This is a genomic window from Variovorax sp. Varisp53 (assembly GCF_059491555.1).
This window is the reverse complement of sequence record NZ_CP168512.1, coordinates 5001094-5116436: the sequence shown is the minus strand read 5'-3', so window position 1 is coordinate 5116436 and position 115343 is coordinate 5001094. Positions and strand designations below refer to the sequence as shown.

Here is a 115343-nt window from a genome sequence, read left to right as displayed (position 1 = left end):
GACTCAACCGACTCAACCGACTCAACCGACTCAACCGACTCAACACCGCCGCGATGACTATCCGCGAAACGCGAGGGAAATTGCGCAATCGTGTTCTGTCCCGAAGGGCGCGTGAAACTCGCTCGACGCGACTCAAAGCTGGAAGCAGGAAATCCTGCTCCGGGCGCGTGCGTCGAACCGAACTGCGGCGCGGGAACCGAATTCAGCGTCCAGAAATGAGGGCTAGCCTTGCCAGCATCTCGTTGTTTTTCAGAACGAATCCCCATTGTTGCCTTGGCTCTCTTGAGTGTCGCTGCGGAGATGCCGGCTGCGAGTGCCTGATCGTGAACGAGGGACGCTGGCTGCGGTCCACCAGCCAGCATGTGGCTGAGGAAGTCCTCCGCCAATTCCAGGGCACTCATAGCTTCGGGTTGGTCACCGCTTTCCGCTCGCTTCAGAATGTCTCTGGGAGATCCGTGGAGCGGGGTGCTGTTCCAGTGGATTCGTGATGAACTGATTTTTCCCGAACTGACTTGTAAATCAAAGGGTTGAATTTCGTATTCAAACCCACCATCGTCTCGGCCAATGTTGGATTTGGCTCTGACAAGAACGCAGCGACTAGGGGCCTCGTCTGCCGATTCAGTATTTACCTTAGAGGTCACCATGACCACGCGTGCCACGGCGCCGTAGGCGAGGCTACCGTTGATTCGTTCGAGCGGCTCCTTTCCTTTCGAGCTCTTATTCACATGGGTGATCCCCAGGATCGCACAGCGATGCTTTTCTGCCAAGTCATTCAATGGTTCGAGTGCACGTCGCACATCGGCATTTTTATTCGAATCACCGGGGACTGCTTGAACAATGGAGTCGATGATGATCAATGCCACGCTGCCAATTTGGGAAATCTCCATGCTCAGACGTGGAATGTCACTGGAGAAACTAAATGGGCGGGGCCGGCCGTTTTCAATGGTGCCGTTGACGATATGCACGTTGTCCATGTTGGCCCCTGCAGCAATCAACCGAGGAACGAGCGTGTCCGACATGTCATCCTCGCATGACCAGATGATGACGTTGCCCTTTTCGGCGTGAGAATTGTCTGGCCAACGCTGTCCTGTGATGCCTCCATTCGAGATAGTCGCGGCCAGGCGCATGGCAATAGTGGTCTTTCCTGTGCCTGGAGGGCCTGCGAGGAGATGAATTTTCCCCTTGGCTATCCATCCGTGCCAGATCCATTCCACTGCTCTCGGCATGACAGATGACGCGCGTCGCAAGTCGACGCTGTTCAGCCGTTGATGCATGCCATTGTTTGCTGATACCTGCCAGATCATTTTTGAGCCCCAGAGGTTAGTTGCTCAATGGCATCTACAGGCCAGCGGAGCCGGCCGTTGGGAAGCTTTTCTGGGCACAAGCCGAAGTACGAGCCAGTCTGCGAGTAGCGCTTTCGGATGGACTGCGCTTCCATCGACAGCTCGATGGCGAGTTCCTCCGTCGTGAGGCGAGGCGGGCGATGGCTTTGCATCGTTCCAAGGAGATTGTTCTTCATAGGTTCCCAAGGTGATTACGAAACGTGGTTTCGCGCTGCGGAGGACCGATGCCAGAGCTTTGCCAATCGGCTTCGCTCGTCGTGGCTCAACGCAGATCGCTTGGATGAAGTATCAAAAAAAGACCACTACGCCGTCACTAGCGCGGGTGCGGATGGGCGCAAATAGGCGCGAATAGGCGCGAATAGGATTAAGAAAAAGTACGCCCCCTTCAAGAGGCCTGTTTGGCGGAGGTCGATGGATTTTTGGAGCGGCGAAGTTTGCTTCGTTCGTTGCTGAATTGCTTGCCGAGCAACTTCTTGGTGAAGTAACGGGTGAAGCCTTGAGCATCCGAATATTTGATCCCCTTTCCCTCCACGAAGGCTCCCATCCCCTGCGGGCGAGGTCCTTTTATTTCGTCCGCCATCTCCTTCAATTTGTCCCAAACATCACCCACATTGTCTCGATTGTCAGCCTCGGCTCTGGCTTGATCAATGCATTTGCGAAGTTTGTGATCTCCTGGATTTGGAGTTCGATGAATTGTGGAGGTAGGTTGAGCCAGTAGTACCGATTTTTCAGATGAATCTCTTTTTGAGGGCGTCACTCTTTCTTTTGAATCGATTTCCCCTGCAATGAGAGATGTGGCTAAAGAGGCCTCAATGGCTGATGCCTGTGCAGAGGACGATTTCGCACTGATGGAGTGCGGGATTCCGATTTCATCGAGAAATCCAACAAGCTCGTTACGGTCAAAAACAATTTGTTTAATTCGATCGCTATCTTCTAGGTTTTTAAACATTCCTTCGTAGAGTGGGATGCCGTGGCGCGGATATTTATCGTATCGGCCAGCCCGAAATTTTTCTAGGCACCGCGCAAAGTATTCGCTCATATAGACAAGTATGCGAAGTCCCTCGTGTCGGGCTGAGTCGCTGATTTTGGGACGCCCCGTTTCTCTCCAGTCAAACCATTTTGGCCCGTGAGGCGCGGCATTATGAAGATACTGATCAAGCACCGGCGCGGCTTCAGAGTGTTGATAGGCGGATTGAAATAGATCATTGATCGCGCTTAGCTTGAGTTTATGTAAGGCCGCCTGAAAATCCTCGGTCTGATTTTTGTATCGCCCGCCTTCTTGGAGAAATGGAATTCGGGAGAGGGGGAGGATTTTTTCCCAATCTTCGGGAATTGGAACTTGTTTGGAGACAGAGTCCAAAACTTCCCGCAACGAAACATATTCCACCGAATCCTCCTGAGTGTGGTGAACAACTAGCAGCGTTGTTATCAATCTGCGATCACAGTCTTGCCTTGCGATTTTGCTGGCTTCGCCTCAAATGCAATGCCTGTCTGCTCAGGCATCCAAGCCTCGATCTTGTCATGCCACATGCACAGCAGATTGATCACACGCCCTAAGTAGCTCACGCGGCTCGCGTGGTCATCAGTGCGATGTGTCGGCAGCCTTCTCCGACTGTTCGTCGAATTTGAACTCGATGCCGGCCTGTTCCAGCACCCATGCCTCGATGCGCTCATGGTGGATGCGCAGCAGGTCTAGGGGGCGCACGGTGTAGTGTTTCTCGGCGGTGGCGCTCGGCTTGTGGCCCATGATCTGCGCCACCACGCCGGCCGGAATCTCAAGCCATTCGGTCAGCGACTTGAATGAGCGACGCAGGCCGTGCGGTGTTAGGCCCTCGATTTTTGCCACAGCGCACGCTGCCTGCATGCCCGCGCGGGGATCGGAGATTCGGCCGTCCTTTGCTGTCGCGCTGGCAAACACATAGGGGTTCTCGCTTAAGCGGGGCAGGGAGGCGATCAACTCGGCAACGTGGGGTGTGAGCGGAATCTTGCGTTCGCCTTCGACCTTGTCGCGGATTGTGAGTGACTTCCAGCGGGTATCAACATCCTTCCACGTCAGATCAAGCACCTCGGTGCGGCGTGCGCCGGTCAGAAGCAGCATCTGCAGGTAGGCGGACATGACCGGGTTTGAGAGAGAGCGCACGGCATCGAACCAAGCCGCCAACTGCTCCTTGAGCAGCACATCGCTCTTCGCGGATGCCTTGCCCAAAGCCTCGCGCGTGCGGCGCGTCTTGGCCGGGTTCACCGGCTGCACTTGCCCCTTGTAGTCGTCTTGCTCCGCGCACCAGTTCAGGAACGCCTTGAAGCAGCGCAGTGCAAGCCGCGCCGATGACGGCCGGGTCTTGGCCTCTTTGGCAGCCCAGGCCTCGACGACAGACGCAGTGACATCTGTGAGGCGCAGACTCATCAGGGAATGCAGAGGGCCGGGGATCGTGACGCCTCGGCCGCGAGTGCCGCGCGTGGCTTTTTCACCTCCGCCTTTGGCGAGTCGCAGGTGGTCGTCGTGGTGGCGCACGCCCCATAACGGCCGGCGATCTTCGAGATAGAGTTTCCAAACCTCCCCAACCGTCAATTCGGCCGCCTTGGCTGCTGCCCGTGTAGCCGTGTCCTCGGCTTGGCGTTCTGCCTTCACGAGTCGCGGATCACGGCCTTGATCGATGTCGCGCTGCATCTCTCGGGCGCGCTCCCGGGCGTGCGAGATCGACCAATCAGCCACCGCCCCAATGGTGATTCGGGGAGACTTTCCTTGGAACTCCCGCTGGAAAATGTAGCTGGGTGCGCCCCGTGGCGTGGCGCGGACGCCAAGGCCGGTGACACCGGCATCCCAGATGAAGGCCTGTGCCTTGTCGGCAGGGCAGGCGAATGCTGCAAGCCGGCCAGTCGTAAAGTTGATTCTCGCCATCGTGCCCCCGCTTCTTACATCCATCGTGGATGTACTGGCGGATGTAAGGAAAAAATAGAAATGTCGATCGATTCTAATCAACACCGCGTGCGAGACGGGCACGGATTTCAGAGAGGAAATGCGTTGACTTCTACTGGGGAGAGCAACTTAGATCAACATCGATCAACCTAAAAATCTTCCGACTCATAATCCGTTGGTCGATGGTTCAAGCCCATCACGGCCTACCACCCAATGCGCCGCAGCGGGGTCATTTCCCGCCGGCAAGGTACTCGCCACCGCCTCGGCAAGTTGCCCACCCCCTCGACGGCCCTGCGCAGCAAGTCTTGCCAGCAAGGCCGAGCGATCAGCAGGGGTCTCGCGCGACCCTTCAGAGGTCCAGCTTCAGGCTGGCCACGACGCTGCGTTTCGCGCCTGGAATCACATACAGATTGCCCCAGGAGGCGGTATAGAAATTCCTGTTGAAGAGGTTGTGCACGTCGATCGAGACGCGGGCGGTCTTGTTGATCTGCCAGAAGCTCACCAGCTTGACGGTGGTGTAGGCCGGCAAGGCATAGGTGTCGGCGCTGTTGCCTGAACGATTGCCCACGTAGTTGATGCCGGCACCGACCCCATAGCGGCTGCCGTCGGCCAGTGCATCTTCACGGATGGCGAACAGGCCGGCGCTCGTCTTGGGGATGTTCGTGATGCGGGTGCCGACCGCAAGCGTGGCGTCCTTCGAGACCCGGGCATCGACGTAGGCGAAATTTCCGCTCATTCTCCAGTTCTTGTCGATCTGCCCGTAGACGTCCGCCTCGAAGCCGCTGCTCTTGACTTCGCCGGCCGCGACGGAGAAGCCGGGCGTGTCGCTTGCTGTCAGTACGTTCGTCTTCTTGATGTCAAACACCGCCAGGTTGGCACCCAGGCGCTGGTCGCGCGTCTGCAACTTCAAGCCGGCCTCAAGCGCGGTGGAATATTGCGGATCGAACGCCCGGCCGTTCTTGTCGGTACCGCTGTTGCCGCGAAACGACTTGCCGGCAGAGACGTACCACGAGCTCCAGTCGTTCGGCAGATAGGTCAGGCCGGCGCGCGGCGAAACGGCATCGTGCTGCTGAGCGCTGTTGCGGTTTGCGACGCGGTCCTCGATGCGCTGCCTGTACTGGTCGTAGCGGGCACCCACCAGCAGCTTCCATTGCGGCGAAAGGCTGATCTGGTCTTGCAGGAAAACCGCATTCGCGCGCTGATGCTCGTCCGAGCTGGAGGTCGGCGACGTGATCGGCGGCTGGGGCCTGCCATAGACAGGTTGGTAGATGTCGATCGGATAATTTCCCGAGCGAAGGATTTCGGTGTTCATCCAGAGCCCGGACGCTTCCATTCCGATCAGCAGCGTGTGGGCCAGAGGGCCGGTCGTGAACTTTCCTTCCAGTTCCGCCTGAAAAGAGGCATCACGCGACGGCAACTGGCGCCAGGTCGCGCGGCGGTTGAGGGTCCGGTTGTCGCCGGCCAGGGAAGTCGCTTCGGTGTAGTTGCCGGAGAAAGTACTTTCCTTGTAGCTGGCGCCTATGCGGGCACGCCAGTTTTGCGACAGTTCGCGTTCAAGCGTGAGTTGATGCGTATTGCTGGTGAGCGTCATGTTGCCGTCGCCGGGTTCATTGAGCACCCGATCGCGCGGCAGGGTCCCGAGCACGCCGCGAACGTTGATCAGCCCGCGGTCCAGCGGCGTTTTCGAACGCAGGAATTCGGACTCGTAGTTGAGGAGCGTCTTGTCGTCGATCACCCAGGTCAGTGCCGGCGCCACCAGGGTGCGCCTGTTGCTCAACAGGTCGCTGCGGCTGTCGCCTTCTTCCACCGCCAGATTCAGCCGATAGGCCACGTTCCGGCTCAGCGCGCCGGTGCTGTCCAGCGTGCTGCGGCGCAGGCCTTGGGTGCCGATACTGAAGTCGGCCGTGTTGCGACGCGTGAACTCCGGCTTTTTCGTGACGATGTTGATGGTGCCACCCGGCTCGCTGCTGCCATAGACGGCCGAAGCCGGGCCTTTCAGGAATTCGAAGCGCTCGACGGTGGCAGTGTCACGCGGCGGGTTGTAGCCGCGCGATCCGGGAAAACCGTTGACCAGAAACCCCATCTCGGTACTGCTGAACCCGCGAATGCCGAAGTTGTCCCAGGTTCCGCCGAAATCATTGAGGCGCGTGATCCCGCTGACAAAACCTACGGTGTCGGCCAGGCGCGTCGCACCCATGTCTTCCATCAACTGGCTCGAGACGATGCGTACCGATTGCGGCACCTCGCGCAGCGGCGTGCTGGTGCGCGTGGCGCCGCTGCTGCTCGTGGGGTTGTAGCCGCCGGATTCCGGGTCCGCAACAACGTGCACTTCGGGCAGCGAGTTGCTCGCGGGGGCGACTGGTATGTTGCTGACGTCTTGTGCCGCTGCGAGCGAGGCGATGGAGGCGAGGGGGAGCAAGGCGAAGGCGATACGTGACATTCAGGACTTTGTGGCGCGATAGAGATGTTGAGAATAAATCTCATTCTCTATTCTAAAAGGTGCGCATTGGACGATTTCGACTGCGCAGCTCGCACGCTGCGCATCGCCCACCTCAAGTCACGCCGCCAGCCGGCCGCCACGTCGAGCATGGCGGCGGCGTGGGTCATCGCGGCTCAGATGTATGTCGATGCCAGACCGCCGTCGACCGGGATGTTGGCGCCGCTGATCCAGCGCGCCTGGTCGCTGCACAGCCACGCGATCACCGGCGCGATCTCGTCGGCGAAGCCGGGGCGCAGCATGCGGTGCGCATCGGCCTGCACCCGCTCCTGGCCGAGCATGCTCACGAAGTCGCCCAGGATCGGCGTGAACACCGGGCCCGGCGCGACGCAGTTCATGCGCACGCCGTGCTCGAGAAGCCATTTTTGCGACTGCGTGGCGCTCCAGACGATCAGTGCTTCCTTGAAGTACTGGTAGCAGGTCTCCTGCGGCACGGGGTGGTCGCGCAGCCAATGGGCGCCGGCCTCGAAGCCCTGCGCGGCGGCCAGGGCCTTGTGTGGCGCCAGGCGCTGCGGCCATTCGGCGCCGAGGATGGAGGCCACGTTGACGATGGAACCGCCACGCGGGATGCGCGGCAGCGCCTGCTCGGTCAGATGGCGCAGGCCCAGGTAGTTGACGTCGGCGACCAGCTTCACGGGCGCCGTGCCGGGCACGCCGGCGATGTTGCACAGCGCGTCGAAGCGCTCGGGCAATTGCGCCACGGCTGCATCGATGGCGGCGACGGAACTCAGGTCGGCCTTGACGAAGCCGTCGAGCGTGAGGCTGGGGTCGTTGCGGTCCATGCCGATGACGCGAGCGCCGGCAAAGCGCGCGATGCGCACCACCTCGGCACCGATGCCCGACGACACGCCGGTGACGACGATGGTTTTTCCTTCAAGCTGCATGAAATGTCTCCTTTGTGGGTTCGGTCGCTGGCACTCAGAACGGATAGGCGTGCGCCGCCTGCTTGATGGTCAGCCACTGCCACTGGGTGTATTCCTCCCAGTCGGCCGGACCACCCACGCTGCTGCCGTTGCCGGCGATGCCGGGGCCGCCGAAGGGGTTGACGCACTCGTCGTTGACGGTTTGGTCGTTGATGTGGACCATGCCGGAGTTCAACTGCGCGGCCATCGCCATGGCACGTCCGATCGAGGGCGAGATCACCGCCGAGGCCAGGCTGCCCTGGTGGTTGTTGGCCAGGGCCACGGCCTCGTCGTCGGTCTTGAAGGTGATGATGTTGGCGACGGGGCCGAACACTTCCTCGTCGTACACGCGCATGCCGGCCTTCACGCCCGCCAGCACCGTGGGTTTGTAGAACAGGCCGTCGCTGCTGCCGCCGGCCAGCAACTGCGCGCCGGCCGCGATGCTGTCCTGCACGATGGCGTGCACGCGGTCGCGCTGCTTGGCGTCGATCAGCGGCCCCAGGGCCACCTGGCCGCTGGCGCCGTCGCCCACCGGGAGGTGCTGGGCTTTCGCGACCAGCCGCTCTGTCAAGGCGGCGGCGATGCTCTCGTGCACGATGATGCGATTGGTCGCCATGCAGATCTGCCCCTGGTGCAGGTACGCGCCCCAGGCGGCGTTGCTGGCCGCGATGTCGAGATCGGCGTCTGCCAGCACGATCAGCGAGTTGGCGCCGCCCAGCTCCAGCGTCACCTTCTTCAGGTGGCGCCCCGCCAGCTCGCCGATGCGCCGGCCCACCGCGGGCGAGCCGGTGAAGGCGATCATCGGCACGCGCGCGTCGGTCACCAGCGCTTCACCGGCGGCGGCGTCGCCGGGCAGCACCTGCAGCAGGCCGGGGGGCAGGCCCGCCTCTTCGAACACGCGGGCGATCATGAAGCCGCCGCTCACCGGTGTGCGCGAGTCGGGCTTGATCACCACGCCGTTGCCCGCCGCAAGAGCCGGCGCCACGGTTCGAAGGGTGAGGATGAGCGGAAAGTTGAAGGGCGAGATCACGCCCACCACACCCCGCGGCACGCGCCGCGCCAGGCTGGTGATGCCGCTCGCACTCGGCAGGATCTGGCCCTGCGCCTGCAGCGGCATGGCCGCCGCCAGGTGGCACAGGGTGATGGCCTCGCGCACCTCGTGCTGTCCCTTGGGCAGGATGGCGCCGGTCTCCCGGGCGACGTAAAGCGCCATCTCGTCGAAGTGCTGCTGGAACAGGGCCGCGGCCCGCTGGAACACCGCGGCCTTCTCGCGCGGCGCAACCTGCGCCCAGCTTTTCTGCGCTTGCGCCGCGGCGGCCGTGGCCAGCCCCATGTCCTGCGCATCGGCGATGCTGACGGTCGCCATCACCTGGCCCGTGGCCGGTTCGACGACGTCGCGCACACCGCCTGCGGACGCGACCCATGCGCCGTTGAACATCTTGCCGGCCCAGGCTGCCGGGTCCAGGAACGCCGGCTTTTGCGAAACATCCATGACTCACCCCTTGCGAAAAAGTTGATCGGGTGGCCGCGGGCGGAAATGCCCGCAGCAACCGCCTTCTTTTCGCAACGGGCGTACCAGCGGCGCCGCGGCGGGGCGGCCCGCCCCCGCCGAGCGACGGTGTTTTCATTGGAGGACTAGGGGAATTCCCGAGGCTGCACTGGTTATTTGGAATAACTGGTTTACCCTGATCTGCCGTTTCATCAAATGATCAAAAATCGGCCGCTCGTTTCACCAAACGATGAGCTGAAAATTGACCAAAACCGCCAACTCGCCGTTCCCGGAGCGGATCTCACTGGCCGACGTGGCACGCGCCACCGGCGCCGCGCTGGGCCGTTTCGACGGCGCCGAAGCGACGCGTGCAATGAGCCGCTTCGAGGCCTCGCACGTGGGCAGCGAAGAGCATCCGACGATTGCCGACATCAGCGAATGCCTGTTCTTTTCGCCCGGTGACGGCCGCATCTGGCTGCAGGATCAGCGCATGGTGCTTCTGCACACCGAGGCACTGGGGTCTCTGCGGCGCGAGCTCATCGACAGCCTGGGCCAGGAGAGCGCCCGCGGCCTCTTCACGCGCGCGGGTTACGTCAGCGGCGCGCGCGATGCGCAGCTGGTGCGCAAGCATTGGCCCGACGCCGAGCCAGCTGCGGCCGCCATGGCCGGCACCCGCCTGCATGCCCTGGAAGGCTTGGTGAAAGTCGAGCTGGTGCACGTGCGCTATGACCCCGAGACCTCGGACTACGAGGGTGAATTCATCTGGCACCACTCGATCGAAGACGACGAGCACATCGCGGCCTACGGCATCGGCGGCTCGCCGGCCTGCTGGATGCAGGTGGGCTATGCCACCGGCTACGTCAGCACGCTGTTCGGGCGGCTGGTGGTGTTCCGCGAAGTCGCCTGCCGCTCGATGGGCGAGAGCCAATGCCGCGTGATCGGCAAATCGGCCGAGCGCTGGGACGATGTGGAAGAAGACATGCGCTACCTGCGCGCGCGCGACTTCGTCGGCGCATCCCAGTACGGCGGCGTGGGCGGCATGGGCGGCGCGGAGCCGCGGGCCGCCGCGCTGCCCACGCCGCCGCGCAAGAATGACGCGATGGTGGGCGCATCGTCGGCTTTCAACGCGGCCTGCCACCTGCTGCATCGCGTCGCGCCAACCACGGCCACCGTGCTTTTCACCGGCGAGTCCGGCGTCGGCAAGGAAAAGTTCGCCAGCATGCTGCACAGCATCGGTCCGCGGCGCGACAAGCCCTTCGTCGCGGTGAACTGCGCGGCCATTCCAGAGACGCTGATCGAGTCCGAGCTGTTCGGCGTGGAGCGCGGCGCCTACACCGGTGCCGGTGCGGCGCGGCCGGGACGCTTCGAGCGCGCCCACGGCGGCACGCTGTTCCTGGACGAGATCGGCACGCTGAGCTACGCGGCCCAGGGCAAGCTGCTGCGCACGCTGCAGGAAGGCGAAGTCGAGCGCGTGGGTGGTACGCGCAGCATCCAGGTCGACACGCGCGTCGTCGCGGCCACCAACGTCGATCTGCGCCAGGCTGTGCGCGAGGGCAAGTTTCGCGACGACCTGTTCTTCCGGCTCAACGTCTTTCCCATTCACCTGCCGCCGCTGCGCGAGCGGCGCGACGACGTGCCGCTCCTGATGAGCCATTTCCTTCAGCACTACGGCCGCAAGCACGGCCGCAAGGTCACCGGCTTCACGCAAGCTGCCGTCAAGGCGCTTCTGAACTACGACTACCCCGGGAACATCCGCGAACTGCAGAACCTGATCGAGCGCGCCGTGATCGTCGCTCCCGAGGGCGCCCTGCTCGAAGTTCACCACCTTTTCACGAGCGGCGAGACGCTGGACAAGAGCGTGCTGTCGGTACGGCCGGATGGGCACCTGGCGGGCGCAGCCGGCGTCCTGTTGCCGCAGTCCGAGCCCACAGGCCAAGCCGTGGCGGATCGCATCGGCTCCAGCTCATTGGGACAAGTGGAGGAGACGCTGATACGCCGTGCGCTGGAACAATGCGGAGGAAACCTCTCTGCGGCGGCGCGCGTGCTGGGTGTCACGCGTCCCCAACTGGCCTACCGTGCGCGCAAACATGGATGCCGATGATTGCTCATGCAGAGCCCTATCAGCCCGATGGACGCGCGCGTGTTTTCACGTATGCCCTCGCGACAACCTCAACTATCGGAGACAAGCTTGAAACTCTCCATCTGCACCCTCGCGGCAGCCCTGTCGCTTTCTTTCACCGCACTGCAAGTTCATGCTCAGGCCAAGCCAGCGCGTGACGAGTTTTTCTGGCTCGGGGAGATCAACAAAGCCACCGCGGTCATCAACATCGACGAAGGTTTGCTGGATCGGTCCATGGGGCCGCTGGTCTACTCCGGCATCACCAAGGTGTTGGTCGATGGGGGCAAGCCGGGGGGCAAGCGCCCAACGAACGTCATTACTTTCGAGCCATTGCTGATTGACGCCGCAGGCCCTCAGATCACTCTGCTGCACGCCGGCCGCTCGAGCCAGGACATGCTGGCGACGTTGCGCTCGGCCATCTTGCGAGACGACATGCTGGCGTTGGCCGAGCAGCTGAACAAGACGATCGGCACCCTGGTGAAGTTGGCGGACAAACACAAGGACACCATCGTTCCCAACTACACCAACGGCGTGGCCGCCCAGCCCAATAGTTATGGCCACTATCTATTGGGAATTGCGGCGGGCCTGGACCGCGACGCACAACGGATCCGCGAGGCCTATGTTCGGATCGACCGCTCGTCCATGGGTACCACGGTGCTCAACGGCACCAGTTGGCCGCTGAACCGCAAACGCATGGCGGATTACCTGGGCTTTGCAGCCACGGTAGACAACGCCTATGACGCATCTCAGGTCTCATCCGTAGACGAGCCCGTCGAAGCAGGTGCCATCGTCAGCGCCATCGCCCTGCATGCCGGCATGTTCGTTGAAGACGTCATGGCGCAATACTCCCAGGCTCGTCCTTGGATCTTGCTGCGCGAGGGAGGCGAGAACACCTATGTGTCCAGCGCCATGCCACAAAAGCGCAATCCGGGCCTGCTCAACAGCACTCGCCGCGATGCATCGACTACTTTGACGCTTGGCATCGGGGCAGCGCTTCTGGCACACAATATTCCGACAGGCATGAGCGATGCGAAGGACTCCAGGCCTACCAGCGCGATGATTCGCAGCGCTATCGGCGTGCTTGGCAACTGGGACAAGATCCTTGGTGCGCTGGTTGTCGATCCGGAGCGGGCACTGGAAGAGCTCAACAGCGATTGGACCGCCTCCCAGGAACTCGCCGACGTTCTGATGCGCAGGTACAAACTGCCTTTCCGTGTCGGGCACCACTTCGCTTCAGAAGTGGTGGAGTACGCCAAAGCCAAGAACATCAAGCCACTCGACTTCCCCTATGTGGAAGCACAACGCATCTATGCCGAAACGGTGAAAGGCGAGTTTGCAACTGCGCTGCCGATGCCAGAGGCGGAGTTTCGCTCGTCGCTCGACCCCGCCGCTATCGTCAAGAACCGCCAGACGGCTGGTGGTCCGCAGCTGAAGGAGATGGACCGGATGTTGAGGGAATCGACGAAGCGCGTTGCCGAGCAGGAGGCTTGGATCAACGCGCGCAGGGCGGATGTCTCGGTCGCATTGGGACGGCTCGATTCGGCATTTGAAAAGCTGGGGGTAGGCCGCTAATTCCGCTCACGCGCATGAACACGGACTGGCTGGGATGCCTTCGGTCGGCCGAACGACAGCGCCCCCAGCACGAGCGGACCTCGGTCATGCGTCGAAACGAACGACGAGCTGCGTACCCGTGTAGGTCGGCGTGACCTTGAAGCCCGGCGCGGTGATGGCCGAGAACCGGCCGGTCAGGGCACTGCTGCTGATGATCGTGAGCGTGTCGCCTGCACTGGGTACAAAACCGGCCTTGAAGCTCAGGTTCAGCGTCCCGTCCAGGGCGGCCACGCCGGCCACGCTCAGGCGGCCGGCACCATTGCCGCCGAGATTCAGCTGAAGCGTCGAGCCGGCCAGTTGCGTGTAGGCGCCCGCCATGGTGACCGTCGAAGGCGCATTGCAGACCAGCGTGCCGCCGCCGACGTAGACATTGCCCTGGCCGAAGGCCGCGGCGGCGTCCGCCTGCAGCGTGCCCTGCACCAGTTGCGTGCCGCCTGCATAGCTGTTGCTGCCGCCGAGCGCGAGCGTGCCGCTGCCCTTCTTGGTGAGCTTGCCGGCGCCGGAGATGTTGTTGCGCCAGCTGTCCAGCGCATTGAAGCCGCCGAGGCTGGCGTCCATGGTCACGACCACGTCGCCGTTGAAGACGCCGTAGCCGTCGGCCGCATCGAACAGGTTCAGCCGGCCCCAGCCTTCGGGGTCGTCCATCACCGGGTAGCCCGAGGGCACGGCCGTGGTCTTGAGCACCACGCGGCGCTGTGTGGCGTCGAGGTACGGCAGGCGCGTTTCGAGCAGCACCTCGGCGCCCTTGGGCACCACGGCCGGCCTGGTGGTGTCGGCCACCTGCTTGAAGCCGAAGGTCAGGCGGCGCAGGTAGTCGGCCTTGCTCGCGGCATGGTCGGCGAAGCGGTCGGTCGCGGTGCCCTGCGAATGGGCGAAGGCATTGAAGGCAGCGGCATCGCTCGCACCTACCGCGGCCGTCAGCACAGTTTGCGCCTGCGCATAGGCGGCGCTCTTGCGAGCGGCATTGGCGCCGGTGGCCAGGCTCGCGGCCGCCACGGCCTGGCCCTGCACGCGCCCGCCGATCACGTCCAGCGGCGAATGCATGCCCGCCAGGATCCGGTTCTCGCCGAGCTCGAGGCCGCGCGCCACCATCTCCTGGAAGCGCTGCGGCACTACGTACGCGAACGCGATGGCCTTGCGCACGGCCTCGGCCGAGTGGCCGCTCACGAAGCCGCCATCGGTGGCGGGCGTGGGGCTCTTGGCGGGCTCCAGCGCAGGCACCACCTTCACGCTGCTGCTCCAGCGCCATGGGCGCGCGTATTTGTAGAAGCGCTTGGCGGGTTCGGTGGAGCCGTTCTCTCCGATGTTGTTGAGCAGGTCCACCACCGTGCCGAAGCCGGGGTTGGCGGCACCGCCCACGCCGACGTCGTTGCCGCCGTCGTTGTAGAGCACGGTGGTCGCGTCGGCGGCGATGCCGGTGATGGTGGTGGTCTGCTGGGCGGCGGCGCGCCAGGCGCTGGTGAGCGGGCCCATGCCGTCGCCGATGCTGTAGCCCTTGCCGCGGCGGTCGTCGAGGTAGGCGGCCAGCTCCTGCGCGCCGGTGCGCGCGTTGGTGGCGTCGACGACGTACTGGACGTTGCTGTTCAACACGCTCGTGTTGAGGGCCTTGCCATCGGTGGCATCGCCCGGAATGCCGCTCCACGTGGAAGCGACGACGGCCGGAAAGCTGCCCTGCGCCGCGGCCGTGACACCCGCGTCGACCAGCAGCGTGCTGGGCTGCCAGAAGTCGAGGAAGCCGGCCACCACGCGCACGCCGGCATTGGTTTCCTTGGTGGCATAGCGCGCGTCGCCGCGCTGGTTGGTCGCGACGTTGTCGACGAAGGGCGGCATCGCGACCGTATCGGGCACGGGCGCCGTGTCGGTAAAGCCCAGGTCCTTCGGCGGACCGGCCACGGCCACGGCGACGGCAGGCGGGTTCGCGGTGGCCGGCGGCGTGGCAGCGATGGGGAACGAGACACCGCCGTCACTGCCGCCACCGCATGCCGAAAGGCAGAGTGCTGCGACGAGGGTGATGGCGAAGGGGCGGCTGAAAGACGAAAAGGACGGCATGGCGAAGGGATGGGAGGAAATGAAAGGCGCAGGGCAGGTCGGGCCGGCCGATGTGGCCCGCGCAATCTATAGATGCAAGAAGTCGTTTCAATGACTTGCCTGCCCGCCTCGTGCGGCATTCATCTGCGTCCTGAGCGGGCCCCGGTCGTCTCCGCCTCGCGATGGGTCAAGCAGTCGCTGCCGCCCCGCGCGCCCTGCGCCGCCTACTGCCCAGCAGGCTTCAAATAGATCTCGACACGGCGATTCTGCGTGCGGCCTTCTTCCGAGGCATTGCTTGCCACCGGCTGTGTCTGGCCTCGTCCTTCGGCGGTCAGGCGGGCCTTTGCCACGCCTCGGTCGGCCAGGTAGGCTTCCACGCTTTGCGCGCGTCGCTGCGACAGGGCCATGTTGTGGTCCGGATTGCCGGTGCTGTCGGTATGGCCGACCACGCGCGCGTTGATCCTGGGCTCCTGCGAGATGGTCTGGGCTACGCCGTCGAGCACGCTTCGGAACGAAGGCTTGATGGTCGCGCTGTCGGTGTCGAACGTGACATTGCTGGGAATGTTGACCATCAGCGAGCCGTCCGGCTGATCGGTGATCTGCGTGCCGGTGCCGGCCGTCTGGCCACTGAGCTTGTTGCGGATGTTGGTCCAGTTGTAGCCCACGCCGGCACCGACCGCCGCGCCAACCGCCGCACCGATCGCCGTGCTTTTCTTGTCATGCCCGATGAGATTGCCGACACCAGCGCCGACGACGGCACCTGTACCGGTGCCAACGGCCGTGTGAGTCCCTTGTTCGGTTGCACAGCCTGCGGCGAGTGCAGCTGCGAGTGCGAGTGAGATCAGCCCGAGTTTCATGATGGTCCCTTTCAGTTGTTTCATTGGATCGACGGCCTTGGTTGATGCTTTGCCAAGCGCGATCTGGAGAAGACAACTCGCGAACTGAGACAAAGGCCGACAGGCACAACCGCTTCCATGACTGTTGGCCCGGATCAGGTTTAACAATCGTGAAATAGGTCGCGCCAGGAACGGCTCGTTACAGGTTCGGGGTGCCGCGGGAGCAGGCGGCCACAGCTCTCACGTGATGCTCATCTCCAGGGGCGTCGTCTGGAAGGCCAGCTGTCGCCACTTGCCTTCTTCGAACGTCCAGACCTGCATCACGCGCGAGTCGATGCGCACCGTTCCGCTGCCGTCCTTGCGAACGGCCACGAGCAGCTGGCGCCCGGTCATCAGTGCCGAGGTGCCAAGCACACGGACTTTCAGGTCGGAACGATCGATCTGCCGGTAGTCCACGTGCGTGCCGCCCGAGCGGAAGTAGCTGTCGTAGTCGTCGAGCTGGCCCTTGGCGTGCACGTGTGTCAGGCCGGGGTGCAGGATCTCGCGCAGCCGCACGAAATCGGCGCGCTTCATCGCGTCGCAGCGCTGCGCCTCCAGGGCGAGCAGCTGCGCCTCGGCGTCGGAAGGAGGGGGCGTGGGGGTCATGCAGGGGCCTCGGAAGGCAAGAGTGAGGAATCAATCGAACGCCACACCCAGTCGGGCGCAGGCACGCTGCAGCAAGGCCTGGACATCGGCGGCGTCCGCCGCCACGCCGTAGACGACGTGGTCGGGCCGCACCAGCGCAGCGCGGCACCCGTGCTGTTCGAACCAGCGCGCGAGCAGGCCGTCCGCTTCCGAGAGCGCGAGCACGTCGGGCGGGATGGCACCGCCACCCGTCTCATTGCCGATGCAGATCACCTGGGCGCGCAGCGCCGCCAGCATGCCGGACCATGGCTGCAGGTGGGCGGCGGCGGGTGCGTCGCGCAGCACCAGCAGGAAGCCGGGGCGTGCGACGTCATCCATCATCTGCGCGTCTGCGGCGTTGGCGCCAAGGAGGCGCACGATGGGCTGGGGGAACGGCATGCCCTCTGGCGTTTCACCGGTGTCGAGCAGGCCGCGGGTGATTCGCGGCAGCAGGCTTTGGCGCAGCTGCACCTTCACCTGGTGGCCCTGCTGCGCGCGCAGCTCGTGATCGCGCTGCGCGGCGCGCACGGGATCTCGCTCGCAGATGATCTTTCCCAGGCGCTTGACGGTGGCGGTGACCTCCTCGACCTGCGGGCCGCGTTCGATGCCGTAGCTGTCCAGCAGGCTGTCCGGCATGCGGCCCTCCAGCACCTCGTCGAGCTTCCAGGCGAGGTTGACCGCATCGCGCAGCCCCTGGCACATGCCCTGCGCCAGGAAGGGCGGCATCTGGTGCGCGCTGTCTCCGGCGAGCAGGACCGGGCCCTTGCGCCATTGCTCCAGCACCACGGCGTGGAACCGATAGGCGGCGGCGCGCCAGATGCGCGCCTCGTCCGGCGCAAGCCACGGTGCCAGCAACTTCCATATCGCGTCGTGCGGCATCTCGCGCTGCTCGGCTTCGTCGGGCATCAGCAGGAACTCCCAGCGCCGGTGCGTGCCGGGGCCGACCACGTACGTGCAAGGCCGCGACGGATCGCAGTACTGGATGTTGGTGGCAGGCAGCTGCGCCAGCTTGGACTCCTTCACGTGCATGTCCACGACGATCCACGGCTCGTCGAAGTCGAGGCTCTTCAGGGGCAGGCCCAGCCGCTTGCGCGTGGGACTGGCTCCGCCGTCGCATGCCACGACATGGCGCGCGTGCACCTGCGTGACTTCGCCCTGCGGCGCGCGCACGGCAAGCACGGCGCAGCTGCGGTCATCTTCCTGCACGTCCGTCACCTCATGGCCCAGGTGCACCTGCACGCTGGGCAGCGCCGCGACGGCCTGGCGCAGGGCGGCTTCGAGCGCCGGCTGGTTGAAGGTGTAGGAGGGCGCCCAGCCGAGCGGATAGGGCGAGGGGCCCATGTCGAAATGCTGGATCGGCTCGCCGTCGCACCCCTGGTAGAGCGTGGGCCGGTACGGCGTCATGTGCGCGGCCAGCGCGCCCGCAATGCCGATCTGCTGGAAAGTGCGCATCGCCTCGTGGTCGAGCGCGAACGCGCGGGGCAGCGGATAGACCTGGTCGGACTTGTCGAAGACGGCCACGCGCCGTCCCCTTTGCCCAAGCAAGGCAGCGAGCGAGGCGCCCACGGGGCCGAAGCCGACGATGGCGACGTCAAGGATGTCGTTGGTGAATGAGGACATGGCTATTATTTTGCAGAATATATAAATTGTGCATAAAACATGAAGGTATGCATTCAGGGTTCATCCCGATGCGATCTGATCTGTTCGGAAGAAAATGCACAAAATTGAACTTGTGCATTTTTAAAAGGAGACAAGATGTCGATGATGAAAGCCGCGCGCCTGCACCATGTGGGCGCCCCGATGGAAATCGAACAGTTGCCCATTCCGCAGCCGGCGGCCAACGACGTGCAGGTGCGGGTCAGGGCCTGCGGCATCGTGCCCAACCTGGGCAACATCCTGGCCAACTGGACCACCTGGTTCCCCGAGCTACCGCTGCCGCCGCTGCCGGCCGTCTTCGGGCTCGATCCGGCGGGCGAGGTGACGGCGGTGGGCTCGCACGTGCATGCGTGGAAGCCGGGCGACCGCGTATACGTCAACCCCAGCCTCTACTGCGGCGGCTGCCGGGCCTGCCGCAACGGCGACCTGATCAACTGCACGCACTATGCCTTCAGCGGCTACTTCGGCTTCTCCGAGAATTCGCTCAAGCTCTACAAGAACTATCCCAACGGCGGCCTGGCCGAATACATGATCGCGCCGCAGTACGCGCTGGTGAAGCTGCCGGACAACGTCAGCTTCAACCAGGCCGCGCGCTTCGGCTACCTGGGCACCATGTACTCGGCCATGCGCAAGGCCGGCATCGGCCCGGGCAAGAGCATGCTGGTCAACGGCATCAGCGGCACGCTGGGCATCGGCGGCGCGTTGTTCGGGCTGGCCATGGGCGCCACGCGCATCCTGGGCACGGGCCGCAATGCCGAATTGCTCGCGCGCGTGAAGGCGTTGGCGCCCGATCGCATCGAGGTCTTTTCCAACGCCCAGGGCGAGCCCGTCGATCGCTGGGTCAAATCGCGCACCGAGGGGCTCGGCGTGGATGCCTTCTTCGACGCACTCGGCCCGGGCGCGTCCCACGAGACGCTGCAGCAAGGCGTGCGTGCGCTCAAGCGGGGCGGACGTGCCTACAACATCGGGGCCATCGCCGGCATGGTCGGCATGGACCTGCACACGATGATGGACGAGCAGCAGAGCATCGAGGGCTCCGCGTGGTTCACCGCCGGCGAGGGGCAGGATATCGCCGACATGGCCGAGGCGGGCACGCTCGATCTTTCCATCTTCGAACACGTCTGCCACCCATTGGACCGCGTGAACGAAGCCATCTCGGGCATCGCAAGTCGCAACGGCGGCTTCAGCAACTTCGTCATCAACCCCTGAGAGGGACGCCCATGAAAGTCAGACGCGTGGTGGCAGGGGTTGCGGCCGATGGCCGCTCCCGGGTGTTCGAGGACGCGCTCGCGCCGCGGGCCGTCGAGTTCGAGAGCGCGCCGGGTTTTGCGGCGACCCTGCTGTGGGCCTCCGGTGCCGCGGAGCTGGTGGCCCGGGGCGCGCCGCACGACCGCACCGGCTCGGCCACGTTCGTGCCGGGGCAGGGAGAGACGCTGCTCATGTTCGTCACCTTCCCGCCAGACAGCGTGATGATGCGGGCGGACTTCGACGGCGCGGCATTCGGCGCGGAGTTCGCGCAGAAGGTGCCGGGGCTGGCCGAGACCTTCGAGGCCGACCATCCCGGCATGCACACCACCGACAGCATCGACTACGACGTGGTGCTCGACGGAGAGATCACGCTGGAGCTGGACGACGGCGCGCAGGTCGCGCTGCGCCGGCACGACGTCGCCGTGCAGCACGGCAACCGCCATGCGTGGCGCAACCTGGGCGACAAGCCCGCCACCATGCTGTTCGTCCTCATCGGGACGAGGCGCGCGGGCTGAGCTGCGCAGCGGCCAGCAGTGCAATCTCGTCCAGCAGTTCGCCGAGCGCGACACCGATGAAGTCGAGCGTTGTCGCGTCGACGAGTCGGCCGTCCTGGATGCGCGAGGCCACGTTCGCGATGGCTACGTGCTGGAGCACCAGCGGGCGCGCGAGCGTGGCGGCCAGCGCGTCGCGGATCTGCGCCTGCGCGCGCACGCCGCCCGCGGTGCCGGGCGATGCCGTCATGATGAGCGCCGGCTTGCCCCTGAGCGGTGAGGCGAAGCCCGGCCTCGACGCCCAGTCGATGGCGTTCTTCAGCACGCCCGGCATGCCGTAGTTGTATTCGGGGGAACACAGCACGAGGCCGTCGGCACCGGCGATGGCGCTCTTGAGCCGCGCCACTGCCTCGGGAGGCGCGTCGCCGTCGAGGTCCGCGTTGTAGGGAGGAATGTCGTCCAGCGGGACGATCTGCAGCGCCACGTCGGGCGGCAGCAGGGGCTGCAGGCTGCGGAGCACGGCGGTGCAATTCGATGCGCGGCGGATGCTGCCTGAGATGGCGACAAGTTGCGTGGTGGGGTGTTGATCGGCTTTCAATGCTTTCGACTCCTGTTTTTTGCGAGGCGAGTTTATGCATAAAATCCAAAACATGTACAAAAATGAATCGACCGCCGAGCGGGCGCTTCCGCTCGTCGACCAGGCCTTCATCCGGCTGCGCCGGGATGTGCTCTCGGGCAACTACGGTGCAGGCGCGAAGCTCAAGCTCGACGAGCTTCAGACGGCCTACGGTTTTTCCAGCAGTCCGTTGAGGGAGGCGCTCAGCCGGCTGGCGCAGGAGGGGCTGATTCGCGCCGACGAGCGCCGTGGCTTCCGGGTGGCGGACATCTCGCCGGAGGATCTCGCGGACATCACCCGCATGCGCGTCATGCTCGATGTCCCGGCGCTTCGCGAGTCCATTGCGAACGGCGACGATGCATGGGAGGCGCTGGTGGTCGGAGCCTTCCATCGCCTCGAGAAGATCGAGAGCCGCCTCGGTGACGGTCCCGTCGTGCTCGACGACGACTGGACGCAGCTCCACTCGGCGTTCCACGCGTCGCTGCTGGCGGCCTGCCCGTCGGAGCGCATGCGCACCTGGAGTGCGAGCCTCTTCGACCAGGCGGAGCGCTACCGCCGCTATTCCGCGCGCTTTCGCAAGACGGCGCGGCGCAAGTCGAACGAGCACCGCAAGATCATGGATGCCACCTTGCGCCGCGATGCCAAGACGGCCTGCGCGCTGCTGGAAGACCACATCCTCAGCACCGAACGCAACGTCATGGCGGTGCTTGGCGCGGCCACCGAGCGCGTCGGCAGAAGCTGATCCCCGGCTGAGCTGAAGCCATCGCGTGCAGCCGCCTGCACGCGCAAGAAGATGCGCACGCTCGCTCGCGGCGTTCGCTGGCCGGCGCTGCGCGCCGGGCCTCCTCCATGCATGTTCGCCTTGCCCCCTGCGGCTGCCCCGCAGGGGCGTTCGCCGTGCGCATCTGCCTCGCACTCGGTAAAAACCACTATGCACTAAACATGTTTTATGCACAAAAATATCTTCGTGCATTAATCTGAGCATAGAGCCGGGTCGAAGCCGACCCCCGTGTGCAACGTCATCCCATCCGAAAGAGCAACGCATGAAATTGATGTCCTACTCACTCGCCGGCCGCGAAACCTGGGGCGCCGTCGTCGACGGCGGCGTGGTCGACCTTGCGGCACGAACCGGTCATGCCACGCTGGCCGACTTCATCGCCAGCGCGGACTTCGCGCGCCGCGACGCACTGGTTGCGGGGCTCGCCGCCGATGCGCAGCTCTCCGACGTGCGCTATCTGCCCGTGATTCCGAAGTCCGAGAAGATCGTCTGCGCCGTGCGCAACTACATGGACCACCACCAGGAGGTGCTGGCCGCCGGCATGCAGCGCGAGCTCTCCGAGCAGCCGCCGATCTTCCTTCGCGTGTGGCGCTCGCAAACGCCGCACGAGGGCCCGATCGTCCGCCCCCGCGTGTCCGAGTCGCTCGACTGGGAGGGCGAACTCGCCGTGATCATCGGCGAGGGCGGCCGCGACATCCAGGAGGCCGACGCCTGGAAACACGTGGCCGGCTACAGCTGCTACAACGACGGCAGCGTGCGCGAGTGGCAGTTCCATGCCAAGCAGATCGCGTCGGGCAAGAACTTCGAATCGACCGGCGGCTTCGGCCCGTGGATGGTCACGGCCGACGAGATTGCACCAGGGCGCGAACTCAAGCTGGAGACGCGCCTCAACGGCGAGGTGGTGCAGTCGAGCCACACCGGCCACATGATCTTTTCGATCCCGCGGCTGATCGCGTATTCGTCCACCATCTTCACGCTGGTGCCCGGCGACGTGATCATCACCGGCACTCCGGCCGGCGTGGGCTGGAGCAAGAAGCCGCCGCGCTTCATGAAGCCGGGCGACGTCGTCGAAGTCGAGATCGAAGCCGTGGGCCTGCTGCGCAACCACGTGGTGGCCCAGGACTGAGAACTGCTCCACCGCCCAGCATCGTGCGAGACGTCCGCAAAGGGCGCCGCTCCAGGAGACAAAATTGAAACGAAGAACCCTTCTCGCCGCCTGTGCGGCGACGGCTGCCGCTTGGCCTGCCTCTCGGGCTTTCGCCCAGGGCTACCCGGAGCGCGCGGTGAAGCTCTATCAAGGCTTTGCGCCGGGCGGCAATGCCGATGCCATCGCCAGGGCGATCGGTGTCGAGATGGGCAAGGCCATGGGCCAGCCGGTCGTGGTGGAGGCACAGGCGGGCGCGGGAGGCACCATTGCGGCGGCCAACGTGGCGCGCGCCAGGCCCGACGGCTACACGCTGCTGCTCGCCACCGGCGGCCACGCCGTGGCGGGGGCTCTGTACAACACGCTTCCGTACAAGACCGTGGCCGATTTCGAGGGGGTTTCCACCGTCACGTACTTTCCCTTCCTGATCGTCGTCAACGCCAGCTCGAAGGTGCAGGGGCTGGCCGAGATCATCGCGTCGGCCAAGGCGGCGCCGGGCACGGTGGCGTACGGCACCGCGGGCATCGGCTCGACGCATCATCTCGCGGGCGAACTGCTCACCAAGATGGCCGGCGTGTCGATGATGCACGTGCCGTACAGGGGCGACGCAGCATCCGTCACCGCGCTTCTTGGCGGCGAAGTGCCCTTCATCATCGCGCCGCCGACGGCGGTGCTGTCGAACATCCAGGCCGGCAAGTTGCGGGCGGTGGCAACGACGGGGCTGCAGCGCTGGCCGGGGCTGCCCAAGGTCCCGACGGTGGCGGAGCAGGGCGTGGCAGGCTACGACGTGCGCTCGTGGGCGGGCGTCCTGGCGCCGGCAGGCACGCCGCGCCCCGTCGTCGAGCGGCTCAACACCGAGATACTGCGGGCGTTGCAGGCGCCGGCGGTGCGCCAGCGGCTCGAGGACATGGGCGGCGAGGCGCGCGGGAGTACGCCCGAAGAAATGAAGGCACTGGTCGCACGGGAGCTCGAGAAGTGGACCCAGGTGGTCGCCGATGCAAAGATCCCCAGGCAATGAAGAACGAATGAACGAAGGAACCATGCCATGTCACTGATCGCGCTGCGCAAGCGAAGCCTGACCATCGAGACCGTCTTCCACGAAGGCGGCCCCCCACCCGACAAACCGCTGCGCATAGCCGCCGCCTGCGCGGTGATCCGCAATCCCTACGCCGGGCGCTACGAGCCCGACCTGATGCCTTTCATGGCGGAGTTGCGAAGCCTCGGGACTTCGCTGGCCGAAGAGCTCGTGGCCACGCTCGGAAAGGACAACGTCGAGGCCTACAGCAAGGCTGCCATCGTCGGCGTCAACGGTGAACTCGAACACGGGGCGGTCTGGCACGAGGCGGGCGGCTGGGCCATGCGGCAGGTGCTGGGTGAGCCCAAGGCCATCGTGCCCGCGGCGAAGGCGGTTGCCGCGACGGGCTACCGACTGATGGTGCCGCTGCACTACATCCACGCTGCCTATGTGCGCAGCCATTTCAACACCGTCGAGGTGGGCATCCAGGATGCGCCGCGGCCCGACGAGATCCTGTTCGCGCTGGTGATGGCCGATGGCGGGCGCATTCACTCGCGCCTCGGCGGCCTGACCAAAGAGTGGGTCTCGGTGAACGACGGGCAGCGCTGAACATGGTGATGAACTCCATGCGCGCCGTGCAGCTTTCCGAAACGGGCGGCCCCGAAGTCCTTCGCCTGGTCGACCTGCCATTGCCCGAGCCGGGCCCGGGCCAGGTTCGCGTCAGGGCCGCGGCGATCGGCGCCGGAGGACCCGACGTGCTGATCCGCAACGGCACCTACAAGTGGATGCCACCGCTGCCGGCCATTCCCGGCAACGAGATGGCAGGGACGGTCGATGCGGTCGGAGCCGGCGTTACGCGGCTGTCGGTGGGCGAGCGCGTGCTCGTGAGCGCACGGGAGCTGTCGCAGCGCGGCGGCTGCTATGCCGAATGCATCTGCGTGAGCGAATCGGCGCCCTTCGTGCTGCCTGCGTCGCTGGGCTTCGAGGATGCGGTGAGCCTGGGCAATTTCCAGCTGGCCATTGCACTGCTTGCGAGCAACGGGAATCTGCCGGCACGAAGCATTCTCGTGCCGGGCGCCGCGGGTGGCGTTGCCACTGCCCTGGCGCAGGTTGCGCGCGCTCGGGGCCTGCGCGTGATCGGCACGGCCTCGTCCACGAAAAAACGCGCCTTCGCGCTGGAGAACGGCGTGAGCGAGGTCATCGACGGCGACCCCGCGACGCTTCCCGAACGCGTGAGGGCGCTGACCGACGGACGCGGCGTGGACCTGGCGTTCGATCACGTCGGCGGCGCGCTCTTCATTGCCTGCCTGCGATCGCTCGCGCCTTTCGGCATGGCGGTTTCCTACAACATCCTCGCGGGTCCGCCGGAGGGCGATGTCTTCGATGAACTGCGCAAGCTGCTGGGCAGGAGCCTGGCGGTCCGCACCTTCTCCATCCACACCGTCGACAGCGACATAGCGCAGCGCCGCGGCCTGATGGAAGAGGCCATCGCCCTGATGGCCGAGGGAAAGGTGCGCGCCCCGCGCGCCACCCGCATGCCGCTGGCCGAGGCGCGGCGCGCGCACGAACTGCTCGACCATGGCGGCTCGCTCGGCAAGCTCGTCCTGATTCCCTGACACCTGAACCCGGCAGAGGCCATCTTGAACGCTCCCTACATTCCCAACCTGTCGCACTGCGGCATCTTCTGCCGCGACCTGGCGGTGATGAAGCGCTTCTACACCGGCGTTTTCGACATGCAGGAAACCGATCGCGGCGTGGGCGGCACGTTCCGGTACGAGCTCGTGTTCCTGAGCGGGCGCGATGACCAGCACCACCAGCTCGTGCTGGCCGGTGGCCGCGCAGCGGACGCGCCCAGCACCGTGATGCAGCTCTCGTTCAAGGTCAAGGCCATCGACCATCTGCGCGAGGCGCGCCGGCGCGCGCTGTCGCTCGGCGCGACAAAGATGCGGGGCCTGAACCACGGCAATGCGCTGTCCATCTACTGCATGGACCCCGAAGACAACACGGTCGAGGTCTATCTCGATACGCCGTGGTATGTGAGCCAGCCTCATGGAGACCCGCTGGATCTCGAGGACAGCGACGAGGCGATCTGGTCGCAGACCGAACGCGCGGTCCGAGCCGATCCGAGCTTCATGCCGGCGGAAGAATGGGCTGCCCGTTTCGCACAGCGCAGCAAGGCGCTGAGGGCCGCGGTTGGGTGAATTCGGGAGTCGGCCTGCGGATCTCGGTATTTTTCAAGGACGGCGGCAGGAACACGCTATAATGGAAGGCTTAGCGGCTGTAGCTCAGTTGGATAGAGTACTTGGCTACGAACCAAGGGGTCGTGGGTTCAATTCCTGCCAGCCGCACCATCACTGAAAATGCCCGGAAGATTCTTCTTCCGGGCATTTTTCTTTTGTGCCTTCGCGATGGATCGACCCGTGAAGCCCGAAAGGTCGATAAAAGCGGGCTATAATTGCAAGCTGTGCGGCTGTAGCTCAGTTGGATAGAGTACTTGGCTACGAACCAAGGGGTCGTGGGTTCAATTCCTGCCAGCCGCACCACTACAAGGAAAGCCCGCAACGAAAGTTGCGGGCTTTTTTCATTTGGAGGATTTTGCGATGAGCAAGGCATTCACCAAGGAAACCGACTCCGACGCAGACGACGACGGCGCCGATGGCGCATCACCTCCGCTGCCTGCAGGCAGCAAGAACTACATCACGCCCGAAGGCTATGCGCGCCTGCGCGACGAACTGCTGCAGTTGATGGACGAGGAGCGGCCCAAGATCGTCGAAACCGTGCATTGGGCGGCCAAGAACGGTGATCGCTCCGAGAATGGCGACTACCTCTATGGCAAGAAGCGCCTGCGCGAAATCGACCGCCGCATCCGCTTTCTCACCAAGCGCCTCGAAATCGCGGAGATCACCGATCCGTCGGTGCACCACGGCCGCGACCAGGTTTTCTTCGGCGCGACCGTTCGCTATGTCGACGAGACGGGTGACGAGCGCAGCGTCACCATCCTCGGCATCGACGAAGCGGAAAGCGCGAAGTCGCAGGTCAGCTGGATCTCGCCGATTGCGCGGGCACTGCTCAAGTCGCGCGAGGGCGACGTGGTGAAGCTTGTGACGCCCGGCGGAGCGCACGAAGTCGAGATTCTGTCCGTGAGCTATCCGGCGCCGCGCCCAGCGGCGGCGTAGCAGTCCTCAGGGGGCTGGAACCGTCCTGGAGGCGGTCAGCACCGACGCGGTACGCCGGGCCGCGCGCAGCACAGCATCCAGGTGCGTGCGGTCGCGCACGGCGATCACGAAGCGCAGGTCGGTCGAGTCCTGCGGGGTTTCGTCGGCCATTTCCACGTGCGTGATGTCGGCTTCCGCGTCGGCCAGCGTAGCGGCGACGCGCGCCAGCACGCCCTTGTCGTTGCGCACGGTGATGACCACCCCGGTCTCGAAGGCGCGCGTGGGTTCGTCCGCCCACTCGACCGCGAAGAAGCGTTCGCTGTCCTTGTGGCGCAGCCGCTGGCCGACGCCGCAGTCTTCCGTGTGCACCACCAGCCCTTCGCCATGGCCGAGGTACCCGACGATCTGGTCGCCGGGAATCGGCCGGCAGCACAGCGCAAACCGCACCGAAGAGTTCTCGCTGCCATCCAGCGTGACCGCGCCCTGCGACACGGTTTCGTGCGAGATGAAGCGCTCGCGGCTCAACAGCAGTGCATCGGGCCGTTCGCCCAGTTCGGAAAGCATCGCCACCAGCCGCTTCGCGACGATGCTGGCGATGCGCTTGCCCAGGCCGATGTCGGTCAGCAGCTCGGAGCGGGTGCGGTTGCCGGTGAAGCGCAGCAGCTTTTCCCACAGCGCCTGATGCTCTTCGTCTTCCTCGGGCAGCTTGCTCAGGCCTTCTGCGCGCAGTGCCTGCGCGAGCAGCTTTTCGCCCAGGCCTTCGGACTCGGCGTGCGCCAGCGTCTTCAGGTAGTGGCGGATCTTGGAGCGTGCCCGGCCGGTTCGCACGAACCCGAGCCAGGCCGGATTGGGCGTCGACACCGGCGCGGTGATCACCTCGACCACGTCGCCGTTCTTGAGCTCGGTGCGCAGCGGCACCTGGTCGCCGTTGATGCGCGCGGCCGAGGTGTGATCGCCGATGTTGCTGTGGATGGCATAGGCAAAGTCGACCACCGTGGCGCCGCGGGGCAGCGCCATGATCTGGCTCTTCGGCGTGAACACGTACACCGCGTCGGGGAACAGGTCGACCTTGACGTGGTCCCAGAACTCGGCCGCATCGCGCGTCTCGTCCTGGATATCGAGCAGCGACTGCAGCCACTTGGTGCCCAGCCGGTCATTGCTGGCCGCGTTCGGCTCGGCGGCCTTGTACAGCCAGTGCGCGGCCACGCCCGATTCGGCCACCACGTGCATCGCCTCGGTGCGCAGCTGGAATTCCACGCTCACGCCGGCCGGGCCGACCAGCGTGGTGTGCAGCGACTGGTAGCCGTTGAGCTTGGCGATCGCGATGTGATCCTTGAACTTGCCCGGCAGCGGCTTGTACATCTGGTGCAGGATGCCCAGGCCGGTGTAGCAGGCGATCACGTTCGGCACGATCAGGCGGAAGCCGTAGATGTCGGTCACCTGGGCGAAGCTCAGGTGTTTTTCTTCCATCTTGCGGTAGATCGAATAGAGCGTTTTCTCCCGGCCTGCGATCCGCAGTGTCATGCCGGCGGCCGAGAACGCGGTCTCGACCTCTTTTTGCACCTTCTGGATCAGGTCGCGCCGACGGCCGCGCGCCTTGGCGACGGCCTTCGACAGCGTGGCGTAACGCCACGGTTTCAAATGCCGGAACGACAGCTCCTGCAGCTCGCGGTAGGTCTGGTTCAGCCCGAGCCGGTGCGCGATGGGGGCGTAGATCTCGAGCGTTTCGCGTGAGATGCGGCCCCATTTTTCACGCGGCGCATCGGCCAGCGTGCGCATGTTGTGCGTGCGGTCCGCCAGCTTGACCAGGATGACGCGCACGTCGCGCGCCATCGCCAGCAGCATCTTGCGGAACGACTCGGCCTGGTTTTCCTCGCGGGTGTTGAACTGCAGCTTGTCGAGCTTGGTCAGTCCGTCGACCAGTTCGGCGACCGGGGCGCCGAAGCGCTCGATGAGTTCGGGCTTGGTGACGCCGCAGTCTTCGATGGCGTCGTGGAGCAGGGCGGCCATCAGCGCCTGCGCATCGAGCTTCCATTCGGCGCATTGCGCCGCCACGGCGATCGGGTGCGTGATGTAGGGCTCGCCGCTGTTGCGCAGCTGGCCCAGGTGGGCCTCGTCGGCGAAGCGGTAGGCGCGCCGGACCAGTTCGGTGTCTTCGGGGCTCAGGTAGTCGAGGCGCGCGGTCAATGCCGCGAAGCTCGCGGCGGCCGCGTTCAGCGCCGCCGGGCTCGGCTTCGGCGTGCCCTTGGGGGCATGGGACTGATGTTTGGCTACCGCGCTCATGGCTACCACTTTAGCGTGACCGCTCTGTGGACGCGTCCGGACATAAAAAAAGCACCGCTTCGCGGTGCCTTTTCGTTGCAGGGCTGCGTCAGATCAGCCCGGCACCTTCTTGAGCATTTCGAGGCCGATCTTGCCTTCGGCGATTTCGCGCAGGGCGGTCACGGCGGGCTTGTTCTTGCTCTCGATCTTGGGGGCATGGCCCTGGCTCAGCATGCGCGCACGGTAGGTGGCGGCCAGGACGAGCTGGAAACGGTTCGGAATATTGACGAGGCAATCTTCGACGGTGATGCGGGCCATGATGAGAATCTTTCGGTCTGGGAGCGGTGAACTCGGATATCAGGGGATGTTCAGTGCGGCGAATGTGTCGGCACGGGCACGGCGCTGTGCGGAATACCGGAGCCGCTGAGCGTGGACGATCGCCTTGAGATCGAAAAGTGCGCGCTCAAATAACTCGTTGATTATAACGAAGTCGAATTCCCCCGCCCGGGCCATCTCTTCGGCGGCGTTTTTAAGCCGCAATTCGATGACCGAGGCGCTGTCTTCGCCGCGCCGTTCGAGCCGGGAGCGCAGTTCTTCCCAGCTGGGGGGCAGGATGAAGATCATCACCGCGTTGGCAAAGGTCTTGCGGATCTGCAGGGCGCCCTGGAAGTCGATTTCGAGGATGACGTCCGCGCCCTGGGCGATCCGTTCCTCGATGGCCTTCTTGGAGGTGCCGTAGCGGTGGCCGTGCACGTGGGCCCATTCCACGAAGCCGTCGGCCGCAATCATTGCGTCGAACTCCGTCGGAGACGCAAAAAAGTACTCGCGGCCATGCTTTTCCTGCCCGCGCGGCGACCGGGTCGTGTGCGACACCGAAGGCTGCACGGCCGAGTCGAGTTCCATGAGCGCCTTGACCAGGCTCGATTTGCCGGCGCCGCTGGGCGCCGCCACCACGAAGATGTTGCCGGGGTAGTCCATTCTGTCGCTCGTCGTCATTCGATGTTCTGTACCTGCTCGCGCATCTGCTCGATCAGGACCTTCATGTCCACGCCGATGCGCGTGAGCTCCAGCGCCGCCGACTTCGAGCCCAGGGTGTTGGCCTCGCGGTGCAGCTCCTGGATCAGGAAGTCGAGGCGCTTGCCGATCTCGCCGCCCTTCTTGAGCAGCCGCTCGATCTCGTCGAGGTGCGAATTCAGCCGCGTGAGCTCCTCGGCCACGTCGATGCGGATCGCAAAGGCGGTGGCCTCGGTCAGCGCGCGGTCCTGGGCGGCCTCGGGCAGCGTGCCGCCCGTGCCGGCGGTCAGGCCCATGGCCTCCTGCCAGCGTTCCAGGAAGCGGGTGCGCTGCTGTTCGACCAGCTGCGGCACCAGCGGGCCGGCCTGCTGTACCAGGGTGCGCAGCTGGCCCAGGTGGGCTTCGAGCATCTTGGCCAGCCGGGCGCCTTCGCGCTGGCGGGCCGACATCAGGCCTTCGAGCGCCTTGCCTGTGACATCGATCAGGTCGGGCCCCCAGTCGCCGCGGGCGGCGCTGTCGCCGCCGGCCAGGCGCAGCACGTCGGCCACGCTCAGGTCGCGCGCGGCGGGCAGCCAGGCCTTGATGCTGTCCTGCACCCCGTTGAGCCGTTGGAGCAGCTTGACGGAGGGCTCGACCACGCCGGCCTGGGCCGTGTTCTCGATGGCGGCGCGCACCTCGACCTTGCCGCGCTTGAGCTTGCCCGTGAGCAGCTCGCGCAGCGCGGTCTCATGCTGGCGCAGCTCCTCGGGCAACTTGAAGGTGAGATCGAGGAAGCGGCTGTTGACCGAGCGGATTTCGACCCCGAGCCGGCCCCCGGCGGAAGGCCGTGCATCGGCTTCGGAGTGGCTGCCTGCGGACCCGTTCTGGCCGCTGGCGTAGCCGGTCATGCTGTAAACTGGCATTGCGCCTCACTGTGGTTTTGCTTGCATGCACCGAGGCGTCGGCACGGCGTTCGCTTGCCGCACCATCGCCTTCGGGCGAAACTCCCGGATTATGTCAAAGGTCAAGCCTACGCCCCTGTTGCCCGATACGGTCATTGGTGGTTACCGCGTTGTACGCCGGCTTTCCGCAGGTGGTTTCGGTGTCGTCTATCTCGCCATCGACCCCAGCGGACAGCAGGTGGCCATCAAGGAATACCTGCCGTCGTCGCTCGCCACCCGAGGTCCCGGCGAGCTCGCGCCGCAAGTGCCGCCCGAGAAATTGTCGCTCTACCGGCTGGGGCTCAAGAGCTTCTTCGAGGAGGGCCGCTCGCTCGCGCAGATCTCGCACGCCTCGGTGGTCAGTGTGCTCAACTTCTTCCGCGAGAACGAGACCGTCTACATGGTCATGAACTACCTGGAGGGCGCGACCCTGCAGGATTTCGTGGTCACCGCGCGAGACCTGAAAAAGCAGAAGGTGTTCCGCGAGTCGACCATCCGCTCGCTGTTTGACGAAATTCTGCGCGGCTTGCGCATCGTCCACCAGTACAAGATGCTGCATCTGGACATCAAGCCGGCCAACATCTTCGTCACCGACGACGACCGCGCCGTGCTGATCGACTTCGGCGCCGCGCGCGAAGTGCTCAGCAAGGAAGGCATCTTCATCCGCCCCATGTACACCCCCGGCTTCGCGGCTCCCGAGATGTACCGGCGCGACTCGTCGATGGGCCCCTGGACCGACATCTACGCCATCGGCGCCTGCATCTACGCCTGTATGCAGGGCTACCCGCCCAACGACGCGCCGCGCCGAATCGAAAAAGACCGGCTCAGCCTGTCGCTGTCGCGCCTGCGCGGCGTGTACTCCGACAACCTGATCGAAGTGGTCGAGTGGTGCATGTCGCTCGACCCGCTGTCGCGCCCGCAGTCGGTCTTCGCGCTGCAGAAGGAGCTCAGCCGCGAAGGCGAGCGCCGCTATACCAAGCTCACGGTGGGCGAAAAAGTGCGCCTGTCGATCGACAACATCCGCTCTTTCGACAAGAAGAGCCTCCCCAAGGCCGCTGCGCCCACCACGCGCCCCGCATGACATCATGAAATTCTCCGTCTTCCAGGTCAGCCGCAAGGGCGGGCGTCTCAAGAACGAAGACCGCATGGGCTATTGCTACACGCGGGAATCGGGGCTGTTCGTGCTGGCCGACGGCATGGGCGGCCATCCGGAAGGCGAGGTTGCGGCGCAGCTGGCGCTGCAGACCATCGCCGCGCTCTACCAGCGCGAGGCGCGCCCGACCGTGAAGGACGTGAAGGCCTTCCTGGCCGAATCGGCCATGGCCGCGCACCAGCAGATCATGCGCTACGCGAGCCACAAGGCCATGCTCGACACGCCGCGCACCACCGTCGTCGCGGCCGTGCTCCAGGGCACTACCGCGACATGGATGCACTGCGGCGATTCGCGCCTGTACGTCGTGCGCGACGGCCGCCTGCTGGTGCGCACGCGCGACCACTCGCACGCCGAACGCCCCAAGCCGCACGGCTCCGACATGCCGGTCAACCGCAACCTGCTGCTGACCTGCCTCGGCTCGCCGACCACGCCGCTGTTCGACATCGCGGCGCCGCTGCAGCTGCAGCGCGGTGACCGCATCATGCTGTGCTCCGACGGTGTGTGGGGCGTGCTCGACGACGAATTGATCGTGCACACGCTTTCCTCCGGCAAGCCCGTGTCCGATGCGGCTCCCGACCTCGCCGAGATGGCCCTGCGCAAGGGCGGCGCCCACAGCGACAACGTCACGCTCATCGCGCTCGAATGGGAAATGCCCGACAGCGCGGACGACCGCAGCGGCGTGTCCACCGAGACCATCGAAGACGGCGTGTTCGCCTCGACCATCCAGGCTGGCATGCCGGCGTCGGACAACGAGATCGACGACCTCGACGAAGACGCCATCGAGCGCTCCATCGCCGAGATCAACGAGGCCATTCGCCGTTCCGCCGCACGCAAGACCTGAGCGCGCGCAGCTTTTCTTTTTTTCTTTCCAATTCCCGAACAAATGACTGCTTTCACGCGAAGCGGCGGCCGTGCCGCCGATCAATTGCGACCGGTGCGCATCACCCGTGGCTTCACCATCCATGCCGAAGGCTCGGTGCTGATCGAGTTCGGCCAGACCCGCGTGCTGTGTACGGCCTCCGTCGAAGAGAAGGTGCCGCCGCACAAGAAGGGCAGCGGCGAGGGCTGGGTCACCGCCGAATACGGCATGCTCCCGCGCGCCACGCACACCCGCAGCAGCCGCGAGGCGGCCAAGGGCAAGCAGACCGGCCGCACGCAGGAAATCCAGCGCCTCATCGGCCGTTCGATGCGCGCCGTGTTCGACCTTGCCGTGCTCGGCGAGCGCACCATCCATCTCGACTGCGACGTGCTGCAGGCCGACGGCGGCACCCGCACCGCCGCCATCACTGGCGCCTTCGTGGCGGCGCAGGACGCGGTCAACAAGCTGCTGGCCAGCGGCGCCATCAAGGCATCGCCCATCAACGGGCACGTGGCTGCCATCTCGGTGGGCATCGTCGGCGGCACGCCGCTGCTCGACCTCGAATACACCGAAGATTCGGCCTGCGACACCGACATGAACGTCGTCATGACCGGCGCCGGTCACTTCGTCGAAGTGCAGGGCACGGCCGAAGGCGTGGCCTTCACGCGCGAAGAAATGAACATCCTGCTCGGCCTTGCCGAGAAGGGCATCGGCGAACTCGTGACCTTGCAGAAGCAGGCACTGCTCTCGAACTGACTCATGAAACTGGTTCTGGCTTCCAACAACGCAGGCAAGCTCGCCGAACTCCAGCAACTGTTTGCAGAGCTGGCCGTTACCCTGGTGCCGCAGTCGGCGCTGGGCGTGGGTGAGGCTGAAGAACCTTTCCGCACCTTCGTGGAGAACGCGCTGGCCAAGGCCCGCCACGCCAGCGCCGCCACCGGCCTGCCAGCCATCGCTGACGACGCGGGCCTTTGCGTCGATGCCTTCGGCGGCCTGCCGGGCGTCGACACCGCCTTCTACGCCACGCAGTTCGGCTACGCCAAGGGCGACGCCAACAATGTGAAGGCGCTGCTCGAGCAGCTCGACGGCGTGGCCAACCGCCGCGCCGCGCTCGTGAGCACGCTGGTCGCGCTGCGCAGCCACGACGACCCCGAGCCGCTCATCGCCATCGGCCGCGTCGTCGGCGAGATTGCGCCTGCGCCCGTTGGCGACAACGGCTTCGGCTTCGACCCCGTGATGTACCTGCCGGCCTTCGGCAAGACCTTTGCCCAACTGCCGCCCGAGGTCAAGAACGCCAACAGCCACCGCGGCCGCGCGGCGCAGGCCATGTTGGCGTTGATGCGCGAGCGCTGGCTGTAATGGCCACCATCTTCCCGATCCAGCCGGCGCAGTCCACGGGAGCGCCGCAGGCCAACGACGTGTTGCACTGGATGCGGCCCGGTCCGCTGCAGCTCAGCGCGCTGCCGCCGCTGTCGCTCTACATCCACCTGCCGTGGTGCCTGCGCAAGTGCCCGTACTGCGACTTCAACTCGCACGAATGGCGCGCCGCGAGCGAAGCGGAGATCGACGGCATTCCCGAGCAGGCGTACATCGATTCATTGGTGGCCGACCTCGATGCCGCACTGCCGCTCATCTGGGGCCGCACCGTCCACACCATCTTCATCGGCGGCGGCACGCCGAGCCTGTTTTCGCCGCAAGCCATCGACCGCCTGCTCGGCGATGTGCGTGCGCGCCTGAAGCTCACGCCCGATTGCGAGATCACGCTCGAAGCCAACCCCGGCACATTCGAGCGCAACCGCTTCCGTGCCTACCGCTCGGCCGGCGTCACGCGCCTGTCGGTGGGCGTGCAGAGCTTCAACGACGAGCACCTGAAGGCGCTGGGGCGCGTGCACGACCGCGCCCAGGCCATCGCCGCGCTCGAAGAGGCTGCGAGCACCTTCGATACCTTCAACCTCGACCTGATGTACGCGCTGCCGGGCCAGACGCTCGAAGGCCTGGACGCTGATCTGTCGCAGGCGCTGGCGCTCGCGCCGCCACACCTGTCGGTGTACCACCTGACCATCGAGCCCAACACCTGGTTCGCCAAGTTCCCGCCCACGCTGCCCGAGGACGACATCGCCTACGCCATGCTCGATCGCATCACCGAACGCACGAGCGCGGCCGGCATGTCGCGCTACGAGGTGTCGGCCTATGCGCGTGAGGGGCATCAGTGCGCGCACAACTTTAACTATTGGCAGTTCGGCGACTACCTCGGCATTGGCGCCGGCGCGCACAGCAAGCTGAGCTTTGCGCACCGCATCGTGCGCCAGGTGCGCTTTCGCGAACCGCGCCTGTACATGGAGAACGCACGCGCGGGCGCCGCGGTGTCGCAGAGCGACGAGGTGGCGCTGGCCGATCTGCCGTTCGAATTCATGCTCAATGCGCTGCGGCTGAAGCAGGGCTTCACGCTGCCACAGTTCAGCGAACGCACGGGGCTGGCGATGACCTCGATCCAGCGTGGATTGGAAGAAGCCGAGCGCAAGGGGCTCGTGGCACGCGACCTGTTCCGCGTGTGGCCGACCGAGCGCGGGCTGGACTTTCTGAGCGATCTGCAGGCGATGTTCCTGCCCGATGAAGAGTAGGGCAACGCCGTCGGCATAAAATCGATGGTTCCGGAGAGTTGGGTGAGTGGTTTAAACCAGCAGTCTTGAAAACTGCCGACGAGAAATCGTCCGTGAGTTCGAATCTCACACTCTCCGCCGGCAACCCAGTATCCATGCGGGTTTGCGGGCGGGTCAGGCACTTTACCCCCTTTTTTACCCCCCTTTCTTTTTGCGCTCAGGTGGGCCTTTTTGGGCTACCTTGCACAAGCCGTGCTGCACTGGTCGCATAGGCGGCGGCTTAACCCTAGCGTCGCAGCACCCCAGCCCGCCCTCGCGAAGGTGGCCTGCACTAAGGCGCGGCAGGCCGCTTGGAAGACATGGCCACAGGCCGCCCAAGTGCCTTTTTTGAGCATTCGTCCATCGATCTTGTGGGATCACGCCGAGCCGGTTTTCGGATCAGATTTGTTACATTTTGTCGCATTTATGCTATAATTTACCCACGGGCTAGCCCTGCCAGCGCCAAGCTAGCAAGGCGGCGCCCGTGTGCAGGCGCACCGCCGCCTGTAGTCCCCTGATGGCCGCCAAGCCAGCGCATTTGCCGCTGGCCTTGGTGGCCGTTTTTGTTTATCCCTCGCGCTTTTTTCGACTGCCGCACTTTGCCCCTGGGGCCAGGTGCCGCCGCCGCATGGGCGCTCCTTTCCTATGGAGATTTCAAATGAAAGACCTTCTGAGAGCCTTCCTCAAGCCTGGCAGCACACCGCGCTTTGCGCTGGGCCGCGTTGTCGCAACACCGGGCGCCCTGGCGCTCATACACGCCACCAACAGCAACCCCTTCGTGCTGCTGGCCAAGCATGTCACCGGAGACTGGGGCGAGATCGATCCCGAAGACGTAGTCACCAATGAAGACGCGCTCGAGCACGGCTTGCGTATGCTCTCGGTCTACCGATTGCCGCTGCAAGTGGCGGTCGAAAAGGGTGCAGCGCCGGCACAGCCAGCACAGGAAGCCGATGAGCACGACAACCGGATATGGGTGATCACTGAAGCAGATCGCAGCGTCACGACACTGCTGCTTCCGGAGGAGTATTGATACCTAGACGCTCATCGCCCAAGCGACGATACAAACTCCATCACTTGCGCACGTTTGCTCTTCGATAGCTTATGGAAGGCGAGTAGCAACTGGGCTTCCTCGTCATTGCCAGTGTAGAAATAGGCTGTAGGAACCTTCAGAACGAACGCAAGGCGCTCAACCAGTTCGTAGTCTGGTGCGCGCTTACCAAGCTCGTAGCGATTCATTCGCGTACTCGCTGACATCGGATCCAAGTCGGCTTGGATTCCAACCTGCTCTTGCGATAGACCCGCCAGCTGCCTCGCATGCTTGAGGCGCTTGCCAAACACGTTCATCCAGACCTCTGCGGGCAAAGGTCAAGATAGTCCCGGGAAGCTTCGCTTCAAATACTACCGATTTGGTAGTATTTGAAATGCAGGCAGTGCGGCTGCGGGCTCTATTGCTTGTTGCAGAACCAGAAGAAACCAATCGCGAGGCACAGCGGTGCCTCGTTCAACACGAAAGATGGGATCAATCATGTTTAGCGCCAAACTCTCTTGGCTCAGTCCGACCGCGAGCATCGCCTTCTTGGCCGTTATCTGCTCGGCGGTACTGGTGGGCTGCGGCCCCGAGGCCCCACCCTGCAACGACGTCGAGGTCACCAGCTCGATCCGCGACCTCGTCGCCCAAGCGCACGACGACCACCTCAAGGACCTGCAGGTCCAGAGCAAGGACATCGCCACTATCGCGCTGGAGACGCCCACCGTCACCGCCTATGACGAGAAGCTCAAGGTCCGCAGCTGCAAGGTCACCTTCACGGTGCAAGCCTCGGCCGACAAGGTGAAGACCATGAATCAGTACATGGCTGCCATCACCAGCCCCCTCGTCGGCGTGCTCGATTCGCTCAATCCCTTCGCCGCGCTGACCAACCCGCAGGGCACGCTGCTGCAGAAGGCCAAGGCCGAGGTGGCGCAGTTCCAGGTCTGGAACCAGGGCCCCCAAGCCTCGCCGGACCCGATCCGCAAGTCGTTGACCTACCAAGTGCAAAAGGAAGAGGGCAAGTCCAACTTCTACGTCACCACCAACGTCAACGTGTCCGGCACCGTGCCGTACATGCGCGTCATCGTCCTCGCAGACACCTTCGCCAAGGAACAGGCCAAGCGCCAAGCCAAGGAGACCGAGGCAAACGCCAAGAAACAGGCCGAAGTCGACCGCCTCTCCGCCAGCGGCAAGTGGCGCAAGGTGGTGTACATCCTGGATTGGCGGCAGCCGGACAACGCGGCGGGGCGGTGCCACGAACGGGGCCTTGTGTGCTTCCGCGGCCGTGACAGCGTGAACGAGACGGACGCCGTGCACTACCAGCTGGACGCCAGCAAGGTCAACGCCCGGGGCATGAATGCGCTCGACGTGGCGTACCGGGGCAACCAGCCGATTTGCCTGGTCGGCGTCCAGAAGACCCAAGACCCCGGTGTGTTCACAGCCCGGGGTTACTCGACCTTCCGCAATGACAAGGGCGAGGCGGTGGACTGCCTGCCGGGCACCGAGAATTCGGACTGGGGCGCCTTGGTGGCGCAGACCAAGAAGGACGAGGCGGCTGCTGCCGGCTCAGGCGCTGCGCCCGCAACGACTCCCCGTGCGCCCACTGCGGCCCCGAGTTCCGGTCCCGAGAGCCTCATGTCGCTCATCACCAAGTACGAGCCCTGTGGCGAAGAGGCCGTGTGCCTGCACACAGGCAAGGGCAACGTCGTCTGGATGCAGGCCAGCATGATGCGGCGCATGGACTATGCGTTGCTCGACAAGGCAATCAGCAGCAAGACGCCGGTGTGCTTGCGCGACCTGACGCGCACCGAAGGCAAGAACTTTGCGGCCGATGGCCTGGACAGCGCGTGCTGAAGCCGATGGCGTAGCGGCAACGCGCTACTTACACAGCCCTTTGCGAAGGCGCCGGCTGGCCGAGAGGCTGGTGCGGCGCCTTTGCTTTTTCCGTTCTCATTTCATTGCCGCCGCCCAGGTGCGTGCGGCGTCACAGGTACCCCCCATGAATGTTCTACACACGCCCGCCGACAGCGGGCCGACGGCTGCTGTCCGCTTGATCGGCATCGGCGCCTCGGGCCAACACTTTGTCCGACGGTTTCATACCCACATCGATGCACCGCTGTCCACGCCGCTGGCGGATCTGCTGAACCAGCCGCCTTGCGTCCTCGAGGTGGACGCCGGTCAGGCGGCCGATGCGACCGTCGCCCGCGTGGACCTGACGGACACGCGAATCCTGTGCCTGGCCTTTGGGCTCGACCTCACCCCAGTGGAGATCGAAGCGGCGATGCTGTTGGTCTGGCGCCTTTGGGCGCAGGAGGCGCACGTCATCGGCGTGGTTGTCGGAGCGCACCAGCGCCTGCCACCGGACCGAGACTCGCTCCTCGGCATCCTGTGCGATTCGATCGATGCGCGCGTAGATATCTCGGAGTCGGACGATCCAGTTGAGCTGGCGCCGCTGCAGTGGCTTTATGTGGGGCTGCAGCGGTCGGTACTGGCGGGTCTGTCGATCATGGAAGCGGCCTGGGACCACAGCGACGTCGTCGAAACCCTGGACTTCGGTCAGGTGCGTCTGGAACTGTTCACCCAGCCGCTGGACAAGCCCACGCAGCTGGATGCCGCCATGGTGGAGGTCCTGGAAGAGCTCCAGCACCGAGGCGTGTGGCTGGAAGACGCGCTCGGCGCGGTGCTCGTGCTGTGGGCGCCGTCCGAGTACCAGCTCACGGTGCGCATGGTGCGCGGACTGGGGCGCAGCTTGGGCGAAGCATTGGGGGCAGGGGCTTTGCACCTGACCATCCGGTTGCGCAGCCAGCCCACCGGTGAGGACCAGACCGCGTACCTGACGCTGGTGGTGAGCACGTCGCGGTCACGTACCCGTTTCCAGTAGATCGCCTCGAACGAGCCATAGCACCGAACCCCAACCAACGCCCGCCCACGCGGGCGTTGCTCATTCTCAAGAACAAACACCATCCGCTTCAAAGAAAGCGAGCAACATCATGAAGAAGGTTCGCATCGATTCATCGGCCGGCGCCTCCGTCGCGCGCAGGCCCACCAGGGCGACCAAGCCCCGAAAGGCTCATGCCCAGTTCGATCACTATGTCGCCAGCGCCGTGGCGGACAGCACGCGACGGGCCTATGCCGGGGACCTCAGGCATTTCCGGGACTGGGGCGGTAGGGTGCCTGCTACGCCTGTGATGGTGGCGCGGTACGTGGCAGCCTTCGCGGGTAAGGTCAAGGCGAGCACCTTAAACCGGCGTTTGGCCGCGATTGCCTGCGCCCATACAGTGCTGGGCAAGCCGTCGCCCACGCGGTCGGAGCTGGTGCAGACCACGATGCGGGGGATTCGGCGAATCCACGGGTCGGCACAGAGGCAGGCCAAGCCCATCAGCATCGAGATGCTGCGTCTGCTCGCCAAGCCGCAGAGGCACTTGGATCCGGTACGTGACCTGCGGGACCGCGCCTTGCTAGTGGTGGGGTTTGCGGGAGGGTTTCGAAGATCGGAACTGGCAAGGCTCAAGTTCGAGAATCTGGTGTTCGACACCCAGGGGGTGACGGTGACACTGGTGCGCTCGAAGACAGACCAGCAGGGCAAGGGCAGGGTGGTCGCGCTGCCGCAGGGGCCAGGGCGGATGTGTCCGGCCAACCTGCTGAAAAGCTGGATTGAGCTGGTGCGCAGGGTGGACCCGGAAGAGGTCGACGCAAAACCATTGTTTCGGAGGGTGGATCGGTATGGAAAGCTTGGAAACGGGCTGAGCGGGGCAGCGGTCGGCGGAGTGATGCGACGGCGCATGCGCGATTGCGGGCTCGATCCGAGTGGCTTTTCGGCGCACAGCTTGCGTTCGGGACTGGTAACTGCTGCTGCCAAGGCTGGTGTGCCGACCTGGGCCATCCAAAGGCAAACAGGGCATCGTTCGGAGAGCACGGTGCAACGCTACATAAGAGGTCTCTCTCCGTTCGAACGGAATGCCTTCGATTCTCTGATCAAGGCCTAGAACGGCAGACTTGGGCGATTCAGAGTCGGATCAGCAACGTCTACTTCAGACAGAGGCTGTGTGAAAACTCACCGCTCTGCTGGTCATGTCGGAAGTCGACCTCTCAGATCGAGCCAGGATCGACGATCGAAGACAAGGGAAGGGTCTGATGACCCTCAAAAACACGCGCACCGAGTGTTTGCACACGGCCTCGACTGATAGCGACCGTTCATCCCACCAACAGTGAATGACGGCTGCTTGGCAGAGCAGGCAGTCGAAACCGGCGGAGGTGTTCCCACCATCAAGACGTGACACCACCAGCGTGGTCACTGGTGGACAGCTGTATCGAGAAGGCGCACCGTTGTGATCAATCCACTCGATGGGAGGCCATCATGGAAACCGCTGCCCTGCTCGTTCACCGCGAGCCCTGGAATAAAGGCAAGATCGTCGGACAGAAAGCACCGTTCAAGCCGAAAGAAATCTGGGCGCTGCGCGTGCGCCTTCAGATGAAAAACCGAATACGAGAGCTCGCGTTGCTCAACCTCGGGATCGACAGTAAGCTGCGCGGATGCGACTTGGTTGCCCTCAAGGTCCGCGATGTCTGCCACGGCGACCAAGTTGCCTCTCGAGCAGTCGTCATGCAACACAAGACGCAGCGCCCCGTGCAGTTTGAGATCACAGCCACCACGCGCGAGGCGCTTCAGAAATGGATCAAGGCCGCGAGCCTGAAGTCCGACAGCTTCCTGTTCCCCAGCAGGCTGCATGACTCTCCGCATCTTGGCACTCGCCAGTACGCACGAATCCTGGAACGCTAGGTCGTACAGCTTGGCTTGGAGCCGGCAGACTACGGGACACACTCCATGCGGCGCATGAAGGCGACACTCATCTACCGCAGACCCAAGAACCTTCGGGCCGTGCAGTTGTTGCTCGGTCACTCCAAGCTCGAGTCGACCGTCCGCTATCTCGGCATCGAAGTCGATGACGCCCTCGAGATTTCCGAGCAAACCGAGATCTGAAAGGCTGTGACGGGGCTGTGCTGTGGATTCGAGCCAACCGGGCCTGGTCGCCCCTACACCATCACCTCAACATGGGCGAGCGACAGCTCGAGCGAGGCAACGCGATAGCACCTAGCCGAGGAGGCGTCAACAGCGGCTCCTGAAGGCACTGTGTGCAGATTATCCCTAAGCGCCCGGACGATCAAGAACAACGAGATGCCGTTTCGCCCGTGTCGCAGCCACGTGTAGCAAGGACCTCTCAACCGCTTCCGTTTCTACTGAGACCCCGGCATCTTCACCGCGAGAGAACTGTGTCGCGTACTGGCGCACACCCTTGTAGGCGGCGATGACAACCACATTGAACTCAAGCCCCTTGATGCGATGCATTGTTGCAACACGCACGCCGGGAACCGTCACGTCATCTGGTGTCGAACGTTCCAAGCGGAGCACTTGAATACCACTGTCCCGCAAACCGTTCGCCAACGCATCCACCTCGTCGTTCGTCCGTGCCGCGACGCAGACTTCCCGGAGGGCCATCCCGCTTTCTTCCAGTTGCTGCAATTTGGCCTTCACGAGTCGGACATCGTCTTGGTAAGAAGCTGACATACCGACATCCGGTTGCTCCCCGTGCGTCAGCGACCGGTAGCCCCGCAACGAATCTGCGTTGCCATCCAGGTCATCGATCTCGCAACCCTCCAATTGCGCACACGCCCAACGTCGGATCTCGTCCGTGGTGCGGTAGTTAACGCGCAGGTTTCGGCTGCGGCCGCGTACCTCGATGCCCAGTCGGCTCAGCACGACCTTGTGGCGATAGATCCGCTGGTGTGCATCGCCCACCAAGAACAAGTCGTTCTCTGCCGCTGGCACTGCCGCGCGTACCAGCTCCCATGCGGCAGGGCTGATGTCCTGCGCTTCGTCCACCACCATGGCGCGGATGCCAAGCTCGGCCGGCTGCAGCGCCAGCAGGCGGCGCGCGTCGCGGAAGGCCTCTTCGGGCTCGCGCACATTTGCAGCCAGCAGCCGGGCGCGGTACTCGGCGAACACGGGCCAGATCGACTGGCGTAGGCTGCGACTGAGCTGCCCGCCTCGTCCGACACGGCTGGCCCGCAGGTAGTCTTCGGCCGTTTCGCAGCCCTGTGGCAACACCACGCGCTCGTACTCCGCGCGTAGAAACTGCAGCGACAGGTCCACCGCCGCCGGCAGCGCCGCCATGGCTTCCTGCCAATACTGGCGGCGCGCCTTGTCGTCGTACAGCGGCTCAGGCTTGGACCCGTAGCGCCGCAGCAGGCCCACCATCCATTGGTCCATGTGCTGCACCTGGATCTTGTCCAACTCCTGCGGCGTGCACAGCAGCGCCAGCTGGTGGCGAATGTCATCGGCGAGCGTCTTGGTGAAGGTCGTGAATAGCACCGGCTTGCCCGGCAGGTCAACGTACTGCCGTGCCAGCCGCGCCGCACGGTGCATGGCCACCACCGTCTTGCCAGTACCCGCGCCGCCCGTCACCTTCACGGGCCCCGCCCAGTCGCGCTCGACCAGCTTGCGCTGGCTAGGGTGCAGAAACACGCGCCAGCGCTCCAGTGGCGCGGCCAGCAAGGCGGCCAGGTCGCTATCATCCGTCAGCACCACAAAATGGCGCCTGGACGTATCGCGCTCCAGCGCTGCGTTGAAGTCGGCCGGGTCCACCACGGCAGGGGCCGCTTGGTCCGAGATGATCTTGTCGTAATTCTCCCCTGCCGCGTAGAGGTACAGCGCTTCGGACGCCTCGTCCGGCAACTGCTTGTCCAGCGCATCCAGGGCCGCCTCGTCTGTGATGGCGCGCACGGCGGCCAGCAGTTCGTCGGGCACGCCCAGCCGGCGAATTTCGCGGTCTTTCAGCGCCGCGAACAGTCCGGCCGGCGCCGAGGCAGTCGCTGGCACAGCAGACGGCGCATCCGCTGCCGCCACCTGCTCCACCGCGTAAATCTGAATGCTACCCACGTCCGGGTGGATCGCCACGCGATGGCGGCGCGCCCATTGATAGGCGTCGTCGTGCCGGTCCACCCACAACAGGCAATACACGTTGCCCTTGTCCGGCTTCAGCACGATGCCGCGCACGCCATCGTTGATACGCACTGAGCGCATGTTCGCGTCGCCCGCATCGCGGATTCGCTCATAGTTGATGCCCGGGGCCATCGGGTTCTGCCGAAATTTGGCCACAAAGGTCAACACCGCTTGCTGCTGGTCGCGCGGCACAGCGGCAAACGACTTCAAAAAGTCGTCGGACATGGCAATCTTGGGTGCGAGGCTCATGCTGCGCTCTCCTTCAAGTGATCGATCAGGGCGTCGGGCACCGCGCCCGGCAACAGTACGAAGCAGCGCCAGCCAGCCGCTTCGAACGGCGCCGCCGCATCCGCATGCGGCGGTTTCATTCCCCCCGCCTGCGACGTCGGCACCACCACGGACAACCGCACGTCGGCCCAGGCCAGCTCGGCCGTCGCCACGCAACGACCTTTGGCATCCATCAGCTCGTAGCCCACGACCGGCGTAGCCACTTTCAGGCTGGCGAGCGTCTGCGCCCAGAACTGCATCTCCGGCAGCACCTCGTCCAGCACGGCCACCCAGGCTGGTGACCAGGCTGACGGCAATTCGCGCATGCCCGGCGCGTGTTGCAAGGCCGCCAACCCGGCCATCCCAGCTGCGCCCGCCCAGCAGGCGCGCAGCGGCAGCAGCAAGTTCAGCACCTGCCACAACTGCTGCCAGCGAGCCTGTCGCTCCGCCTCGGTCTGTGCACCAGGCAGTAGGTCCGGTTCCCATTGCGCCACGACGAAAGGCTCGTTCCCGACTGCGCCAATACCCTGCATCAGCTGCGTCAACTGGTCGGGGTGCGCACCCGCCACCCAGTGCAGCCCGTCGCCCAGTTGCCGAACGCCCATGCGGTGGTGGGCTGTGGCAGGCAGCAGCCCCAGTTCGTCAATTTGCTGCCAGAACGCCCCCCCGCGCACGGCCTGCAGCACCGCCGCATCGCCCGCCGGCAGATCCAGCCCCAGCGCAAGCGCAGCGGCCACCCGGCGCATGTCGTCGTGGCGGCCCGCCTGCAGGCGGCGGTGCAGTTGCAGGAAAGGCGACAAGGTCTTCAATCCCGCCCACGCCGTCATGCCCTGCGCCTCCAAAATCTTCTGCACCACCGGCGCGGCACCGTCGGCCAGCAGCGTGGGCCAGGGCGATGGCGTGGTGGCAGGCTTGTCCAGCAGCACGGCATCCATGTCGGCCCAGGTCAGCGTCCACACCGAGAACTTCCCGCTGCGCGCCACAGCTAAGCGCTTGGCCAGGTCTTCCAGCACGCTGTGCTGGTGGTCCTGCCAGCCATCCATGAAAACGCACACCGGCAGATCGTCTGCGCCGTCGTCAGGCCAGAACACGAAATCCGGCTTGCACGGCACCACCACGCCGTCTTTCTCACCCAGCGCCACCTGCGGCTCCAGCCGCCAGCGTCGGGCGCCGGCCTGCACCTGGTAGCCTGACTTGCCTTTGAACAACAGCTCCACGACCTCAAAAACCAGGCCCGCATACGTGCGCCGGAGCGCCTCTACCAGCCGCTGCTCCAGCGGGCTGTCGAACAGGCTGTTGCCAGCGCCAGCGCCCGCGCCTGCCAGGCTGGGAACAGCCTTCAGCGCCGCTTTGTGCTGCACCACCTCACCCAGCATGCGCTGGGCCAGGCGGCGCGAGATCGACTTGCGGTCGTAGCTGTTGTGATAGCCAAACACGCAGCGGTAGCAGCCATCGGCCGCCGGATCCTGGTTGCACGCGCACGCGTTGAGTGCACCTAGTGCCAGTTCCAGGACTTCTAGCAACGGCTCGGGTGCCCGCATCAGGTCTTTCAGGTAGCCGGTGCCACCGGGAACACTGTCGTACAACACGAGGTAGCAGCGCGGCGTGTCCGAGCCGGCAGCCATGCGCACGTCCAACGCGATGCGCAGATGGTCCACCGCGCCGTGGAAGCGCCGGGCCAGCCCCAACTCAAGCGCCGCCACGAAACTCAACAACTGCGCATCAGTGCTGCCCTGTCCCGCTTCCGGCAGAAACAGCCGGATGCCCTCGCTCGTGAACTCGCGGTAGAGAAACACGCACTGCTGCGTCGACGCCTCCGCGTCCTTGCGCCTGGAGCAATACGGCGCATGGTTGCGGAACAGATCCTCGGCCTTGCGTTTGCGCTGGATCGTGCCGCACTCCGGGCAGATGCTGAAGCCAGGGCGGTTCAGCTCGGCACCGGCAATCTGCATTGGTGACGCATCGGGCGCTTGCTCGCCAAAGTTCACCTCGCGAAAGTTGACCTTGTCCAGAAACTCGAAGCCGAACGGGAACTCCGGTTTGGCTATCACATAAGCCTGGTGCACCGCATCGGGCGAGCAGTCCACTAGCGCCTGGCGCACGTAAAAGCCGCGCTGGCGCTCGTCTGAGTCATCGGCAATACGGCTCTCGCGGTCCAGCGTGCGCGCAAACACGGTCGTCAGCTTGAGCATCTCGCGCACGCGGCCACTGTCGCGCCACAGGCTGTCGCCGCAGCGCGGGCAATAGGCGTGGTGGTCACCCAGGGCCAGCGGCTCGCTATACGCGCACTGCCGGCAAAAGCGCCAGGCCTCGGGTTTGACCTTCGACACGTCTACCTGGTTCACCATTACGCGGCGACCCTCGGCATAGAAGGTGTTGTTGGGTGCCAGCTCGGTGATGGCCGACGCACTGGGCCGCTCATATTCGAAAGTCAACGGGTCGGGTGCGCCAACGCCAGGTCGGGCATCGCGCACGATGATCGAGCGGAGCAATACGCCCTGTTCCGGGAAGGCGTAGTTGGGCAGCAGCCCCTCGTCGGTCAGCACATTCAGCGTGGCCTTGCCCTCGATGCTGGCCATCAGCCGCGCCAGTGCCGTGCGCTCCTGTGTTAGACGCAACAGCTCTTCCTCCTGCTCCTCGCCGCGCACCGGCAACGCCTGCAGCTTGTCGATCTCCTTGATCGTGCGCTCGCGCTGACGGCGCAACTCGTCCACATCCTTGGCAATGCCCTGTAGCCGGTCGATGATCTTCCAGCCTAGTGAGCCGCGTTCATCCTGCCCACCGTGGATAAAGGCAGACAGCCAGCGCTGCGTATCCTCGGTCAACGATTGCTGCCCCCCCTGGTTGAACAGCCGCACGAAGCGCTCGAGCAACGTGCCCCGGTGCTGCTCCACGTACTGCAGCCAGGGGTAGGGAAACTTGGTCAGCGCCTGCCCGCGGATGGCGCTAAACACCGCACGCACCTCGGCCGGGATGACGGCCGCGCGCCCCGACTCGCGCACCCAGCAGTCCAGCGTGTAGGCAGTCAACTGCCGCTCTAGCACGGCCGATGCATTGAGAAACACCCCCGGCGCCTGCACGCTGCCCGCCAGCATCTCGCGCGGGTCGGACCAGAAGTACAGGTCATGCGGCCGGCTCGCCGCCATCGTCATCAACAACGCATTGCCAGTGCTGCGCCCGGCACGGCCGGCGCGTTGGATGTAGTTGGCCTGCTTAGGCGGCACAGAGCATAACAGCGTGGCCGACAGGTCACCGATGTCGATGCCCATCTCCAGCGTGGGCGTGGCCGACAACACGTTGATGCCACCGGGCCGCTCGCCGCCTTCCTTGAAGTCGCGCTCTACCCGCTCGCGCATTTCGCGTGGCAGCAGGCCGGTGTGCTCGTGCGCCACCACGCGCTGGATCTCGGCCGTGAGGTACAGCCGGCGGTAGAAGGCGCCCCAGCCCATGTGCGCCTGCAGCGTGCCCTGGCAACGGACACGCCGGCAGGGCTGGCCGGCAAAATCTTCGTGCGCGCCAGACAGCGTCTCGTTGTGGCAATGGCCGCAGCGCCAGCGCTGGCCGCCCAGCGCCACGCCAAACGCCGCCGGCTCCAGCCCCCAGACGCTGACCTCGGGCTTGTCTTGCGCCTGCTCATGGCCCGCCAGGCCGGCGCTGGCCAAGGCCTGCAAACCCAGGCGGTACACCTCGCGCAGCACGGGCTCGGCCCCCAGTGCCAATGTGTGCAGCCCCGGCAGCGCCTTGAAGGCCCAGTCGCGAAACCACGGTGCCTCGTCTCCCTCGATGCTGGCGCACAACTGGAAAGCGGGCAGCGTCAAGAAGCGCGGCGGCCGGGGTCCGGCCACCATCTGCGCCTGCCAGCCGTGCTTGCGCTGGCCATAGGGCCGGCAGCCGATGCGCGCGTAGAACGCCAACTCGGGGTCGCGCCAGGCGCCCATGCGCTGCAGCGCCTGCACGAGCCCGTGCAGAAACACGCCGATCTGGCCCGCCGTCACACCGCGCAGTACGTCCACCTGCTCGCCCAGGCGCTCCGCCAGCCAGGCCACGGCAGAGGCAAGGCGCTGCGGCTGTGCGGTGGCATAGGCAGTTCCGGTGGCCACCAACGTGCGACCCACATGCGCATCCTGTCCGAACTCAGCGTTCAGCACCCAGGGCAAGAGCTTGGACAGATCTGCCGGCAGGCTGCTGCCGGCAGGCAGCGCGCCCTGGTCCATCAGCGTGGTGAAGTCGCGCATCCAGTGCAGCTTGGGCGGCAAGAAATTGGCTACATAGTGGCCCTCGCCCAGCGCGGCCAGCCAGCGGGCCTCAAAGGCACCGGGCAGGTCGGCCAGTGTCAGCGACTCGCCCGCTGCTTCGGCCGCCGCAATCGTCTGCGCCAGTGCGGGCCGCAGGTTCAACCGCCAGGTGCGCGCTGCCAGAAAGCCGGCGCGGTGCGCGGCGTCCTGCACAGAATCGGAGAATGCGATCAGCTTCTTGTCCTGGTTGAAGCTGCTGCCGAACAGCTGGCCCAGCATCACCGCCGCCAGGCTGGCAGCCTGCGAGCCCAGGATGGACAAGGTGTTGTGACCGCCGCAGTAGGGGCAGTGGTGGTGCGACCGCGTGTACTTGGCGCCGTTGCGCGTGCCGTGCTTCAGGTTCTGCGTGATGTCCACTGCCAGCAGCGTGTCGTGTCCGCAATGCGTGCAGCCCCCCTGAGCCACCGCATGCAGGCTGCCGCACGCGGGGCAGACCTTCTTTCGCTCGAACTGGCTGCGGTCTGCATGCTCGGTGGCAGGAAACAGAAAACGCGTAGACACGTCTTCCGCGAAGAAGGCCGTGTAGAACGCCCGCAGGTCGCTCTGCAACTGGTGCGGGCTGGTCTTAGGCAGCGTTGCGCCCCAGCCCGTGGCGTGACAGTCGCGGCAGTGGATCACCGGAAGATGCAACTGCCCCTGCTCGGCCCGGCCCAAATCGTCGTGGGCGCGCAGGACGGGTGTGGCATCCACCCGCGCCACCATGCGGCGCAGCTCGCGCTGCCAGATCTCCACCTTCACCTGCAGAAAGAAGTCCTGGTGGCCCGCCTTGCGCGCATGGGCCACCAGCGCCAGCAGGCTGCTGAGCCACAGCAGCACGAAGCGTTCGTCCGCGGTTCCGTCACGCGCCTGCGGCAGGCGCCGCCGCAGCAGAGCCAGCAGATCGTCCACCAGGACTGAGCGGGGGCCCAGCCGATCCAAGTCGCGAAGCAGGTTCTGAAACGCGAAGTGGCATTTCAGCTGCTCGCCCAGTGCGCAGCGCCAGGCCATGTCGCGCACCTGCGCTGGCGCGCAAGCCTGGCCTAGCCACAGCGGCACCTGGGCCGCAAGGTAGGCGTCCAGGCTGACATGCAGCGACGGGTCGAGTACGGGCAGGTCGGCCAACTGCGGGCTGGCGGTGTGTTCCACCACCGCGTCGGCCAGGTAGTCGCCCACACCCATGCGGTCTTCGCCGATCACGGCATCGGCATCCATGGCCTCACCGAAGATGTCGCGCGCAAAACCCAATAGGCTTTCGCCGCCTCCATCACCCAAAGTGGCCGACGTGCCCACGCACACCAGTTGACCCGGCGCCGCGCCCAGCCGCCCCTTCAGCCGCCGCACCAGACAGGCCAGGTCGGTGCCCTGCGCGCCATCGAAGCTGTGCAGTTCGTCCACCACCAGGTAGCGCAGCGTGTCGGGCTGCTGCTGCGCCCACAGCGGGGCGTCTGCCGCGCGCAGCAGCAGAAAGTCCAGCATCTTGTAATTGGTCAGCAGGATGTCGGGCGGGTCGGCCCGCAGCGCGTCGCGGTCGGTGATCAGGGTGCAGGTGGTGTCATCCACCCGGCGCACCTGATCCGAGGTTTCGGCCGGCACATCGCCCACATACAGCCCCGCACGCAGGCCGGCCAGTGCGGGCGTTCCCACCAACAGCTTGGCCAGACGCCCAGCCTGGTCGGTCGCCAGCGCGTTCATCGGGTACAGGATCACCGCTTTGATGCCGCGTTGCCCCATCGCACGCGCCTGCCTGCAATGCTCGAGCAGCGGGAACAGAAAACACTCCGTCTTGCCCGAGCCCGTGCCCGTGGCCACCAGCGTCGAGCGTGCCCCCGCACCGGCCAGCCGCGCAAAGGCCCGGGTTTGGTGCGCATGCGGCATGAAGCCGGCGGGCAGCCAGTCGAAAACCGGGCACTGCGTATCGCCCCCGGTGCGAAACGGCAAAGGCACAGAGAGGTAAGGTCCCTTGAACAGGTTGTCGCGCTGATCCAAAAAGCGGTCCAGCAAACCGACGAATCCGGGCGTGGTGGAGGGGAAGGTGGCGCGCAGAAAATCGGCCACGCCCTGAGTGACCTGGTGGGAGACGATGAGCGGTTGCATGCGGTACGGGTCAGGTGGCAACAGATTCCGACTTCGACACCAGCGTCAAGCCGTACAACAACTGCAATTGCTCCCGCATTCTGGCTTCGCGGTCTGACAGGAAAACCCGGTAGTCGCTCCAGATTGGCGAGTCGCTTGCAGGGATGAAGTCGTACTTGTCCCAGTACTTGCGACCATCGTCACTGCTGAAGAACTCCTGTGGATGCCGAGCTCGCTTGTAGTTGTTCACCTCGTCAGGCACTGGCTGGAAATTCCACAGAGTGTCGACACAGGTCCGATAGTCCTCATCGCCACCCTCCAGATTCAGCGGGAAGATGTGGTCGACCTGAGGTTTGCGCTCGTGGAACACGTAAGCACGACGCGGCATCAATACTTTTGCGGCAAACCAGCGCTGGCTTTGCAGCTGGAAGTCATGCAGCTCCGGCGTGCGGTTCTTCTCCACTGCCACCTTCTGTATGGCATCGAATGGGAACGGCAGGCCAGCCATGCCAGCTTCCATGGCTAGTCGCGCGAAGGCGTTGACCATGGTCTGTGTATTCCAGTCGCAGAACTGCGACAACAGGAAATAGCGATGGATCAACTCCAGCTCATTTTGCGTCAATGCGCGGATACGCCACTCGTGACGAGCGCGCTTGCGCGCTACCAGAAATGCAGCGATGGGCAGTACGGCAAGCCATCGTGGAACGATGGAAGCATGGTTGATGTGGAACAGCCCCGACAGGTAGCACTGGAAAACTTCGGCCAATGCGTCGGCATCCTGCACCAGCGCGCTTTGAAACGCCGCCACATCCGATGTCGTCATCCGCTCTTCGTCGATGCGGATGGTTTTTTTGACCATCAGGTGAATGAACTGCAGGATGCTCGTCGAGGAAAACTCGATCCCCCCGCTCACGGACCTGATCCGCTCAGCCAGCTTCCACAGCCCTTCTTCGTAGTCCGACTGCACGGCCTTGATCTTGCCAAGCACCAGTTCCAGCTGCGTCAGTGCCATGCCACCAGTGTTCAGCCGCCGGAAGATCTCGTTGACCTCGGCAGCCGTCTCGGCTTGCACTGAGAAGTAGGCAATCGACTTGACATTGGTATCCACAAAGATGTCCCACAAGGCACTGAAGTTCTCGAGGACCAAAAGCTCCTTGGACGCGTCGCCGCCGGCAGCTGCGCGCAGTCGCGACTCCAACGCCACCTTGTTTTTCGGCGTGCAGGCTGTGGTGGCCAGTTCGCTCAACCGCAGGTACGCCACTTCCGCCGGAGAGTCCGAATCACGGAACAGAAAGCCAGTTTCGTCCGACTCGGCCGTTGCGACATCGAAAAGCACATTGAAGTGCAAGACCCGGCTGTTGAAGCTGTGGTACAGCACGGAGAACAGCGTCTGGAGCCGCTGCTGACCGTCGTACACCAGCGACTTGGCAGCACCCCAACGTCCTTTGTCGACCTGATGGGCATAGTGTCTTGGCTTGTAGTTCTCGACGAAAGCACGATACGGCACGGTCGCAGTCGTCTCCCACAGCACCACGCCACCAATGGGATAGCGTTTGACCAAGGAATCGAGCAGCAGGCACACATAGTCTTCCGACTCGTGACGGTCGCCCCAGACATATTGCCGCTGCACCTGTGGAAGAAACCAACCACCCAATGGTGCGTTGAGCTTGTTCAGCGCTTCGCGAACAGAGATTCCGGCGTATGACAAAGGGAGGCCCTTTCAGTTTGGCAAAGGATCGGTGGCGGCCCGCACCGCGAAATGCGCCCATGCCACGCGGTAATCGGCCTCGCGGTCGGCTAGGGCGTAGGGGGCGATGTACTGGATCTGGCGGTCTTGCGGCGGGCTGGGCTGGGTGCTATCGCGCACCGTGCGGGTGACGACGGTGCCGTCGGGTACACGGGGCTGGCCGTCGGCGCCGGGAAGCAGGTCGTCCCAGCCCAGGCGGCGGGTCTCGGTGCGGCCGTCGGGGTAGTGCACCGTACAGGGGGCGTCGTTGCGGCCGGCCTTGCGCGGCAGGCCTACGCCGACAAGGCCCTTGCTGGCGGTGAAGACGATGCGACCACGTACGTCGTACCAGGTGTCGCGCTCGTACTGGCGCATCACGGGGAACTGCACGCGGTAGATGGTGAGCAGTTCGTCCAGCGTGAGGCCCAGGGCCTGGGCGGCGAGCACGTCGATTTCAACCAGGGCCTGGCGGCGGGCGTAGTCGGTGCGCAGCGCGTTGTGGCGTTGCCAGTGGGGGGTGAGTTGGGCGAAGAAGGTGGCGGACAGACGGGGATCGGCGGCTGCCCATCGCTCGCCCTGGAACGCGGCCTGCCACTCGCTGGCCCAGAGCGGCGCCGAGTGTGTGGTCAAGCAGTTCAGTGCCAAGGTGCGTACGGCGAGAGCGGGGGTGCCTGGCAGCAGAGGCATCAGGCTGGCAGTGGCGTCTCGAAAGTCTTTTTTTCCAGAGACACGCACAAAGAAGTCAAACGGCAGCGAAGCCCAATAACCTGCGGCTGGCACCAGTTCTCGTGAGTCCTTCATAACAATGGAGAAGACCCCATCGATGTGCGCAAATCCTGGCGGCAAGAGCACTGGCCGCACTGATCGCTCGTCTCCAGGATGCGCGCCGCGCCGGCATGCGACACGGGTATAGGCGGTAACGGCCTTGGGCTCGGCGTCATCGGCCTCGTGCCAACCGACGCGAGGAACACGCGCGAGATAGGCTGTATGCCCCAGCGCTGGCGGAACGAAGTTGCTGCGAGGGAGATAACTGTCTGGCAACGTAGCCAAGTCGATCACGTCGTAATGGCTGTTCTGCGTGCAAACCGCTCTTGGCGTCTTGTTAAGAGGGTTACCGACAAACAAGTGCGGGCCGGACAGTACGAATTCACCCGGCGCTGAAACGAATCCGGTCTGCCGGCGAAGGACGCCAATCCGCTGAGATAGAGTTTCGTCAAAGCCAATGACCGGCGCGTAGTCCACGCCAAGATCGCCAAGCCGGCGGGGAACTTGGCCAATCTTGCCCAGCACCGAAGCCAGTTCTCGGGTGTGGACCACAGGTAAGCGAGCCTGCTCTGGAGGCGTTCCTGGCGCGTCATACAGCTTTGCAAAAGTCGCGAGTACCGAAGCATCGACGCTGATGACGCGACTCGCATGCCCGTCAATGTTCCAACCGCCTCCGTCGCGCTTGATGCCAGGCGTCGCACCTCCTCCACTATGGATAAGACTCGCGACTATCGTGCTCGGCGCGAATAAATTGGCCGTGTGGCGAAACTCAATCGAATCTTTCACCTGACCGTAAAGATTTATGCTGAACTTTGTGTTGTGGTGGACTTCGGCGAAAAGAGTCAGCTGGTTCTCAAATTGGTAGTGGGTGCGCAAGCGTGGGTAGATCGCTGCACGCAATGCGCCGCCACTACTATCGTCGTACACCCCTTCCGGATGCAGGAGCCCTTGAATGCCTCCGCCGATTCGCCATACAACTGGCAAGAAGCACTTGTACAGATTGGCCTTCTGCCCCAGCAGCAATGGATAGTTCTGCACTGCATTCAAGAACGCCGCCATCCCTTCGGTGGCTACACATTCAGCAACGTAGTCGCCCTGCACAGAGGGTGACTCAGCAAACACGGCCCCACGCTGGTCCGCCGTCTCCTTCGCACCTAGCCTGCGGATCGCAAACCGCGGATCGAAATCAGACAACAGAGCCTGCTCGTTCCACTCCACTTTGATCCACGGCGGATTGCCCAGCACTAAGTCGAAACCCTTGCGCGCCCGGAACTGGTCGGCGAACTCCAGCTCCCAATGGAAGAAGCGCTGCTGCCCCGCCACCCGTTGCGCTGCCTGCAGCGCGGGCAGCGCGGCCACCAGGGCGTCGATGTCCACCTGGCCATACCGGTCGCGCTCAGGCGTGAAGTCCAGCGCCGTCTGCGGCAGCGTCTCGGGGAACATGTCGCCCCCCAGCGGCGGCTCCACCAGCGGTGCGTTTCCCAACAGCAGAGTCTCCAGCACGAACCACCATTCCTCGCGCGTTGGCAGGTGGTCAGCTGCGTCCAGCGGCCAAAACCACAGCGCGCACCACAGGTCCATGGCCAGCTTCAGGCGCCGGTAAGGGGATGCGTTCTTGACCTGCTCGGACAACATCTCGCGCTGGTACGTGGCATCTTTCTGCGCGGTGCTGGTGGGCGCGCGGTTGGGGGCCGGGTCAGGCCACACATGCAGATCGTCGCTGGTGGCCTTGCGCACACGGGCCAGCTCCAACGCGTGTTGTTGCCATAGGGCTTCAGCGGCGGTGCTCAAGCTTTGCACGCGGCGCACCTCGTCGGGCGTGAGGGCGGCGCAGAAGGTCTTGCGCCACTTCTTGAAGGCCTCCACTGCCGCCGGCTCCAGCGCCTTGACCACCTTGTCGCTGCAATTGGCCATGCCGTCGGCCGGCAGCAGGAAGTGGAAAACGTCCGTCTGGACCGGCGTGCCGGTCATGGCCACGGCTCGCGGTATGGCGGCCCGCCAGTCGCGCTCCGGCATGCCGTTCTCACCCCGGCCTGGGCTGAGCTGGGCGGTGCTAAACACATCGCGCCGCGCGCCCACCAGTGAATTGCCGCTGCGCAACTGCATACCGAACCAGGGCACGTGGCTGCCCTTGAAGATGGCATTGAGCCACAGCGAGACTTCGGCCAGCTCCACGGCCACGGGGTTCAGGTCCACGCCGAAGACGTTGCGGTCGGCGATGTACATCTTGACCCGCTGCTTTTCCTCGGTGTAGCGGTCGTGGGCAATGGTCTGGCCCAGCTCTTTCTGCTTGGCCTGTAGGTAGGCCTCGGCCAACTGGTTGATGGCTTCGTTCAAAAAGGCGGCGCTGCCCATAGCGGGCTCGCAGACGGTGAGCTGCAGGATGGCGTCGGCATTGGAGCACGCCGGCAGCAGCTCCTTGAGCGCGTGTTCAACCAGGCATTGGGTCAGCACCTCGGGCGTGTAGTAGCTGGCGGATTTTTCGCGTGCGCGGCCGGCCAAACGGTAGATGAAAGTGCCCTTCTTGTACTGGCGAGGCTCGCCGCCGAACAGGCGCTCGGCGTCCGTGTAGTTGGCGATCTGGCCCGCGGGCACGAAGTAGGCGGCGGCCAGCGCGTCGATTTCGGCGTCTCTCCTTCGTTCGGCGGAGCTGGGGCCAGGCGCTGCTGCGTCTTCTGCGGGTGGTGTGTCGTGCGCGGTGTCGGCTGCGTCGGTTTCATCCGCTTCGGCATATGCGTCGCCCTCCGCATCCGAATCGTCGGGCGCTGTGTCCTTCTTGCGCTGCGGGTCGGGCCGCACTTCGTACAGGTCTTCCTCGGCGAAGAAGCCGCGAAACGACAGCAGCGACTCGTACACCGCGCCAAGCTGGTTGATGCCCAGCGTGGCGTAGCTGATGCGGCCCCTGCTGCCCTTGCCACCTTGGCGCGACAACGACATGAGCTGCACCACGCGCTGCAGCACACGGTTGCGCAGCTTCACGCTGCCCAGCAGCGGCGTGTGCTGCGGGTCGAACAGATGGCCTTGCAACGGGGCGATGGTGAAGCCGGTGTCCAGCACCAGGTCGGGGCTGGCCAGCAGTTCCTCTTGGGCGGCGGCCTGCGTATCGCGGTGCGGAAAGCCCTGCCAAATCAGGCCGAAGAGCTGCTGCAGGCTGTCGTGGAAGTAGGTGCCATCCTGCGCCTCGGTGGTGGTGAGCGGTTTGTCGACCAGCTCACGCAGATGCTCCAGGCTGTAGCCCTTGAGATAGGTCTCGGCAGTGATGGGCGCGTAGCCCAGATCAGGCCTGGCCTCGATGTAGAACAGGAACAGCAGCCGGTACATGGTGCGCAGGCACTCGCGGCTGAGCTGGTCGGCCAGGTCGGTGTCGTTGCGGTCGAAGACCTTCTGCTTGGCGACCTCGCGCTTGTAGCGGATGGTCTCGTTGCCGATGAGTTCGATGCATTCGCGCAGCGCGTACTTGAGGTCGGTGGAGACCTCGAAGGCGTGTTTGTGCGAGCTGTCGTCTAGCCTGTCGAGCAATGCGGTGCCACCGTCGCCAGGCAACACGGATGCAGCGCCGGCCAGAGCGGCGAAGGCGCGGAACTGGCGCTCGTCGCGCGGGCCGAACAGCTCGGGCAGGTGGAAGCTGAGCATCGCCTTGCGGCCCCACTTGCTGCGTTCGATGAGCAGCCAGTTGTCGTGATGTACCAGCAGCACCCAGCGCGGCGGGGTGTCGTCACTGAAGATGGACTTGGTGAGGGAGTCTTCCCAGTCCACCATGGAGGCAGCGGTGGCACGGGCGGGTTTGCCATCGGGCTGTACAGCGGGCAGCGGCAGGCATTGCAGGGGGCTGGCGTCATCGTCGCCCGGGGTGGGCACTGCCACGGCGATCACCAGCAGCGGGTGGGCTTTGGCATCGCGGTAGACGGCCAACACAGGCAGGCCGGCATCGGTGGGAGCACCAGCCAGCGGCAAGGTTTCGGGCGCGATGTCGTAACCCAAAGCCTGCAGCAGGGGATGGGCCAGATCGATCAGTAGCGGCAGGCGGTCGGCGGCCTTGCGCTCGGCCAGCATGCGTTCACGTGCGCGGAAGTAGGCCGCACCGCCTGCGCCGCGCAGGCGGGCCACGGGGCTGGCAGCCCCCTGCGCCTTCCACTGCTCGAACAGGGGTTTGAGATCGCGCTCGACGATGTCGTCGAGGTAGTGCTGACTGTAGAAGGCGTTGACGTTGTCCAGCCCGGTGATGGCGAAGCTCATGGTGGCTTTTTCGAAGGGGCAGGAAGGTCAGGCAGCCAGCACAGCGACGATGGTGAGCTGGGCGCGGTCGTCCAGCTCCAGCGTGTCGCGGATCCACTGCTGGGTGCTCTGGAATAGGTCGATGGTTTCGCTCTCGCGTTGCTTGCGGCGCGTGGCGTTGACCTGTTCGATGCCACGCGCGAAGTCCAGCTCCAGCTGCACCAAGTGCTTGCGCTGTAGCGCTTGCAGCTTGTCAAGTTCGCGGCCCATGCGTGCGCGGCAATCGGCGTCGAAGGCTTGCTTGAGGGGTTGCAGGTGGGCTTGCGCCTTGGCCACCACGGCGGGCAGCGCGGCCTGAATATGGGCCACATCCATCGGCTGGCCATCGTTGGCCAGGGGCGTATCGGCTAGACCGGTGGTCTGCAGCACGGCAGGCAGGCCGAGCACGTCGCCGGGCCTGCCGTGGGCGTCGACGGGAACACCCAGCCAGTGGGTCAACATGGTCTGGCCGCGCCGGTTCGGGGCCTGGGCCAGGACCAGCACGATGGCGGCGCCAGGCGTCAACCCTTTCGCCACGCGAACAACCGGGGCGCTGAGACGCTTGAACAGGCCCATGAGTTTCAGGTCCAGCCACTGCACGATGGGGTGCAGCGGCCACAGATAGTGCAGTTGCGGCCAGGTGTTGCTGTCGCGCGCCTGGGCAATGGCCGTTTGCACCAGGGCCTGGTCGGCGCTCATGGCGAACTGATTGTCGGCGGGCCACATCTCACTGGCCAACTCGCGCCGCAGCAGTGGGGCCAGATCGGCGTTGGGTTGGAAGCTGAGCGTGCGGGTGGCGTCGTCGCCCTGCACAGGGTGGTGGCTGCGCGGAGCGTCATGGCGCAGCCAGGTGCGCGCGTCGCGCACGTAGCGGTAGTCGTCGGCGAACAGGCTGGGGAGCTTGGCGGTGGGTGCGGTGGTGGGCGCGGGCGCGTAGGGCGGCGTGGTAGTGCCGGGTTTTTCCAGCGTATCGTGCAGTGTGGCGTCATGCACGGCCGGCACGGTACTGGTCTGAGCGGCGGCCCACAGGGCCTCGAACGGGTCCACGTCGCCCTGGGCCAGTTGGGCGGCAAATGCTTCGGCAGTGATGTTGGCCTGCATGGCGCTGGCCACGTGCGCGACTTCCAGCTCTTCGTCGTACAGGCCCATGAAGGCGCTGGGGTCACCGATGTTGCGGGCTGCCTGTTCGTCCTTGTCGATCAAGATTTCCAAGTAGCGCAAGTCGCCCCGGATGCGCGTGTGCCGTGGCTCGGTGAGCAGGTAGCCGATGCGCGCCGCGCGCAGCTGACCATAACGGTCGACGCGGCCGTTGCGCTGCTGGAAGACCATCAGTGACCAGGAAATGTCGAAGTGGATGAGCCGGTGCGCCTGGTAATGCAGATTCAGGCCTTCGGACGCCACGTCGGACGCGATCAGCAGACGCAGCGGACTGTGTGCGCTGCCGAAGTCCTTGACGGTGGTCTGGATCTCCACGTCGGGCAACTGGCCGTGCAGCACGGCCACGGCGGAGGCCGGCAGGTCCAGCGCAGCGGACAGTTCGGCCTGCAGGAACTTCAGCGTCTCGATGCGTTCGGTGAACAGCACCAGGCGGTCGGCCGGGTCCCGGCCGGTCCATTGCCAGTGCTTGCCGGTGCGCAACTGCTCCAGCAAGTGTTGGAACTTGCTGAACTGTGCAGGGGCGATGGCGGCGACCAGCGCCTGAAGCTCTTGCAGCGCACCGATGTCGGGATGCGCGGCGTCGCGGGCGTGCAGCTTGCGCAGCCGCTCTTTCAGCGTCTGCAGGCAAGCGGCGGGTGAGGAAAACAGCGCCTTTTCGATGGTAGTGCGCACTAGCATTGCGCCATCGCGCGGCTGGCCGGCGTCGGAGGCCAGGCGCAGCTCGCCCAGGCAATCGAAGGCAGCGTTCTCGGCGGCGCTGGCCTCGCGCGGCAGGCGGAAGACCTCGCGCTCGGGGAAGTCCTGCCGCATCTGGTCTTTCACGTCCTTCTTGAAACGGCGCACGAACAGGTGGGCCACATCGTCGCGCGTGTAGTCGGCACCCGGCGGTAGCACCGTGGGGTCGAGCATGCGCATCAGGCTGGCGAAGCTGTCGCGCTTGCCGTTGTGCGGCGTCGCGGTAAGCAGCACCAGGGCGTCGGACCGGGTGGCCAGCAGACCGGCCAGGCGATTGCTCTGCGTGCGATTGCCCTTGTAGGAAACGTTGTGGGCCTCGTCGATGATGATCAGGTCCCACCAGGCCTTTTCCAGATAGTGGCGGTATTCGCTGTCGCGCTTGAGCGTGTCGACCGAGATGATGGTGCGGTCGAAGTGGTTGAAGGGGTTGTGGTTGGACGGAATCTCGCGCCGGATGCGCTGGATGCCGGCCGAGTCCAGCCGTGTGAGGGCGATGGTGAAGCGACTCCAGAACTCCTGCTGGAACTGCAACATCATGCTTTTGGTGGTGACCACCAGCACGCGCCGGGCACGGCCACGGCGCATGAGTTCGGCGGTGAGGATGCCAGCCTCCAGTGTCTTGCCCAAACCCACGGTGTCGGCGATTAGCAGACGAGGCCGCAACTGGCGCAGCACCTGGTGCGCGGGCACGAGTTGGAAAGGCAAGGTGTCCATCACGGCGTGCTGGCCCTGGACGACGGACTCTATGGTGTCGCCGCCCTGCACCGCCGATTGACGCAGCCGCGCCTCGATGGCAAGGCGCGTGGCGATGAACTGGGGCGAGTCGTCGGCCACCAGCTCGGTCTTGCCGGGGTCGATGAGGGTGACTTGTTCGAGGTGCGACAGGAATAAGGCACGGTGGTTACGCACCGTCTCGGAGATGCCGATGCAGCTGAGCTGCCAGCCGCCGAGCTGGCAGACATCGGCGTTCTGGATGATCCACTCCTCGTCGCGGATCAGCGCGCGGGCGCCGGGCGCGGGGGGATGCTGCAGATGCATTATTGCTAACCTATTTGCTTTGGGCTCCAGGAACCTAGCCCAACAGTTTGCCCTTCAATGTAGGAATGTAACAAAGCCGAGCCAGCTTACCGCTCACGGGCTTTCGTCGTGTAGCTTCGATGCTCACAAAACCCGGGACTTCGGCTCGTAGGAGGCTGGGTGCCTCTGCCAATCGTCAGAACGTGTCGTGGTGGAAGTTCGAATCGGATCTTCGTGCTAGAAGAGATTCGAGAGACTGCTTAGCGTTCGAAAGCGTGAACACCGCCGCAGTTCACGAGTGCCAGCAACCGCTGCGCAGCTGCCTTTCGATAGGCCGGCTTAGACTGGTTGCGAGCGTTCAGATTCGCGGGGAAGGCGGCGGCTGTAGCGCAAAGCTGCATTCGTGGTCTGCTCTAGTGATGGCCGGGACTGTGTGAAGCTGCCGACGTCGGGAATGCTGGCCCCGGGTGCGCCATCGACGTGAGTCGCGTCGGTTGCCTGTGACGCGGTGGCTGGGCCGCACGATGCGCCCGAGCTTCTTGGTGTCGATGTGAAGCAGATCCCCGGGTGCCTCATGCTTGTAGCGCACGACGGCCTCGAGGGGCTCAAGATCGCTCATCTTGGACATACTCGCTCGTGCCAGAACGCGGCTGACCGTGGATGTCGGCCAGCTGAATCTTGAACTTCGGTGCGTAGAGCTGGCATGGACCTCTTGATGGCATGACCTTCTCCTGGTTGAAGGCCCGGTCAGCGTATCAGGTCAAATTTGCCCGTTGGTCCAGCCGGAGGGGTTTGCTCTAGCCAACACATGGGGTCCAGCAGCGCCACGGAGGAGGCCTTGGTGGGAGGCTTTTCTTGCCGTCGCCGCAGGTTGCCGGGTGAGCAGGCCAACGGAAAGCCGCAGATGCTCAGCTCGGCTGCATGGGCCGCCGCCGCTGAAGTGGCTGCATTCGGCCGCCGCAAGCCGGAAGACCACACCCAACACTTTCACGAGCTTGCGTGGGGACGGATCCGGCGCTTGGCCGACCGGGCGGGCGCACTGTATGCAACGCCCTACCTAGAGACTACCTACGTCGTGACCCCTGACACCTTGCGGATGCCTCTGTCGAAGCAAGACACACCGTTCGGCCGTGTCCTGACGGTCGCGCCGACGTTTGATGGTACGCCCGACGGGTGGTTGACAGCCTTCGACGGTTTCAATTCGGTCCAGCCGCACTATGACCTGACCAGGGGCGAGGGGCGGGTTCGAGTCGTCATCTCTGAGCCGGTACGCAAGGCGCTATCCAGGGCTCTCTCTGAATGCAGAGGAGCTCTTCTTGCGGACGACATGGGCTTGGGGAAGACGCTCCAGCTATTGAGCGTCATGGCTTGGTACTACGAGGCGAATCCAGCTGCAGCTCCTTCCGTGAGCCGTATTGCCTGCCAGGCACGAAGTTCCTTGTTGACAAGTTCGGACGCGAAGTCCATTTGCAGAACTCGCCAAAGCTTGGATGGCTGCTTGCTCGTTTGGCCGACGTCAAGCAGGCGAACGAGAAGGCCATCATCTTCACCGAGCTTCGCGAAGCCCAAGCCGCTCTTTACTACTTCCTCAAGGAGACGCTCGGAATTCGTCCGTTCATCATCAACGGTCACACGCTGGGTCGACAAGGTTTCATCAACAAGTTCTCAGAAAAACCTGGGTTCGACGTGATCATCTTGTCGACTTTGGCTGCTGGCGCGGGGGTGAATGTCACGGCGGCAAACCACGTATTCCATTTCACCCGGGCGTGGAATCCAAAGAGTCTCAGGCGACGGGTCGGGCTTACCTAACTGATCCAGAAGAGCGCTAAATGGACGGTATGTGCATCCGCACATGATCTGCATTTCCTGAATGCAACAGGCCGCGTGGCGGGCCCACGCTCGTCGCTGATGACTCGGCCAAAGCGTTACGAAGCCGGTACAGTACCGGCGGTACCAACAGATCGTTTGTCGCGGAGCGATCTGCAACAAGAAAATCGGCTGCCAATGGAGGGAATCTTGGCTAGAAAGAAGACGAGTCCTGCAGAGGATCTGATGGATCTGGTGTCCTTGCTGCCGTGGTGGGCCGGCGTGGTCCTGGCAGTGATCAGCTACGTGCTTTTGCACCGGCTGGCGGTCCCCCCAGCGGTCGCCTCGCTCCAGACGGGCCAGGTCGGTGATTTGATCGTCCGCTCGATGGGGGCGGTGCTGGCTGGCTTCGGCCAGTATGTGGTGCCGCTGATCTGCCTCAGTGGTGCGGGAGTCTCGGCGTGGCGACGTCATCGACGCCGAACGCTGATCTCGAATACCGCACAGGCGAGGGGAGCCGACGTGCTTGATGGCATGTCGTGGCGTGAGTTCGAGATGTTGGTCGGCGAGGCCTTTCGTCTGCAAGGCTTCAGCGTCTTCGAAACCGGTGGTGGCGGAGCCGACGGTGGCGTGGACCTCGTGCTCTCGAAGGGAACAGAAAAATTCCTCGTCCAGTGCAAGCAGTGGAAGGCCTACAAGGTCGGGGTCGACGTGGTGCGTGAGCTGTACGGCGTGATGGCGGCGAAGGGAGCGACAGGTGGATTCGTGGTGACTTCCGGCAGCTTCAGCGAGGATGCCAAGGCCTTTGCCGATGGCCGCAACGTCAAGCTCGTGGATGGGCATCGACTGTTCGGGCTGATCAAACAAGCACGGCAATCGCTGTCCTCGCGTATCGAAACCGCCGACAGGGTCCCCCCTGTCGAGCCACCCATTGCACCCGGCGGCGCGCCCAGCCGAGCCGCGTGCCCTGCATGCGGCTCGGCGATGGTCAAGCGCACCGCCAAGAAGGGTGCGAATGCTGGCGGGCAGTTTTGGGGGTGTTCTCAGTATCCGTCGTGCCGGGGTGTCCGGCCGATAGCTTGACGTGGGTTCCAGCTGCACCATGAGCCGGCTGGTCGCCCTCTCATGTCTTTGCGCTTCTTGCATTGCATCAGCGGCGCCACTGGTCTACCGCTGCGAGACGGATGGTCGTGTCGCCTACTCGGATGCTCCTTGCGTGGGCGCCAAAGTCATTGACGCGACGCCGAACCAGGGCGTGGACAAAATGTCGGGGCAGTCTCGCAAGGGAGCAGAAGTGCAGCGCGCAGAGACGAACAATGCGTTTGACGACGCTCTGAAGCCGTTGACCGGGAAGTCGCGTGGCGAGATGGAGGTGCTACGCCATCGAGTGCGGCTGCCGCCTCAGGATCAAGCGGAATGCGCACGGCTTGACCGCCAAATGCCTGTGCTCGAAGGCGGAACTAGCACTTCGGACGCCAAGGCACGAGCAGAGGCAGAAGTAAGGCTCTATCAGATTCGCAAGAGATTCTTCGATCTCAAATGCTGATCTGCAAGGCGACGCGTCCATGCTCGACATGCGACGGCAATGCGGCGTTAACCTGGGATTTCAGCAGTTTCACGCTTATGGCCAACCGCCGGTAATTGGGCGTCTACGTGCCTTTGGTTATCGTATCTTGGGAGAACGGCCGCCCACACGCCCTTGGTGGGGGCACAGTTGCAACCCAGTCCGGCGCACCATGCGTGCAGCGAGCGGCTTCATCAATGTGTCGTGAGACCGGCTATTGCCGTGTGGTTCAGTCTGTGCCGTGTCTAGCGCTCCGGCACTCTCGTGGGTGGCATTGCACCTGCAATGGGTTGTAGGTCGGCACCGGTCGACTGTACCTGCACGCTACTGGCCTGCCGAAGTCTGTCTCTCAGCTCGTCAACTCCTAGCGCCGGGGTTCTGCGGTGGAGCATCGCGTGGCAGTTCGGGCACACGGGGCGCAGGTCTTCGATAGGGTCAAGCTCATATGCCTCTCCGATCTCCGACAGCGGTTTCACGTGATGAACGTGGATGAAGTCCATGCCCAACTCGCCGTAGACGTCGGCGAAGTCGAATGTGCACACAGCGCAGGTCCAGCCCCACCTGCCGATGCATTTAAGGCGCGCGCCGCGGTCGCGCTCGTACACTTTGACCTGCCTAACCTTGGGGGTCCCTTCGACTACCTTGTCGCCTGTCGCGGCTTGTTGAGGCGCTGCGGCGGTCGGCGTGTAAAACTCCCATACCACCTTCACGGGCGCTTGGTCATACACCTGAAAAGGTTTGGCGACGCCAGCGAAAGTGAAAGGATCGCGATCAGCAAGTCGAAAGAAGATATAGACATAGCCGTGGGACAACAACAGCCGCTGAATCTGTTCGTGGCCCAGCCGTGACGGCCCCTTACCGAACCACACCAGTCGATCGCCCTCAAAGTGGTTTTGGTAGTCGTGTCCTGTTCTACCGGGGGCTCCAACGTTGCAGAAGACAAACCAGTCGCCATCGTGCTCGGCGTACCCTGTAAACCAAGGGCCGCCCTTTGGCTCCTGGGCGAACCCTAGGATTCTGAACACGTCCGATCTGGCGTAGTTGCTACCGAGCTCGAACGGAAAAGGTGAGCGCCGAGCTCTATCCTGGCCCGCACCGATGTCTGGCCCATCCATGGTGGGCGCTTTGGGCAGTGTCGGCTCGTAGCCAGCGCGCCTCAGCACCTTTTCTGCCATCTGCACCAGCTGAGGATCGAAGTACGCTCGCCATTGGCTTTCGACAACCAGTGCTTCCACACTCAGGTCTAGACGCCCAGCCTCCCACAGGCGGGTGAAGCCATCCGACGCGCCGCTCTTTGCAATTAAGTCGAGCGCGGTCTGGTATCCGCCCTTTGACTCGAGCATCCGAAGGAAGTGACCAGGCCAAGGCTTTACGACTCGGAAGGCTTCGTTCGCCTTGTCACGCAGAAATGTAGTGAATAGCTCATCTTGAGTCGCTGTCATTGACATTGGGTATGCCTTCACTCCTGTATTCGTTAAACCACCGTGTGGTCATCCGCCTCATGGGATTGATCGGCGCGGTGAAAAAGATGGCGCAACTCTAGCGTGGCCGGCCCGTCCGAAGAGATCAGCAGCGACAGTCCTCGACCGACGCTGTATGGACCCTGCGGGCCGCCGCCCCAATTCTGTTTCTAGTGGTGTGAGTAAGCGCCGCCCCATCCGACGCTCTGGTTCAATGAGGCGTTTACGCTTACTTCTTCTTCGTGATGCGCCCATCCAAGAACGTAATGAGGTCGTCCCGCTTGAAGGGCGCCTTGCCCGGATATTGCTCAAGTGCGCCAGTGATGACGTCTCTGCCGGCGTTGTCCAGCGTATAGCCACGACTCTGAAGATAGTGGTCAATGAAATACTCGACCTCGTATCTTTCGGTCATGGAAACATAGATTCGGTCTATCTTGCCGATGTATCTCTTGTTGTCGTGATTCGACCAGTCGCCCAGTTTTGCCATTGCATCGCTCCAGTTAAAAGTTGATGGGAAGGAGCGGTGTTTTTGATGTCACCGCTATCACGGGGGGGAGATACCTAGGCCTACGACCGCCCTTGACGCCCTGCTACGTGACGCCTTCTGGGGATCGGCGAAGCTACCGCGGGCAAACCGCGCCGCTGGTGGCCTTGCAGCTGAGCGCCTGGCTCTCTATCAGCCGGTTCGTGCAGGCGGCATTCTTGCTAGCCAGCCACGCCGACCCCTTCTCATAGCGTCGTTGGTCGGCCGCCAGCTCATAGAGGTTGTCGGCCAGAGTCTGCATGCCATGCTTGGCAATCACATTGCTCGACTCATTGAGCGGGAAGCGCAGTTCCTGTACATGGCGTTCGGGCGCAAAGAAGACCTTATGGAAGATGCGCAGGTTTACCAGCACCTCGTTTGTCTCGTAAACGCGCAGAATCCGCGCCTCTGCTCCATGGTCGACGCCGAGGGACGCGAGCTCAGCCGTCGTGCACGCGCATGCCTGCGCTTGCTGCTCGGGATCGACGTCAGCGAATCCGGTAACTGACGTGGGGTCGAACACAATCGCCTGTTCGACGCGGTTAGGGAAGGCGTAGAGAGCGTGCTGAGCTAGGCCACCGCCGAGCGAGTGCCCTGTAGCGACGAAGCGCGGCTTGCGTTCGCCTTTAGTCGTCGCGCGCTGGTCGAAAGTTTCAATAATCTTCTGCATGTGAGCACGAGCGCGGGAGTATTGGTTGTCACTGTTAAAGAAACGCGTAAACCACCAGCCGTTGGCGTGCGCCCAGTCACCATCGCCGGACGTGCCGCGGAAAACCACTGCTACCAAGGTTTGGTTATCCAATTTTCGCTGCCAGATGTGTAGCATCAGCCCCTGGTCGTCCTCACAGCCAGGCAGTGAAGGATTAGCGGGGGAAACAGCTCCTATAGACTCGTCTTGCGTCCATGACGACGCCGCGTCTGTTGTACTTGCCAGCATCTCTCTCAGCTTCTCCGCACGGTCCGCACTGACCCGCACAGGGTTCCCCGCGTCGTTGCAGCCTGGGCGCATGTAGTACGCGTAGGCTGACATGAGCGCATATGGCAACAAACGGCCGGCTACTTCATCAGGGCGCGAGAGCAGCGCGCGGTGGTGGGATGTGCGGATGCGCGCAGTCCCGGGCGTGTTGTTGCCTAGGACCTTCACGTCGTCGTCCTCACAAGGCTCCATTGCCAAGTGGGTGCAACTGGCCGTGGCAAGAGCGAAGACCATAAATACGCACTTGAGCATGATGGCGGGCGGTATTAGGTGCATCCTTCCTCCTAGCATTCTTGGCGGCGTCATGGCAGCTAGCAGCATTTCAAGCAAGCGAGTGGCCGACAAGCTGCCTATGGTCAATGCTCGTATCCAGCAGTTCTTTTTTTGGGGGAGAGCTCTCTTTGTCGATCAATGACCATGGGTGAATTCGAATTTGTTCGACGCGGCAACAACGCCTGAACCTTCATGCAGGCCCATTGCTAGGCTTTCACGGAGACGTGAATGTGTGCCCGGTTTTCGTACCAGACCCAATCGAACCCCGCTTCGACCGCGAGACGACCGAGGCGTCCCAGCTTTGCTCTGTCTAGGTCGCTGGTGGTCAGGTCAGCCGCCCGGCCCTCATAGTGCAGGCTATTGCCCGCATGCTCATTGTTTTCGTCCCAGGCCTCGGTCACACGCAGCCTAACGCCTGGCCATTCGGTCGCGACGGCTATTGCCACGGCGTCGAGTCCTTGCTTCATGCGCGCGGTCATCATCCGGTCAGCGCCAGTCTTCTCTTCGTCCTTGAAGATGATGGCGGTATTCGCGTTCGAGACTAGATTGGCGAACTCCGGGTCTGTGCGCCCGATCTTTTTCCTGATCGCGCCGCTGGCGTCCACCTCACTCTTTGCTGGTACCTTTTCACCCAGCGTCAGATCTGGCGCGCGCGCAGTCTCTGCTGTCCAGGTCCCTGCAAACTGATGCCCAGCGTCACGACATGACTCCCAATCGGGCCGCTGCTGAGATACGCCGTGTAGATGTGCCAGTCTTGCAAGGGTGGCCGCTTGAACGGGCTGAAGAATTTCCTTGCCCGCGACCGGAGTGGTGAGCAATTGACTCATTTTCGCGAGGCTGTCGAGGAGTGCACCGGTCTCAACTGCAACGTCCAGCGGAGCTTGCTTGCGCGAAGCCGTGTGGCGGCTTTGAGTCGGAATGACAAGTCTGTCTGAAGAAGACTTCATTCGCTCCTGCGTCTCCGGAGCGGCGGCGTTGGGGGTGTTTTTCCTTGCGGGTGCCATGCCTCTTCTCCTCGTTGTGCGCCGATGGCTACGGTTGCCTTTCGGGCGTGCTCATCGTTCCGAAAATACTGGCAGCCGACCACGTCGTCATCACTAAGACTGGGGATGCGAGGCGCAGCCGCATGTGCTTGAGATACTGGCAGACGCTAGTTGACCTTGGAAAGCACGGTGACCTCAATCTCGCGGCTGGCCACGTAGTACGGCACGTGCTCGTGGTTGGCGAAGAGCAGGCGCAACTTGTGCTTTCCGGGCGGTAGGTCGAGCACGGCATCCGTTTCGCCATTGCCGTAGTGCTTGCAGTGTTGATGCAGGTACTCGCCTGGCTTGTCGAAGGGAATCGGAGCCTTGATGTCGACCGGCAGCGGCATGTTGATCAGGATGTGGTGGTGGCCGGTGTTTCTAATGTCACCCGCGATCACCGGGGAGACACCCATTCCGGAAACCACGAATGCCACGCGAAAGGGCGACTTGACCTGGTCGCCATTCTTGATGTTTGTGAAGTACAACAGCTTTTCGCCGGGCAAGAAGGGGTGGGTGCGATCGCTAGCACGGATGTCGCTGATGACTGAGTCGGCCGTTTCTAGCGATCGAATTGTTGAATCGGTGCGGGCTGGAGCGGTTGGTGGTTGAGCGCCGGTAGCCGCAATGGAGGCAGAGATGTACAGCGCGCTGCAGGCCGCAGTTAGCGCTCGCAGATGAGAATAGACCCTCATTTTCTCGAAGGCTCGTATTGAAGGAGGAGCATGTGGGCCGGCTTCCGCATAAACATCGCAAATACGGGATTGCGCCTAAGTATGGCTGACCCGCGAGAAGCGAAGGGAAGTGGATGTACGAGCTCGATAACTTATCTGCACGGTTGGCCGGCTTTGCATTAGATCAACTGCGCAATCGCTGGGGCGCGGTCAATGTTTCTAACGCCTCGAGGCAGGTGTGAGTCTGCAGATGTGAGAGGGCGCGCCTGTGACTTGTCTATCTCAGCTCGAGAGGTGAGATTGCACCAATCACCGATAACGAGGCATTCTCGGGACTCAGGTTATCGCAACTTGGTCAAGCACTCATCAACGGCGTGGTTCTGACCTAGCTGTTCACCAGAGCTCGCCTTCGTAAACGGCTGCTTCTCGTGAGTTGACACTAGGCAGGCTCCGCCCCGGGGTAGACGCGTGTTCTCAGGACCTTCGTTTTCTTAAACTATTCGATGCCAATGGCTTCGGGCCTTGGATATCCCCTCAGTACGCGGAGATCATGGAACAGGTGTCAATGAACTCGGATCGGATCGGATCGGACCGCGCCGTACGGGACACCTTTGATGTAAAGGACAATGGCGACGTTAATCTACGGTGCAGGAAGAACCTTCGCGCCAAGCAGTTGCCTCTTGGATACTCCGAGCTGGAATCGACAGTGAGGGACTCGGCGGCGAAGTTGACGATGCTCTGGAACTCTCCGAACAGACAGAAAGTTGAGGCAATTGAGCGCAGCCGCGCGAAAGGCCGGTGTTCGGCGCAGGCCAACGGAGGTGCCGGCCGTAAGCGGCACTTTGTCTCTGGCTGCTTTGCGGCAGTCCCTTAGTGACGTTCCCAGGATTATTTTGTCCTTCACCAAACGATTGACGAGAGCATCGGCGATAAGGTCTCTAGTTTTTGGCATCGGGACAAGTACCACGCTCTGCGGCGCGTGTGAGATTGCGTTCCAGCAAACGGTCGAGATAAGCTCCGCTAGAAGGAGGCCAGGTCATCATGACAACGGTTGAGATTGGCGGGGAGGAGATCGACGGGAGGGCTGCGGCGGACCGGTTGGCCAACGAATGGAACGACCGCGGATGGATGCCACTCGACCCCTCGGCGGAATGGGCGCGGGCCGCCATCGGGCGGCTCGGCGAGATAATTGCTGCGCAGCCGTCGATGCTACGCGCTAGTATGCGTGGCGCCGGCAAGGGCGCGAGCTCATTAAGCCCGCGTCCGTTCCAGGGGTTGGTGGAGTGCCTCCAGAATGCAGACGACCTCGGTGCGGTCTCCCTACGGGTTGCCTATCGGACGTCTCCCCGCCCCGAACTTCTGATCGCCCATGACGGATCGCCGGTCACGTTGGCGAACGTCGGCGCGATGCTGCTTCCATGGCTGTCGACCAAGGATGATGATCCCGAGGCGTCCGGCCGCTTCGGTATCGGCCAGCGTACGCTCAGCTCGTTGGGCGGCCCCATCGAAATGCACGCTCCGCCATTCCATTTCGTCATGAGAGACGATGGCCCGGGGCAGTGCGAGCCCGCAGCCGACGTCGAAAATGTCTACGACGCGGCGCAGCGCCACACCATGCTCGTCATCCCCCTGTTCTCGACCGTGTCCGCCATGGCGATCGCCTCAGCTGTGAGCGAGCTGAACGTCGACTCTTTGATCTTCCTGAAGAGCATCCGCGGGCTTTACTTCCGGAACCTCGAGAATCCTTCCGAGGACCTGGATTTCGCCGTCGAGATGACGCCGGGTGGGAGCAGAGAGATCGACTTCCAGGGCGAAGCAACCCAGGTGGACGTGACTGAGGTCAGGGTTCTCGCGCCGGCCTCAGAGGCAGAGCGGACACGATACCGACGCTACTCCACCAGACGTTCTGTTGGCCCCGATGAGACGCGATCCAACAAGGCGACGGGATCAAGCACGCCGATCGAGATCTGCGTGCCGCTGGCGACGGCGCGGCCGCTGCGGCTCTATGATCGGATGCCGCTGCCGGTCCGGACTGGACTGCCAATTGGCCTCAACGCTCAGTTCGATCCGGATTCAGCCAGGTCCACGCTGCAGCCCAACGACTGGAACATTGCGCGCTTTACCGATCTCGGTCGCTTGGTCACCTGGGCCGCGCTGAAGGAGTTCTCCGAAGGGAGCGCTTCGTCGTGGAACCACGTCCCGCTCGAGGCCGAGGCCAATGACGGAGAAGGCTGGACAGAGGTGCAGGTCCGAGCGCTTGTCGCGTCGTGCCATAGCGATCTCCGCGAGCAGCTGCTTATCCGCACTGGCACGGGTACGACGGCCCTCGCCGATATAGCTTACGAGCATGAGGATCTCGAAGCACTGCTAACGGAAACCGACGTCGAGCGGCTTCGACCGAATAGTGTCGCGATGCCTCGCGCCGGCCGAGATGCCAAAGGGCGATGGCGACAGGTGCTAGACGAGCTGAGCCAGTGCGAGGTTGTCGGGGTCAGCGACGCGCTCGACGTGATCGATGGGGGCGGTGAGCGTGGGCCAGATTGGTACGTGTCGTTCGCGGCACTTGCAGAACGGCATCGGTTGACGGACGAGTTCTCGGCTCGTCCCGGCATCTTGCTCGACAACGGTGTGGCGACGGCCCGGCCTCAGCAAGGCGATCCTTGGGTCCTCGTCAGGCGATCATCGTTCGATGCTCTCGCGACGCGGCTCGGTCTGGTCCGACGCATCCATCCGGCTTACCTCGACTCTGAGGCGCCAACGACGGCGTTCCTCTCGAAGCTCGAGAAGCTCGGAGTCCTGTTCGATGATCGCGACGCGGGTGACGATGTCTTCGCGATACTCGGCCGTAGTCCCGCGACCGGCTCCGGGCTGGACGTACCGGTGAGACTGGAGAACGACGACCTGATCGCACTTCGAGGCGCCTGGGCCCACCTTGCTCGCGACCAGCACGCGGCACTAGGTCCGAGGATTGGGCGCAGCATCGAGCTCAAGGTCATGTGGTATGGGGCCGACGGCAAGCGTGCGACGGGCTGGGCCCGGCCTATTGAGACCTACCTTCCCGCTGCTATCGATCGCGAGGTCGACAGTTTCGCCAAGGCAGCCGGCCGCGCGCCGGGCCTAAAGTGGGTCGACCCCGAATATGCCCGGCTGCTCAAGCAACAGGCCGGCCGCTCAGCCATCGGTGCTCAGCGGCTTCTCGCGGCGTGGGGCGTCGCGCGCGAGCCGCGGCTCGTTAAGCCCGCCGACGAGCGGCCCCGCTGGGCTCGTGACACGACTCCGGCGAGTTCGGTAGGAGATATGCAGACGCCGGAGCAACTGCAGGCCATCCGGGCAGGTAGGAACACCCACCTGATCGACGACCACTGGTCGCCCGATGCCGACATCGTGGTCGCCGACATCGCGAAGTCGCCCATAAAGTTGAGACGCAAGCGGGCGGTGGCGTTCCTTGCCACGCTCAGTCGTGGATGGGAGCGGCGCTACTCCGAAGCCGCGACGGCGATCCCGGCTTCCGCATACAACGGCTACTGGCAGCGCAGCACCGAGGTCCGCGCGACATGGCTTGCTCGGCTCGCCGGCGTGAAGTGGATGCCGGATGCCGCGAACGGCCTCCAGCGGCCCGCAGACCTTCAGCTCCAGGTGCCGGGCAGCCCGCCTCGCCCCTTGGAGCGATCGACAACGGTCGCCAAGTTCGACAGCCACATATTGCGTTCGGGTGTTCTCGTCGCGCTCGGGGTAAAGGCCGGCCCGACGCAGCGGGATCTTGTCGCCAGACTGCAGGCGCTGCGCAAGGCGGAGGTCACAAGGTCCGTCAGCGAGGAAGCCACTGCAACCTATCAGTTGCTAGCGGCGTCACTACGGGATGGGGGCGAGGGGGTTCCGGACGAGCGCATGACCGCGGCGCAGCTGAGGAACGCATTTCGCGCGGGGATCGACGGCCAGGGGCTCCTGTTGGTCGACGGCCAATGGAACTCTCCGGAGCAGGTGTTCCGGGGGCCCGCGTTGTTCGGGGCACGGCGCGCGTTCGCGCCGCACGTCGAAGGCCTCGAACCGCTCTGGAAGGTGCTGGGTGTCGGCCTGCCGACTGCGGCCGACGCGATCGCCGTTCTCAAGGAGATGGCGGTAGGCCGGCCGTCCTTCGCTGATCTCGGCATCGCCATTCGCGCCTATACGCTGATCGCGACAGAGATCGGGGAGATGTCATCCCAGCTGCGCACTACCCTGAAGCGGCTGCCGCTCTGGACTGGAGGCGCCTGGGTAACCGATCGGCCGGTCTACGCGCTCGAGGGTGAGGCGCTTCTTGCGAGCGCACCTCCGCAGATGCGCGTCTGGCAGGCGGGCATCACCTCCTTCTCGGCGGTCGAGGCGTTGCTGGAGCCGCTCGGCGTCGTACGGCTCACCCCGATGGACTTCCACGCGGCATCGACACCTGCCTACGGGCTGGCCGAGGGCGAGTCGCATCGCCCGATCTTCGCCTGTGCCATCTCTCTCCTCCGGCAGGAGCTCGTCAGGGCAGATCAGCTTTTGCTCGACTCGCTCTCCCTCGATTGGGACGAGCTGCTCGCCGCGCCTGTCGTGATCGACCCGCAGTTGTCGATCGTCGCTAACCTGTCCTCCGGCCAAGTCGTCCTGCCGGCCCGTGCCCACATGGGGCGTGAGCCGTTGCGCCTTATCGTGCGAGGTCCGGCCGATCTTCCGACTGCCGAAGGCGCCGGCGCTGCGGTCGCATCCCTATTTTCCGGCGACCGCCAGAAAGCGGCATGGGCATGGGCGTCGGTATGGCCGCGCGCGGTCGCCGGTGAGCAGGCCGAGGGTGCGGTGATGCCGAAGACGCGGGAGGAGCGTGGCGATGGCAAGGAGCGTCTCGAGAGGCTCGCTAAACAGGCTGCGCAGCGCACGAAGCCGAAGCAAGGGGCAAGTAAAAGCGAAGCTCCGAAGCCGGTCGGCAAACAGCCAGTCCAGGTGCGGAGGCTGCGGGAGCTGGAGAGCCTGGAGCCGTCCGCGGGCGAGATCGTGAATGAGGGTGCCAAGCCCTCGGGCGGGATGGTCTTCGCGAAGCGCCGGGCGGCCAAGCCGCGCGTGTTCACCGATGGCGAAAGCAAGTCTGAGCAGTTCGGCGCGCCTCGGGTGCGGACGGTGCTACCACCGAGTAGCGACCGCGAGCGGATGGCACTGGATGCCGTCCGGCGTGCGCTACGGTTGGACGTGAAGCAGTTCAACGACCTACGAGCGGCCAGGGGCATTGGGGTCGACGCAATTGATGAGCTCAGGCAGTGCTACGAGATCAAGATGAGTTCGGGATCTAGCATGCCCAGCGACGTGACGCTGACCGCCAGTGAGGTGGAGGCCGCGCGAAACGACGAGGACTTCTTTCTCGCAATCGTAAGCGGCCTCGAGGACGGCGCGGGTCAGCTACGCGTCCGCTTTATCTTCGACCCCCTGGCCAACCTGGAAGTGAGGATCCGTGGGGATTTGACCCTCACGGGCGTCGACAAGGCCGAAGCCTTGGAGTTTCGTTTCGATAATCAACCGACTGAGTCGAAAGTCAGCCAGTCGTCCAGCTAGGTGCTTTTGGGAACTGGCATAGCGGCCGCTTCAGTGTAGTGTTGAGTGGGGAGTTGGTGATTTGCTGGTCGGCTTCATCATCTGGTCGCAGTGCTATCCGCGTCCACGGGAAGGTAAGCGGCGGCAATCGCTGCCCTCGTCGAAGATTTTCGTTCAACTCATGCCGCAAGCGTCGTGGGACGACGTGAGTGTTCGAGATGTCTAAGTGTGGCGCCGCTCTTCAAGAGGCCAGCATGGTAATGGCTGCAGTCGCACCAGCGGTTGCTAGCGCGTATGTCTCTTCTGGGACGGTACCGGCACCCGGTGCAGCATCCTGCCGCTTTGCGACGCACACCCGACTCGCGAAAGTTTGGCATCTCGCGAGTTACGCAATTTCGAGCTGATCGAGCACTCATCAGCAATGAGGTGTTTGCGCTCGCTGTGCTAACGCTGGCGGCCATGGTCGCATTCTTGTGAGTTGAGGGCGGCGACTGATCTAACTGACGATAAAACGGTGTTGACGTGCTTGTGGTTATCGTCGGTTGGGAGGCCGACCTCATCGTTGGAGCGAATGTGGTTCGTATCGGAGGCGCTTCGATAGGGCGGGGCAGGGCATGGCTCCACAAACCGACACACGGAATCTCGCGCGTACTAGGCGGCTGCTTCAGACTGATTGTGTTGAAAAACTCCGCTGAATTCTAGGAACTGGCTCGCAGTTTGCATGCCTTTCGTCATCGATGGAGGTACGCATCATGATGGGTCAGAGCACTGTTCAAGACCAGTTGTTCTACGCATTCAACCTGGAAGACCGCGTCCCACGCGATCACCTGCTAAGAGGCGTTGATCGCTTCCTCGATCTCGGCGAATTGCGCCAACATCTTGCTCCGTTTTACAGCCACACTGGCCGGCCCTCGATCGATCCCGAACTCATGATCCGCATGCTCGTCATCGGCTACTGCCTGGGCATCCGATCTGAGCGCCGGCTGTGCGAGGAAATCCATCTCAATCTGGCCTATCGTTGGTTCTGTCGCCTCGGCCTCGAGAACGGGGTGCCCGATCACTCGACCTTCTCCAAGAACCGCCACGGCCGCTTCCGCCCGAGCGACGGGTTGCGCTTCGTCTTCGAGACAGTGCTGCGCCGTTGCATGACCGAAGGCTTGGTTCAAGGCGAAGGATTCGCCGTCGATGCCAGCATCATCAAGGCCGACGCCAATCGCGGGCGCAACGTTCCAGCTTCCGACATTGCCCAATGGCGCCAGGGCACCCAGTGCAACCGCGCGGTGCGCGAATACCTTGATGCACTCGATGCCAACAATCCGGTGGGCGACTGGATTGCCGTGGCAGGGACAGAATGCGTAGTCATGCATGCAATGCAACCAGTCGGGATGACAGATCAAGGGGCGGCAATCGCTGCGCTACCGTCGACAGTCGGGAACTGCCCACTTATTAGGTCGTCTTGATGTCACGGCCTTGGCAGGGCTAAGCCATAGTTCGGAAAGTACTCGGTGCGTGCCAGATCGCAAGGCGGCCGCCCTGCGCCTATGGATCCGGTATGCACGCCAACCAAATTGAAAGAATTGCCTCGAACGGCCAGCAGTGGGGAGCCGCTCAAGCCTCCCTGTGAATCACATGCGTGCGACAGGCACTTGTTCTCCTGACTGGCCACGCGGCATTTGAACGAATCGTCCACATACATGGTCTGACGCAAGACCCTCTTAAAATCCTGCGCTGAAATCCTGCCTTCGACGAACTCCTGGATCGATTGCCCGGAAATGTTGGGCCACACGAAGTTCAGTTGCTCCCAGGTGCCTGCAACCTCAAAGGTAAAGCTCTTGCGTCCGGAGGCGTCGAAATCACTGAGCGCCACGATCGCGACGTCGTCTTCTGGGTGAACGACGTCGAACGAGTCAGTCTGGGCCTGCGCAGTAACGGGAAAGTGCACGCCGTACATGCGTGTGCTTCCATCCAGGAGGAAGGCCCGCGTGTTCCTGCGCACGGCCAGCGGGATCGGCGTCGTGCGGTTTCCCGCCTTGGCCATATTGGTCTGCACATCCAATGCGCGCGGATCCACAACACAGTGCTTTGCGGTCAGCACCAGGTTGTCGCGGAAGTTGAAGCCAAGGCAATAGATCTCCAATGGCGACTCGCCCGACGGATCCTTGACGGTAAGGAATACGAGCGAGGCGAGCGGCAAATCCGCCGTGGGCCTGGACAAGCAGCTGTCCAACAAGATGGAGTTGGCCTCAATTACCGCCAGCGCCCGATCTCCCGGTGACCACCGAGTGGAGTTCAGCAGTTCGTTGATTACCTCATACCCGGCTTGGCAACTCGCCATTCGACCGCTTGTCCGGTAGACACGGACCTGCTCCAGCATTTCCTCGGGACGCGGAGGCAGGCGCTTTCCGACCTTCAGCCGCCGCTGCTGCTGTACCGTGAGCAAAGACCTTTTGAGGTCGCCCATGTAGGCGAGCTTCTCTACCCTGGCGGCGTACAGCGCGCCGACCTCGGCAGCTATCTGTGGCGTCAGACCCAGCTGCGCCGCCGAAGTTTCGCGAACGACGTGCAGGGTCGAGAAGCTGCTGCGGTCTCGAATCTCCGACGGATCCAGACCTACGCGCGGAGGGTCTGATTCAAAAAAAAAAACCCCTATCGCGGCAGTTGAGGTCGAGCAAACACCCTAGCTGGGCAGTCGGATAGATCCTGCTGGGATCAAACTCCCGGATCGACGAGCCTTTGAAGCTCGAGCTCCCGCGCTTCTGGACGCTGGGCTTTGCGGCCGGAGAGAGTTGCTGTACCGAGCAGTCTCTAGATCCTGCACATCCCCCCGGTCTTCCAGGCGGAACCGGCGCGTCCTGCTTGCCGTCCTTACCCACGACAATCGCAGGTGCATTCTGACTCTGTACCCGAGCGCCTTGGACGGGCTCGCAGGTCTTGTCCTCCAAGCAACCGCCGGATGGCTTCGGTTGAACCGGCCGCTGATTGCGTGGATCGGATGAGCCGCGCATATTGGACGACTGGGCCAAGGCGGTCGAGACGCCGAGCGTCGCCGCACATGCGAACGCAGCGAGCAACAGTGAAGAAGTCTTCATAAGCGTTCTCCTACTTGGGATATTGGGCGCGCAGCAATGTCAAATCCGCCTTCGATGGCGCTGTGTTCTGTGCAGAGAGATAGCACGGCGACGTCGCACCGCGCTTGAAATACTCAGGAGCGAACTGATAGAACATCAGCGACGTGTTGTCCGGATCGGAAGTCGCACCGACTTGGCCGAATGTGAACTGGCCGAAGTTGGTCTTCATTTCTAGATCGGTCCACTTCAGTGCCGTCTGGATCCGGGGCAGATCAAACTCGTTCTGGCAGTTCAGCGATGGGTGCTGGTGTTCGTGCAGCGCACCGTACGCGTGGAGCACCTCGTGCATGACGACCGCCCGCTGACTGGGAGTCCAGGCATCGGATACATCGAGGTTCTGCAGCTTCATGGTGGGCAACGGGTAAGGGATCAACAGCGCGTCTGTTCCCACGTAGGAGCTGTATCCCTTGTCGCGAAAGCTCACCCGGATCTGCGACGTCTTGGACTGGCAGGTCTTGGTGCTTTGCTTGATCCCCAGATTTGTTTCGTTGGCAAGCTCGGTGAAGACCGCGATCACGCGGGATCGCGCATCTTCGCTTCCGTTAAGGAAGCACACCTCCAGGAGCGTCTTGTCGGGCCACAGCGACTTGGAGAAGACTGATTCCAGTGAGCTCTCGAAGTTCGTGCTACGGATGCCGTTGGCCTTCAGGACCGCTTGGCGTTGCGCCGGAGGAAGGTTCGCCGCATCCTTGAGCGCCTGTGCCACCTGCGGCTCGCGCAGCGTCTGCCGCTCCTTGAGCAGCCGGACCGTCTCCTTGGGCAAGTGGGGATCGATCAGAAGGCCTTGGACGTCATGGGCCAGTGCTGCAGGCGCCGCGATGATGACGGCGCCTGCGCATACCGCGCGTACGAGACACTTAAACATCGCTGTACACCTCCTCGCTGGCCTAAAGCCTATTTCGGATGCTGCGTGGCCGCACCACCCGAATTGATGTTGACTGCACTCACGACGGCGGCGGCTCAATCGCCTTTCGAGCGCTCAAAAGTCCAGTCAAACAAGTGAATCCCGACCGCCGGGATCTCCACGCATTCCCAGTACCCTGTCGCCTGGCACGGAGTGATCGCGACTCGTCCATGCTGGCCACTTTCGCAGCGGTTTGCTCGCCGGCGACGCTGATCGCCTCGCCCGAGGTCGCTGAGCTAAGCTGGCAATCCAACCAGCATGAGCTTGCAACTGCTGTTTGCCGGAATGGCGCTCATGCTGACCACGTCGGGCATTCCTTTGGCGAGCGCCCATAGCACAATACGCCCGTCGAAGTCGTTCAAGCCCAGTTTGACGATGTCGTTCACCACGTTGTGGCAAAGAGTGTCGTAGGCGCGCAGCTTGATCGCAGCATCTGTACTCCCGAACAGCGGAATCGAGCTTTGCACATAGGGGCGGCTACGCAGATACGCTTCAACCGTGATGGCAGCGCCAGGCGGTGGGGTCAGCAGGAAGGCAAGGACCTCTGACGCTCTAAGCCCGCTCGCGACGCGCTGCTCTCCCTTGATGACATCTTCGGCGCAGTAGTCGGACCCGGCAGTGCTGGCGGGCGCGCAGATGCGCACCGGACTGAAAATCGATGGCTTCGGATCGTCGAAGCCGACATACCAGCTCCCCACGGGTTTGGGCTCTGCCCTGTAGTCGCCTTCCTCGACTGGCAATAGCAGCCGGACCTCCACGCCCGCGTCGCCAAGGGCGAAAGGATGCGAATTTCGCGTGGGTGCCAAGTCGCGCTCAGTGGTGAGCTGCTCCACGATCGAGGTGCCGAAAAGCTGAGATATGGCCGCGTCGGCTGCCTGCGCTTTCTCGCGGGACGCCTGGCTGGCAAGCGTGTTGACGACGGTCGGCTCCTTGACTAGCTTGTCGGCGACCTGTAGCGCCACCGAGAGCGCAGCAGCGAAACCTTGGGATTGGTAGGTATTGTCCGACTTGAGCTTGAAGGTGAGCTTCGGGACGCTGGAACTCCCGTCGTTTCGAACCAGGAAGTAGGGGAAGGAGTAGTCACTGTGGGAGATGACCCGCTCCCACTTCTCGCCGTTGGTGTTGCTTTGCCACCCGGTTGTCACCAGAGACGCGACCTGTTCATGGGTCTCAACCTTGAACGTGAGGGAAAAATTGGTCGCCGTCTCCTTGCCCCAGATAGCGCGAGTAATCCAATAGCGCGGCTCGTACTTCATCGGCCTCCCACCCTCGGGCGCGGCGAGTTTTCCGGTGACGTCTGGCTTTGCATTGGACTCGAGATCACCGCGCACCATCAGCCTCGTATACGTTCCCGCAATCCTCCCTTTGCGATCTGCGGCATCGCTCGCCTTCGGATTGATCACAAGGAAGTTGGTGAGTTTCACGTACTCCTTGGTCGTGGTCGCCTCTTGCCCCTTACCCCCCGCAGTCGTCCCCTGAGACGAATCGGCTAGACCTTTCGCCCCTTCCTTGGCCTGGCCTGCAGCATCGGGTGGTGTTGAAGGAGACGCAGCGGGCGATTGCGCCGGTCCCGCTGCTGGCAAAACTGAAGCTGCTGCCGGTGGAGCTGGCGGCGCGGGTGGCGGTGGAGGCACAGCCGCAGCCGGCGGGACAAAAATTTGTTGAGTCGAGGGCGGGCCGGATGCGCAGGCGGCGAGGAGCGTTACCACGCTGAGCAAGGCCGTCGTGGTTAGTCCTCGGTTCATTGGGATCCCTCCAGTAGATGTGTTGCTTGTACAAAATTCCATTGCACTTGGAATCATCAATTGGGTTGAGCCGGCATACAAGACGAATACATGCATTCCACTGGCTGCCGCATGTTGCGGTGCACGATAGTGCGAGTTGGGGCCTCGCTACTTGCACTCCTTGCCGCCGTCGAGATGCCTTGTTTGGCCTGCATCGTCGTGGCATCTCCACCAGCTGTCATCACTAAAATGAGTGATGGCTACGTGACGCTAATTCCACGACATTCCCATGTGCGGGCTGGCTTGGTGGCGCAGGCGCGCAGGTCGACCCACTATTGCGTTCAGGAGGAAAGCCCATGCAGTCCGACCCCGAACTGTGCAATGCGCTCGAGGCAGTTCATCACCTCTCGGATCCCGACCCTCCGTGGTCCGCCATCCTTTCTACGGCCAACCGGCTGGTGGGAAGCGATGCGGCCGTGTTGATCGTCTTCGAGGGCACCGGCGTGGTCGACGTTCAGCAGTCGGGTGCCGATTCGGCCGCGGTGCGCGACTACGCGGAGCACTTCCATACGGAAGACGTCATGACCAAGCCGAACGTGGCGAAGCCCGAGGGCTCTTGGCTGGATACGCAGGCGCTGCTTCCGAAGCCCCTGCGCGAGCGCAATGCCTACTACGTCGACTTCATGTGCAAGCACCGCATGAGGCAGCTCTACTCGTTCATCATCGAGAACGGTCCGGACAGAAGAACGAGTTTTGGATTCCAGCGCGCATCGGCGTGGGACGGGCTGTCTTCCTTTCTCGCGAGCGAGCGAATTCGCACCTACAGCCAGGCGGTCCGGCTGGCGGCGGAACGGCGCCGGGCGCACGCGGCTTCCTGGCTCGCCGCGACCGACAGCGCCTTCGACGCATTGGACGAAGCCAGCTGCCTTGTCCATGGCACGGGCCAGGTGGTGCACGCTTCTCCAGCCGCGAAAGCCATCTTCGACACGCGTGGAAGCGTCGTCGTTCAGGGGGCGCGGCTCTCTCATCCGAATGCCAGGGAGCGCGAACGATTGCTGGCGGCGGTGCTGCGCGCCGCAAGGGCCGGCCAGGTCGAGCGGCTCGCTTTCAGGGACAGCCGCTGCGCCGGCCCGCTGCACCTCGAGTTGCTGTGCGCCAATCCCGCGCTGCGCTTCGGCAGGGAACCGATGGTCTTCATCCGGCTGCGGCGCGCGGCCACGGGCCTCCTGGCAAGCCCGGACCTGTTGTCGCAGGCGCTCGACATCACGCTGGCCGAAGCGCGCGTGCTGCATGCGCTGGCCACCGGTGTTTCGTTGAACGACTATGCGCTGCGCCGTGGCGTGTCCATCCACACCGTGCGCAAGCAGGTGGCAACAATGATGGTGAAAATGGACTGCACGAGGCAAGTGGACCTGGTACGGGCGGCCCTCCTTGTGGGGCAGTGACCAGGCCGCGCATACGCTTCACCGCCTCCCTTGCTCGAAAGCTCTTGCCCCTCGAGCAGCTCACTTCGCAGCACGCCTGTATGAATATACAGTAGTTTTGGGGGCATTTGATCCAGCACTTATGACTCCTGATGAGCGAAACGGGGCTGGGGTGTGAGCGTCTGGTTCTGGCTGGGAGAAACGCATTCATGGAAAAGCGTGAGTCGGTTTTCCGATGGCCGTGACGAGGATCGGATCATCGCCACCTTGCGGCTGTACGTATCGAGGATGGTTGCTACGTAGCAGGACCCGGTCCCCCAGCGCTTTGCGGCCGCCCAATACGTATTTAATCCGCCATGCGGCTGGGACGGCATGGCGCGCACCAGATGCGCAGCAACCGAACCGAGGGATTGGGCAGCTTGCCCTAACCACCGATAACTGGGTGTTTACGTGCCTGTCGTTATCGTCGGTCTGCGATTCGTGTCCTTGAGGAATGCCAACGACCTGTAGCCCACATTGCGCAGCATGTCTGCGCGTCGAAAGGCCTTCTCGAGTCGTTCGTACTCCGAGTCCTTGGACTTGACCCTTGGATCCTTGAGAACGATTCGGATCGCCTGTGCGATGCGACCATGTTGAGGCATGTCTCCGAGGGAATCGTAGGCGTCCAGCAACTCGAGACCTCGCTCATAGGTCGATAGGACGCCAGACACTTCAATCTCGCCGGGAAGAGGGACAGTCATTGACGCCGAGGTGCTCAAGCGCTTCTGCTGAGGGATCAGAAGTTCTCGAGCTGCGGCAAGCTGAGCATTTAGGGGTTGGGTCAGATCAAACTGGATGTTGAAGTGGCCATCTACTCTTTCCATGCCGTTGGGTCCTCTAACTTGATGGACGGAGTGGTAGATCGCCTTTGGAGAGCCTAGCCGCGAACGTAGCTCTCGCTCCCGCTCCATATCGAACGCAAATTCCGGATAGTCGCGTGCCAGTTCAATTTCGTTGGCAAAAGGCGGTCGAGGCCACCCGTACATCGGAGTATGGCCAACGACCGAGCCCAATGGGTATTCCTCGATGTTGAGCTTGCGAGGTAGTTCATCGAGTTTGGGTAACTCAGAATCCCGCTCCCCGGGCAAAGGCCTGCTTCTCCGCGTCGGCGTGAAAACGTTGATCAAACCCAGTCGAAGCGCTGCCTGAAATTCTGTGCTGTGTTCATCTGCAATGGCAAGGTTTAGGCTACCCACTTGATCAAATGGCTGACAGTCTGCGGGTATGGCAGTGCCTGGATCAAGCCACTCAGTAAGCAGGAACGCCATTGGGTCGAGGTAGTGCTTCGCCTCGAAGTAGTGGCCTTCCAGTCGGCCCTGGTTGACTTCGCGTCGATGAATGAATGGGCGGCCGGTTTGTAGGCAGGCCTGAACCCAGGGCGCATAGCGTCGCTTCCAGGGGCCTAAGAGCTCGAGAGATGTATTTATCTGATCGCGTTCTGCTAGCGACAACTCCCCATCGTCGTCGAAGGCTTGGCGCCATTCCCTATACGAGCAACGGTAGCTCTGATTGCGACGCAGGTATTCCCACGCCCATTGAGCATTTGTCAGATCAGATGTCACATCGTTCACGGTGGCAATTTTCCAAGTGCTGCTCGATCAGCGGCGACCGCAAGTCTACAGCTCGGCAAACCTACTGGGACGATGCCGCGAGGGTGCAGCGGAAGCGCTCCTCTCTCTCCAGTAACGCGTCGATGGACGTGATCGTTCCGTGCGCTAGGGATTGTCCTGCATCCAATTTGCCCAGGTCTCCAAATGACCTTTCGATTTATCTGAACCGTTTCGGAACGCAGCGGGCGGCAAATAGTTTCCGACAACGAAATCTCCCTGCGGGGTGCAATACCTCCATCGAAACAGAAGGAGATTCAACGAAGCGTAGAGAAATCTAGATGCACTAGCGCAAGCAGCAGAGATGCCATCGATCTTGTGCAATCACAACTCCCGTAAAACTTGCTTCTTTAACCACGTAGGAACGGCCCGCCCGGAGTCGAGCTCTTCAAACGTAGAGATTCTTATGACTACCAATGAATCAGAGAGAAAAAATTCTTCCGACGAAAAAGTATCCCTTCAGCCCTGAAGAAAGAGAAGTTCCGTCGACTGCCCATGATCTTCAGCCAGCCAGCGGGCCGGTAAAGCCGCGGCGTGCTGGTCCTTCGACCGAACGCCTCATGCCTATGTCTGAGGTACTAGAGATTACGGCCATGTCGCGCAGTACGCTGTACAACAAGCTGCGAGCGGGGGAGTTCGTTCGCCCGGTAGAGACCAGCTTGCGGTCTGTCCGATTCCTCGAATCTGAGGTTCGGAATTGGATCGCGCAACTTGTCGAAGAGCGTGACCGTAAGGGAGGGGGCAATGAGTAAGAGCAAAACTCCTTTTGCGCTGTCCCCGATGGGATACGGCTTGATGGTGGTGGTGATCTACGCCGCGCACTACTTTGCCCTGGTTCGCCGGGTATTGGAGCGCCAGGCCTTGCGCGGTCTCTCGAGCGCCGGCATATCTATGCCAGGGCCGTTGTCGCTCACGTCGATCTATAGCACCTCGGTGGAGCTAGCAGAGGCCCAAGCACTTGCCAGTTCTCCAGCGCTTGTTGAAACCGATGTTGACCATCACTTCGAGGTATTTGGTCTGAATCGGTCCATAGATCCGCTGCTCGAAGAAGGGCTGGGTCTGCTTGGAGTGCCGATTAGGCTCGCGAAGGGCTCTTGGGTCAGCGTTTCGGACGGCGGCTTTCCGCTTGGTGCGCCGCAAGCCAGTATTGGGCTCGACCGTCTCCGAGCTCTCAGTGTTCGGTCTCAGGTGCGGACGATGCTGTTCGTTAACGGCACTACTTTGCCTACGGCATTCCCATTGCGGGACTACTGCGACCAACGCGTTGACGTGAGAGCGTGTGAGCCGGATCCCGGCGGCCTTGGTGCATTCTCGATCACCTGCCCAGCGTTTGAAAGTCTTCATGCGTTGGGTATGGGGGCTGCGATGTGCAGCTTTCAGATTCACAAGGGGCGCTATCGCTTCAAGTCCTCGCCGTTCATCGCAGCGACGGTGGAGAACCGCTACATGTGGATGCTCTATTGCGCAGGCATGCGCATGGAGAAGATCGGGGAACGGTTCAAGCTGAGTCGATCCGCGGTGAGCCGTCGCCTGAGCGGTATGCCGGGCAAGCAAGAGCTTGATCTTCCTGACGATTGGGAGGAGGCCTATCGGATGCTTCTTGATGCTGAGAGCCCTCTGAATCAGGCGCGGAAGGAAGGCCGTGGCAGTGAAGGAACTGGAGAGGAGGACCAAGGTCGAGAGTAGCTCCTCTCTCATGCACGGTTGAGTGCCGTGCAGCACTTGCGAGCGTGCGCACCGTGCGCGTGATTCGGAAAAACGACGCACGGTGCGCACGCCAGCAAGTATCAGTCGCTGTTCAGGAGGTGTTCTTCTTGAAAAAATTGCTCTGTGAGAAATTGCAATGAAAACACCGCAAACGCAAACCAAACCGGGGTGGCTGTAATAACAGGGTAATAACAGTAGACAGTAGGTCTAGGTAGGGGTGAATACAGGCAGGCGGGCAAGGGTGAAGGGCGGGAAGGGTCTATGCACTCCATAGCTCCTCCCCGCCGTTCCCGAATCCCTAATGGACGCCGAAATGATTCGTCTGGATCCTGTTGCGAAGGATCCCCTTCAATGCCTCGCTGTTGGGGCACAACTTGTAAATGTAGTGGAGTGCCCTGCGTGGCACTCGGGGCAGATCCTTGCCCAAAGACACCGAACTAAAGAAAGGAAAATAGATATGGCTAAGTCGAAAAAAGAGAAGAAGGTTGTTATCCCAATCGTGCACGAGCCGATCATCGATTGGTTGACCTTCGTCGCCCCTTGGGGCGTCGGGCCCAAGTACTTGCGCGGTGACGAGGAAGGCGATGCGTTCGAGCCCGTGCAAGCTCGCCTCGAGGAGATGACCCAGGAGGGGCTGTGCAAGATGTGGCGCGACGCGGGGAGTCGCTACCGTGTCCGGACGCGTGTGACGCTGCCTGGTGGAGCAAAGGTGCTCGTCGAGTTTGGTGCCAAGGACCCATTGAATCAGAAAGGTGCAGTTCGCGTCGACTTCAACCCCAGCAAGCTGGAGGCAGGGGACATCGAATACCTGCATGCATTCATCCGCCGCGCGATTGGCAAGTCCTACGACACCCACTTGCTGGATGCGATCGTCAACCGTCTGGACATGGCAATCGATGTGGAGAACGTTTTGCTCGGTGATCTGCTCGTCGACTACAAGGGCGCGCACGAGACGACGATGTTTGGCAAGCGGGTGAAGAAGAACAAGGTCGAGACCATGTGTTACGTCCCACGATAGTTTCGAGAGCCGGTCCCGCGCTAAGTGAGGCCGATCGGAGGGTGGCGTCCCGGGCTCGCATAGCCCGGACGCGGACCGCGAGGAAGGTGAGACGAAGGTGGTCAGCGGTCGACCGGTCGGGCGTGATCGCAGGCACTCGCGAGGCACCATGAGCAACGCCGCCGGCGGTCAAGCTGGCGGCGTTGATGAGCAAGTTGGCGGGGACCTCAGAACGGCGGGTCGTCGAGTTCGAGGTTCGGGTCTGGTTCGACGAGGTTGTGCCTGGAGCGGTCTTCGTAGAAGCGGCTGATCTGATCGCCGTAGCGCGCTTCGAAGAGATCGAAGAGGTATTCGAGGAAGTGGTAGATCTCGACGGCGGCATCGTCGCTGAGCCTGGGCAGCGGCACGTCGTCGAACCTCTTTGGTGTTGAGGCTTTCTTCATTGCAGCTCCGCGATGGCCAGTTGCAGGACCTCGTCCGGCAGATGGTTGAGCCCCTTGGGCACGGCCAGTCGCATGGCGGTGCACAGGATGCGCCCGGCCTGCCGGGGCAGGCCCTTGGAGGCCTGGCGCAGGATTTCCATGCCCGAGGTGGAGACGACGGTGTGCTGGCAACCGGCACTCGTCAGGGCGTGCTCGATGAGCGCGGCGAAGCGTTCGCGCTCCACCACGGGCTTGAGCTGGACGCGGGCCTGGATGCGGCTGTACAGCGCGGCATACGGCGCACGCTCGAGCATCTGCGCCAATGCCACATGCCCGACGAGCCAGACGGTGATGAGGTCGCGCGAGTCGAAGGCGAAGTTCAGGAACGCGGGGAAGTCGCGGAAGAACTCGCACGGCAGGTTCTGCGCCTCGTCGATGATCCACAACGGCGTCACCTGCTTGGTGTCGACCAGTTCGTGCACGCGCTGCTTGATGTCGCGCCAGAGCTGGGCGCGCCGGTAGCTGGGCTCGATCCCCAGGGCGCGCGCCAGGCCGCGGTAGATGTCCACGCGCCCGAAGTCGGTCTCGGCCTGGTAGAGCACCAGGTAGCGGTGCGGGTTGAGCGCGCGCGTGAGGCTGCGCAGGGCGGCAGTCTTGCCCACGCCGGGCTCGCCGGTGAGCAGGCCGATGCCCGGCGATTGCAGCAGCCAGTTGAAGCGCTGGGTGAGTTGTTCCAGGGCGCCGTCATCCCAGGGCTGGGCAACATCTTTGCCCAGCGGCGGGTGGCGCAAGCCGAAGTGCTGAAGGTACATGTCATTGCTCCTTCGTGCCGTGGTACTGGGCCAGGGCGATCTCCACCAGGTTGGGACCACTGCGCACACTGCCTGTGGCCACGTCGGGGTCGGGCTTGCGCCGGGTGCGGTGCTGGTTGGCGAGTTGATCGAGCTCGGTGGCGCTGCCCAGCGATGCACCAGCCTCGTCCTCGACGCCCACGACACGCTCGGCGTGCGGATCGACCACCAGCCTGACGGTCTTGCCCGAGAGCTCATAGGGCACCTCGAAGCGCCGGCCCAGATAGGACACCGTGCCGTCCTTCCTCACGAAGCGCGGCACCCGGTGGTGGAACAGCGCATCGAGATGAGCGGCCTTGGCACCCAGGCTGCGGATCCTGGGCAGGTCGCGCTGGTAGCGCGCCAGCGGCGTCATGCCACCGAGGCCGCCGTGCGCCGTCTGGTGGTAAATTTGCTCAAGCCAGGCCCACAGACGGGCATTGAGATCGCCCAGGCTCGTGATGTGGCGCTCGTCAATCTCCGTGAGGAATTGATCCCGACATGTCCGATGCCAGCGCTCGAGTTTCCCCTTTCCCTCTGGGGCATAAGGGCGGCAGAAGATGAGATGGATGCCCAGCCGAGCGCACAAGCCCTGCAGGGTGTGGGCCCGGTAAGCGGCGCCATTGTCGACAACGATTTTGGTTGGCACTCCACGACGCAACAGCGCTTGCTTGAGCACCCCTTGGACATCGAGCGCGGTCTCGCCCAGGCAGAACGCGCTGTGCGCGACCAGTCGCGAGGCATCGTCGATCAGCGACACCATGTAGGTCTTGCGCAGCTGCCCCTTGACGGGAACACGCGGGCCGTGCATCACGTCGCCGTACCAGATCGAGCCGGCGAACTCGGCTGTGAAGCTGCGCTTCTCCTCGGGCAGGCTGGCCGAGCCGGCCATCTGCGACAGGCCGTGCCGGTGCAGCAGCCGATGAATCGCCGAGCGCGACAGACTCTGGCTCGCCACGATTCCGGCGACTTCGAGCAAACGCAGGATCTGGCGGATCGAGCGCCGCGGATTGTCCCGCTTGGCCGCCAGCACCGCCTCCTGGATCGCCGGCGCGATCTTGGACTGACCGCGGTCCGCACGGATCTTGGGTTCCAGCCCATTGATGCCCTCGCGGCGCCATGCGTAGTACCAAGCCTGGATGGTCTTCTCGCCCAGATGGCGGCGCTGCGACTGGGGAATGGCGTACTCGCGCTGCGCAAGTTCGCGGATCACCTGCTGCAACTCGCCACGCTCGAGTCGTTCGCGGCTGACCAGTGGCCCCAGCACGGACAGCCGGAACAAGGCCTTGGGATCGATTTGCTTCATGTCATGCACCTTCAGGTTGTGGAGGTCCGATGACAGCGGCGATCCGTCTGCGACGGCAGGGGGCAAAGTGTGTGGGGGCCCCGCCCGGGCGGGGCCTGCGCTGTCCGCGCGCGATTCAGGGGCGACTCATCACGGGACGATCAGGTCCCGGTCCAGCCAGGCCATGGCCTGCTGCAGCGACAGTCTGTTGATCACGTTGCGCCAGAACGATTCGTGATCGGCGAATCGTCCGAACTCCGGGAACCGGCTACGCAGGAAGAAGGCAAAGCCCTCGCTGCGACCCCGCAGCCAGTCCCTCCAGCGCCGCACGGTGCGGCGATCACGGCACGTGCAGACCGCGCAACGGTGCACCGAGCAGCCACTCAACACGAGCAACAACACCACCTGCTGCACGGCCCAGTCATACCAGCGCCGAGGCGCGATGCATGCCGGCAGCCGCGAGCACGTGCGCTCGCATGCCCGGCACAGGAAGCGCAGCACCGCCACCGGATTGAGCGACTCGCCGCGACCCGCGCCGCGATCGGCCTTGCGGTGATAGCAACCGTGTCGCCACAGCCCGCCATGCCGGCAGTGCGGGCACGCTGTCGGGCGGTAAGCCTCACCACCTTCGGCCAAGGCCTGAGCGTGTTGTTCGAGGCTGGTGATGCTCGCTAGAATCCGCTGCATAGGCTGGTCTCAGTTGCTTCGTGGTGCTTGGTAACTTCACGATAACAAAGGAGAACCGGCCTATCTTGTTTGCGCCTTGTCCCGGCCTTGAACAGGCTGCATTCTCAAGTCGGCTCTAAAAGTCCAAAGGACACCCGGCGACCGCAGGCCCGGAACAACGACGGACATAACACCATGAACTTCGGCAGCGTCAGTAGTGATTATTTGACCTCCATGTATGGAAAGAACGAAGAGCGCGTGCATCAGGCGATCGAACGACTGCTCGACAAGAGGGCCGAGTCGGACGATCTGAAGGCGAACCTGGTGCGTCAAGTGAAGGAAGCACGAGATCTTCCACCGACAGTGCGTTTCGAGGTGCGCGGCAAAAAGATGGGCGTACCCGTCTTTGAACTCAAGAAGTTGAACGTCGAACGGTTCGAGCGATTCCACCTGTCCGAGGTCAAGAATCTCGATCAACTCGATGACTTCACGCGCGTTAACTTCTTGGCACTCGTGCGCGATACGGGTTTGCGGGCGGCCATCGCTCACTACGAGGGAACCCCCGAGCACAAGATGCTGAAGAAGGCAACCTCGCAATCGGCTGATTGGTGGCAGCCTGAGGGGATTTGGGAGCGCGGCATCAAGGCGTTGAAGCAGTCCGGGATCTTCCCGAAGGGTGCGTTCAAGAAGCCTCAAAACCGATAAGACACCCGGCATAACAGAATTCAAGTAGAAAATTATGAGTATCAAACCAAGCCAAAACCAGAAAGAAAAGCTCTTCGCAAACCATGATGACGCTATAGCGCGAGGGCCAATCGCGATCTTGACGTTGAAACCAGTGTTCGCAGTCTTTACTTCTTCGCCGGTGTCGCACCTGCTTTCAACTATGAGAAGTGACCAAAACCTAAGGCCAGAAAAAATGCTGGTCGCCTATGCGGCGAACAGGAGTCAATCAAATGAAGTTTTGTGCCTCCTGCAGCGGGCCGACCGTTCATGCCTCCTCGCCTTCTGGAACCTCGAAGTACTCGGTGCAAAGGCGCGCGCACTACGCAAGTCGGTGGAAGTGCTCGACCTTGCTGATGACTCTATTGAATTCGTCAACACCTGCAGTGCGCTCAATCCGTTCGCGGTAGACGGCTCGCGCTTTTGCGGAAGGCTCAACAATGATCCTCGCAGGTTCGAGCTGGCATTGACGTCGTCATCGTCGGCTGCTGATCACGCTGCGCTTCGGCCCTCGCTGCAACTTTACGAGATGGATGAGCAGCGCTTGACGCAGTTGCGATCGTTGGCGACCCAGCGGCAACAACCAGCGATCCGTTGGCGATACCGTCGCCTTCGGTAAAAGGGTGAGTGGACTCGAGCCTCTTTCGCTGCTCAACGGAGCGCCGAGGTTGGTGGGGTCGCCCATCAGATCGGACCATGGGACCATCCGCTCCGGGCTACCGCTCAAATTGACGAAGCCCCGATAGGGATGGGAAGCTATTTGAGCTTGGCGAAGTAGCCGAAGTTGAGTTGCAGTTCTCGATCCCAGAGTTCTGCGTCCGCCGTCAATCGAGGTGACGAACGGCGCAGTTTGCGGGCCAGCCGAAGAAATTCCGTATTGGGCTTTCCTATGGCTGGCCCCGTTACCAGCGCGGAAGCAATGAGATCTGCACCTTTGTAAGAATGAAGGCTCAGATAGGTAAGAAATTCGTCCGCGACTTCCAGATCGTGTTGCCGAATCACGTTACCGCCGTCCACGTCCATATTGGGCTGGTACGGACGCCCTTCGTTGACGGATGCGATGCAGAAAGTGACGTTCTTGACGAGTGCGCCATACGTCAAGGTTCTTTTCTCGCGTGCTGCCACGCCAAGCCGGTTGGCAATCTCTTCGAGCGCGTCATGATTGTGTGGCACGTACTGCCAGGAGCGCGAGGTTTCGCTGGCCAGTAGTTCGTCGTGCGTCGGAATGCCGAGGCCTTCGAGGCGGAGTTTGTAACCTGGGGAGTTGACGTGCAGCGACATCTCGTGAATGTGGGTGAAGTAATTTTCCAGATTGCACTGGATGGTGCTCGATCGTACTGTGCTTCACATACCCGACTGGCGAGACGGCAGCAATGTGCATTGCCGTGAGTTTTGACGAGAGGTGGTTCGATTCGGGTTTAATCTTGTACCTTCTTCCGATATAGGGCTTATTCATGGCAAAGACTTTCCTTCAGGTGCAAAAGCAGATCGAAGAACTCCAGCGTGAAGCTGAACAACTGCGCAAGAAAGAAGCGGATGGCGTGCTCAGCCGCATCAAAGAGGCAATCGCGGTGTATGGTTTCACTGCGGCTGACCTTGACTTTGGCAAGGCTGCTGGGCGTCCTGCTGCCAAGGCTGGCGTCGCCGCCAAGAAGACCCGGAAGGGCAAGAAGGCCGCCGCAGCGCCCGCTGCAGCAGTGCCGAAGTTCCAAGACGACCAGGGCAACGTGTGGAGCGGCCGTGGTCCTCGTCCCGCGTGGTTCAAAGCCGCGCTCGAGGCCGGCAAGTCCGCCGACGACCTGCTGGTCAAGTAGCAAGACTGTCATCCGGGGATGCCCGAGTGGCAATCCCGCTCATGTTCATCAACGGGCGGGCATGCGGCGGTTCAACCGTTAGCGGCGCGACGCAGCCGATTGGTAAATGTCTCGCGCTCGCTTCGCCGCCTCGGCCGCCTGGGCTTTGCTGATGCTGGGGAGCTCGAGCCCTTCGTCGCCGGCCGCATACAGTCCTCCGCCAAAGTCGCTGTCGTAGAACTGCCCGTCTCGTTCCCCTCCATCGTGGTACGCGCGCATGGTCGAGGCGGTGAGGTCGTGCCCATGCAGCAACGCTAACTGCTGCCATTGCCAAGCGTCCATCGCGTTGCCCGAATCCAGCGCTTCGGTCGCAAGTGTCCGAATCGCGTCCACGTCACCACGTGCGGCCATTTGCGTCAATGCGGTTGGGTCGCCTCGTCGTGCAAGTACGGCCAGGGCGTCAGGTGCACCCTCGGCCGCAGCGATGCGGAGCCACTTCAAGCGCTGGGTGTCGTCGGGTGCAAGCTCCGCCATGCGCAGCGCGCTCACGGGCCCTTCCATCTTGTCGACCACCTCATATAGCGCTCTGCCGCCCAGCAACTCTGCGCATTCCAGGGCGGCCATCCGATCGCCCAGTGACGCGGCGGCCTTGAGATGACGCACGTACTTTTCGTACAGCGGCGCGGCGCGCAGGTAACCCTCGACCCAGCCCTGCTCGATCAAGGAGAGCTTTCGGCCCTTCAGCGACTCTTCATACAAATATGGGCTCGGCCGCCCACCGCGATAGAACGCCGCCAGCGCATAGTGCGCAACGGGATCGTCCGGGCGAAGCTGAACCGCGCGCTCGAGGCCAGCGAGGAGGAGGGGAGACCTGGTTGGCAGCGCCGGACCTTGCGACTGACGGTGGGTAGTAGAGCGGGACTCGGTCTCCCATTCGTCGTCTTCCAGGTCTTCGTCCGCCAGTTCGTCCTCGTCATCGAAGCTCTCCCGCGAGCGTGAAGAAGACGCGTGCAACGCAGCTACGAGCGTTTGCCATTGGACAAACGACAGCTGCAGCTCACCAACCAGCTCAATCAGCGAGGCTGCCAAAAGCTCCGCGTCCGCTATCGAATACTCCAGCTGAATCGCTCGGCCCACTATCAGCGCGTAACCCTGCAGGCCCTCACCGTCGGTCCCCGCGTCTGCCAGTAACGCGGCCGCATCAAAGGCGGCCCACGATCGGAACCCCGCCGCCGCGGCAAACAGTTCGAGCACGTGCCCACGCTTGATTGGCGAGCCGGTGCGCGCCTGGAGACGAGACTGCGCAACATACGCCAGTTCTTTCAACGTCATTCGAAACTCCTTCGTTGTCGACACGTCGCCTCGGAAACGGAGCGTGCGTTTAAGTGCCCGAGGACGACAAGCGTCGGAAGAAGATCTGCGTTGAAACGAAGAGATGGAGAAACGACCCTTTTCTACTCGCGCGCAAGTAAGGTTGGCACCCGCCGCGTAGTCTAGCGTAGCCCCTGGGCGCCAATCAATAGCGGCTGTCCGCACGGTCCCCGCACGTTATCGTGGGTGTCGTAAACCCCCGTTTATCGGGACATGAGCATGTGCAGCAGTAGGTTGGAAGTTTTGGCGGAGTGGCTGCATCCTTGGTTTGAAATCTGCACGCGTAGGACCGCGCATGACGACTGCGGACTGGATGCAGTCGCTTAGATTTCGAGCCCGAATGACTACCTGCCTCGGAAGCTCGCACAAATTCTAGAGTCGGATTACTTCCAGCTCGAGCCGATCAAAGCTCTCTTGCGCTCCTCGTAGAAGCTGAGCGCGGTCTTCATGCCCGTTCAGGTAAGTGATCTGCTCGTTGTAGACCATGCAAGTGCCGCGCTTGTGAGCAAAGAATTCGACGATTACGAGCGAAACCGAGGGTACGCGCGCGTCGGGCTGGATGTCGTAGGCGAAGACGACGCGCCGCTTCGGGGTCTCCCAGGTTGAGCAGCCGCTTTTCTACTTCGATGCCCAACGCGTCAATCGCTATCAGAACTTCGTGGCAGTATGACGAGAGCGGGGGGTGGGTATAGCGTGAAGGCAGTCACGGGGAAATCAATATTTTCTTGTTCTGAAAAATACAGATTCGACGACCTCTCGAATCAAGTGCAGCCCTCGGGGCCGTGCGAAGCCGCTAGCGAAAGGCGGGCACGCCATCCACAACGTTTCTTAAGCTCAACGTGCGCGACGGTCTGCGCGAACGAGCTCCAGCACCGCGTCCGCAAACGCGCTCGGCGCCTCTTGCGGCAGGTTGTGTCCGGCGCCTGGTATCACGCGATGCGTACGTGGTCCCGTGAACTTCGCCGCCTGGGTCGAACCGTCGGTAGGTCCATGGGCGCCATCGTCGCCGCCATCCAGCGTCACCGTGCGCACCGGTATCGCAGGCAGCGACGCAAGCTTGCGATCGATCTCGGCATAGGCCGGGTCTCCCTTGACTGCACCGAATCGGTGGCGGAACGAATGTATCGAGACATCGACGTGATCGGGGTTGTCGAACGATGGGGCGGTGCGGGCGAAGGTTGCGTCGTCGAAGCGCCAGGTCGGTGACCACTGCTTCCAGAAAATCCGGTTCAACTCGCGGCGGTACTTTGCGTAGCCGGCACGTCCTCTCTCGGTCTGGAAGTAGAACTGCCACCAGAGCGGAACCTCGCTTTCGGGCTTCGCTGGAATCAATGCCGCGGATGGGTCCGCGAATGCGTAGCCGTTGCCCGACACCAGCCCCGCGCAGCGCTCGGGCCAGAGGGCAGCGACGGCGCTGGCCGCCTTGCCGCCCCAGTCGTATCCCGCCAGCACCGCGCGCGGCAATGCCAGTGCGTCGAGAAGGGCCAGCAGATCCGCGCCGAACGCCGCAAACTCACCCGAACGAAGCGTGCCTGCGTTCAGGAAGCGTGTGGGGCCGAAGCCGCGCAGATAGGGAACGATCACCCGGCAACCCGCGGCCCCCAGGATGGGGGCGACTTCGGCGTACGCCTCGATGTCGTACGGGAACCCGTGCAGAAGCACCACCGCAGGGCCATCGGTTGGGCCTGCTTCGTAGTAAGCGATGTTCAAGACGCCGGCATCGACGTTCTTCAGGTGTGCCGTGGCAAGGGCTGGTGATCCCATGCTCTTTGCGGATGCCACCCCGCCGCCCAGGGCCAGGTTCAGTCCGGCGAGGCCCGCACCCGCCACGGCGCCACGCAGCAGGCCGCGCCGGAGGAAGTCCATGCGATCGTTCATGCCGGGCTCGCCTCGCCACTGTCGCAGTGGTACGCAGTCGCGCATCCGACCTCCCGGCACGCGCCTTTCATCGGGGTCACCGAATCCGTCATCTGAATCTTTCCGTTGTCGAGTCGCACATGAAGCCGATGGTCTGGACCAGGACATCCGTCGTGCGTGTGTGGGAACCTTGAAGGCCGCATCGATCGTAGGTTCAGGCGGGGCCGGCCACTAGCCATGCGCAAGGACTCACCCTGTTGAGCGATGGACATCAATCGGTTCGATGGCGTGATGCAGAGTCGATGACCGCACCGCGCGACAGCGTCATCGGTGTGTACTTTGTGGAGGCAGGGTTTGTCGTGCGCAGGACTGCCGACAATGCAGCGATGCCCTAACATCGCCACCCGCCGCCGATCTGCCAAGCCCCCGAGTACAGGAACCATGAAGAAGTGCATCGCCGTCGTCATCACACTCACCACGGCGTTCGTCACCTCGCTCGCGGCACATGGGCAGGATGTCCCGCTGGACCCCGACACGGGCCTGCCGGCGTCGCGGCCTTTCGATTTCCCCGAGCAGGGACCGGTCGCACCCTTCTGGGCGAAGCGGCTCACCGGCTACTTCACGACTTCCGACGGGATCAGGCTGCGCTACAGCGTGCTCCTGCCGAAGGCATCGGGCAGGTTTCCCGTCATCTTGAGCATCAACGGTTACGACGCCGGCTCGATCGGGGGAACGCCCTACCTCCATTACAAGACATCGATGTCGATCGAACTCGACAAGCGGCTTGTCGAGGCCGGCTATGCGGTGATGGGCGTCAACGCCGCGGGCAGCGGATGTTCCGAAGGTCCGCTGGAGTACACGCGGCCACAACTCGGAAGACACGGTGCCGAAGCCGTCGAATTCGCGGCGTCGCAACCGTGGTCCGACGCCAAGGTGGGCATGGTCAACTGGTCGTACGGTGGCTCTTCCCAACTGGCGACGGCGCAGCACCGGCCGCCGCATCTTCGCGCCATCGTGCCCGGCATGGTGCTGACGGACTTCCGTGACGCCTTGATGCCCGGCGGCGTGCCGGCGCCCGGTTTCATCACGCCGCTGCGCAGGTCCATGCGCGCCTACTGGGAGAAGGTGGTCGCGCAGACAGCAAGGGAAGAAGGCGACGCCGCCTGCCTGGCGCAGATCCCGAAGAACCTCGCGGCCGAAGACACGAATTCCGTGATGCACCTGTTCCTGTCGCATCCCTTGCGGGACGATCGCATGAAGAGCTTCGACCTGGCGCCGCATGCCGACCGCGTGCAGGTTCCCGTGCTATCTCTCGAAGCATTCCAGGACCAGGCCATCACGCCGCGCAGCGGCTACTACCAGTCCCGGCTCGATCCGGCCAAGCTGTGGTCGGTGCAGACGAACGGCCGGCACGACATGTACCTGGCCTCGGATTTCCAGGCGATGGCTGCGCGTTTTCTGGACCGCTTCGTCAAGGGCGAGGACAACGGCTTCGAGCGCGACACACCACGCACCACCGTATGGATGGAAACCGCCGAAACGAGCGGCGGCAGCGCGCTCCAGCGGCGTGTTTCTCCCAAGGCCCGCTGGGTGGTGAAAAGAGGACAGATCCGCAGTGATGACCTGTCCGTCAAGGCGTTCCACCTGGGGGCGGGCCAGACCCTGGCCGACGCGCCTGGCTCCGGAGCCGCCGATGGCCTCGACTACCCGGGCGCCGGTGTGGTCGTCAACGACATTGCGGGAAGGAGTTTCTGGGGCCCGTTGCCCGGAGACTGGAAGACCACGGGGGTCGCCTACACATCACCGCCGTTGGGCGAAGACATGATAGTCTACGGGCCGGGCAGCGCCGACCTCTGGGTCACGGCCAGCGCCGGAGACGCCGACCTGCAGGTCACTGTCACCGAGCTCCGACCGGATGGGCAGGAGACTTATGTCCAGCGTGGCTGGCTGCGCTTGTCGAACCGCGCTCTGGACCCTGCGCGTTCGACGCCGTTGTTGCCCGTTCGGCTCGAACGGCCGGATCAGCCGATGCCGCTGCTGCCGGACCGGCCGGTCCTCGCCCGCGTCGAGATCCACAAGATGGGCCACTACTTTCGCAGCGGCTCGAGGCTGCGGATCTGGATCGACACGCCCGCCCAAACGGGCGGCCTGGTGTTCGACACCTTCACGCAGAAGCAGCGCCTCCATGTGCTGCACAACGTCAGGTACGACTCGGTGGTGCGGCTCGGCGTGCTGAAGGACGTCGAGGGACCGGCAAGCTACCCCGCATGCGGTGAGACGATCCTGCAGCCGTGCCGGCCGGATCCGCTGTCGATCCGCTGAGCGCGCACGGATGCCCATGCCATACAACCCGGCGCTCGATGGTGTTCGCGCGCTGTCGATCCTCGCTGTCGTCCTGTTCCACTGCGAAGTCCCCGGTGCGCGAGGCGGCTTCATCGGGCTGGACATCTTCTTCGTTCTTTCGGGCTACCTCATCACTTCGCTGTTGACGGCGGAGCACCGTCATGGCGGCATCGAGATCGGCCGCTTCTACGCCCGCCGGGCGCTGCGGTTGTACCCGACGCTGCTGCTCATGATCGCGGTCTATGTGGGGCTGGCCCCGATCCTCTGGCCGGCGGACGACCGCTGGCTTTCCGCCGTTCTGGCCGCGCTCTACGTCTACGACTATGCGCAGGCGTTCTGGAAGCTGACCTACACCATCGGCCACACATGGTCCCTGGGCGTGGAGGAAAAGTTCTACCTACTGTGGCCTCTTGTATTGCCGTTCCTCTTGCGAACGCGACATCCTGCCCGCTGGCTGGTGTCTGCATTCCTTGTCGTGACTGCATGGCGGTACTTCGTGGCCCTGAACTGGCCTTGGCAGCAGGCGTATTTCCGCTTCGACACGCGAATGAGCGGCATCCTGCTCGGGGCCATCGCGGCGCTGACCCATTGCAGGGTGTCGAAGCGCGCGCTCGCGATGGCTTGCATGGCGTTGCTGGTCCTCATGGCCCTGCCTTCGCTGCCGACGAGCAACCAGGCCGAGGCTGTCACGCTGCGCATCACATTGGCGGAGTTGTCCGCCTTCGTGCTGATCTGCTTTGCCGCGGAACACGGGAAGGCGAGGTTCCTCGCGTCGCGGCCCATGATCTACATCGGCAGACTGTCCTATGGCATCTATCTCTGGCATTTCCCATTGGTGCTGCTGCTGCGCGGTACACAGCCGTTGTGGATCACGCTGAGCGTGACCCTGGCGTTCTCGTTCGGTATGGCCGCGATCTGCCTGCATCTGGTGGACACGCCCCTGAAGAGATGGCGCCGGAAGGCGTGGCTGGAGGCCCGCAGTACCGCATGAGCGCGCAGCAGCTTTTCAGGTCAGCGCCATGCCGCCGTCGACCTTCAGGTTGACGCCCGTGACGAACACGCTGTCGTCGCTCGCCAGGAAAAGCGCTGCTTGCGCGAGCTCATTCGGTTGGCCCAGGCGTCCCAACGGGATCGCTGCCGCCATGCTCCTGTCGAACTCCGGCCGCGCGGATTCCGTGATGCCCAGCTTCGCCAGGATCGGCGTGTCGACCGGCCCCGGGCTCAACACATTGACCCGGATGCGGCGATCCTTGAGTTCGAGTGCCCAGTTGCGTGCGAAGGCCTCGACGGCCGCCTTGCTGCCTGCGTAGACCGCGTGGTTGTCCATCACCTTGCTGCCGGCGATCGAACTCGTGAGGATGATCGAGCCGCCATCGCGCATGAACGCCAGTGCCTTGGTCACGCCGAAGAACACCGCGCGCGTGTTGGTGGCGAACTGCAGGTCGTAGTTGTCCACGGTGACGGCGGCAGACGGCTCGAGAATGGCCGTTCCCGCATTCGCCACGTAGATGTCGATGGCGCCGAACCGCGCTTTCACCGCAGCGAGCAGACGGTCGTGCATTGCCAGGTCGGCCACATCGCCGACGAAGCCCATCGCGTCCGGTCCGATGCTTGCCAACGCCGCATCCACGGCGTCCTGACGGCGTCCCACGATGACGACGCGGGCGCCTTCCGCCGCGAAAGCCTGTGCGCATGCCAGGCCGATGCCGCTGTTGCCGCCGGTGATCACGGCGACTTTGCCGGAGAGTTTTTGCATGATGCCTTTCCTTGTTTAACGAGAGAGGGAGGTCTTCAACCCGGGTTGCCCATGTGCACTTCGGTAGTGGCGATCTCGCGGTTCAGGTTGGCCAGCTTCTGTGCGGCTTCCTAGCTCGCTAGCGCCACGATGCTGGTGATGCCGTTGCGAGCCATCTTTTCGTAGGGGCAGAATCGTTCGGTGCTCCGCACCAGTTCTTCGGCCACGCTTTTCTCGACATCGGGCAAGTGAATCCGGACATCGGCCGTGAGCATGAAGAGCCCGTCGACGGGGTCGCGTCCGAAAACGACGGACATCTGCACGTTGGCGTCGTGAACCGGAATCTTCCTTTTCGCTGCCAGCAGGTTCAGGGCCCCATGGAAGCACGCGGCATAGGCCGCTGCGAACAACTGCTCCGGGTTGGTGCCGCCACCGCCACCGCCGAGTGCGGTGGGAAGCCGCAACTGCACGTTCAGGTTGCCGTCGTCGGAGCGCGCCACGCCCGAGGCCCGTCCGTGTTCCGCTTCGCCGCCGCTCACCGTGACGACGGTCGAATAGATCGATTCGAATTCCTGCCCCTTGTACTTGTCGAGCAGTGCGATGGGTGGCGGGTGCAATGGTCCTGATTGCGCGGCTTCGGCTGCGGAGTCGGTGGCTGTATCTTTCTGCGTGGGCATTCCAGGCTTCCGTTCAATGAGGAGGAACGGTGCGCTCAGGCGGCTGAGACTTCGAGTTCGAAGGCTGCGCTGATGACGAGACCGAGTTCGTCGCCGATCATCGGGAGCGCGGCAGTGACGCCATACTCGCTGCGGCGGATGCGGCCCCGAATGTCGAATCCGATCGTGTAGACCTGCTTGGCTGGATTCATGCCGGCGCCGACGAAGCTCACGTCGAACGTGACGTTGCGCGTCACGCCGTGCAAGGCGAGCGCGCCGGTCACCTGAAACGAATTCTCGGCAAGGGAAAGAGGCGCGGCGAAGTCGAAGGCGATCGATGGAAACCGCTCGGCATCCAGCCAGTCGCGGCTCCTGAGTTCGTCGTCCAGGATCCGGCTCGTCGTTTTCACGTTGACGACCGGTACGGACACCGCAAGGCGCGTGTGGCTGCTGCTGGCTGACAGCGGAATGTCGAGCGTGCCGCCGGGCGCGGTGAACTCGCCGTGATAGGTCGAGATGCCGAAATGCGACACGCTGAACAGCACATGCGAATGCACAGGATCGATGACGTAGCGCCCGCGGCTGACGTCGGCCAGGTTCGACGCGGCGGAGGTGGAGAGTGGGGAGCTGTCGGGCATGGGGTTCACAAGGATTGGGAGAGAGGCCTTGGGGCAGGAGCCCCCGGCCGCATCGGGAAGCGGCCGGGAGGGGCTTCCTGTCAGCGTGCCGGCTTGGGCAGTGCGAACCAGGCCTCGAAGCCGAGGGCGCCGATGCGTGGGTTGGCGCCCGGCACCAGTGTGTCGTCCTTCAGCTCCGCGCCGAAGTAGCGTGCGTGCACGTCCTGGACGACCTTGCGCGGATCGTTGGTCTTGGCAAGAAAACGCTGCACGAGATCGGACAAGCGAACGCGCTCGGGGCCAGCAATTTCGACCACGCCATTCACCGGGCTGCCCAGTGTGTAGTCCGCCACGGCGGCCGCGACATCATCCGACGCGATCGGCTGTACGAAGGCCGGCGAGAGGTGCACGGTGTCACCGTCGGTGGCCGACTGCGCAATGCCGCCGAGGAACTCGAAGAACTGCGTCGAATGAACGATGGTGTACGGAATCTTCGATTCGCGGATCAGCTTTTCCTGCGCGATCTTGCCGCGGAAGTAGCCGCTTTCGGAGAGGCGGTCGGTGCCGACCACCGACAGCGCGACGTGGTGCTTCACGCCGGCAACCGCTTCCGCAGCCAGCAGGTTGCGCCCCGAGGTCTCGAAGAATTCGAGCACGGCCTTGTCCTCGAACGAGGGCGAGTTCGCCACGTCCAGCACCACCTGCGTGCCCTGAAGGACCTCGGCCAGGCCTTCGCCGGTGATGGTGTTGACGCCCGAGGCGGGCGATGCGGCAACGACCTCATGGCCGGAGTCGCGCAGCTTGCTGACGACCTTCGAGCCGATGAGGCCCGAGCCGCCGATGACAACGATCTTCATGATGATTTCCTTGTAGCCCGCAAGGGGCCGGTTGGATGACGGGGACGATTCCTGGCAGCGGGGTCAGGCGAGCTTCGCCTTGTCCAGACCGAAGACCTTGTCGGAGGCGCCGGGCACGCTCTTGAAGCCGATGTTCAGGCGGCTCCATGCATTGGTCGACATGACGAGGAAGGTGAGGTCGGAGATTTCCTTTTCCGACAGCTGCGTGCGCACGCGCTCGTAGATTTCGTCGGGCACGCCTTGCTCGGGCAGCTTGGTCAGCACTTCGGTCCAGGCCAGTGCCGCGCGCTCGCGCGGAATGAACAGCGTCGACTCGCGCCATGCGGCCAGGTGGTACAGGCGCAGCTCGCGCTCGCCCTGGAGCTTGGCCTGCTTGACGTGCATATCCAGGCAGAAGGTGCAGCCGTTGAGCTGCGACGTGCGGATCGACACGAGGTTGCGCAGCGGCTCTTCGATTGCGCCCTCCTTGATGGCGTTGAGGAACTCGACGAACTTCTTGAAGAGTTCGGGCGATTGCTCGACATAGTTGACACGTTGGGTCATGACCAATTCCTTGAATGGGTGGCGAATGCCTGGACTCAGAAGCGGCTGAGTCATCCGTTTGCGAAGATCGCGTAGACAGCACATAGCGTAGGTTCGGGAGGTCGCGGCCGGTAGCCACGCACGAGGCCTCATGGTGTTGCCCGATGCGCAACAGTCCGGCCGGGGACTCGGCATGTGAGCCGCGAACTGCTGAGCCCCATGCGACGAAGCCCGCCAGTCACTGGCGGGCTTCGTCGCATGGGGTGCCTGCGGGCGTCAGCTGCTGCTCACCGCCGCAAGGGAACGGCCACGGACCAGGTCTTCGATCACGCGCAGAACATCGGCCGGCTCCGCGCGCTTTCTGATGTCCTCCTCGATGTGAGCGAAACGGATACGGCCTTCCTCGTCGATCACATAGGTCGCGGGCACCGGCAACACCCAGAGGCCGTTTCCATTCAGGACGGGAATGTCGGTGCCCACTGAACCGTAGAAGCTCACGAGTTCGGGAGGAAGCGTGAAGGCCAGCTCGAAGCCATTCGCAGCGTCGAGGTTGGAATCGCTGAGTACGGTGAACGCGAACTGGTTGTCCTCTGCCGTGCGCATCGAATGGCCAGGCGTCTGCGGCGAGATCGCCAGGAGTGTGGCGCCGAGCCTTGCCAGGTCTTCCGCTCGCTGGTGCCAGGCTCGCAACTGGAGGCTGCAGTAACCGCACCAGCCGCCACGGTAGAAGACCAGCACGAGCGGTCCCTTGCGCCACACCTCCGACAGGCGAACCGGACGGCCGGACCCGTCCGGCAATGTCGCGTCAGGCGCAAGGTCGCCGGCGCGCTTGGCGCGGGCAGCGATGCCCGTGGCATCGAACACCGCATCGGCGGCGTCGTTGTGGTCGAAGGCTGAAAATTGCGGGCTCATGGCAGGGCTTCAAAAAATTGGGGGAAGTCGATCGTCTAGTGCACGCCGCTGCATCGCACCCGAGCCTCAGACGAGCTTCTCATCGACATAGCACCATCGCCAGGATTCGCCGGGTTCCGCTGATTGCACGACCGCGTGGCCGGTCTCGTGGAAGTGACCAGTCGCGTGCTTTCCCTGCGACGAGTCACAACATCCGACGTGGCCGCAGGTCAGGCACATGCGCAGGTGAACCCAGCGGCTGCCGGACCGCAGGCATTCCTCGCACCCGTTGGTGGTCGGCGCGACCGGGCGAACCTGGTTCAGGTGCGTGCAGCCGGCGGTCATGCGTGCACCTGTGCGTGGGAAGGTGGCAGTGAAGGCGAGGGGATGAAAATCTTCATGGCATTGGCTCCTTGGCGTTCGCCAGCGGCGAACGGGTCGATCTACATAGATGCATAGGTGGGACCGTCGCCGCCTTCGGGCGCGATCCACACGATGTTCTGGGTCGGGTCCTTGATGTCGCAGGTCTTGCAATGGATGCAGTTCTGCGCATTGATCTGCAGCCTGTCTTCGCCCTTGTCGTTCTGGAGGAACTCGTAGACGCCGGCGGGGCAGTAGCGGCTTTCGGGGCCGGCGTACACGCGCAGATTGACGTCGACCGGTACCGCCGCATCGCGCAGCGTCAGATGCACCGGCTGGTCTTCCGCGTGGTGCGTGTTGCTCAGGTAGACCGAGCTCAGGCGGTCGAAGCTGCGCACGCCGTCCGGCTTCGGATAGGCGATGGGCTCGCATTGGTCCGCGTGCCGCAGGCTTTCATGGTCCGGGCGCGTGTTGTGCAGCGTCCATGGCGGCGCCGCGATGCCCAGCCTGGGCATCAGCCACTGCTCGACGCCTGTCATCAGCGTGCCGGCGAGAGAACCCTTCTTGAACCACAGCTTGAAGTTGCGGGACTGATGCAATTCCGCGTGCAACCAGCTGCCTTCGAAGGCGTGTGGATAGTCCACGAGTTCGTCTCCCGAGCGCCCCGCATGCAGCGCTGCGCAGGCGGCTTCCGCGGCCAGCATGCCAGTCTTGATGGCCGCATGACTGCCCTTGATGCGTGCGGCGTTCAGGTAGCCCGCGTCGCAACCGACCAGGACTCCGCCGGGGAACACGGTGCGCGGCAGGCTCTGCGGTAAACCGTTGTTGATGGCGCGTGCACCGTAGCCGATGCGCGTGCCTCCATCGAGGTGCCTGCGAATCGGAGGGTGCGTCTTCCAGCGCTGAAACTCCTCGAACGGGCTCAGCCAGGGGTTGCGGTAGTCGAGGCCGACGACAAAGCCCAGTGCCACCTGGTGGCCATCGAGGTGATAAAGAAAGCCGCCGCCGAAGGTCTCGCGGTCCATGGGCCAGCCGGCGGTGTGCACGACCAGGCCCGGTTCGGCCCGCGAGGGGTCGATGTCCCACAGTTCCTTGAGGCCGATGGCGTAGCTGGCCGCATCACGCCCCGCGTCGAGCCCGAACCTCGCGATCAATTGCCGCCCGAGCTGCCCGCGTGCGCCTTCGGCAAAAACCGTGTACTTGCCGCGAAGCTCGACACTGGGCTGGAAGGCAGCCGTCGGCTCGCCGTTGCGGCCCACACCCACGTTGCCGGTGGCCACGCCCGAGACGCGTCCTTGCGGGTCGTACAGGATCTCGGTTGCGGCGAAGCCCGCGAAGATTTCGACGCCAAGGCTCTCTGCATGCGCGCCCAGCCACTTGACCAGCAGGCCGAGGCGCACGACGTAGTTGCCCTCGTTGCGAAAGCACTGCGGCACCAGAAAGTCCGGCGTGCGCATCGCGCGTTTCTTGCCGAGGAACAGGAATTCGTCGCGCGTGACGGGCTGGCTCAAGGGGGCACCCAGCGCGCGCCAGTCGGGCAGTAGCTCATCGATGGCGCGAGGGTCCATCACCGCGCCCGAGAGCGTGTGCGCTCCGGGCTCGCTGCCTTTTTCGAGCACCGCGACCGAGAGGCCGGCATCGATCTGCTTGATCCGGATGGCGGCCGCCATGCCGGCGGGGCCGCCGCCCACGATGACGACGTCGTAGTCCATCGACTCGCGCGGCCCGGGGAAGGGCGATGCGGGCGGTGCGGATGAGGCGGGCGCAGCGGTCATGGGCGCGGCGTCTACAGATCGAGCCGGATCGCGCCACTGCTGACATAGCGCGAGAAGTTCTGGAACGGAATGGCCGCCTGTCCGCGGTAGTTCTCGTCTTGCCAGCTGAAGACCGTGTCCATCCGGGAGACTTCGATCTCCACGAGGCCGCGGCGCACTTCGAGCTCGGCGCCGTCGCCTTCGCTGTACTCCACCATCCCGACAACTTCGGCGTTGAGCGTGGTGGCCAGGTTGTCGCGGATCCGTTCGTTCAAGCGCATCAACTGATCGGCGGCGCTGCGCGCAGGTTCGGTACGCGGCGCCAGGCCTTCCTCCATCACGAGTGCCGCATGCACGCCTTCATCGGCATGCATCCGGCGAACGAAGGCCGTCAGGTGCTCGAAGCCGTTCAGGCCGACCTTCGTGCCGATGGCCCAACGCAGCATCACGAAGTGGTAGGCGTCGGCGATGGAGCGCTGGCCCGTGAGCCAGTCGCGCCCGGCGAGTTGCGCATCGAGCCGCCGAAGGTACTCGCGCACGTGGCCGCGCGCCGTGGCGGCAAGTTGTGCCGCCAGGCCGTCGTCCGGCAGGTAGCGCTCGGGAAAGAAGATCGGCCTGAACGCCTTGTGCACGTCGGAGTTCAGGAAGCCGAGCCAGCGCATCACCTCCGCCCGCGAGCGTGGCGAGCCGTCGCCCGCCAGCTGCAAATGCGGATGCAGGTCCGCGAGGTAGCCGAGGATGGCCACGTTCTCGGTCAGTATGAAGTCGCCATGTGCGAGCAGCGGAACCACGCCGGTCGGGTTGAGCGCCAGGTACTCCGGCGTCTTGATGCTGTGACGGTCCATGCGGACCGTCTCGTACGGCTGACCCGACCATTCGAGCACGATGTGGTCGGCCAGCGCGCTGGCGCCGGGCATGTAGAAGAGTTTCATGGCGTGGGTCCTGTGTGCTTGTGCCGGCTTCCTGTTGCAGGAAACAAGGAATGCCTTCCGCCCGCCGCGTCGCCGTGTTGCTGGTCGGATTTACGCGGGGACACCGCGCCGACGTGAGTCTGTCCCGTGCACGAACGGGTGGAAAGTGCACGCCTCATTACAGCCGCCTCGGCGATCTGACACCCGTCATCTTCGTTGCGGCGGGCGGAATGCAAACCGTGGGTTATTTGACCGGGATGAAGAAATCGGCACCCTTGTTCTTCACGAGCATGACCACGAACTTCGCGGGCTTGGTCTTGCTCGCGTTGCGTCCGACGGTGTGAATGTCATCGGGGCCTTCGTAGAAGGTGTCGCCGGCTTTCAGCGTCACCTCCTTGCCGCCCTTCACGCCCATCACGATCGAGCCTTCGAGCACGTAGACGTAGCTGTGGGCATCGTGGCGATGCACGGGATCGGCAGCGCCTGGCGGATAGTCCACCGTGATCATCAGCACTTCCTTGCCGGGGATGTCCTTCATCTCCTGGGTCAGAAGCGGCGTCACCTTGGCGTCCTTGGGCCCGCCGTGCGATGCGGTGTGCTGTGCCATTGCGGCGCCTGCGGCGAACAGAAATGTCAGCCCGAGGCTTCTTGCAATCTTGATCATGGTCTTGCCTTCGTTGATGCGATGGGTGAATCGTAGGATCGGGTGCCGGGGCGCGGTAGGCCTGTGCGACGGATCATGGTGTTGTCCGCAAGGCACCAATCCGATGCCCCGCGGCAGCCGGATCGTTCGGGCGCTCGCGACCTGCGTCATCGCGTGGCCTGCACAGGCATCCGGGTTGACTGGCTCAGGGCGTTCTCCAAAGCGATGGCAAGGCTGAGACCCACCAGCGCCTCTTGCCCTATCAGGGTGAGGACTTCCTGGCAAAGCGTGTCGGGAGTGGATGTCGAGCCCCGCGGGGACAGCGCCTCCGCCCACGCGAGCACGGCCTGCTTCTGCGGCCGGAGGGCCGCACCGGCTTCGCGCCAGTCCGCCACCAGCACCAACTTCTCGATCGAAAAGCCCGCATCGATGAGCGACAGGAAGTGAGCGTCGATGCGCGCGTCGCATCCGTGAACCTGGGCGACACGCAACTTGGCCAGCCCGACCAAGCCGAGGCAAAGGCCGCTCCGCTCGACACGCCGATGAATGAGGTCGGCGGCTTCATGGGGGACTGGCGGGCTCATTGAAGTACCTTCGTGCTTCGCACTGCGGTGCGAGCTTGCTAGGGGGCGGCTCGGCGCGGCGCTCATTCCGGTGGCTCGCCTTCCACAGGCTCGAAGCGCGCTCCTCCTTCGAGCGTTCGGTGAACGGGGCATCGTTGCGCCATCTCCAGCAGCAGCGCGCGTTGCGCCTGCGTGATGGCGCCGTCGATGGACACCCGTCGGCTGAAGGCATCGGGCGGGGATGCCTCCTTGTCTTTCCGGTGGCTCACCGCGGTGCGGATGCGCGTGACCGGCCAGCCCTTGCTGTCGGCATAGTGGCGCAGCGTCATGGTCGTGCAGGCGGCGAGCGCCGACGACAGGAGGTTGTAGGGCGTGGGCCCCGAACCGAGTCCTCCCACCGTTGCGGGCTCGTCAGCGAGCCAGCGCGAGCCGCCCGAGCGCAGCGCGAGCTGGAATTTTCCCAACCCCGTTTCTTCGGCCTCGGCGTCCGCCGCGACCGGATGTCCGGCGGGCGGCTCGGGCAGGTAGGGGGCCGCCCAGGTCGCGATGAGGTGTGCGACCTGTTCGGCGTCTTCGCGCTTCGACAGCAGGTGGTCCGCATCGTCGAGCGAGAGAAAACTCTTGGGATGCCTCGCCGCCAGAAAGATGCGCGTGGCGTTCTCGATCTCGACCGTCCGGTCCTGCGGCGCATGGAGCAGCAGCAGTGGCCGGCGAAGGGCCGCGATGCGTGCACCCGGGTCGTGTGCGCGCAAGTCGTCCACGAAGACCTTGCCGACCGCCATGGGCCGTCCGACCACCTGGACCAGCGCCTGCCCCTCGGTCTCGAGGCGCGCAAGACCCGCCGGGTCCAGCAGGTGCAGCACCTGTGCCACGTCGAATGGCGCGGCGATGGTCGCGACGGCACGCGCGCTCGCGATGCGGCTTGCGGCGGCGAGCATGGCGGAGCCGCCGAGGCTGTGACCGATGAGCAGGTGCGGCGGCATTCCGGCGGCCTCCATGGCGTCGGCGGCAGACACAAGGTCCTGCACGTTCAGCGAGAAGCTCGCGTCGGCGAAGCTGCCCTCGCTGTCGCCCAGTCCGGTGAAATCAAAACGAAGCACCCCGATACCCACGCTGGCCAGCGCGCGAGCGATGCGCACAGCCGCGAGGTTGTTCTTGCCGCAGGTGAAGCAGTGTGCGAAAAGCGCCCAACCCCGCTGGATACCCTCGGGCATTTCGAGGCTGCCCGACAGGCGGTGTCCATGGGCATTGAGAAGTTCGAAGGGGCGAGTGGGCACGGGGCGATTTCCTGTGTCTGAAGCAGATGCGTACGGATCGGGATGCCTGCCAAGTCGACGGGCTTGCTCAGGCGTCGAACGCGGTCGAGTCGCGCCAGCACAGCGCCGTGAGAACGGCGCCTTCACCGTCGATCTCGAACTCGTCGGGCAGCGGCCCGTCGATGCGTTCCAGTTGCACGGTGCCGGCCAGCCGCTCGCGCAGGTCACGCGCCCATCGGCTGCCGTGTGCCATCCAGGCGGGACTGATCTCGTCGCCGTCCGGCGAGGGTTCCAGCATCACGATGACGCGCAGCACGGGTTCGTCCGTCGCCTGGATGGCCCACAGGCGACGAACGGCGGGCTGCTCGGCGTACCAGCGGGCGAGAGCGCTCGACGCGGCGCAGCGCGGTTCGGGGGCTTCGAGGGAAGATGCCAGCGAGAGTCTCATGGCGTGCCGGCCGACTGAGGCATGCCGCGCTCGGCGTCCAGCGCGGCTTGCACACCGGCGTCGCCGTCCATCATCCGGACGAAGCGTGCGAGGTTGTCCAGGCCGTGCATGTCGACCTTCTTGGCCGCCGACCATCGCGAGAGCACGAACAGGTACGGGTCCGCGATGGACCGCTCGCCTGTCAGCCAATCGCGTCCATCGAGTTGACCGTCGAGCCGCGCGAGGTATTCGCGCACATGGCCGCGCGCGTTGTCGGCCAGCACGGGCGCCATCGCCGCGTCTTTCAGGAAACGCTGCGGCGTGAAGATCGGCTTGAACGCCTTGTGCACATCCGAGTTGAGAAAGCCCAGCCAGCGCATGACTTCGGCGCGGGCGCGCGGCGAGCCGTCGCCCAGCAGGCGCGCTTCGGGGTACAGGTCGGCCAGGTAGCCGAGGATGGCGACGTTCTCGGTAAGCGAGAGGTCGCCATGCGCCAGCAGCGGCACCGTGCCGCCCGCGTTGATGGCAAGGTAGTCCGGCGACTTGATGCTTTCCAGGCTCATGCGCACCGGTTCGTGGTCTGCGCCGATCCACTGGAGAACGATCAGGTCGGCGAGGGAGCATGCGCCGGGCATGTGATAGAGCTTCATGAGATATCCGTTGGGTTGAAGGGAGTCCATCGCTTTCGGCGGGACGTCGGCTTCGCGTTGTGAAGGAGAGGCTTGCGAACGATTCAATGCTAGGCAGGCGTGCGCAGCGGCGGTAGGCATGTGTCGGGGTGCACCGTGTTGTCGCGAGCGCATCAATCGTGGTGTCGGTGCTCTGAGCATTGATGCGCGCAGGGCAACACTGCAGTCACGCCATGGCACCTACCGCCGCCGGCTCAGAGGTGTCGAGCCCACGGTGAATGCCAGCGCGGCATCGGCGGGTGCAGCCGCTGGCGTATCGGCGGGCGTTTCGAAGCGTCCGCCGAGGCGATTGCCGGCCGGGTCTTCGAGGGTGCCACGCGCGATGAGCCGGTATTCGCCTGCGCGCCATGGCGCATGCGGCGTGAACGCCCAGGTGCTCTCGCCGTTTTTCAGCAGGGCTTGGCCGCTCACGCGCCGGCCGTGCGGGTCTGCGATCGCGAGGTAGTCGGCCTCCCGGCCATCGATGGGGCCGTCCAGCGTTACGACGAGCGCTTGTCTCGATGCCGCGCGCACCGACGACAGGCGCCATGCCGAGACCGCCGGGCCGCTCGTGTCCGCGGGCCCGACGCGCCAGTGCTGGATGGGACGGTCGTCAAGCGTCAAGGTCACATCGTCGCCGTCGACCAGGATCGGCCCCAGGGCCTCGCGCGCATTCAGGCCGGTCTTGACGCGGCCCGGATGCATCAGCACGGTCAGGATCCGGCCGCTGGGCGACCAGAGTTCCTGCTCGAGAAACGGTTGCGCGAGCGGCTTTCCGTCGGGGCGCAGCAGAGCGAGCCTCGGCAGCACCGGGCCTTCGATCCGTGTCCCGAACTCGATGGACAGGCGCAGCAGGTTGGCGGGCACCTGCTCGGCAGATGGCTGGACGCGCACCACCCGTGCGGGCGGTGCGGCATGCGAAGCGCCCAGCGCCGCGGCAAGCACTGCGGCGCCGCACAGTCGGCGAAGACGCACGGCTTACTCCGACGCCTTGATCAGATCCGCAAAGCCTTCGTCCTTCAGCAGCATGTCTTGCCGGGGCTTGATGTTCTGCAGCTGGAAGTCGTTGCCCTTGAAGCTGTACTCCGCGAAGGCGTACTCCGAGACGTGGTCGGTCAGCCGGAAGCTGAGCTCCTTGCCGATGGAAACGAGCTGCAGCGCGTCCTTCTCGAGCCGGCGGCGCACGACCACGAACGACTTCTCGTCCAGGTTGTCCAGCCGCAGCGTGCCGGCCAGCGGCGCCTGTATCACCTCGACGCCCGCGAGCTGCCCGAAGGGCACCTGCTTCTCGATGCCGGGCCGGGAGCCCGTGGCCTCCAGCTGCGACACGGGAATGACGTTCGACACGCGGTCGAAATTGGCCAGCAGCAGGAAGTCTTCGGTCTTGCCCTGTTCGGTGCGCGAGTAGGAGATCATGTCGGCCGGTGTGTTGCCGTAGCCGAGTTCGGCGACCGTCTTGCCGCGGATGTGCGCGCCGTCCTTCAGGTCGTCCAGCGGGATCGTCACGAGCGGGGTGCAGGTGTAGGCGGCCACCAGGTAGGGCTTGCCGCCCCAGCTCGCGAAGCTCATCGCGCGGATCGGCGCGCGCGTCTCGATCAGGTTGTGGCCCGCGTGGTAGATCTCCACCGAGGTGACCGACTGTTTCGTGTCGAACGGGTACTTGACCCGGCGCAGCGTCGAGGCGAAGTCCTGGTTGGAAAGACCCGCCACGAACAGCTCGCCTTCGCGCCACTTCATGTCGGTGACGGTGAAGCTGCGCTCCGGCGTTTCCTTCCAGAAGCTGTAGTCCGAGGTGGGGGCGTCGCGCAGCGCAACCGAGGTGGAGGCCGCCGCTTTCAGGTCGACACGGCGCGCCTTCTTGTCGCTGGTGACGAGGATGAGCGCCGGCGCCTTCGCGGCGCCGTAGCTCACCGCCACGTACACCTGTGCGGTGCCGGGCCGCACCACCATGTCCTCGACAGTGACCTTGGCGCCGCCGACCTGGGCGGAGAGCAGCGTCTCGAGGTCGAGGATGTTGAAGGCGGTGCCTGCCGGCTGCTGCTGCGCCGCCGGCAGCGAGATCGCATGGACGCGGGCGGCTTTCCAGTCGGCGATGAAAAGGATGTTGCCGGGACCCGCGGCGAGCCGGGAGATGGATTTCACATCCGCCGCGGCGGCGCTGACGGAAGCACCGAGGCAGCAGGCGAGGACGGTGGCGGTGGCACAGAGACGCATGGAGAGCTCCTGGAAGGGTGGGATGGACCCCAACGATCCTAGGAACGGCCGGCCATCGGCGGTAGGCATGCGGCAGGGACCACGGCGTTGTCCGCAACGCACCAATGCGCCGGGGGCCGGGCGATCACCAGGCGCTCACCAGAGGCTCTCGAGCAGCGCGTCGAGCTTGACGCTCGCGTTGTTGCCGAGGTCGGCCACCTCGTTGGGGTAGTTCTTCTTCAGCAGGCGTGCGACCTCGGGGAGCTTGGCCCGGTCGAGGTCGAAAGCGCCGATGCGCTCGGGCAGGCCGAGCGACCTCACCACTTGCGAGATCCGGTCAGCCAGGTGCGTTGCGGCATCCTCGTCGCGTGAAGCGCCGCCGTTGTCCGCGGTGAAGATGCCGAGCTTGTCGCCGTAGAAATCCGCACAGGCGCGAATCACCGGTGCCAGCGTGATGCACGAGGTCGCGCTGTGCGGCAGGCCGAAGGTGCCGCCCAGGATGTGGCCGATGCGGTGGCTCAGGCCGTAGATGACCGACGCCGGTGAGAAGTAGCATTGCCACGCCGCGAGTTGCAACTGCAGCAGGTCGTCGGTCGTCACCAGCCCCTGCTCGAGCGCCGTGCGTGTTTCCACGGTCTTCGGCCACTTCTGCAGGACGCGGAGAAACCGTGCCAGCCCGCTGGCCGCCATGATCGCGTGGGGATGCTCCCTCGTGACTTTGCGCATGCCTTCCACCGCATGGTCCATTCCCTTGACGGCCGAGGCGAGCAGCAGCGCGCGCGGCGTGTCGGACACGAGCACCGGATCGATCACGACCGCCTTGGGCACCGTTTCGCGCACCGCATAGCTGCGCTTGAATTTCTCCGGACCGTCCGTCTCGGTGATGCCGAAGTAGTGAGAGAACTCGGAGCCCGACAGCGTTGTCGGCAGGGCCGCGATGGGCAGGTAGCGCCCGGTCTTTTCATGGTGCAGGTGCGACACGGCCTTGGCCGCATCGAGCACCGAGCCGCCGCCCAGCGCCACGATCGATTCGGCACCGGCCTGCAGGCAGGCATCGAGGCCGGCCTGCACTGCCACGTCCGGCACGTGCGCCGGCAATTCCATGAAGCTGCCCACGGCCTGCTTCAGGTTGGGCCGCACGCACTCCTGGTAGAGCTTCGTCAGCGGTTGGACGGTGAACGTCATCGGCCGATGGATGCCGTGCTCGCCGAGCCGCGCCACCGCGCCCTGCAGGATGTGCTGGCCCCAGAAGATGCCGTCTTGCGGCAAGCAATTCAAATGATTCATCTCGATCGGCCTTGTGGAAGTCAAGGCCGAAAAGATAGGTCCTTCACCCACCGCTCACAAGCCGCTCTTCGCCAGACACAGCGTCCATGTTCGTGGACGACGCAGCCGCGCTGCGCGGGCGCTTCACTCGAAGCTGCGCGGGTGATCGAAGGCCGTGACGACCGGCATTTCCACCGCGAGGAAATCGACCAGCGAACGCACTGCGGGAAGCAATCCGGTGCGAAACGGGATCAGTGCCGAGATGCGGGCATCCGCCGCCGACCAGTCGGGCAGCAGTTGCTGCAGGGTCCCGTCCCGCAACTCCGACCTGCAGATATACCCCGGCAGCGCCGCGATGCCCAGGTTGGCGCAGGCCGCTTCTTTCAAGGCGACCATGTTGTTGCTTTGAAAGCGCGGGTCGATGGGCATGACGAGTTCTTCGTCGTTCGGCCCCTTCAGCTGCCATTGCAGCGGCCCGTTGCGCACCATCGCGATGCTCGCGTGCCGGGCAATGTCCGCGGGGCTCTCGGGCACGCCGTTTTGCGCGAGGTACCCCGGGCTCGCGAACAGGTACCAGGGCACATCGGCCAGCGCGCGCTGCACCAGGGTGGAGTTCTGCAGCGGCGCCGTGTGCCCGCGTATCGCAAGGTCGAAGCCTTCGCCCACGATGTCCACGTACCGGTCGGTCGCGATCTCGACGATGCGCACCTTCGGGTAGCGGTTCAGGAAGACAGGAAGAATCTCGCGCAGCGCGAACTGCGCAATCTCCACGGCCGTGGTCAGGCGGATGACGCCGCTGGGTTCGGCCAGACGCTGGCGCACCGCCTCTTCGGCCACGTCGGAGCTGTGCAGCATCGCGACCGCGTACTGGTAGAACTCCTTGCCGATGTCGGTCATGCCGAACTGGCGTGACGTCCTGTTGAGCAGGCGCACGCCCAGGTACCCCTCGAGCTCCTGGACGCGGTGGCTCAGCGTCGACTTCGGCAGGCGAAGGGCCGACCCGGCGGCCGTGAAGCCTCCGCGGTCGACGACTTGGACGAAATAGAAGACATCCTTCAGATCCAGCATCGCAATCCTGGTGAGAGAGCAGGCAGCCCGCGCAGCATACGCAGCGACAGCGCTGCCGCCGAGGATAGCGCTGCAACTCCTCGCTCGCTATCCCTGTCTCAGGCGGCTTCGGCCACCGGCTGCGCCACGCGCAGCGACCGTGCCACCGAGGCGACGCGTCGGCCCTGGTAGGTTGCGACGGCGAGGTCTTCGGCGCCGGGCATCACCGAGTCGCGGTTGGAGACGTGGGTTGCGCCGTAGGGCGTACCTGCCGCGAACATCGCTGGATCGGCATAGCCGAGCGGAACGATGATCAGGCCCAGATGCGCCATCGGGCCGTAGAGCGACAGCAGCGTCGCCTCGTTGCCGCCGTGCCTGGAAGAGGTCGAGCCGAACACCGAGCCGGCCTTGCCGTTCAGCTTGCCCTGGAACCACAGGCCGCCGAGCGAGTCGATGTAGGCCTTGAGCTCGGCGGCGACGGAGCCGAAGCGCGTCGGCGTACCGAAGACGATGGCATCTGCCCATTCGGCGTCGGCCTCGGTCGGGGCTTCGTACTTGGCGTTCATCTCGCTGGCCCGCTCGGACCACTCGGGCACCTGGCGCATGACCTCGGGCGCGACGAATTCCCGCGCGCGGCGGAGCCGGACTTCCGCGCCTTCGGCCATTGCGCCTTGCGCGACGGCCTTGGCAAGAAGCTCGGTGGAGCTGTTGCGGGAATAGAAAGCGATGAGGACCTTGGGTTTGGACATGGGTTGACCTGTGTGGGAATCAAAGAGAAAAGAAGGCAGAAAGGTGTCTTGCGCGCCTTCAGACGGCAATGGGCTCCAGGCGCGCGAGCAGTTCGTCCTTGCGGTCGCGCAGCCATGGTGGCAGCTGGAACTCCGCGCCGAAGTGGCCGGGCTCCTCGTCGATGGCAAAGCCGATGTCGGTGGTCGCCGCCTCGAACATCACGCCGCCAGGCATCTTGAAATACATCGAGCGGAAGTAGTTGCGGTTGACCGATTCGGAGGTGTCGATGTGCCCCATCGACATCAGCTTCTCCTTGATCTGCATCTGCTGCTCGACGTTGTCCACCGCGAAGGCCACGTGGTGGATCGTGCCCTCGCCGTAGATCGACGAGCCTTGCAGGCGGTCGGGCTCGTGCACGAATTCGACGATGGTGCCGGGCTTGCCGTCGGCGGTTTCGAAGCGGTGGTGAGGGCCGGATTGGCCGGCGTAGTGGAAGTCCAGCGCCTCCTTCATGAAGATGATGGATTCGTCGACCTCGCGCAGCGACAGCGTGATGCTGTGCACGCCCCGGATCGCGAATTCCGCGGGGATGCCGTCCGCGATGCAGGGCGGACGCGTGTCGTGTTCGGAGGCCACGAGGTCGAACTCGATGCCGCAGGGGTGCTGGAAGCGTTGGCGTTGCTCGCCGAAGCGCTCGACGACGGCCTTGTCGAAGGTCACGCCACGGGCGCTGAAGCGCTCACGCCAGAAATCCAGCGAGCCCGCCGGCACCGAGTAGTTGATGACCTTGATCTGGCCCGAGCCACGGCGCCCCTTCACTCCCTTCTGCTTGAAAGGGAAGGACGTGACCAGCGTGCCGGCGTCGCCCTGCGCGTTGCCGTAGTAGAGGTGGTAGACCGGCTCTTCGCCGTCCAGCAGCACCGTTTTCTTGACCAGGCTCTGGCCCAGCAGCTTCACGTAGAAATCGACGTCTTCCTGTGCGCCGCTGACGCACGCGGTCAGGTGATGAAAGCCCTTGATGATCGACATGTGTGTGCCCTTGTGTGAGTGCGGTGGGTGGCTAGTGAGTGAACGAGGCGAATTGTTCGACCGGCGTTTTCTGCAAGGTCATGCGGTTCTCCGGCATGCCGTTGTTGGCCCAGCCCAGCGACATGCCGGCAATCACCATCTCGTCCTGCGGGATGCCCAGTTCTGCGCGCAGGACATGGTGTTGCAGCGACCAGATCTGCTGCGGGCAGGTGTCCAGGCCCCGGCCCCTGGCGGCCAGCATGATGTTCTGCAGGAAGCAGCCGTAGCAGAGGAAGCTGGCCCATTCGAGACGGCGATCCATCGTGAAGATGATCCCGACCGGTGCATCGAAGAACAGGAACTGGCGCTCCACGTCGCGCAGGCGTCCGGTCTTGTCGCTGCGATGAACGCCCTGCGCATCGCCGAGCTGGCCGCGGAAGGTGTTGAAGCGGGTGCCGTACGGTTCGTGCAGCGGCTGGGGGAAGAAGGGGTATTCCGGGGCCAGCGTGGCATGGTTGGCACGGAACTCCGCCACGGCAGCCCGGGTGACGCGGTCGCGGGCTTCTCCGGTCACGACATAGCAGCGCCACGGTTGCGTGTTGCTCGAGCTGGGCGCATGGCTCGCGGCCGACAGGATGTCTTTCACTGTGTCGATCGGAACGGGCCGGTCGAGAAAGCCACGCTTGCTGCGTCGATCCCGGATGAGGTTATCGATGAAAGGTGCCGAATTCATTTCCAGAATCTCCATCAGTAGGTTGGTTGACATTGCGGTGTCTTGAAGTCTTGTTGTCGAGCTCACGGGATCTCGTGAACGCCGGGGAAATCGTAGGGAGACGGCTGGCGCCTGAGAAGACGTCGCTTCTTGCACGCACGATCCGACAATCGCGAACGATCAGGGTGTTCACTTCCCCTGCCGGGCCATGTGCGGGC

General features: G+C 63.8%; 93 protein-coding genes, 3 tRNA genes and 4 pseudogenes (2 of these 100 only partly in view). 39 read left to right on the top strand and 61 right to left on the bottom strand.

Annotated features, from left to right (window positions below; translation table 11 throughout):
* The 7 genes from ACEOAB_RS23930 to ACEOAB_RS23900 form a co-directional block, all read right to left on the bottom strand.
* Positions 1-1304: the 5' portion of an AAA family ATPase gene (locus tag ACEOAB_RS23930; RefSeq protein ID WP_495653151.1), read on the bottom strand. It extends 559 nt beyond the left edge of the window; 1304 of the gene's 1863 nt are visible here — the first part of the coding sequence; the start codon lies at positions 1302-1304; its stop codon lies off the left edge, out of view.
* Entirely contained in the window at positions 1301-1519 is a 219-nt protein-coding gene (locus ACEOAB_RS23925; protein WP_495653150.1) for a DNA-binding protein, read from the bottom strand. Before ACEOAB_RS23925 ends, ACEOAB_RS23930 begins: the two co-directional genes overlap by 4 nt.
* Before the next feature lie 209 nt (positions 1520-1728).
* The gene (locus ACEOAB_RS23920; RefSeq protein WP_413747632.1) at positions 1729-2730 is read right to left on the bottom strand and encodes a hypothetical protein; all 1002 of its coding nucleotides are present in this window, start codon (positions 2728-2730) and stop codon (positions 1729-1731) included.
* Positions 2731-2925: 195 nt separating this feature from the next.
* Positions 2926-4242 carry a tyrosine-type recombinase/integrase gene (locus ACEOAB_RS23915; protein WP_413747633.1) on the bottom strand — a complete coding sequence of 439 codons (1317 nt, stop codon included), beginning with the start codon at positions 4240-4242 and terminating at the stop codon, positions 2926-2928.
* Between the two features lie 367 nt (positions 4243-4609).
* A complete protein-coding gene (locus ACEOAB_RS23910; protein WP_413747634.1) occupies positions 4610-6700 on the bottom strand; it encodes a TonB-dependent siderophore receptor in 2091 nt (696 codons plus the stop codon).
* 173 nt (positions 6701-6873) lie between these two features.
* On the bottom strand, positions 6874-7641 hold the full coding sequence (locus tag ACEOAB_RS23905; protein WP_413747635.1) for a coniferyl-alcohol dehydrogenase: 768 nt from the start codon (positions 7639-7641) through the stop codon (positions 6874-6876).
* A 34-nt stretch (positions 7642-7675) separates the two neighbouring features.
* Positions 7676-9151 (bottom strand): benzaldehyde dehydrogenase, encoded by a 1476-nt coding sequence (locus ACEOAB_RS23900; protein ID WP_413747636.1) that lies wholly within the window; start codon positions 9149-9151, stop codon positions 7676-7678.
* 370 nt (positions 9152-9521) lie between these two features.
* Between ACEOAB_RS23900 and ACEOAB_RS23895 the strand changes: the two genes are divergently transcribed.
* Positions 9522-11249, top strand: coding sequence for a sigma 54-interacting transcriptional regulator (locus tag ACEOAB_RS23895; RefSeq protein ID WP_413747672.1), 1728 nt, complete (start codon positions 9522-9524; stop codon positions 11247-11249).
* Positions 11250-11300: 51 nt separating this feature from the next.
* Positions 11301-12839 carry a lyase family protein gene (locus tag ACEOAB_RS23890; protein WP_413747673.1) on the top strand — a complete coding sequence of 513 codons (1539 nt, stop codon included), beginning with the start codon at positions 11301-11303 and terminating at the stop codon, positions 12837-12839.
* An 84-nt stretch (positions 12840-12923) separates the two neighbouring features.
* Here the strand turns inward: ACEOAB_RS23890 and ACEOAB_RS23885 are convergent, their stop codons facing one another.
* The 4 genes from ACEOAB_RS23885 to ACEOAB_RS23870 form a co-directional block, all read right to left on the bottom strand.
* The gene (locus ACEOAB_RS23885) at positions 12924-14927 is read right to left on the bottom strand and encodes a phosphatase PAP2 family protein (protein ID WP_413747637.1); all 2004 of its coding nucleotides are present in this window, start codon (positions 14925-14927) and stop codon (positions 12924-12926) included.
* A 203-nt stretch (positions 14928-15130) separates the two neighbouring features.
* A complete protein-coding gene (locus ACEOAB_RS23880; protein WP_056595842.1) occupies positions 15131-15763 on the bottom strand; it encodes a YiaD family glycine zipper/OmpA-like lipoprotein in 633 nt (210 codons plus the stop codon).
* 219 nt (positions 15764-15982) lie between these two features.
* Entirely contained in the window at positions 15983-16387 is a 405-nt protein-coding gene (locus ACEOAB_RS23875) for a nuclear transport factor 2 family protein (RefSeq protein ID WP_413747638.1), read from the bottom strand.
* A 30-nt stretch (positions 16388-16417) separates the two neighbouring features.
* Complete coding sequence (locus ACEOAB_RS23870) at positions 16418-18025, bottom strand: bifunctional 3-(3-hydroxy-phenyl)propionate/3-hydroxycinnamic acid hydroxylase (protein ID WP_413747639.1); 1608 nt, start codon at positions 18023-18025, stop codon at positions 16418-16420.
* A 135-nt stretch (positions 18026-18160) separates the two neighbouring features.
* On the opposite strand from ACEOAB_RS23870, the gene ACEOAB_RS23865 reads away from it, so the two are divergent.
* Both ACEOAB_RS23865 and ACEOAB_RS23860 read left to right on the top strand, forming a co-directional pair.
* Positions 18161-19270, top strand: a complete 1110-nt coding sequence (locus ACEOAB_RS23865) for an alcohol dehydrogenase catalytic domain-containing protein (protein ID WP_056595088.1) — start codon at positions 18161-18163, stop codon at positions 19268-19270.
* Positions 19271-19281: 11 nt separating this feature from the next.
* The gene (locus tag ACEOAB_RS23860) at positions 19282-19824 is read left to right on the top strand and encodes a cupin domain-containing protein (RefSeq protein WP_056595087.1); all 543 of its coding nucleotides are present in this window, start codon (positions 19282-19284) and stop codon (positions 19822-19824) included.
* On the opposite strand, the gene ACEOAB_RS23855 is transcribed toward ACEOAB_RS23860, so the two are convergent.
* On the bottom strand, positions 19799-20398 hold the full coding sequence (locus ACEOAB_RS23855; RefSeq protein WP_413747640.1) for an NADPH-dependent FMN reductase: 600 nt from the start codon (positions 20396-20398) through the stop codon (positions 19799-19801). The two genes, ACEOAB_RS23860 and ACEOAB_RS23855, sit on opposite strands and share 26 nt — an antisense overlap.
* Positions 20399-20432: 34 nt before the next feature.
* Here ACEOAB_RS23855 and ACEOAB_RS23850 point away from each other — a divergent pair, with 34 nt between their 5' ends.
* The 9 genes from ACEOAB_RS23850 to greB all read left to right on the top strand — a co-directional run bounded on the left by ACEOAB_RS23850 (position 20433) and on the right by greB (position 26529).
* Entirely contained in the window at positions 20433-21158 is a 726-nt protein-coding gene (locus ACEOAB_RS23850) for a GntR family transcriptional regulator (RefSeq protein ID WP_413747641.1), read from the top strand.
* 301 nt (positions 21159-21459) lie between these two features.
* Positions 21460-22320 (top strand): fumarylacetoacetate hydrolase family protein, encoded by an 861-nt coding sequence (locus tag ACEOAB_RS23845; protein ID WP_056595083.1) that lies wholly within the window; start codon positions 21460-21462, stop codon positions 22318-22320.
* A 64-nt stretch (positions 22321-22384) separates the two neighbouring features.
* Positions 22385-23356, top strand: a complete 972-nt coding sequence (locus tag ACEOAB_RS23840; RefSeq protein ID WP_413747642.1) for a tripartite tricarboxylate transporter substrate binding protein — start codon at positions 22385-22387, stop codon at positions 23354-23356.
* Positions 23357-23383: 27 nt separating this feature from the next.
* Positions 23384-23962 carry an amino acid synthesis family protein gene (locus ACEOAB_RS23835; protein WP_413747643.1) on the top strand — a complete coding sequence of 193 codons (579 nt, stop codon included), beginning with the start codon at positions 23384-23386 and terminating at the stop codon, positions 23960-23962.
* Between the two features lie 8 nt (positions 23963-23970).
* Positions 23971-24969 (top strand): zinc-dependent alcohol dehydrogenase family protein, encoded by a 999-nt coding sequence (locus ACEOAB_RS23830; RefSeq protein ID WP_413747644.1) that lies wholly within the window; start codon positions 23971-23973, stop codon positions 24967-24969.
* A gap of 24 nt (positions 24970-24993) precedes the next feature.
* Positions 24994-25554, top strand: coding sequence for a VOC family protein (locus ACEOAB_RS23825; RefSeq protein ID WP_056595077.1), 561 nt, complete (start codon positions 24994-24996; stop codon positions 25552-25554).
* A gap of 73 nt (positions 25555-25627) precedes the next feature.
* Positions 25628-25704 (top strand) — tRNA-Arg (locus ACEOAB_RS23820).
* Between the two features lie 115 nt (positions 25705-25819).
* Positions 25820-25896: transfer RNA gene (locus tag ACEOAB_RS23815), tRNA-Arg, on the top strand.
* Positions 25897-25953: 57 nt separating this feature from the next.
* On the top strand, positions 25954-26529 hold the full coding sequence (greB, locus tag ACEOAB_RS23810; protein ID WP_413747645.1) for a transcription elongation factor GreB: 576 nt from the start codon (positions 25954-25956) through the stop codon (positions 26527-26529).
* A gap of 6 nt (positions 26530-26535) precedes the next feature.
* Here greB and ACEOAB_RS23805 read toward each other — a convergent pair whose 3' ends face one another.
* The 4 genes from ACEOAB_RS23805 to ACEOAB_RS23790 form a co-directional block, all read right to left on the bottom strand.
* Positions 26536-28791 carry a RelA/SpoT family protein gene (locus tag ACEOAB_RS23805; protein ID WP_056595073.1) on the bottom strand — a complete coding sequence of 752 codons (2256 nt, stop codon included), beginning with the start codon at positions 28789-28791 and terminating at the stop codon, positions 26536-26538.
* A gap of 93 nt (positions 28792-28884) precedes the next feature.
* Positions 28885-29088, bottom strand: coding sequence for a DNA-directed RNA polymerase subunit omega (gene rpoZ, locus ACEOAB_RS23800; RefSeq protein WP_007835875.1), 204 nt, complete (start codon positions 29086-29088; stop codon positions 28885-28887).
* A gap of 39 nt (positions 29089-29127) precedes the next feature.
* Positions 29128-29748, bottom strand: coding sequence for a guanylate kinase (gmk, locus tag ACEOAB_RS23795; protein ID WP_007835873.1), 621 nt, complete (start codon positions 29746-29748; stop codon positions 29128-29130).
* 14 nt (positions 29749-29762) lie between these two features.
* A complete protein-coding gene (locus ACEOAB_RS23790) occupies positions 29763-30686 on the bottom strand; it encodes a YicC/YloC family endoribonuclease (protein ID WP_056595072.1) in 924 nt (307 codons plus the stop codon).
* A gap of 91 nt (positions 30687-30777) precedes the next feature.
* Between ACEOAB_RS23790 and ACEOAB_RS23785 the strand changes: the two genes are divergently transcribed.
* The 7 genes from ACEOAB_RS23785 to ACEOAB_RS23755 all read left to right on the top strand — a co-directional run bounded on the left by ACEOAB_RS23785 (position 30778) and on the right by ACEOAB_RS23755 (position 36385).
* Positions 30778-31785 (top strand): serine/threonine protein kinase, encoded by a 1008-nt coding sequence (locus ACEOAB_RS23785; RefSeq protein ID WP_042673779.1) that lies wholly within the window; start codon positions 30778-30780, stop codon positions 31783-31785.
* 4 nt (positions 31786-31789) lie between these two features.
* Positions 31790-32698: a PP2C family protein-serine/threonine phosphatase gene (locus ACEOAB_RS23780; RefSeq protein WP_056595071.1), complete on the top strand. Its 909-nt coding sequence runs from the start codon at positions 31790-31792 to the stop codon at positions 32696-32698.
* 42 nt (positions 32699-32740) lie between these two features.
* A complete protein-coding gene (gene rph / locus ACEOAB_RS23775) occupies positions 32741-33472 on the top strand; it encodes a ribonuclease PH (protein ID WP_413747646.1) in 732 nt (243 codons plus the stop codon).
* 3 nt (positions 33473-33475) lie between these two features.
* The gene (locus ACEOAB_RS23770; protein ID WP_056595070.1) at positions 33476-34075 is read left to right on the top strand and encodes a non-canonical purine NTP pyrophosphatase; all 600 of its coding nucleotides are present in this window, start codon (positions 33476-33478) and stop codon (positions 34073-34075) included.
* A complete protein-coding gene (gene hemW / locus ACEOAB_RS23765; protein ID WP_413747647.1) occupies positions 34075-35337 on the top strand; it encodes a radical SAM family heme chaperone HemW in 1263 nt (420 codons plus the stop codon). The genes ACEOAB_RS23770 and hemW overlap by 1 nt, the downstream gene beginning before the upstream one ends.
* A gap of 32 nt (positions 35338-35369) precedes the next feature.
* Positions 35370-35454, top strand: a tRNA-Ser gene (locus ACEOAB_RS23760).
* A gap of 559 nt (positions 35455-36013) precedes the next feature.
* Complete coding sequence (locus tag ACEOAB_RS23755) at positions 36014-36385, top strand: type I restriction endonuclease subunit M (RefSeq protein WP_413747648.1); 372 nt, start codon at positions 36014-36016, stop codon at positions 36383-36385.
* Positions 36386-36396: 11 nt separating this feature from the next.
* Here ACEOAB_RS23755 and ACEOAB_RS23750 read toward each other — a convergent pair whose 3' ends face one another.
* Positions 36397-36699 (bottom strand): helix-turn-helix domain-containing protein, encoded by a 303-nt coding sequence (locus ACEOAB_RS23750; protein WP_413747649.1) that lies wholly within the window; start codon positions 36697-36699, stop codon positions 36397-36399.
* A 181-nt stretch (positions 36700-36880) separates the two neighbouring features.
* Here ACEOAB_RS23750 and ACEOAB_RS23745 point away from each other — a divergent pair, with 181 nt between their 5' ends.
* The 4 genes and pseudogenes from ACEOAB_RS23745 to ACEOAB_RS23730 all read left to right on the top strand — a co-directional run bounded on the left by ACEOAB_RS23745 (position 36881) and on the right by ACEOAB_RS23730 (position 41363).
* Positions 36881-38236: a hypothetical protein gene (locus ACEOAB_RS23745; RefSeq protein WP_413747650.1), complete on the top strand. Its 1356-nt coding sequence runs from the start codon at positions 36881-36883 to the stop codon at positions 38234-38236.
* 145 nt (positions 38237-38381) lie between these two features.
* On the top strand, positions 38382-39263 hold the full coding sequence (locus ACEOAB_RS23740) for a hypothetical protein (protein ID WP_413747651.1): 882 nt from the start codon (positions 38382-38384) through the stop codon (positions 39261-39263).
* A gap of 109 nt (positions 39264-39372) precedes the next feature.
* Positions 39373-40368: a site-specific integrase gene (locus ACEOAB_RS23735; protein ID WP_413747652.1), complete on the top strand. Its 996-nt coding sequence runs from the start codon at positions 39373-39375 to the stop codon at positions 40366-40368.
* 371 nt (positions 40369-40739) lie between these two features.
* Positions 40740-41363 (top strand): annotated as a pseudogene (locus ACEOAB_RS23730) (tyrosine-type recombinase/integrase).
* Between the two features lie 165 nt (positions 41364-41528).
* Here the strand turns inward: ACEOAB_RS23730 and ACEOAB_RS23725 are convergent.
* From ACEOAB_RS23725 to ACEOAB_RS23700, 6 genes and pseudogenes are all read right to left on the bottom strand, one after another.
* Positions 41529-43631: a UvrD-helicase domain-containing protein gene (locus ACEOAB_RS23725; RefSeq protein WP_413747653.1), complete on the bottom strand. Its 2103-nt coding sequence runs from the start codon at positions 43629-43631 to the stop codon at positions 41529-41531.
* The gene (locus tag ACEOAB_RS23720; protein WP_495653149.1) at positions 43628-50017 is read right to left on the bottom strand and encodes a DEAD/DEAH box helicase; all 6390 of its coding nucleotides are present in this window, start codon (positions 50015-50017) and stop codon (positions 43628-43630) included. The genes ACEOAB_RS23725 and ACEOAB_RS23720 overlap by 4 nt, the downstream gene beginning before the upstream one ends.
* A 10-nt stretch (positions 50018-50027) precedes the next feature.
* A complete protein-coding gene (locus tag ACEOAB_RS23715) occupies positions 50028-51704 on the bottom strand; it encodes a DUF262 domain-containing protein (RefSeq protein WP_413747655.1) in 1677 nt (558 codons plus the stop codon).
* A gap of 12 nt (positions 51705-51716) precedes the next feature.
* Positions 51717-56723: an Eco57I restriction-modification methylase domain-containing protein gene (locus tag ACEOAB_RS23710; protein WP_413747656.1), complete on the bottom strand. Its 5007-nt coding sequence runs from the start codon at positions 56721-56723 to the stop codon at positions 51717-51719.
* A 27-nt stretch (positions 56724-56750) separates the two neighbouring features.
* Positions 56751-59672 carry a DEAD/DEAH box helicase gene (locus ACEOAB_RS23705; RefSeq protein WP_495653148.1) on the bottom strand — a complete coding sequence of 974 codons (2922 nt, stop codon included), beginning with the start codon at positions 59670-59672 and terminating at the stop codon, positions 56751-56753.
* Between the two features lie 460 nt (positions 59673-60132).
* Positions 60133-60312, bottom strand: a pseudogene (locus ACEOAB_RS23700) (IS481 family transposase); the annotation flags it as partial.
* 147 nt (positions 60313-60459) lie between these two features.
* On the opposite strand from ACEOAB_RS23700, the pseudogene ACEOAB_RS23695 reads away from it, so the two are divergent.
* From ACEOAB_RS23695 to ACEOAB_RS23680, 4 genes and pseudogenes are all read left to right on the top strand, one after another.
* Positions 60460-61002 (top strand): annotated as a pseudogene (locus ACEOAB_RS23695) (hypothetical protein); the annotation flags it as partial.
* 155 nt (positions 61003-61157) lie between these two features.
* The gene (locus ACEOAB_RS23690; protein ID WP_413747658.1) at positions 61158-61460 is read left to right on the top strand and encodes a helicase-related protein; all 303 of its coding nucleotides are present in this window, start codon (positions 61158-61160) and stop codon (positions 61458-61460) included.
* A 195-nt stretch (positions 61461-61655) separates the two neighbouring features.
* Positions 61656-62540, top strand: coding sequence for a restriction endonuclease (locus tag ACEOAB_RS23685; protein ID WP_413747659.1), 885 nt, complete (start codon positions 61656-61658; stop codon positions 62538-62540).
* A 19-nt stretch (positions 62541-62559) separates the two neighbouring features.
* On the top strand, positions 62560-63003 hold the full coding sequence (locus tag ACEOAB_RS23680; protein ID WP_413747660.1) for a DUF4124 domain-containing protein: 444 nt from the start codon (positions 62560-62562) through the stop codon (positions 63001-63003).
* A 263-nt stretch (positions 63004-63266) separates the two neighbouring features.
* Here ACEOAB_RS23680 and ACEOAB_RS23675 read toward each other — a convergent pair whose 3' ends face one another.
* From ACEOAB_RS23675 to ACEOAB_RS23655, 5 genes are all read right to left on the bottom strand, one after another.
* The gene (locus tag ACEOAB_RS23675; protein WP_413747661.1) at positions 63267-64463 is read right to left on the bottom strand and encodes an HNH endonuclease; all 1197 of its coding nucleotides are present in this window, start codon (positions 64461-64463) and stop codon (positions 63267-63269) included.
* A gap of 247 nt (positions 64464-64710) precedes the next feature.
* Entirely contained in the window at positions 64711-64968 is a 258-nt protein-coding gene (locus ACEOAB_RS23670; RefSeq protein ID WP_413747662.1) for a hypothetical protein, read from the bottom strand.
* A 133-nt stretch (positions 64969-65101) separates the two neighbouring features.
* Positions 65102-66232, bottom strand: coding sequence for a hypothetical protein (locus tag ACEOAB_RS23665; protein WP_413747663.1), 1131 nt, complete (start codon positions 66230-66232; stop codon positions 65102-65104).
* A 227-nt stretch (positions 66233-66459) separates the two neighbouring features.
* Positions 66460-67257 (bottom strand): hypothetical protein, encoded by a 798-nt coding sequence (locus ACEOAB_RS23660; RefSeq protein ID WP_413747664.1) that lies wholly within the window; start codon positions 67255-67257, stop codon positions 66460-66462.
* A 146-nt stretch (positions 67258-67403) separates the two neighbouring features.
* On the bottom strand, positions 67404-67970 hold the full coding sequence (locus ACEOAB_RS23655; protein WP_413747665.1) for a DUF4399 domain-containing protein: 567 nt from the start codon (positions 67968-67970) through the stop codon (positions 67404-67406).
* Positions 67971-68990: 1020 nt separating this feature from the next.
* On the opposite strand from ACEOAB_RS23655, the gene ACEOAB_RS23650 reads away from it, so the two are divergent.
* Both ACEOAB_RS23650 and ACEOAB_RS23645 read left to right on the top strand, forming a co-directional pair.
* Entirely contained in the window at positions 68991-73511 is a 4521-nt protein-coding gene (locus ACEOAB_RS23650; RefSeq protein ID WP_495653147.1) for a sacsin N-terminal ATP-binding-like domain-containing protein, read from the top strand.
* A 731-nt stretch (positions 73512-74242) separates the two neighbouring features.
* Positions 74243-74797: pseudogene (locus tag ACEOAB_RS23645) on the top strand (transposase); the annotation flags it as partial.
* A gap of 155 nt (positions 74798-74952) precedes the next feature.
* On the opposite strand, the gene ACEOAB_RS23640 reads toward ACEOAB_RS23645, so the two are convergent.
* From ACEOAB_RS23640 to ACEOAB_RS23630, 3 genes are all read right to left on the bottom strand, one after another.
* Complete coding sequence (locus tag ACEOAB_RS23640) at positions 74953-75951, bottom strand: trypsin-like serine peptidase (RefSeq protein WP_413747667.1); 999 nt, start codon at positions 75949-75951, stop codon at positions 74953-74955.
* Between the two features lie 638 nt (positions 75952-76589).
* The gene (locus ACEOAB_RS23635) at positions 76590-77483 is read right to left on the bottom strand and encodes a zinc metalloprotease (RefSeq protein WP_413747668.1); all 894 of its coding nucleotides are present in this window, start codon (positions 77481-77483) and stop codon (positions 76590-76592) included.
* A gap of 275 nt (positions 77484-77758) precedes the next feature.
* Positions 77759-78946 (bottom strand): hypothetical protein, encoded by a 1188-nt coding sequence (locus ACEOAB_RS23630; protein WP_413747669.1) that lies wholly within the window; start codon positions 78944-78946, stop codon positions 77759-77761.
* A 656-nt stretch (positions 78947-79602) separates the two neighbouring features.
* Here ACEOAB_RS23630 and ACEOAB_RS23625 point away from each other — a divergent pair.
* On the top strand, positions 79603-80691 hold the full coding sequence (locus ACEOAB_RS23625; RefSeq protein WP_413747670.1) for a helix-turn-helix transcriptional regulator: 1089 nt from the start codon (positions 79603-79605) through the stop codon (positions 80689-80691).
* Positions 80692-81116: 425 nt separating this feature from the next.
* Here the strand turns inward: ACEOAB_RS23625 and ACEOAB_RS23620 are convergent, their stop codons facing one another.
* Positions 81117-82289 carry a transcriptional regulator domain-containing protein gene (locus ACEOAB_RS23620; RefSeq protein WP_413747674.1) on the bottom strand — a complete coding sequence of 391 codons (1173 nt, stop codon included), beginning with the start codon at positions 82287-82289 and terminating at the stop codon, positions 81117-81119.
* 443 nt (positions 82290-82732) lie between these two features.
* Here ACEOAB_RS23620 and ACEOAB_RS23615 point away from each other — a divergent pair, with 443 nt between their 5' ends.
* The 3 genes from ACEOAB_RS23615 (at position 82733) to ACEOAB_RS23605 (ending at position 85041) form a co-directional block, all read left to right on the top strand.
* A complete protein-coding gene (locus tag ACEOAB_RS23615; RefSeq protein WP_495653146.1) occupies positions 82733-83068 on the top strand; it encodes a helix-turn-helix transcriptional regulator in 336 nt (111 codons plus the stop codon).
* A complete protein-coding gene (locus ACEOAB_RS23610) occupies positions 83061-84002 on the top strand; it encodes a hypothetical protein (protein WP_413747671.1) in 942 nt (313 codons plus the stop codon). The genes ACEOAB_RS23615 and ACEOAB_RS23610 overlap by 8 nt, the downstream gene beginning before the upstream one ends.
* A gap of 478 nt (positions 84003-84480) precedes the next feature.
* Positions 84481-85041 (top strand): hypothetical protein, encoded by a 561-nt coding sequence (locus ACEOAB_RS23605; RefSeq protein WP_413751390.1) that lies wholly within the window; start codon positions 84481-84483, stop codon positions 85039-85041.
* A gap of 206 nt (positions 85042-85247) precedes the next feature.
* Here the strand turns inward: ACEOAB_RS23605 and ACEOAB_RS23600 are convergent, their stop codons facing one another.
* The 4 genes from ACEOAB_RS23600 to ACEOAB_RS23585 all read right to left on the bottom strand — a co-directional run bounded on the left by ACEOAB_RS23600 (position 85248) and on the right by ACEOAB_RS23585 (position 88244).
* Positions 85248-85463 (bottom strand): hypothetical protein, encoded by a 216-nt coding sequence (locus tag ACEOAB_RS23600; protein WP_413751391.1) that lies wholly within the window; start codon positions 85461-85463, stop codon positions 85248-85250.
* Positions 85460-86254 carry an ExeA family protein gene (locus ACEOAB_RS23595; protein ID WP_495653010.1) on the bottom strand — a complete coding sequence of 265 codons (795 nt, stop codon included), beginning with the start codon at positions 86252-86254 and terminating at the stop codon, positions 85460-85462. The genes ACEOAB_RS23600 and ACEOAB_RS23595 overlap by 4 nt, the downstream gene beginning before the upstream one ends.
* 1 nt (position 86255) lies before the next feature.
* Positions 86256-87578, bottom strand: coding sequence for a DDE-type integrase/transposase/recombinase (locus tag ACEOAB_RS23590; RefSeq protein WP_413751255.1), 1323 nt, complete (start codon positions 87576-87578; stop codon positions 86256-86258).
* 129 nt (positions 87579-87707) lie between these two features.
* Complete coding sequence (locus tag ACEOAB_RS23585; RefSeq protein ID WP_413751254.1) at positions 87708-88244, bottom strand: hypothetical protein; 537 nt, start codon at positions 88242-88244, stop codon at positions 87708-87710.
* A gap of 174 nt (positions 88245-88418) precedes the next feature.
* Here ACEOAB_RS23585 and ACEOAB_RS23580 point away from each other — a divergent pair, with 174 nt between their 5' ends.
* On the top strand, positions 88419-88928 hold the full coding sequence (locus ACEOAB_RS23580; RefSeq protein WP_495653145.1) for a hypothetical protein: 510 nt from the start codon (positions 88419-88421) through the stop codon (positions 88926-88928).
* A 34-nt stretch (positions 88929-88962) separates the two neighbouring features.
* Complete coding sequence (locus tag ACEOAB_RS23575) at positions 88963-89565, top strand: hypothetical protein (RefSeq protein WP_413747822.1); 603 nt, start codon at positions 88963-88965, stop codon at positions 89563-89565.
* A gap of 137 nt (positions 89566-89702) precedes the next feature.
* On the opposite strand, the gene ACEOAB_RS23570 is transcribed toward ACEOAB_RS23575, so the two are convergent.
* A complete protein-coding gene (locus ACEOAB_RS23570; RefSeq protein WP_413747821.1) occupies positions 89703-90227 on the bottom strand; it encodes a hypothetical protein in 525 nt (174 codons plus the stop codon).
* Between the two features lie 173 nt (positions 90228-90400).
* Between ACEOAB_RS23570 and ACEOAB_RS23565 the strand changes: the two genes are divergently transcribed.
* Positions 90401-90760, top strand: a complete 360-nt coding sequence (locus ACEOAB_RS23565; protein ID WP_413747820.1) for an H-NS histone family protein — start codon at positions 90401-90403, stop codon at positions 90758-90760.
* A gap of 78 nt (positions 90761-90838) precedes the next feature.
* Here the strand turns inward: ACEOAB_RS23565 and ACEOAB_RS23560 are convergent, their stop codons facing one another.
* A complete protein-coding gene (locus tag ACEOAB_RS23560) occupies positions 90839-92071 on the bottom strand; it encodes a hypothetical protein (RefSeq protein ID WP_413747819.1) in 1233 nt (410 codons plus the stop codon).
* Positions 92072-92944: 873 nt separating this feature from the next.
* The gene (locus ACEOAB_RS23555) at positions 92945-93988 is read right to left on the bottom strand and encodes an alpha/beta fold hydrolase (protein WP_413747818.1); all 1044 of its coding nucleotides are present in this window, start codon (positions 93986-93988) and stop codon (positions 92945-92947) included.
* A gap of 420 nt (positions 93989-94408) precedes the next feature.
* On the opposite strand from ACEOAB_RS23555, the gene ACEOAB_RS23550 reads away from it, so the two are divergent.
* A complete protein-coding gene (locus ACEOAB_RS23550; RefSeq protein WP_413747817.1) occupies positions 94409-96289 on the top strand; it encodes a CocE/NonD family hydrolase in 1881 nt (626 codons plus the stop codon).
* A 16-nt stretch (positions 96290-96305) separates the two neighbouring features.
* Complete coding sequence (locus tag ACEOAB_RS23545; RefSeq protein WP_413747816.1) at positions 96306-97301, top strand: acyltransferase family protein; 996 nt, start codon at positions 96306-96308, stop codon at positions 97299-97301.
* 15 nt (positions 97302-97316) lie between these two features.
* Here ACEOAB_RS23545 and ACEOAB_RS23540 read toward each other — a convergent pair whose 3' ends face one another.
* The 22 genes from ACEOAB_RS23540 to ACEOAB_RS23435 form a co-directional block, all read right to left on the bottom strand.
* Positions 97317-98066 (bottom strand): SDR family NAD(P)-dependent oxidoreductase, encoded by a 750-nt coding sequence (locus ACEOAB_RS23540; protein WP_413747815.1) that lies wholly within the window; start codon positions 98064-98066, stop codon positions 97317-97319.
* A gap of 110 nt (positions 98067-98176) precedes the next feature.
* Positions 98177-98722: an Ohr family peroxiredoxin gene (locus ACEOAB_RS23535; protein WP_413747814.1), complete on the bottom strand. Its 546-nt coding sequence runs from the start codon at positions 98720-98722 to the stop codon at positions 98177-98179.
* A 35-nt stretch (positions 98723-98757) separates the two neighbouring features.
* Positions 98758-99339: a YceI family protein gene (locus ACEOAB_RS23530; RefSeq protein ID WP_413747813.1), complete on the bottom strand. Its 582-nt coding sequence runs from the start codon at positions 99337-99339 to the stop codon at positions 98758-98760.
* An 80-nt stretch (positions 99340-99419) separates the two neighbouring features.
* Positions 99420-100175, bottom strand: a complete 756-nt coding sequence (locus tag ACEOAB_RS23525) for an SDR family oxidoreductase (RefSeq protein WP_413747812.1) — start codon at positions 100173-100175, stop codon at positions 99420-99422.
* 63 nt (positions 100176-100238) lie between these two features.
* The gene (locus tag ACEOAB_RS23520) at positions 100239-100718 is read right to left on the bottom strand and encodes a carboxymuconolactone decarboxylase family protein (RefSeq protein WP_413747811.1); all 480 of its coding nucleotides are present in this window, start codon (positions 100716-100718) and stop codon (positions 100239-100241) included.
* Positions 100719-100973: 255 nt separating this feature from the next.
* Positions 100974-101609, bottom strand: a complete 636-nt coding sequence (locus ACEOAB_RS23515; RefSeq protein ID WP_413747810.1) for a peroxiredoxin-like family protein — start codon at positions 101607-101609, stop codon at positions 100974-100976.
* A 66-nt stretch (positions 101610-101675) separates the two neighbouring features.
* The gene (locus ACEOAB_RS23510; RefSeq protein ID WP_413747809.1) at positions 101676-101933 is read right to left on the bottom strand and encodes a ubiquitin carboxyl-terminal hydrolase 14; all 258 of its coding nucleotides are present in this window, start codon (positions 101931-101933) and stop codon (positions 101676-101678) included.
* Positions 101934-102031: 98 nt separating this feature from the next.
* Positions 102032-103723 (bottom strand): electron transfer flavoprotein-ubiquinone oxidoreductase, encoded by a 1692-nt coding sequence (locus ACEOAB_RS23505; protein ID WP_413747808.1) that lies wholly within the window; start codon positions 103721-103723, stop codon positions 102032-102034.
* Between the two features lie 11 nt (positions 103724-103734).
* Positions 103735-104634, bottom strand: coding sequence for a glutathione S-transferase N-terminal domain-containing protein (locus ACEOAB_RS23500; protein ID WP_413747807.1), 900 nt, complete (start codon positions 104632-104634; stop codon positions 103735-103737).
* A gap of 223 nt (positions 104635-104857) precedes the next feature.
* Complete coding sequence (locus tag ACEOAB_RS23495) at positions 104858-105277, bottom strand: cupin domain-containing protein (protein WP_413747806.1); 420 nt, start codon at positions 105275-105277, stop codon at positions 104858-104860.
* Positions 105278-105423: 146 nt separating this feature from the next.
* On the bottom strand, positions 105424-105840 hold the full coding sequence (locus tag ACEOAB_RS23490) for a carboxymuconolactone decarboxylase family protein (protein WP_413747805.1): 417 nt from the start codon (positions 105838-105840) through the stop codon (positions 105424-105426).
* 62 nt (positions 105841-105902) lie between these two features.
* Positions 105903-107096: a bifunctional alpha/beta hydrolase/OsmC family protein gene (locus ACEOAB_RS23485; RefSeq protein ID WP_413747804.1), complete on the bottom strand. Its 1194-nt coding sequence runs from the start codon at positions 107094-107096 to the stop codon at positions 105903-105905.
* Positions 107097-107163: 67 nt separating this feature from the next.
* Positions 107164-107523, bottom strand: coding sequence for a hypothetical protein (locus ACEOAB_RS23480; RefSeq protein ID WP_413747803.1), 360 nt, complete (start codon positions 107521-107523; stop codon positions 107164-107166).
* Positions 107520-108152: a glutathione S-transferase N-terminal domain-containing protein gene (locus ACEOAB_RS23475; RefSeq protein ID WP_413747802.1), complete on the bottom strand. Its 633-nt coding sequence runs from the start codon at positions 108150-108152 to the stop codon at positions 107520-107522. The genes ACEOAB_RS23480 and ACEOAB_RS23475 overlap by 4 nt, the downstream gene beginning before the upstream one ends.
* A gap of 219 nt (positions 108153-108371) precedes the next feature.
* Positions 108372-109145, bottom strand: coding sequence for a hypothetical protein (locus ACEOAB_RS23470; RefSeq protein WP_413747801.1), 774 nt, complete (start codon positions 109143-109145; stop codon positions 108372-108374).
* Positions 109146-109148: 3 nt separating this feature from the next.
* Positions 109149-110384, bottom strand: a complete 1236-nt coding sequence (locus ACEOAB_RS23465) for a hypothetical protein (protein WP_413747800.1) — start codon at positions 110382-110384, stop codon at positions 109149-109151.
* 135 nt (positions 110385-110519) lie between these two features.
* Positions 110520-111650 carry an iron-containing alcohol dehydrogenase gene (locus tag ACEOAB_RS23460; RefSeq protein ID WP_413747799.1) on the bottom strand — a complete coding sequence of 377 codons (1131 nt, stop codon included), beginning with the start codon at positions 111648-111650 and terminating at the stop codon, positions 110520-110522.
* Positions 111651-111773: 123 nt separating this feature from the next.
* Entirely contained in the window at positions 111774-112697 is a 924-nt protein-coding gene (locus tag ACEOAB_RS23455) for a LysR substrate-binding domain-containing protein (protein WP_413747798.1), read from the bottom strand.
* Positions 112698-112795: 98 nt separating this feature from the next.
* A complete protein-coding gene (wrbA, locus tag ACEOAB_RS23450) occupies positions 112796-113425 on the bottom strand; it encodes an NAD(P)H:quinone oxidoreductase (protein WP_413747797.1) in 630 nt (209 codons plus the stop codon).
* 58 nt (positions 113426-113483) lie between these two features.
* Positions 113484-114434 (bottom strand): ring-cleaving dioxygenase, encoded by a 951-nt coding sequence (locus ACEOAB_RS23445; protein WP_413747796.1) that lies wholly within the window; start codon positions 114432-114434, stop codon positions 113484-113486.
* 31 nt (positions 114435-114465) lie between these two features.
* Entirely contained in the window at positions 114466-115146 is a 681-nt protein-coding gene (locus ACEOAB_RS23440; RefSeq protein WP_413747823.1) for a nitroreductase, read from the bottom strand.
* A 168-nt stretch (positions 115147-115314) separates the two neighbouring features.
* A protein-coding gene (locus ACEOAB_RS23435; protein ID WP_413747795.1) for a tryptophan 2,3-dioxygenase crosses the window boundary here: on the bottom strand, positions 115315-115343 show its final stretch. Its footprint extends 859 nt past the window's final position; 29 of the gene's 888 nt are visible here — the last part of the coding sequence; its start codon lies off the right edge, out of view; the stop codon is at positions 115315-115317.

Bases quoted from the DNA above. Each gene is read 5' to 3' on its own strand.
- ACEOAB_RS23710 (WP_413747656.1), bottom strand. From the start codon at position 56,723: ATGAGCTTCGCCATCACCGGGCTGGACAACGTCAACGCCTTCTACAGT.
- ACEOAB_RS23460 (WP_413747799.1), bottom strand. From the start codon at position 111,650: ATGAATCATTTGAATTGCTTGCCGCAAGACGGCATCTTCTGGGGCCAG.
- rph (WP_413747646.1), top strand. From the start codon at position 32,741: ATGACTGCTTTCACGCGAAGCGGCGGCCGTGCCGCCGATCAATTGCGA.
- ACEOAB_RS23520 (WP_413747811.1), bottom strand. From the start codon at position 100,718: ATGACCCAACGTGTCAACTATGTCGAGCAATCGCCCGAACTCTTCAAG.
- ACEOAB_RS23610 (WP_413747671.1), top strand. From the start codon at position 83,061: ATGAGTAAGAGCAAAACTCCTTTTGCGCTGTCCCCGATGGGATACGGC.
- ACEOAB_RS23895 (WP_413747672.1), top strand. From the start codon at position 9,522: ATGAGCCGCTTCGAGGCCTCGCACGTGGGCAGCGAAGAGCATCCGACG.
- ACEOAB_RS23865 (WP_056595088.1), top strand. From the start codon at position 18,161: ATGTCGATGATGAAAGCCGCGCGCCTGCACCATGTGGGCGCCCCGATG.
- ACEOAB_RS23550 (WP_413747817.1), top strand. From the start codon at position 94,409: ATGAAGAAGTGCATCGCCGTCGTCATCACACTCACCACGGCGTTCGTC.
- gmk (WP_007835873.1), bottom strand. From the start codon at position 29,748: ATGGACTACCCCGGCAACATCTTCGTGGTGGCGGCGCCCAGCGGCGCC.
- ACEOAB_RS23495 (WP_413747806.1), bottom strand. From the start codon at position 105,277: ATGATCAAGATTGCAAGAAGCCTCGGGCTGACATTTCTGTTCGCCGCA.
- ACEOAB_RS23600 (WP_413751391.1), bottom strand. From the start codon at position 85,463: ATGAAGAAAGCCTCAACACCAAAGAGGTTCGACGACGTGCCGCTGCCC.
- ACEOAB_RS23515 (WP_413747810.1), bottom strand. From the start codon at position 101,609: ATGAGCCCGCAATTTTCAGCCTTCGACCACAACGACGCCGCCGATGCG.
- ACEOAB_RS23565 (WP_413747820.1), top strand. From the start codon at position 90,401: ATGGCAAAGACTTTCCTTCAGGTGCAAAAGCAGATCGAAGAACTCCAG.
- ACEOAB_RS23870 (WP_413747639.1), bottom strand. From the start codon at position 18,025: ATGTCCTCATTCACCAACGACATCCTTGACGTCGCCATCGTCGGCTTC.
- wrbA (WP_413747797.1), bottom strand. From the start codon at position 113,425: ATGTCCAAACCCAAGGTCCTCATCGCTTTCTATTCCCGCAACAGCTCC.
- ACEOAB_RS23735 (WP_413747652.1), top strand. From the start codon at position 39,373: ATGAAGAAGGTTCGCATCGATTCATCGGCCGGCGCCTCCGTCGCGCGC.
- ACEOAB_RS23905 (WP_413747635.1), bottom strand. From the start codon at position 7,641: ATGCAGCTTGAAGGAAAAACCATCGTCGTCACCGGCGTGTCGTCGGGC.
- ACEOAB_RS23545 (WP_413747816.1), top strand. From the start codon at position 96,306: ATGCCATACAACCCGGCGCTCGATGGTGTTCGCGCGCTGTCGATCCTC.
- ACEOAB_RS23850 (WP_413747641.1), top strand. From the start codon at position 20,433: ATGCATAAAATCCAAAACATGTACAAAAATGAATCGACCGCCGAGCGG.
- ACEOAB_RS23900 (WP_413747636.1), bottom strand. From the start codon at position 9,151: ATGGATGTTTCGCAAAAGCCGGCGTTCCTGGACCCGGCAGCCTGGGCC.
- ACEOAB_RS23925 (WP_495653150.1), bottom strand. From the start codon at position 1,519: ATGAAGAACAATCTCCTTGGAACGATGCAAAGCCATCGCCCGCCTCGC.
- ACEOAB_RS23885 (WP_413747637.1), bottom strand. From the start codon at position 14,927: ATGCCGTCCTTTTCGTCTTTCAGCCGCCCCTTCGCCATCACCCTCGTC.
- ACEOAB_RS23650 (WP_495653147.1), top strand. From the start codon at position 68,991: ATGACAACGGTTGAGATTGGCGGGGAGGAGATCGACGGGAGGGCTGCG.
- ACEOAB_RS23455 (WP_413747798.1), bottom strand. From the start codon at position 112,697: ATGCTGGATCTGAAGGATGTCTTCTATTTCGTCCAAGTCGTCGACCGC.
- ACEOAB_RS23605 (WP_413751390.1), top strand. From the start codon at position 84,481: ATGGCTAAGTCGAAAAAAGAGAAGAAGGTTGTTATCCCAATCGTGCAC.
- ACEOAB_RS23540 (WP_413747815.1), bottom strand. From the start codon at position 98,066: ATGCAAAAACTCTCCGGCAAAGTCGCCGTGATCACCGGCGGCAACAGC.
- ACEOAB_RS23705 (WP_495653148.1), bottom strand. From the start codon at position 59,672: ATGCATCTGCAGCATCCCCCCGCGCCCGGCGCCCGCGCGCTGATCCGC.
- ACEOAB_RS23670 (WP_413747662.1), bottom strand. From the start codon at position 64,968: ATGGCAAAACTGGGCGACTGGTCGAATCACGACAACAAGAGATACATC.
- ACEOAB_RS23535 (WP_413747814.1), bottom strand. From the start codon at position 98,722: ATGCCCACGCAGAAAGATACAGCCACCGACTCCGCAGCCGAAGCCGCG.
- ACEOAB_RS23790 (WP_056595072.1), bottom strand. From the start codon at position 30,686: ATGCCAGTTTACAGCATGACCGGCTACGCCAGCGGCCAGAACGGGTCC.
- ACEOAB_RS23680 (WP_413747660.1), top strand. From the start codon at position 62,560: ATGAGCCGGCTGGTCGCCCTCTCATGTCTTTGCGCTTCTTGCATTGCA.
- ACEOAB_RS23770 (WP_056595070.1), top strand. From the start codon at position 33,476: ATGAAACTGGTTCTGGCTTCCAACAACGCAGGCAAGCTCGCCGAACTC.
- ACEOAB_RS23590 (WP_413751255.1), bottom strand. From the start codon at position 87,578: ATGAAGCAAATCGATCCCAAGGCCTTGTTCCGGCTGTCCGTGCTGGGG.
- ACEOAB_RS23625 (WP_413747670.1), top strand. From the start codon at position 79,603: ATGCAGTCCGACCCCGAACTGTGCAATGCGCTCGAGGCAGTTCATCAC.
- ACEOAB_RS23570 (WP_413747821.1), bottom strand. From the start codon at position 90,227: ATGTCGCTGCACGTCAACTCCCCAGGTTACAAACTCCGCCTCGAAGGC.
- ACEOAB_RS23510 (WP_413747809.1), bottom strand. From the start codon at position 101,933: ATGACCGCCGGCTGCACGCACCTGAACCAGGTTCGCCCGGTCGCGCCG.
- ACEOAB_RS23740 (WP_413747651.1), top strand. From the start codon at position 38,382: ATGAATGTTCTACACACGCCCGCCGACAGCGGGCCGACGGCTGCTGTC.
- ACEOAB_RS23835 (WP_413747643.1), top strand. From the start codon at position 23,384: ATGTCACTGATCGCGCTGCGCAAGCGAAGCCTGACCATCGAGACCGTC.
- ACEOAB_RS23530 (WP_413747813.1), bottom strand. From the start codon at position 99,339: ATGCCCGACAGCTCCCCACTCTCCACCTCCGCCGCGTCGAACCTGGCC.
- ACEOAB_RS23505 (WP_413747808.1), bottom strand. From the start codon at position 103,723: ATGACCGCTGCGCCCGCCTCATCCGCACCGCCCGCATCGCCCTTCCCC.
- ACEOAB_RS23780 (WP_056595071.1), top strand. From the start codon at position 31,790: ATGAAATTCTCCGTCTTCCAGGTCAGCCGCAAGGGCGGGCGTCTCAAG.
- ACEOAB_RS23880 (WP_056595842.1), bottom strand. From the start codon at position 15,763: ATGAAACTCGGGCTGATCTCACTCGCACTCGCAGCTGCACTCGCCGCA.
- ACEOAB_RS23805 (WP_056595073.1), bottom strand. From the start codon at position 28,791: ATGAGCGCGGTAGCCAAACATCAGTCCCATGCCCCCAAGGGCACGCCG.
- ACEOAB_RS23890 (WP_413747673.1), top strand. From the start codon at position 11,301: ATGCCCTCGCGACAACCTCAACTATCGGAGACAAGCTTGAAACTCTCC.
- ACEOAB_RS23475 (WP_413747802.1), bottom strand. From the start codon at position 108,152: ATGAAGCTCTATCACATGCCCGGCGCATGCTCCCTCGCCGACCTGATC.
- ACEOAB_RS23480 (WP_413747803.1), bottom strand. From the start codon at position 107,523: ATGAGACTCTCGCTGGCATCTTCCCTCGAAGCCCCCGAACCGCGCTGC.
- ACEOAB_RS23665 (WP_413747663.1), bottom strand. From the start codon at position 66,232: ATGCTCAAGTGCGTATTTATGGTCTTCGCTCTTGCCACGGCCAGTTGC.
- ACEOAB_RS23615 (WP_495653146.1), top strand. From the start codon at position 82,733: ATGAATCAGAGAGAAAAAATTCTTCCGACGAAAAAGTATCCCTTCAGC.
- ACEOAB_RS23640 (WP_413747667.1), bottom strand. From the start codon at position 75,951: ATGGGCGACCTCAAAAGGTCTTTGCTCACGGTACAGCAGCAGCGGCGG.
- ACEOAB_RS23745 (WP_413747650.1), top strand. From the start codon at position 36,881: ATGTTTAGCGCCAAACTCTCTTGGCTCAGTCCGACCGCGAGCATCGCC.
- ACEOAB_RS23720 (WP_495653149.1), bottom strand. From the start codon at position 50,017: ATGCAACCGCTCATCGTCTCCCACCAGGTCACTCAGGGCGTGGCCGAT.
- ACEOAB_RS23830 (WP_413747644.1), top strand. From the start codon at position 23,971: ATGAACTCCATGCGCGCCGTGCAGCTTTCCGAAACGGGCGGCCCCGAA.
- ACEOAB_RS23915 (WP_413747633.1), bottom strand. From the start codon at position 4,242: ATGGCGAGAATCAACTTTACGACTGGCCGGCTTGCAGCATTCGCCTGC.
- ACEOAB_RS23910 (WP_413747634.1), bottom strand. From the start codon at position 6,700: ATGTCACGTATCGCCTTCGCCTTGCTCCCCCTCGCCTCCATCGCCTCG.
- ACEOAB_RS23860 (WP_056595087.1), top strand. From the start codon at position 19,282: ATGAAAGTCAGACGCGTGGTGGCAGGGGTTGCGGCCGATGGCCGCTCC.
- ACEOAB_RS23750 (WP_413747649.1), bottom strand. From the start codon at position 36,699: ATGAACGTGTTTGGCAAGCGCCTCAAGCATGCGAGGCAGCTGGCGGGT.
- ACEOAB_RS23725 (WP_413747653.1), bottom strand. From the start codon at position 43,631: ATGAGCCTCGCACCCAAGATTGCCATGTCCGACGACTTTTTGAAGTCG.
- ACEOAB_RS23500 (WP_413747807.1), bottom strand. From the start codon at position 104,634: ATGAAACTCTTCTACATGCCCGGCGCCAGCGCGCTGGCCGACCACATC.
- ACEOAB_RS23490 (WP_413747805.1), bottom strand. From the start codon at position 105,840: ATGAGCCCGCCAGTCCCCCATGAAGCCGCCGACCTCATTCATCGGCGT.
- ACEOAB_RS23875 (WP_413747638.1), bottom strand. From the start codon at position 16,387: ATGACCCCCACGCCCCCTCCTTCCGACGCCGAGGCGCAGCTGCTCGCC.
- ACEOAB_RS23440 (WP_413747823.1), bottom strand. From the start codon at position 115,146: ATGAATTCGGCACCTTTCATCGATAACCTCATCCGGGATCGACGCAGC.
- ACEOAB_RS23445 (WP_413747796.1), bottom strand. From the start codon at position 114,434: ATGTCGATCATCAAGGGCTTTCATCACCTGACCGCGTGCGTCAGCGGC.
- hemW (WP_413747647.1), top strand. From the start codon at position 34,075: ATGGCCACCATCTTCCCGATCCAGCCGGCGCAGTCCACGGGAGCGCCG.
- ACEOAB_RS23845 (WP_056595083.1), top strand. From the start codon at position 21,460: ATGAAATTGATGTCCTACTCACTCGCCGGCCGCGAAACCTGGGGCGCC.
- rpoZ (WP_007835875.1), bottom strand. From the start codon at position 29,088: ATGGCCCGCATCACCGTCGAAGATTGCCTCGTCAATATTCCGAACCGT.
- ACEOAB_RS23560 (WP_413747819.1), bottom strand. From the start codon at position 92,071: ATGACGTTGAAAGAACTGGCGTATGTTGCGCAGTCTCGTCTCCAGGCG.
- ACEOAB_RS23635 (WP_413747668.1), bottom strand. From the start codon at position 77,483: ATGTTTAAGTGTCTCGTACGCGCGGTATGCGCAGGCGCCGTCATCATC.
- ACEOAB_RS23675 (WP_413747661.1), bottom strand. From the start codon at position 64,463: ATGACAGCGACTCAAGATGAGCTATTCACTACATTTCTGCGTGACAAG.
- ACEOAB_RS23465 (WP_413747800.1), bottom strand. From the start codon at position 110,384: ATGCGTCTCTGTGCCACCGCCACCGTCCTCGCCTGCTGCCTCGGTGCT.
- ACEOAB_RS23580 (WP_495653145.1), top strand. From the start codon at position 88,419: ATGAACTTCGGCAGCGTCAGTAGTGATTATTTGACCTCCATGTATGGA.
- ACEOAB_RS23660 (WP_413747664.1), bottom strand. From the start codon at position 67,257: ATGGCACCCGCAAGGAAAAACACCCCCAACGCCGCCGCTCCGGAGACG.
- ACEOAB_RS23555 (WP_413747818.1), bottom strand. From the start codon at position 93,988: ATGAACGATCGCATGGACTTCCTCCGGCGCGGCCTGCTGCGTGGCGCC.
- ACEOAB_RS23785 (WP_042673779.1), top strand. From the start codon at position 30,778: ATGTCAAAGGTCAAGCCTACGCCCCTGTTGCCCGATACGGTCATTGGT.
- ACEOAB_RS23685 (WP_413747659.1), top strand. From the start codon at position 61,656: ATGGAGGGAATCTTGGCTAGAAAGAAGACGAGTCCTGCAGAGGATCTG.
- ACEOAB_RS23755 (WP_413747648.1), top strand. From the start codon at position 36,014: ATGAAAGACCTTCTGAGAGCCTTCCTCAAGCCTGGCAGCACACCGCGC.
- ACEOAB_RS23575 (WP_413747822.1), top strand. From the start codon at position 88,963: ATGAGTATCAAACCAAGCCAAAACCAGAAAGAAAAGCTCTTCGCAAAC.
- ACEOAB_RS23595 (WP_495653010.1), bottom strand. From the start codon at position 86,254: ATGTACCTTCAGCACTTCGGCTTGCGCCACCCGCCGCTGGGCAAAGAT.
- ACEOAB_RS23525 (WP_413747812.1), bottom strand. From the start codon at position 100,175: ATGAAGATCGTTGTCATCGGCGGCTCGGGCCTCATCGGCTCGAAGGTC.
- ACEOAB_RS23585 (WP_413751254.1), bottom strand. From the start codon at position 88,244: ATGCAGCGGATTCTAGCGAGCATCACCAGCCTCGAACAACACGCTCAG.
- greB (WP_413747645.1), top strand. From the start codon at position 25,954: ATGAGCAAGGCATTCACCAAGGAAACCGACTCCGACGCAGACGACGAC.
- ACEOAB_RS23655 (WP_413747665.1), bottom strand. From the start codon at position 67,970: ATGAGGGTCTATTCTCATCTGCGAGCGCTAACTGCGGCCTGCAGCGCG.